Genomic DNA, 113391 nt, shown 5'->3' with positions numbered 1-113391 from the left:
CAGCGTATTAATGGGCGTGCGCAGATCGTGCGCCATATCCGCTGACACCTGGCTCAACTGCTGATAACCGCTTTCAAGGCGGCTTAGCATCTGATTAAACGCCGCGACCAGCGGCTGCAGTTCTGCTGGGGCTTGATCGGGCATGCGCTGCGACAAGTGGCGCACATCAATCGCATCCGCCTGCGCCGCCAAACGTCGGAGCGGAATGAGACCGCGCCGCACCAGCCAAACGCTGATCGCCGCCACCAGCAACGCCGCCAGCGCAGTGGTGAGGACGATTTGATTGCGATAGCTGTTGAGCGTTTGCGTGCGATCGCTCATCAGGCGGCCAGTAACGATCTCGATCTGTCCGCTGCCATCGCGCGTGGGCGTTAGCGCCGCCGCCGAGATAAACGGTGTACCGTCTTCGGCAGCCAGATGATGCACCGACGCAAGCGACAACGGTTGATCTGCAGCGACCGGCGTAATGGCAGGAAGCGGACGTTGACCGGGGTTGACCACAATCAGCGGCGGCTGGCCGGGAAAACGCAGCACCAGCAGCGACTCGGTATTACCAAGCATGTTGGCGAATAAGCGGGGTTTCTGCTGGATCAGCGTCACAGCATCTTCATCGCGCAGCAGGGTGCGGATTTGATCGATACGATTGAGCAGCGCCGCATCGTCGCGCACGCCAATTTGCAGCGCCAGGGAGTGATAGAGCGCGATACCGCTGAGGGAAAAAATGACGATCACCGTCGCGCTCAACAACAGCGACAGTCGCGCGGCGAGGGAAGGTTTCTTCATGATTCGGCTTCGCAGCGATAACCGACGCCGTGCACGGTGTGAATCAGCGGCGGCTCAAACGGGCCGTCAATTTTTTGCCGCAGACGTTTCACCGCCACATCCACCACATTGGTATCACTATCAAAATTCATGTCCCACACGCGGGAAGCAATGACGGTGCGCGTCAGTACTTCGCCCGGATGCAGCATGAACAGATGCAGTAAATTGAACTCTTTGTTGGTGAGATCGATACGCTGACCGCCGCGCTCAACGCGGCGCTTTAAAATATCAAGCTGCAAATCGGCAAGCCGCAGCGTATCCGGCAGCTTTTGCTGACTGCCGCGCCGCAGTTGCGTGCGGACGCGTGCCAGTAGTTCTGCGAACGAGAAGGGTTTTACCAGATAATCATCTGCGCCTAGTTCTAGCCCTTTTATCCGATCTTCCAGCGTGCTTTTCGCGGTGAGGAAAATGACCGGCGTGTGGATTTGTTTATCCAGCGCCGCCATCACTTGCCAACCGTCCATGCCGGGCATCATAACGTCGAGTAATATCAAGTCGTAATGATGCTCCTGCGCATAGAACACGCCATCCTGACCGTTTTCCGCCACATCCACGATGAATCCCGCTTCCGTCAATCCTTTGCGCATGTAATCGCGCGCTTTGGCTTCGTCTTCAATCACCAAAATTTTCATGCGCTTCTCCGCGGGAAAGGGGATTTAGGGTTGCGCGTGCTGCGCCGCTTGTTCAATTAATTTTGCAACATCATCAGGATGCGACTGGTAAACCGAATGGCTGGCACCGGCAATTTCCACCGTGTGGCTGTGCGCGCGTTTGGCGTACATGCGCTCCAGATCGGGACTGATGATTTTGTCAGCTTTCGCCACCATGTACCAGCTAGGCTTGGTCTTCCATGCCGGGTCAGGAATGTTGGCGGTGAAAACGGCCGAATTGGTTGGCATTTGCGCATGGGCTTCAAAATCAGCCTGGGCGGCAGGCAAATCGGCAGCGAAATCGCTGTGGTAATTTTCTGGCGCGATAGTCAGATAACCGTCACTCGATTTCGCGAACGGATGCGCGCTATTGGGGAATTTTTTGCCGTTGCTGGCTTCCGTTTCGCCGTTATCCAGCGCGTGGGCGGCGATGTAGACCAGGCCCGCCACTTTATTGTCGTTACCGGCTTCACTGATGATCGCGCCGCCGTAACTGTGTCCTACTAAAATCACTGGCCCATTTTGCTGATCGATAATGCGACGCGTCGCTGTAACATCTTCCGGGAAGCCGGTCAGCGGCTCCTGCACCAGCGTCACTTTATAGCCATCGTGCGTCAACCGATCGTACACCGGACGCCAGCCTGCACCGCCAACGAAGGCGCCATGCACCAGCACAATATTGTTAATCGGTTGCGCCTGCGCTTGTGCTGCGCCGCCTGCGATAGCCAGCAGCATGCCCGCTGCGAGAGTCAGTTTGTTCATTTTCATCTTGTTAATCCTGATTGCGAAGGTTGACCTACAGGATATGAAAAGGGCGCTGACATCAGCGTGAGCGAGTTATGACAAAAGAATGACATCGACCGAAACGTGTCTGTCGATCCCGCGCAACTGATCAAGAATTTCGTGAACATCCTCTCACTTTGAATAGTTTCTGAGCGTCACTGCTTGCCAAATAGCGTTGGCTATGTAATTTATTCCATAACTTCACAAATAATCGTGAAGAAGGAAAGTACATTACAACTTGTCACGAAGGGTCCTTCCTCATGTCCGAATTAAAGTTTGCTACACGTTTGAACTCATTCGCCTCTGGGGCGCATCTTTACTGGCCAGATCTTCAGGGAAAACCTTCTGTTTTACAGATGATTGCGCGTGCAGGAAAAGTGCAGGGGCTCACGCATTTGGACCTCAACTATCCGCAGCACATCACCACGGATATCCACACCATGCGGCAGGCGATTGACGATGCCGGTTTAGCCGTTAACGGCATGCAGATGCGTTGGGATGCGCCGCAGTTCAAAATTGGTGCCTTTACCAACCCGGATGCAAAGATTCGTCGCGAAGCTATCGAGCTGACTAAGCGCGGTATCGACGCCGGTCGCGAATTCGGTTCACGTTTAATGACACTGTGGATGGGGCAGGACGGCTTCGATTACTGCTTCCAGGCTGACTATAAAAAAATGTGGGAAGACGCAGTGAGCGCGGTGCGTGAAGTGGCGGAGTATGCGCCAGATATCGACGTTAGCATCGAATACAAACCTAACGAACCGCGCGCCTACAGCATCTTCCCGAATGCCACCACTTGCCTGCTGGCGGTGGAAGAGGCTGGTTGCGCCAACCTCGGCATTACGCTGGATTTCGCCCACGTGCTGTTTGCCAACGAAATTCCGGCCTTTGCTGCGGCCATGGTGGCGCGCCGTTCGCGTTTACTTGGATTGGATCTCAACGATGGCTGGGGCAAGCGCGATGACGGTTTGATGGCCGGTTCAGTCAATCCGCGCGCCACGCTAGAGTTCCTCTGGCAGATGCAGCGTGATGGTTATCAAGGCGCGTACTACTTCGATACCTTCCCCGACGCCAGCGGTCTGGATCCGATTCGCGAAGCCGAGATCAATATTGCGACCGTTACCCGTCTGCTGAAACTGTGCGAAAAACTCAATAACAATCCGGCGCTGGAGGAGGCGATTGGTCGCCAGGATGCCGTGTCATCGCAGCAAATTGTCAATGACATCATGCTGGCTCGTTAACGAAACAACTTCAACGTCACGCGAAAACTATAAAAAGGCTAACACCATGAAAAAGCGCTTACTCTCTGTCCTTACCACCGCGTTATTGTGCTCCAGCGTTTACGCCGCCACATTGCCGCCGCTGAAATCCGATTCTGAACCCGATCGCACCGACTGGACGCAACTGGAAAGCAAGTATGGCCCGATGCCGAAAGTCGATGCCAAACTGAAAATTGGCGGCGTATCGAAAACGTTGACCAACGAATACTGGCGTTCCCTCGGCGAAGGCTATCAAAACGTCGCGAAGAAATATGGCTTCACCGTGGCGTATCAGGCAGCGGCCAATGAGGACGATCAGCTCGGTCAGCTGTCGATTGCTGAAACGCTGATCGCGCAGGGATTTAATGGCCTGCTGGTCTCGCCGCAAACCGATATCAACCTCGAACCGGCGCTGGAGAGTGCCAGCAGTAAAGGCATTCCGGTGGTGAACGTTAACGATGCTGTGGTGCCCAGTGCGCAGTATTACGTGGGCAACGTGCAGAAAGATAACGGGGCACGCGTGGCAAAATGGTTTATCCAGCACCATCCGCAAGGCGGCAAAGTGGCGGTGATTGAAGGCCAGCCGGGCGTCTATGCTGCGGGCCAGCGCACCGCCGGTTTCAAGGAGACGCTGCAGGCTAATGGCAAATTCAACATTGTGGCCAGCGTGCCCGCCAACTGGAGCCGCGAGCAGGCGTTCAACGCGGCCTCAACCATTCTGCAGCAGCATCCCGATTTGATCGGTTTCTATGCCAACAACGACACCATGGCCTTAGGCGTCGTTGAAGCGGTGAGCGCGCAGAATAAAACCAAACAAACCGCAGTGTTCGGTACTGATGGCATTTCAGATGCGTATGCCTCCATCAAACGCGGTGAATTGACCGGTACGGTGGATAGCTTCCCGGTGCTGACCGGCGAAGTGGCGACAGAAGTGATCCTGCGCCTGATCGCTGGCCAAAAACTGTCGCGCGTGGTGACTACGCCGCAGGCGCTGATCACCAAAGATAACGCCGAGGCGTTTTCGACCAAAGACAACGACAAACTGCGTCAGCTGCTGGCTCAGCAATAAAACAGGCGGAGAGCGTATGGAACAGTATCGCTTAATGATGCGCGGTATCACAAAAACCTACGGCAGCGCTGCGGCGCTGCAAGAGGTAGATTTTATGGTGCGGCCAGGTGAAGTACACGCGCTGATTGGTGAGAACGGGGCGGGGAAATCGACGCTCCTCAACATCCTTTCCGGCGTGCGCTCTGCTGACAGTGGTGAAATTTATGTCAATGGCCAACAGGTGCAGATGAAGAATCCGCTAAGCGCACGGCATGCCGGCATCGCCATGATTCATCAGGAGTTACAGCATGTTCCTGAGCTCTCCGTAGCCCAGAATATGTTTCTTGGTCGCCCGCTCACCACGCTGAAGGGATTTTTCGTGGATAAGCGTGCGCAGCTGGCGCGTGCGGTGCACATTCTCAAGCAGCTTGATCCGAGTATTAACCCGGCTGAGCCGATTAAAAATCTCAAGGTGTCACAGCAGCAGATCGTCGAAATTGCCCGCGCGCTGCTGGATGAGGCCAAAATCATCGCCATGGATGAACCGACCTCTAGCCTGACGCCGCGCGAGTTTGAGCGTCTGGCCGAACTGATCGCAGATTTGAAATCCACCGGTGTGTCGCTGATTTACGTGTCGCACAAGATGAACGAGATTTTCCAGGTGTGCGATCGCGCCACCATCATGCGCGATGGACGCCAGGTTGGTGTGGTGAACATTTGCGATGAAACCGAAGAGAGCATCGTGGCCAAAATGGTCGGGCGTAAAATCGAAAAGCTGGAGCATCACTCCTGGGCCAGCGAGCGTCAGGTGCTGCAGGTAGAAAATGTCGCGCGCGGTAATGAGATCAAGCCTGCCAGCTTCAACGTCTGCGCAGGGGAAGTGCTGGGCATCGCCGGGCTGGTGGGCGCCGGTCGAACCGAGTTATTAAAACTTATCGCGGGGATCGACAAACGCAGCGCGGGTGAAGTGCGCGTGAATGGCAAAGCGGTGCGCAATCATAACGTCAGCGCGGCGATTCGTGCCGGTATCGGTTTGGTGCCGGAGGATCGTAAGAAAGAGGGCATTATTAAGGCGCGCGCGGTGAAGATGAATATGGCATTGCCGTCGATGCGCAACTTCACGCTGGGCGGATTGATCCGTAAAGCTAAACTGAACCAGGTGGCGCAGGAAGTGATGTCTGACCTGAAACTGCGTCCGCTGAATATCGAAAAGCCGATCGGCACGCTGAGCGGTGGTAACCAGCAGAAGGTGATTATTGGTCGCTGGGTCGCGGCGGATGCTGACGTATTTTTATTTGATGAACCGACCCGGGGAATTGATATCGGCGCCAAATCAGAAATTTATAATCTGATTGAGAAACTGGCGCAGCAAGGTAAAGCTATTGTGGTGGTCTCTTCGGAAATGACGGAAATACTGCGGGTATCCGATCGCGTTTTAGTGATGCGCGAAGGCAAAATTACCCGTGAACTGCAGGGTGCAGAAATTACTGAAGAAAATATCGCGAGCTTTGCGATTAAAGAAATTAAAGAAGCTATTTAACGCTTACCCTATCAAGGCTAAATTATGATGACGCAAAGTTCTACTCAGTCTACGACTGCGCCGTCGGCGCTGCTCAAATTTAATCTGCGCGACGCGGGCACGTTAATCGGTCTGGTCATTATCGTCGTGACATTTTCGTTTTTATCGCCGGTTTTTTTTACCGTGCCCAACTTACTGAATATTTTGCAGCAGTCATCGATTAACGCCTTAATTGCGTTAGGTATGACGCTGGTGATTATTTCGGGCGGTATTGACCTTTCCGTTGGTCCAACGGCGGCGCTGTCGGCGGTATTGGGCGCTACTATGATGGTGGCGGGCGTGCCGGTGCCGGTAGCGATTATGGCAACACTGGGGATTGGCGCGCTGTGTGGTGTATTTAGCGGCACCTTAATCGCCTATGCAGGATTGCAGCCGTTTATTGTTACGCTCGGCGGCTTATCGTTATTCCGCGCCATTGCACTGATTTATACCGGCGGTAATCCGGTGTTTGGTATTCCGATGGAATTCCGCAGCATCATTAATAGTACGGTAATAGGTGTGCCGACACCGATTGTGATTGTGGCGGTGATTGCGCTGCTGTTATGGGTGGTAATGAATAAAACCCCGCTGGGCGAATACATTCTTGCGGTAGGGGGTAATGAAGAAGCGGCGCGCGTGGCGGGGGTGCCGGTAAAAAGGACGAAAGTGACGGTGTATATTATTTCCGGTACGCTGGCGTCACTGGCATCATTAATTTTGATTGGCCGCTTAGGTGCAGCTGAACCCACCATCGGTAATTTGTGGGAGCTCGATGCCATTGCGGCGGCGGCGATTGGTGGCGCATCGCTGATGGGGGGTAAAGGGAGTATTGTCGGCACCCTTATTGGTGCAATTATTCTTGGCGCATTGCGTAATGGCTTGACGCTACTAAATATTCAGGCCTTTTATCAATTGCTTGCTACCGGGCTAATCATTATCATAGCGATGTTGATTGACCGGGCGACACGAGGCAGGTAATGAAGCAAGATCCGCGAGCCATTGGCGCTCAAATTCGCATGCGCTTACCGCAACTCACGCCGCTAGAAAGACGCGTAGCAGAAGCGATTATCGCCAGAACCGACATAAATGAACAAACATCGCTGCAGGAGATTGCTGAGGAAAATGGTGTTTCCCAGGCGATGATTGTGAAAATTACCAAGAAGCTTAACTTCACCGGCTTCCGTAATTTTCGTACCGGGCTGATTTATTATAATCAGTCGGAAGTGGCCGGTTTACATGCGGAAATTGAGCCGGATGATTCATCGGAACAATTGCTGGCGAAAGTGTTTAGAACATCGATTCAGGCAATAGAAGAAACATTGTCGATTCTGGATATTTCGCAATTTAACCGTGCGGCAGACATTTTATTTAAAGCGCGTCATATTGATCTTTATGCGGTCGGCGGTTCGGCTACCGTAGCACGCGATTTATCGCATAAGTTGCTTAAGATTGGTATTAAATCGACGGCCTATGATGATGCCCATATTATGCTGATGTCGGCAGCCGTATTGTCTGATGATGATGTGGTTATCGCCATCAGCCATTCCGGTGCCACGCGCGCGGTAAATGATCCTATTAAACTGGCAGCACGTAACGGCGCAAAAATTATTGCGATTACGAACTATGCTGAGTCGCCTATTGCGCGAAATGCGCATGTGGTTCTTACATCAACATCCCAGGGATCGCATCTGCTTGGTGAAAATGCTGCGTCACGTATCGCGCAATTAAATATTCTTGATGCGTTATTTGTCGCAATTGCCAAAAAAGATCTCAAGCTGGCAGAAACGAATCTGATGAAAACCCAGCGAGCGGTTCAGGATCTGCGGGACTTTTAAATCATGAACAAAATTATTGTTGCCGGCAGTTTGCATTACGACATTATGCTGGCGGCCCACCATCGCCCGGAAAAAGGCGAAACGGTTATCGGTAGTGGTTGCAGTTATAAATTTGGTGGCAAAGGCGGCAATCAAGCGATAGCGGCGGCGCGTGCGGGTGCTGCGGTAAGTTTTGTCGGCGCCGTTGGTGATGATGCACAGGGCGAGTTTTTACTGCATGCGCTGCAGGCGGCGGGTGTTGATACCCAGGCTGTGGCAATTCTAGCGGCTATGCCTTCTGGTATGAGCGTGGCCATCAGCGATGCAGAAGGGGATTACGGCGCGGTGGTGGTGTCGAATGCCAATCTGCATATTGATGCCAGTGCAACGCGTGATGCGCTGTGGCGCGATGCGGGCATGCTGGTGTTGCAGAATGAAGTGCCCGCCAGCGTAAATCTGCAGCTGGCAACGCAGGCGAAGCAGCGCGGTATTGCGGTATGCATTAACGCCGCACCGGCGCGTGATATTGAACCCGCGTTGGCCGATTGTGTGCAACTGCTGATCGTTAACGCGGTAGAAGCGCGTGACATGTGCCAGATTGCGGTAAACGATCTCACCTCGGCCTGTGAAGCGGCACAAGCGCTGGCACAGCGTTTTCCACAGGTGATCGTAACGGCAGGTGAACATGGTCTGGCATTATGCGAAGCGGGCGGGGCGGCATTTAGCCTGGCGGCGATCCCGGTTGAGCTGGTGAGTACGCATGGTGCCGGCGATTGTTTCGTCGGCGTGTTGAGTCAGGCGCTGCTGGCGGGACTCAGTTTGTCGGATGCGGCGGCAAAAGCCAATCAAGCCGCCGCCGAGCACGTTTCACGTCCTGCCATCGTGTGACTTTTTCTCCGGCATTAAGATTCTCTTACGGCCGGAGATAAATTCGCTTAACTCCTTCTGTTTTAATAAGAATTTCCTCTGCAATAAACCCATCTTTTTAGTGGTGGCAATGTTTCCATCATGTTATTAACTCTGCATGCCGTTGTGAATTTACCTGCCTGCTGGAGATAACAATGAAAAAGAATTTGTCCTTTGCGTTACTGCTTTCACTGAGCGCTTTCAGTCATGCGGCGTTCGCCGAGCAAACCCTGCGCTTTGGTGTTGATCCTACCTTCCCACCGTTTGAGTCTAAAGCCAGCGACGGATCGTTACAGGGTTTTGATATCGATCTGGGCAACGCAATTTGTGCCCAGGCCAAGGTTAAATGCGAATGGGTACAGATTGGTTTTGACGGCAGCATTCCGGCACTGCAGGCGAGGAAATTTGATGCCATTCTTTCGGCGATGTCGATGACCGAGAAACGCCGCGAGCAGGTGGCATTTAGCGACATGCTGTACGTCACGCCGAGTGCGCTGCTGACACCGGCGCAAAGTCCGCTGACTGGCGACATCAAAGCGTTACGCGGTAAAAAGATTGGTGTCGCGCAGGGCACCATTCAGGAAACCTACGCCAAAGGAAAGTGGGCTACGCAGGGCGTGGATGTGGTGTCGTATCCCAATCAGATGGAGATTTATCCGGATCTGGTGGCAGGGCGTCTTGATGCCAGCCTGGCGAATGCGGTTTCCGCTGAGCAAGGTTTCCTCAGCACGCCGGAAGGCAAAGGTTATGTCATCAGCGCCACGCTGGTGGATAAAGAGATTCTGGGCAACGGCGTTGGAATTGGACTGCGCAAAGGTGATGATGCCAATCTTAAGTTGATCAATAGCGCACTGGCTGAGTTGCACAGCAACGGCACCTACGATCACCTGGCGCAGAAGTATTTTACATTCAAGGTCTACCCGTAATGAGAAGGCGCGGCCATTGGAAGGGTGCGCATTAATGCGCACCCTACAATTTCCGTAGGGTCGCTATTTATGGCGACCTCGCCGCAAACCGCACCATGCTAGTCAGATCAATCCCGACCGCCATTAATTAGAGCAAGATCAATCATGCCTGACTTACCTCACTACACTACCCAACGCGCGCGTTTTCTCGCCGCCGTTAAACGCCAAAACGGCGCGTTGACCTCCTACGCGCATCCATTACCCGGCCCGCAGGGCGAAGAACTTTACACCGATGTTGCCGTCATCGGCGAGGCTAACGCTTCACGGCTGATGTTGGTGATCGCCGGCACGCATGGTGTGGAAGGTTACTACGGCTCTGATTGCCAGATTGCCTGGCTGGATCTGTTTAACCTTACCGCGCTGCCCGCCGATACCGCCATTGTGATGCTGCATCAGCTCAATCCATGGGGCGCTGCGCACCTGCGACGTGTCAATGAAGACAATATTGACCTTAATCGCAACTTTATCGATTTCAACCAGCCTGCTCCGGCGAATCCCGCTTACGCTCGCTGGCACGCGATTTACCATGGCGATCGCGCTAACGCCGATCGGATGTTAGCCGACACGCTAAGCGGCGCCGGATGGCTGGCAGTGAAACGCGTGGTGGAAGCGGGGCAATATGACGCGGCAGACGGCTTCTTTTACGGCGGCCAGCAGCCCAGTTGGTCATACCGCACCATGGAAAGCATTATCGCCAACCACTTATCGCAGGCAAAAACCATTCTCAGCTTTGATTTGCACACCGGCGCGGGCGCGTGGGGGCATCCGATGCTGCTGTCGATTGCCGAGCAGCGTTTCGCCGCGCACGACTGGGGCAAAGAAATTTACGGCGAATGGCTAACGCTGCTGTTTACCGGCGCAGGCCGCGATAGCGAGACCGGCGTGACCGCCACCGCCACCGGTTATCTGTCGCAATTCCTGCTGACTGCGTTACCTGACGTGCAGATTTTGCCGCTGGTAGTGGAGTGTGGCACCTATACCGGCGAAGAGATGCATCGCCGCGTGCGGGACGATCACTGGCTGCATTTGCAAGGCGATCCGGCGAGCGAACATGGGCGAGTGATCAAGCAGGCGTTAGTGGAGGGATTCTGGCCCGCCGATGCCGACTGGCGGGCGCTGGTGGCGTTTCGTAATCAGCAGATCTTTGTGCGCGGCTGGCGTGCGTTGCTCGCGACGTTATAACCGGCCATAAAACGTCATTCTGGCGGTTTCCGACAGGGCAATACCCGGCTCGGTGTTGTACGCCAGCACGGCCAGCATGCGGGTGATATCGCCTTCGGTTGGCGTAACGCGATGCAGCGAGTTGCGGCCACGGAATAGCACGAGATCGCCGGCATCAATTGTCAGCGCCTCAACCGGCTGGCGCTGATCGAGCACGGCGGCGACGCCGTCAAAATTCATCTCGCCGGCATCGGCGTTACGTAAATCTTTCACATACTGGAATACCGCACCGGCACGAGGTTTCTGCACCAGCAGGGTGATGGCGAAAGAAGAGTTATCAAAGTGCCAACCCAGCTCCTGACCGTCTGGCGCGTAGTGCAAATTGATCGACGACAGCGGATCGGCGTAGGGATAAAGCGCTTCTTCGCCTAACACATCGCAGAGGAAACTTTTGAACAGCGCATCATTGTAGAGCTGACGCAGCGGCGAATCGGCAGCAATCACGTCATCGGTAATACACCCTTTGGTACTCAGCACATCGCGATTACGTGGATGGTCAGCGCTGTAAGCGTCATCCTTTTTCATCAAATAGACGTTGTGTTTACTGGCGGTGTGATAAGCCAGATGGCGCTGCGCATCACCTTCCGCAATGATGGCGTGTAGCGCAGCGGGCTGTAAAAACTGACGCAGTACCAGCGCGCCGTGCTGATTGAGTTGTTCACGGCAGGTGCGACGCCAGTCGGCATCAGCCAGCGGATGCAGGTCGAAACGAATCAAAGCAGACATAGCAACAGTTCTCATTTTTACCGGTGTGTCATGACTGTAACTCGCTGATAGGGTAGTGCGTAACGATAAATTCTTAACACCTTGCTAAGGAAACCTTAATGCCTGCGCAATCACCGCGTTTGCCAAAAATTAGCGTTATTCAATCGTTTAAAGTGGCGGCGGAGCTGGGCAGCCTGGCGAAAGCGGCTGCTCAGCTGGCGTTAACACCCGCCGCCGTCAGCCAGCAAATTCGCCAGCTGGAAGAGCAGTTGGGCAGCGCGTTATTCGTACGTACGCAGAGCGGCGTGATGCTGACGGACATTGGTAAAGAATACCTGCGCTATGTCACTGAAGCATTTGACATTCTGCACCTTGGCCAGCAAAACCTGCGCCATGCTGCCGCCGTGCCAAAACTGACGCTCTATTCACTGCCTGCGCTGGCATCAAAGTGGTTATTGCCCAATATTGCTCGGTGGCGTGAACAGTGCCCGGATATCGATTTATCGCTGCACGGCACCCACACGCAGGTGGATTTCAACGCCACGCCGGCGGATTTTGTCATCTGCTTCGGCGACGATCGCTATCCCCAGCTGGATAAGCAGCTGCTCTTCCGTGATGAGGTGCTGCCGGTAGCCAGTCCAGCGCTGCTGCAACGCTATGTGGGGCAAGACGTTTTGCTGCAGGCACCGTTGATCCATCTCGACTGGGGTAACGAAGGGCGTTTTCTGCCCGACTGGCCCAGCTGGTTTCAGGCTAAAGGGATGGATGATCCGGCGCCGCAGCCCGCATTTAGCTTCAATCTTACATCGTTGGCAATCGATGCTGCTGTGGCTGGGGCGGGGTTGCTGTTGGGGCAGCGCCGGTTAATTGCTAATGAACTGGCGCGCGGCGATCTGGTGATTGTCGATGCGCTTAGCCTGCCGCTGAGCAAACCCTACTTCCTCGCCTGGCCACAGCGATCGCTTAGCCAGCCCGGCAGCAAGGCACTGATCAACTGGCTCACGGCACTTTCAAGTTAAAAAACTGTTAACGAATTCATCTTTCTGCAGGTTGGTTTACAGTAAGCTGTTGCGCTTTGCATCCGTCTGCAGGCGCGCATGAATGCGCACCCTACGAAAACCGCAGCGGGCACGTAGGGTCGCCATTAATGGCGACCAGCACCAGGAAAGGGAGTTCAGTAGTGGCCACAGATCTAAATTTTTGGCTTACCGCACTGGTGGTGGGTATCACCATTGTGCTGTGGGCCAGTGCGCGTTTACCTGAATTTATCACCGCGCTGCTGTTTTTTACTGCAGCGATGCTGTTAAAACTGGCGCCCGCCAGCAGCGTGTTCAGCGGGTTTGCCTCATCGGCATTTTGGCTGGTGCTGAGTGGATTTGTGCTCGGTGCGGCGATCCGTAAAGTCGGCCTCGCCCAGCGCTGGGCCAACTATCTGGTGGTGCCCATGAGCCAAAGCTGGCCGCGCATGGTGGCGGGAACCGTGTTGCTCACCTATCTGCTGTCGTTTGTCATGCCTTCGAATATGGGCCGCATTGCGCTGCTGATGCCGGTGGTGCTGGCGATGGGCGAACGAGCGGGGATCAAAGCGGGCAGCCGCGGCAGCATCGGTTTGGCGCTGGCGGTCGGATTTGGCACCTTCCAGCTCTCCGCCAGCATTTTGCCTGCAAACGTACCTAATCTGGTGCTGAGCGGCGCGGCTGAAAGCGCTTATCAGTTCCATTTGCAATGGTTGCCGTGGTGGGTGCTGCATATGCCGGTGGTCGGCATTGGCAAAGGCATGTTGTTAATCGGTTGCCTGCTGTGGCTGTTTCGCGCCACACCGACGCCGGTTCGCCAGCGCGATGTGCTGCCGGGCCTAAGCCGCAGCGAATGGCGGCTGATCGGCCTGTTGATGGTGACCTTGCTGTTGTGGATGACCGATAGCCTGCATGGCCTGCCCGCCGCATGGGTGGGATTGGCGGCCGCCTGCATTTGCCTGCTGCCGCGCGTCGGCTTTCTCTCGGGCGATGATTTCACCAACGGCGTGAATTTCCGCACCTGCATTTATATCGCCGGTATTCTGGGCGTCGCCACACTGGTAGTGGATTCCGGATTAGGGCGCTTCATCGCCAATGCGCTACTTAGCGTGTTGCCGCTGCAGGATCACCCGTCGTTCAGTAATTTTGCCGTGCTGAATGCGCTGGTATCGCTAATGAATTTTGTCCTCACCGCTAATGGCGTACCGGCGATGGTCACGCCAATGGCGCAAGAGCTGGCGCAGGCGTCTGGCTTTCCGCTGCTCACCGTCATCATGCTACAGGTGTTTGCCTACGCTACGCCGCTGTTGCCGTACCAGGCGTCACCGGTAGTGGTGGCAATGGGATTAGGCAATGTCCCGGCGAAGGCCGGCCTCCAGCTATGCGCGACCCTCTTCCTGTTCAGCGTCCTGATGCTGTTGCCACTGGATTATCTGTGGTTCCGACTGCTAGGCTATGCCTGATATATCTGTCAGAGATCGCCTATGCCAGCTAATAACGATTGGGTTGATTTTCGTCGTGATGACGAGACCGGAATTGAAAGCGTCAACGCGCATTTTCGCGGGCACGCTTACGATCCGCACGACCACGATGAACTGCTGGTGGGTGTGACCCAGCAGGGGTTACAACGTTTCAACTGCCATCGTTCTCTGCACACCAGCACGCCGGGCCGGGCGATTTTGATTGAGCCTGGCGCGGTGCACGATGGCCATGCGCCGGATGCCGCAGGCTTTACCTATGTGATGCTCTATCTGCCGCAACCTTGGGTGGCAGAGATGATGCAGCGTCGCGGGTTGGGTGATGTTTCGAATATTGAAGGCGCCTTCCGCCACACGCTCACCGACGACGCGCTGCTCGCGAGCGCCATTCAGCAGGCGTGGTTTGCGGTGCATCAGGGAGAAGGGCGGCTGGCGCGCGATCAAAGCCTCGATCATCTTCTCACTCTGCTTGCGCGTCACCTGGATACCAAACCCAGCGTGCAGCACAGCGAAGCGATGCGTCAGATGCAACTGCTGCGCGACTATCTGCACGATTTTATGGCGCAGGACATTGGGCTGGATGAACTCGCCCGACTTTCCGGCATCGATCGATTTCGTCTGACGCGCCAATTCAAACAGGCGTTTGGTCAATCTCCACATGCCTATCTGGTGCGTTTGCGATTGCGCAGCGCACGCGCGCTGCTGGCCCAGGGTATTGAGCCCGTGCAGGTGGCAACGCAGGTAGGATTCGCCGATCAAAGCCATCTGGGCCGCTGGTTCCAACGCGCCTATCGCATGACGCCGGCGTCTTATCAACGTCAGTGCACAAACGTTCTATACGCTTCCCTGCCTGCTCTTAGATGATAAGGTTTTGTTGTCATTGGAGAGTAGTTGCAGATGTTTGATACCAAAATCGCCCTGATCGTACGTGATGATTTAGCCACCTGGCAGCGCTTGAATGTGGTGGCGTTTCTTGCCACCGGCATTGCCTCCGCCGCGCCTGAAATGATGGGTGCCCCCTACGTTGATGCAAAGGAGCGCCAGTACGGCAATATGGCGGGACAGCCAATGCTGGTGTTTGCCGGAGATTTAGCCGGGTTACAGCGCGCGCATCGCCAGGGACTGGAGCGTGAGTTAACCCTCATTCCTTACGTTGAAGCGATGTTTTCCACCGGACACGACGCCGCGAACCGCGACGTGTTTAAGGCGGAAGACGCCGATAATTTGAACTTGGTGGGTATCGCACTACGCGGCCCGAAGAAAGCGGTGGATAAGGCGATTAAGGGATTGGCGTTGCACGGGTAAGAAGGGTGCGCATTTAGGCGCACCTGAATTTATCCGCCACGCTCAGCAACAAATCTTCCCGCCCACGCAGCGCCAGCAGCTCCAGCCCAATCGGCAAACCTTCGGCGCTGAATCCTGCCGGAATGCTGATCGCCGGCGCGCCGGTCACCGCTGAAATCAGTGCGTTGCTGCCTTCCTGCATCTCGCCGTGCTTAACCGGCGCACGGCGCACCACTGGATAAGCCAGCAGATTGATCTGCTGCGCGGCGAAAAATTCAGCCAGCAGCAGATACAATTCGCGCTGACGCTGCTGTACCTGCTGATAACCTTCACTCTCCACGCCCGGATGCTGCGCCCGCGTGGTAAACACCGTTTCCAGCTGCGGATGGTAACGCTTTGACGCCACCACTTCCGCCAGCGTGCGGCTCTGCGCCTGCGGTTTATCCGCCAGATACGCTGCAAGCGCACCGGCAAATTCGTAGCCGATGATATTGGCGTCAGCCGCCAATGTCTCCAGCTGCGGATAACTCACCTCACGCGGCGCGAAATCCACCAGCGCCGCGCGCACCGCCTGATTAATCTCGTCTTCATCGGCAGCAAACCCTTCCTGCCAGATGCCGATGCGCAGCGGCTCATCGCTCTCCGCGAACTGTTGCCCGCTCAAAATCTCAGATGCTAAACGCAGATCCGCCGCCGATCGCGCCAGCGGGCCGGGAATGTCCTGGGTTGGCGACAACGGCACGATACCGTCGGTGCTGATCGCGCCGCGCGTCATGCGCAGTCCGAACAGATGATTAAACGCCGCCGGAATGCGCACCGAACCGGCGGTATCGCTGCCGATCGCCAGCGGCACATAACCGGCCGAGACCGCTACGGCGGAACCGCTGCTCGATCCGCCCGGCGAGCGGCCTTCAACCCACGCATTGTGGGTAAAACCGCTCAACGATGACGCGCCGGTAATGCCTGCCGCCAGCTCATGCATGGCGGTTTTGCCGATCAAAATCGCGCCTGCTTTTCTCAGTCGGGTAACCAGCGGCGCATCATCGCTGGCGATAACCTCACGCAGCAGCACCGAACCAGCGCTGGTCGGCCAGCCTTGCACTTCAATATTGTCCTTGATCAGCACTGGAATCCCTTCCAGAGGTCCCGCCACTTCTCCACGCTGACGACGCACATCGCTGGCGTCCGCCGCCGCTAAAGCCTGATCGGCAAACAGCCAGGTAATGGCGTTGTAACGCGGCTGATCCACCTCGCCAATGCGCTGCAGCGCGAACGTCGTTAACTGGCGAGCGCTCACCGTGCGCTGGGTCAGCGCCTGCTGTAAATCGTTAATCGAAGCGGTGAGATAATCGGCGTATTGCATCAGGTTAAACCTCCAGCGGAATCCATTGCCCGTCGCGTGAGACGCGTCCGCACGAGCTGCCATTAAAGTGGGTGCTGAACCAGATTGCCTGATGATGTGCGCACCAGTCCACCACGCGTTGCCTTGAAGTGACGGCCAGCGCTTTATCCTCGCAAAACAGCGAGTTCCAGTGCGGATACTGAAACTGGATGGCATTGTGCATCACGTCACCGGCAAAGATGGCGGATTCACGGGCACTTTGCAGCACGATCGAGGCATGATCGCCACTGTGACCTGGCGTTGAGAGATAGCGCAGCACGCCAGCAAACAGCGGGGAATCCTGCACGTTTATAGTCTCCAGCTGTCCGCTCTCGATCAGCGGCAGAATGCTATCGCGATAGAGTTCCTGCGCCGCTGGATTCTGCTGGCAATGCGCCAGTTCCCGCGCCGAGCAAATATAGCGCGCATTTGGGAACATCGGCTGCCATTCACCGTCTTGTTGATGGGTGTTCCAGCCAACGTGATCGGTATGAATATGTGTCATCAGCACCAGCGTCACCTCCGCCGGATCAACGCCTGCGCGCGCCAGGTTTTCGGCATACGGCATATTCAGCTGATGGAACAGCGGTTTGTTATCGCGGTTGCGGCCGTTGCCGGTGGCGGTATCGATGATGATGGTGTGTTCGCCGGTGCGCACCACCCAGCTGTGAATCGACATTTCAGCAGGTTGATTGGCTAATTCATCACTCATTTCCGCGCGATGCGGCGTAAACAGCACGCCGATTGGGAAGGCAGCGGTTTGTTCGCTCACTTTGGTAATCCGGCAATCGCCGACGCGAATCGTCATAAGGTGCTCCTTATTGCTTGGTTGCAGCGAAGAAGCCTCACTATACTGGCGGCACGATCATTATTTAAATCGATTAAAATCATGAAAGGCATCAACGAAAATGATTTTGCACGCATCGACCTGAATTTGCTGGTGGTGTTGATGGTGATATACGAGGTGCGCAGCGTTACGCAGGCGGCAAATCGGCTCTATCTCGGACAACCGGCAGTGAGCGCGGCGTTAAAGCGTCTGCGCGAGATGTTTGACGACCCGCTGTTTGTCCGCGCCTCAAACGGCATGACGCCAACGCCACGCGCCGAGCAGTTGGTGCAGCAGTTCGCGCCGCTGATGCAGGATCTGCATCGCGTGATCTTCACGCAGCAGCCCTTTAACGCGGCAGAAGATAGCTACAGTTTTCGCATTGGCATGAGCGACTGGCTGGAACATTGGCTGATGCCGGATTTGCTGGCAGAACTGGCGCGCGTGGCGCCGAATGTTGATGTGAAAGTCATCGCCACCGATCCGTGGAAGGCGATTCCGCTGATGGAACAGCAGCAGGCCGATGTTGTGATCACGGTCGGCAACGAAACCAGCCGCGATCTTACGCGTGAGAAGATCCTACACGCGGGTTTCAGCACGGTTTGGCACCGCGATCAGATTCAACTCGATGCGCCGCTGACGCTGCAGCAGTTTGTCAGTTACGAGCATGCGTTGGTGTCGTATCGCGGCGTAAGTGAAAGCGCGCTGGATCGGCAGTTGCAACAGCATGGAATGGCGCGGCGCGTGCGTTATGTGACGCCGCACTTCTCCGCGCTGCCAATGCTGCTTAAGCGTCTGCCGCTGTTCGCTACGGTGCCGCAGGGTTTGGTGCCATCCTGGTGCACGTTATATGCGCTGAGCGCTGCGCCCGTGCCGGTCAGCATGCCGGATTATGAGGTGTCGCTGCTGTGGCACAACGCGCGCAGCGAAGATGCCGCCAACCGCTGGCTGCGGGATTTGCTGCGCGGGTTAATAAGGTCGCCATGAATGGCGATCTTACGACAGGACGGCGGGAATTCCGTAGGGTCGCCATTTATGGCGACCGTTATGCCGACCTGCTCGCTTACCACGGCACCACGCGTCCTAAATAATCCAGATAATGAATCCCGCGCCGTCCGGCGTAACTTTCCATGGTATTCAGCAGATTCGGGATGCTCTCCTCAATGGTCAGGCGCGCTTCCGGGCCGCCCATATCGGTGCGCACCCAGCCGGGCGCCATCAGCAATAATGTGCGTTCGCCGCCACTGCGTGCGGCAAAGCTGCGCATAAACATATTCAGCGCCGCTTTGCTGCCGCGATACACCTCGTAATTGCCGTTGGTGTTGTTGGTCAAACTGCCCTGGCCGGATGACATCACGGCGATGGTGCCGCTAGCCGTGACGCGATCTTTAAAGGTTTCAATCACCCGCAGCGGACTCAGCGCATTGGTCACCATCACGCGGGTAAACTCTTCGGTTGAGACATCGGCGATGGTTTCGCGGTCGTCATTTTTCACGCCCGCGTTAACGAACAGCATATCGAACTGGCGATCCGCCAGCCGCGTATGCAGCGCTTTGACCTGTTCGGGTTCATTGATATCCACGCTTTCTACCCTGAGCTGTGCGGGGAAGCGACCGGCCAGTTGCTGTAAATTGCCTGTCGAGTTTTCACGCCCGGTGGCGACCACCTGATAACCGCGCTGCAGAATGGTTTCCGCCAGCGCCAAACCCAGTCCACGCGATGCGCCAATCAGTAAAATGTTCATATTGTTCTCCTCGGTGTTTGCGATGGATAGAGTGTAGCGCCGGGTGAGGGCAGGCGGAATGCGCAGCATTGACAGTATTCACCTGCATCAAACGCCTTGTCTCGATACGTCGAATCGGCGAGGATAACCCGCATGAATGATGCCGATCTCAACCTGTTAATTGCTTTGGATGCGCTGCTGATTGAAGGCAGCGTGATTGGCGCTGCGCGTCGCTTGGGCTTAAGCGAATCGGCGATGAGCCGCACGCTGGGACGCTTACGCGCCACCACTGGCGATGCGCTGTTAGTGCGCGCCGGACGCAATATGGTGCTGACACCTTATGCTGAAGCGATCCGCGAGCGCACCCATCACACGGTGAGCGAAGCGCGTGCGGTGTTAAGCCCGACGGCGCAGTCGCTGGATCTACGTCAGCTGGATCGCTGTTTTACCTTGCGCACCAATGAGGGATTCGTCGAAGCCTTTGGCAGCGAGCTGATCGCAGCCGTGGCTCAACAAGCGCCGCGCGCGTGGCTCAGTTTTGTGCCCAAGCCAGAGAAAAGCGCGCGCGACTTGCGCGAAGGCAACATCGATCTGGAGATTGGCGTATTGGGCAATATGGGGCCGGAGATTCGCCTGCAGGCGCTGTTTCGCGATGTTTTTGTGGGCGTGGTGCGCGCCGGTCATCCGCTGACGCAACAGCTGGATATCGAACGGTTCGCCGCGTTTGGCCATATCGTCGCGTCACGTCGCGCGGAGTTGGGTGGCCCGATTCACGATGCGCTGCAGCAGGCGGGTTTGACGCGCAAGGTGGCGACGGTGGTGCCCGCATTTTCAACGGCGGTGGCGCTGGCGCAGGAATCGGATCTTGTCGCGTTGGTGCCGCGTTCGCTGTTTCTGCATCATCCGCTGATCAAAAACAGCACCACTTTAGCGATGTTTGAACTTCCATTCGCCACGCCGGAAATGACCGTGTCACAGCTGTGGCATCCGCGACTGGAAAATGATGCCGCGCATCGTTGGCTGCGCGGCGTGGTAAAAGACGTTTGTCAGCCGCCGCGCACCGAACCACGCCACACCACATCGGCCTGATAGAGCAAACTATCGTGTTGCTGTTCACCTTGTGGAGTGAAACCGGTGTCATCTTCCTCCGCCTTCATTAACCACTTCACTGCATCATGGGCAAACTGCTCAACCGGCTGCGCAAATGTTGTGAGATGGTAGGATGACCAACCGGCCTGAGCGATATTGTCAAACCCGATCAAACAGAGGTCTTCCGGTACGCGCAGGGCAAAGCGATGCCGTGCTTCATCCATAAATCCGCAGGCCACTAAATCGGTCACACAGAACACGCCGTCCGGGCGCTGATGACGCGTCAGCAGGCGGTGTGCCAGAATCTGGCCGCTTTCGTAAGAGGTGGTGCCAAAGCGCTCTACCGTTACGCTTAACCCGGCGCGTTCGGCCAGGGCGATAAAAGTGGCCTCGCGTTTAAGCAGGCTTGGCGTACCGGCAAGCGAGTTGGCAAACGCCAAATGGCGACAACCGGCGCGCTGAAACGCCATTAATGCCGTTTCAGCGGCGCTTTCTGCATCAAGGTTGATGCTGAGCGAGCCCGGCAGCGCTTCGTCGCGGTTAATTAAGATGATGCGCTGGCCGTGTTTGTAGCACTGGCGCGTGATGGTGCGATCCGGCATGCCGGAGAGAATGATGGAGGCATCGGCACGAAAGTTAATGGCCTGCTGCAGCGCTGCGGAAACGCTGTTATCAGAGCGATCGGTGTTAATCAGCATCGCCACTTTTCCCGCCTCCTGTAAAAACTGTGTCAGCCAGCGCACCAGACTGGCGCGATAGGGCGTGGCAATTTCGGAAACAATCAGGCAGACAATGCTGCTGCGGTTGCGCACCAGGCCGCGCGCCAGATGATTGACGTGATAGCCTAGCTCCGCTGCCGCCTTCATCACCCGTTCGCGCGTTGCCGGTGACACGCTGGCGCCTGGCGTAAACGCGCGCGATACCGCTGAACGCGATACGCCTGCGCGATCGGCCACGTCCTGCGCGCTGACCACCGCTTTCTCATGCTGCATGCTTAACACCCCATCCCAATCGACTCAATTCAGTCTGCCTTAGATTGCAAAGCTGTGCAAACTGCCTGAGATCTCATTTGTTGCATTTTTGTGACACCGACTAACAATTGCGCAATGTGGTGTTTGACAGGACAATTCTTGTTCATTACTACTTTGCACACACGTGCAAGAAAAGGTGCCAATGAAGCACCAACCCTACAAACCAGGAGAACACTATGCGAGTCACCTCAATGGCCATCGCGCTATCCCTCTGTTGCAGTGCACTGCCGTTTGCCGCCTCGGCAGCGGGCAGTTTGAATATGGTTTGCTCTGCCGACGTGGTGGTGTGTGAGCTTATGACCACTATTTTCAGCAAGGCGCATCCGGATATAAAAGTCAGCATGGTGCGACTCTCGGCAGGCGAAGCCTATGCGCGTCTGCGCAGCGAAGCACGCAACCCGCGTACCGATATTTGGTGGGCAGGCACCGGCGATCCGCATATGCAAGCCGCGGAAGAGGGGCTGACGCAGGTGTACAAATCGCCGCTGCTCGACCAGCAGCAGGATTGGGCGCAGAAGCAGGCGGAGAACTCCGGCTATCGTACGGTGGGTATCTACGCCGGTGCGCTCGGTTGGGGCTACAACACCAGGCTGCTGGAATCGAAAAAGCTGAAAGAACCAAAATGCTGGGCCGATCTGCTGGATCCCAGCTTTAAGGGTGAAATTCAGATCGCTAACCCAAATTCTTCCGGCACCGCCTACAACACCCTGGCCACGCTGGTGCAGATCATGGGCGAAGATAAAGCCTTCGATTACCTGAAGAAGCTCAATGCCAACATTTCGCAGTACACCAAATCCGGCTCCGCACCGGTGAAATCTGCCGCGCGTGGCGAAACCACCGTCGGCATCGTGTTTATGCATGATGCGGTGGCGATGCAGGTGGATGGCTTCCCGATCAAGACCGTCGCGCCGTGCGAAGGCACCGGCTATGAGATTGGCTCGATGTCGATTGTGAAAGGCGCGCGTAACCTGGCCAATGCCAAAGTCTGGTACGACTGGGCGCTAAGCGCTGAAGCGCAATCGCACATGAAGGAGGCCAAATCGTTCCAGCTGCCATCGAACCGTAACGCCGAGATTTCTGAATACGCGCCGCGTTTCGAGAACATCAAATTGATTGATTACGACTTCAAAACCTACGGTGATTCCGCTAAGCGCAAGGCGCTGTTAGGGCGTTGGGATAAAGAGATTGGCGCCAGCGCGCAGTGAGATCGGCGCATTCTGTGGCCAGGTCGTCATGAATGACGACCCTACAAAACCGCGTCAATCCCCGTACGGTCGCCATTTCGGCGACCTGGTTAAGCACCAAACCTTGTAGGGTCGCCATTTATGGCGACCTGGTTAAGCACCGCACGAGACCCGAAGTCGAGGTATTTGATGAATGCAAATAATCGCCGTCTGACAGGCGCGCTGCTCATCGGCGCAGTGGCTTTATTGCTGCTGCCCTGGTTCAGCCTGGAAGCCGGTTTCTTCAGCAGCGGCTGGTTAACCAGCTTGTGGAGCGATAGCAGCAACGCGCCTGCACTGTGGCAACTCGGCGAACATCCGTGGCTTGCCATCGCTATCGCGCTGTTTGTTCTGTGCGCAGCCTGCGGCGTGCTGCCCTCAAGGATGCGTAGCCGTTTGCTGCTGCTTTTTAGCGCGCTTGGCGTGCTGTTCCTGGTGATTGAAGGCCACGCCATTGGCTACAGCGGCTGGAGTTGGGTGTGGCTGGAAAATCGCTTCGGCGCGCTCGAATCCGGTCAACCGGCGATGGGCGCGGGGGCGCTGCTGCTGCTGACCACGTTTCTGCTGCTGTTCTCTTTTGCACTTGCTGAGCGCGGGGTGATGAAAGGCGATGCGTTTGTGGTGGCGTCGCTGGTGCTGCTCACCGCGCTGGTCAGCATCTTTGTGCTTTATCCGGTGCTAAGCATGTTTGTGGTATCAGTTCAGGACGTAGACGGCAGTTTCAAGCCGGATGGGTTGATCAGCAATATTCAGGACCCGTCAATCTGGAGCCTCTCCTGTTTGTCGGGCGGCACCTGCGGCACCGCGTGGCGTACGCTGTGGCTGGCGCTAATGACCGCAGCAGGTTCCACGCTGCTCGGCCTGGCCTTTGCTCTCGCCGCAACGCGTACACCATTACCCTTTAAGAAAGCACTACGTATGCTCACCATCCTGCCGATTATCACACCGCCGTTTGTCATCGGGCTGGCGCTGATTCTGCTGTTTGGCCGTTCCGGCGTAGTAACGGAACACCTGGCGGCGCTGTTTGGCATTGAGCCGGGCCGCTGGCTGTATGGCTTAACCGGTATCTGGATTGCGCAGGTGCTGTCGTTTACGCCGATTGCTTTTCTGGTACTGATTGGCGTAGTCGAAGGGGTCAGTCCTTCGCTGGAAGAGGCCTCGCAAACGCTGCGTGCCAATCGCTGGCGCACCTTTAGCCGCATCTCATTACCGCTGATGGCGCCGGGTTTAGCCAATGCTTTCCTGATTAGCTTTATTGAAAGCATGGCGGATTTCGGTAATCCGATGGTGCTGGGCGGCAGCCACGGCGTGCTCTCAACTGAGATCTTCTTCTCGGTGGTGGGCGCGCAAAACGATCCGAGCCGCGCGGCGGTATTGGCGATGATTCTGCTGTGCTTCACGCTCACTGCCTTTGTGCTGCAACGCTGGTGGCTGGGCGGGAAAAACTTTGCCACTGTGACCGGCAAAGGCGACGGCGGCAAACACGTGCAGCTGCCGCGCGTGCTGCGTTTTGGTGTGTACGGCATGGTGATTCCGTGGGGCCTGTTCACGCTGGTGATCTACGGCATGATTGTGGTGGGCGGCTTTGTGCAGTCGTGGGGATTGAACGATGCGCTGACCATTGCGCATTACGTTCGCGCCTTCGGCGTCAGTTTCAGCGACGGACATCTGCTATGGAGCGGCGTAGCATGGAACTCGTTCTGGACCACGCTGGAAATTGCGCTAATTGCCGCGCCGCTGACGGCGATCGTTGGCCTGCTTACCGCCTGGCTGATTGTGCGGCAGAAATTTGCTGGGCGTCAGACCTTTGAATTCCTGCTGATGCTCAGCTTCGCGATTCCCGGCACGGTCATCGGCGTGAGCTACGTAATGGCGTATAATCTGCCACCGCTGGAGATCACCGGCACCGCGCTGATCCTCGTCGCCTGCTTTGTGTTCCGCAATATGCCGGTTGGCGTACGCGGCGGCATCGCGGCAATGAGTCAGCTGGACAAAAGTCTTGATGAAGCCTCATTAACGCTGGGTGCCAATAGCTTCCGCACGCTGCGCAAAGTGGTGCTGCCGCTGCTGAAACCGGCAATCAGCGCCGCGCTGGTCTACGCCTTTGTGCGCGCCATTACTTCGATCAGTGCGGTGATTTTCCTCGTCAGTGCGCAATACAACATGGCAACGTCTTACATCGTTGGGCTGGTAGAAAACGGCGAATACGGCGTGGCGATTGCTTATTCAACGGTATTGATCGTGGTCATGCTGCTGATCATCGGCCTGTTCCAATGGCTGGTGGGCGAACGACGTCTGCGTCGTGTGGCCCGTCCGGTCGATATGCTTGCACCGCCTGCTTCAACCTCATTAACTCAGGAGAGTGCCGTATGACTCGCGTAACCGCCGGTTCTGTGGTGTTTGAACATGTCTCAAAACGCTTTGCCGGTTTTGATGCCATTCCCGATCTCTCGTTAACCGTCGAACCCGGCACGCTGGTCACGCTGCTCGGCCCGTCCGGCTGCGGTAAAACCACAACGCTGCGTTTATTGGCCGGGCTGGAGCATCCCACCGCCGGCCGCATTTTGATTGGTGGCAAAGATGTCACCAATCTGCCCGCCAACGAGCGCGACGTGGCGATGGTATTTCAATCTTATGCGCTGTTCCCGCACATGAGCGCGCTGGATAACATCATGTACGGCTTGCAGTCATCCGGGATGAATAAACGAGAAGCGCAGGACCGCGCGCGTGAAGGGCTGAAGCTGGTGGGGCTGGAACATCAAGGTCAGCGCCTGCCGTCGGAGCTCTCTGGAGGTCAACAGCAGCGCATTGCAGTGGCACGTGCGCTGGTGCTGGAGCCGCAGGTGCTGCTGCTGGATGAACCCCTCTCCAACCTCGATGAGCGTCTGCGCCGACGGGTGCGCACCGATATCCGCGACTTGCAGCAGCGGCTCGGCTTCACCGCCGTGTATGTCACACACGATCAGGAAGAGGCGCTGGCGGTCTCCGATAAGATTATTGTCATGAAAGAGGGCGATATTGCCCAGCAGGGCGCGCCGGAAAGCCTGTATCACGCGCCAAACTCGGTGTTTATCGCCGACTTTATGGGTGAAGCCAATATTCTCCCGTGTGAAGTGGAGCAGCTCGAAGGCAGTGAGGCGCTGGTGCGCTTAGGCAGCCAGCGCTATCGCGTGCGTGGCAATGGCCTGAAAACCGGCGCGGCGCAGCTGTCGGTCCGTCCGCAGTTCATCACGCTGCGCGGCGAAGGCGCAGGCGCACTGCGTGGCGAAGTAACGCATAGCACCTGGCTGGGCGACCATATTGAATATGAAGTCGCCACCGAGTTGGGATCGCTGTTCATTGTTGATGCGGAGATGGAACAGCAGCTGCCGTTGGCATCGCATGTCGCAATTGATTTTAAACCTCAGGGTTTGGCCCTGATTGCCGGTTAATTTAAGGATGGATGATGAGTGAATTAGACAATGACCCGCTGTTATCGCGCCTGATTCTGGCGGAGAAAGTGGCCCGCGCAGGGGGGGCAAAAGCGCTGGAATATTTCCATCAGCGCGACACCCTGGTGGTGGAAACCAAATACGATTTGCAGGATGTGGTATCCCGCGCTGACCGTGAAGTGGAACAGATGATTGATCAGCAAATCCGTGCGCAGTTTGCGGAGGATGGTTTCCTTGGCGAAGAGTATGGTCTGCAGGAAGGCTCATCCGGCTATACCTGGGTAGTGGATCCCATTGACGGCACCAGCCCGTTTCTCAATGGCATGCCGAACTGGTGCGTATCCGTCGCGGTGCTACACGATGGCGTGCCGGTGATCGGCGTGATTTTCGCGCCTTATTACCAGGAGTGCTACGTGGCGGCCATCGGCCATGGCGCGACGCTGAACGGCAAGCGCTTGCAGGTGGATGCGACACGCACGCTGCAAAATCATGTCACCGGTTTTGGTGCTAACAGCCACGTGAGTCCGGATGAAGTGGGGAAAATCCTCGCCTCGCTGCTGGCTGCGGGTGGTAACTTTATCCGCATCGGTTCGGGCGCATTGATGCTGGCTTGGGTGGCTGCGGGGCGTGTAGTTGGCTATTACGAACCTTACATGCACGCGTGGGATTGTCTGGCCGGTTATTGCCTGGTGAAAGAGGCGGGTGGCTGGTATCACCCGTTCAATACCGAAGGCGAACGTTTGCTGAAAGGTGCGCAGGTACTGGCTGTGGCGCCGGGTGCGGAAGCCGATTTGAAGCGGATTGCCGGGCTGTGATGTTGGTACTGGTCGCCATGAATGGCGACCCTACGGCGGTTCTGCACGCTTTTGTAGGGTCGTCATTTATGACGACCTTCCATCAAACCAGAATAAATTCCCGATAACCCGACCAAATCACATAGATCGCAAAATAAACAAAAATCAGCGCTGAAGCGAGGTAGGAGTACTTAAGTAAGCGCGCCCCCAGTAATTTTCCACCCATGCTGCCGACCAGGCACAGTACGCAGGTCCACACCACCCCGGCCATAAAGAAGCCGCTGAGGAAAGAGGACGTAGCGATTACGCTGCCGTGTCCCATGCGGGAAATCAACGCGCCGCCAACGCTGGCAAACCATAGAATCGCCGTGGGTGACGACATCGCGAGCATTACGCCCCGACTAAACTCGCGCAGTAGCGATCGATACGGCTGCTGTTCTGCTTCCGGCAGTGCCGTCTCTTTGCGCAGCGCTGCATAGAGCATTTTTCCAGCAAACCACAGCAGCAGCACACCGCCACCAATCCACAGCACCCAGCGCACCGCGGTAAACTGCAATACCACAGCCATGCCCGCCAGCGCCAATAGCGCGTAGATCAAGTCACCGATACAGGTGCCAATCCCCAGCCAGAACCCATGAAAGTAGCCGCGCTGCATCGCCAGCGTAATCATGGCGATATTGGCGAGGCCAATATCGAGGCACAACGATAAACTCAGTAGAAAACCATTTGAAAACTGCAGCATAGCAACGTCAGCATCCCCGGCATGTAAATGGAGTGTTATTAAATCACACTGTACTTTGTCGCGGAGGAATTTATTGCTCTATGGGGTCAAGCTAAAAAGGGGGCCTAATGGCAGATCGGTATGGATTTTGTCGGCTGCGCATTTATGTGCATCGGGTTCTTTTTTAAACAGCCACACATTTAATTCTTATTATGCTAATTCTACGGTAAGAAACTCCACGTTCTCATCACAATGTTTAATCTCCTTTTAGCTTGCTCATAAATCTTGATGTTTAGCGTGATAATTTATCCCGCAACTTTACAAGGGATAAACAGGGAGACATTAAAATGGAAATGTTACGCCAGATTAAATTATTTGTGAACAATGAGGTGTTATATAAATGAAAAAAGTAAAACATCTCTACATCATTATTTTCCTCGCCGCCATCTTAACCTACCTGGTCTCAGCAGAATATACCAAGTTGGGGGCCCACTCATTATGGTGGAGCCTGCGTCAGAACATGGTATTTCTCGCCGGCGTGTTGGCATGGTTTGGTATGTCTTTTACGATTATTTTAAGTATTCGCAACGGTGTTATTTCCCGCTGGTGCGGCGGGCTGGATAAAGCGTATAAATTGCACAAATGGTGTGCTATTTCAGCCGTGGTGCTGGCGTTAATTCACTGGCTGGCAGAGAAAGTGCCGCACTGGTTAGTTGATGCAGGCATGGTTGCCCACCCTGGAGAATTGGGTGACATTGTTATGGCCGGCTGGCAAGAGCAGTTATTAGATTTCGGACTGGTATTAGCAGAGTATGGTTTATATCTCTTAATTGCGCTGTCGCTGGTCTCTATCAGTAAAAAAATTCCCTATCACATCTTTTATTACCTGCATAAAGCTTTTCCGGTTGTCTATATCGCCTGTGCCTATCATGTGATGACGTCGTTATTTAAAACCGACTGGTGGCAAACTCCCGCTGCCTATCTGTTGGCGTTCGTCACGGCGGTGGCGGTGGGTTGCGCGTTGATTGCATTATTCCAGCGAACCGGCAGTCGCAACACGTCCGTGGCCGATATTCTTCATGTTGAAGCGGCACCGCAAGATATCGTCGAGGTGACAGTACGTCATCGCGCCACTATCCCGATGTTGCCCGGACAGTTTGCGTTTGTGCAGTTTGCACACTCGACAGAGCGCCATCCGTTTACCCTGTCTGATGTTAATCCCGATGAAAAATCGCTGACTTTTTCTATAAAAAAGCTCGGTGATTATACCCGCGAGCTGGCTCAGCATCTCCTGCCGGGCCAACGTGTAAAAATTGAAGGTCCCTACGGTGATTTTACCTTTGAACATGCAGGAAATAAGCAGTTATGGATTGCCGGAGGTATTGGTGTGACACCCTTTATGGCGAAATTGAAAGATGCCGTGAGAAAAGGGCAGCCACTTTCGGGTGTTGAATTCTGGTACTTTACTCGTCCGGACCGGGGATTGACCTATCCAGATTATTTAACTGAACTGTGTCACCAGGCCGGCGTGAGGCTTAAATACGTCACCGTAAATAGTACGGAAAATATGCAACAACACGTTACTGAAATGAAAAGCAGCCTGAATGACAACGGGGTGGATATTTGGTTTTGCGGACCTGATGGTTTGAAAAAAAGCATTAATGATACGCTGAAACAGCAAGCCGTTAGCATTCAACATTTTCATGCGGATTGCTTCTCGTGGCGATGATAAAAGCCAACGAAAAATAATTGCGCGGTATCGATTTTTATTTAAATCAATTATGTGAAGGTGGTCACCTTTAGTGGCCGCCTTGCAGGCTTATCGCACGCTATATTCCCTTAACAGTCAGCCAATCTTTTATTGATGCGGAGTGTTAACTTGATTAATTCTAATAATTTCAAAAGGCAGGGTTTAGCAACCAACCTAACCGTGGCATTATCTGCTGTTCTTTTCATCATAGCGGGAAGTGCAATGGCAACTGCAGCGGAACATCACAACCAAACGGCCTTAGTGGGCACATGGACCAGCATCCCGGATGCACCCTTAGTGCAAAACCCGGGACATCCCAGCGAAGGGTTATACCGTTTGAAGGTCAATAGCGACGGTACCTTAACGCAACTCGACTTCATTAAAATGAAAAGTCCCTCATGGATTGTGAAATCACATGATGGGCGTTTTGCTTACACCACCAATGAAGAGAACGCGGGTGCTGTTACGGCGCTGGCGATTGATCACGATGGCAAGGTACGTGTGATCAATGCGGTGGACAGTCACGGGCAGCAGCCTACCCATGCCACCATCAGTCCGGAGGGTAAATTCCTGTTTGTCGCTAACTATTCCGTGGCGAAGGGCGGGGCCAGCGTTGCAGTGTTCCCGATTCATCACGATGGTTCGCTGGGTGAACAGGTACAGAATTTTCCGTTTACCCATGGAAGCGGCGCGGTGAAAGATCGCCAGGATAGCGGTCATGCACATTCGACCACCTTCACCCACGATGGCAAATACCTGTATGCGGCCGATCTCGGCGGCGACAAACTGCATGCCTACGCCTATCACGCCGGCCAAAAAGAGCCATTGCAGGCAGATAGCACACGTGATGTCAGCTTCCCAGCGGGATCGGGTCCACGTCATATGGTGTTTTCCCCCGACGGCAAACATGCTTATGTCACCACCGAAATGGCCGGTGAAGTGGTAGTGTTTGCCGTGAAGGACGATCGACTGGAGCAGCAAGCCCGGGTCAAACTGAATACGGAAAATAGCAGCGCCGAGTACCGCAGCGGCGGCGGTATTATCCTTAGCCCTAACGGTAAGTTTGTGATTGCGGCCAACCGTGGATCGGATAACCGTTTAGTGGTGTTCAGAATTGAACAAGATGGCATGTTGGGTTCGCCGGTGCGTTATAAAGCGGACGGTATTGAACCGCGCGCATTCGCTTTTGATGCCAGCGGTAAATATCTTTACGTGGCGAATGTGTTCACCAACAACATCACCATGTTCCATTTTGATGCAGAGAGCGGCGCGCTTAAAGCGGCAGGTGAAGTGGCGAAGATGCCGACGCCGACGGATATTAAATTCTTTAATTAAGGTATTGCCTTTAGCCCGGCCCTCACCCAAACCCTCTCCCGCGCGCGGGAGAGGGAGCTGCCCGAGTGATGCTCAACGTTGAGTGTCATATTCACACACGATGCCGATCGGTTCCCTCGCCCGCTTGCGGGAGAGGGCTAGGGTGAGGGGAAAAGATCTAAAGCTGCTGCACATTTAGCCGATAACTTTCCTCAATAGTACCTAACGAGGATTATTTTCATGCTAAACGGGATTGGCAGCAGCGTACTGAGAAATTTAATTACGTCAAATGCGGTGATAACGCCGGCGGTAAACAACAAAAGCGCGCAAAACGCCCTGACGGCGGAAGCATCAACCAAAGTTACCTTCAGCGAGGCGAGTGACGCTATCGCCGCGATCTATAAAATTGTGCCCGCGCAGGTGCAGAGCTCGGTGGGTGTCACCAGCAGCCTGCAAGCGCAGTTGAATGGTGCCGCGCAGTCGAAAGGCGTCGGCATGAATGGTCTTGGCAGCACTTTGCTCAGCAACCTGGTGAACAACCGTGGAGACGTGACGCTGAGCGTGCCGGCAACTGATGCGGTCAACGCTGCGCAGAGCAGCAGCCAAAGCGCGCTGGCGCTTACCGTGACGACGCAATCGGGTGTGCAGGTTAGCCTACAAATGACGCGCCAGCAGGGCGGCATGGTGGTGGAGCTGAAAACCAGCGGCGGCAAGTTAAATACTGACGAAGCCGCGGCCATCGGCAAACTGTCGGCAGGTTTGCAAACGGCACTGGATGGCTTAGATAGCAGCACCACTAAGCTCGATATCAGCGATTTAATGAAGTTTGATAGTTCCCAGCTGAAAAGTGTCGATCTCAAAACCGATCTGCGCAGCGGAAATAGCGTCACGCAGTCGCTTAATTTACATGCGGATGATCAAGAGCGCTGGCTCGGTTTCCACAATGGAGATGTCAGCATTAAGCTGGACACCGATATGTCGAAACTGACCCAGGCAGGCAGCGCTGCACAGCAGCAGGCCGCCCTGGATAAGTGGGCCGCGAAGTTCGATCAGGCAGCTTCGCGCGGTCACGGCAATAGCGACATGCTATCGCTGTTCAAAGACAGTTTCCGCGCCCTCAATACCACCGAAGGTAAAGCGAATGAAAGCATCAATACGCAACGCGTGAAGTCGATTGATGCTAACGCTGCGAAGAACGGTGCGATTAGTGGACTGGCGGATTTCTCCGCCACCTATCAGCAAACGCCGGTTGCTGGTAATCCGTATAAGCCAGAAGAAGAAGATACGTTTTCGCTGAACGTGGCACAGAAAACCACCTCGCAGACGCAGGGTGATACCCAGGATCTCACCCAGCAAACGCTGTTTAAACTGAAAGCCAGCTTCCATACCGCGCTGGATTCGGATGCGCCAGCTAAGCTCAACGCGCTGAAGTCATCGCAAAATTATAAGTACCATTTGATCGATGATGAAGAGCGTAGCCAGACGGCGGTGACGCAGAATAAGAAAGGGGAGCTGACCGCGAACTATTCCCAGCAGCTGACGCAAAATGAAACGGTGAAGCGCTATCAGCTGGCGAAGTTGATAGATAGCGTACAGATTCCGCACAGCGCGAAAAGTGAATCGACACGCTCGTTTGCCGCTGCACAGTTTGATGCACAAATATAAATGCCTAATCTGTCGTATTGTAGTCGTAAGGTCGCCATTAATGGCGACCCTACAAAATAACCATATGCATTAATTAACATTCAATTGCGTTATTTGATCTTAAGAATTACTCGCCGCTTTTTTATTCTCTTCTTTTCCCCCTATCGCCGCTGGTAGCCTGTTGTTGTCGTTAAATAAATCCATAGCTTAATAATGGCAACCCATTGCCAGATATAGCATAACCGCGCTATTTACTTGCTTTCACCCCGCTGATTATCATCGCTTTCAATCTGTTATTCATTTCCTGGCCTGCTGGCATATTCCGTGCAGGCTTACTATTCGCTGTGCAGTAAAAGTGAAATCAGCTATGACGCAAACCAGTGACGAGATTATTAACCGCGCCGCGATATTAAGCAGCGATGCACAGGCGATTGCCGCCGCACGCCATTTAGCCGAGCAGGCGAAAAGTGGGGCAGTCGAGCGCGATCAACAGCGCTTATACCCGATTGCGCTGCTCAATCAATTTACTTTACTGGGGTTGGGGAGCATCAGTGTGCCGCGAGAATTTGGCGGTGCCGGATTGTCGTTTCAAACCCTGGCGGAGGTGTTCCGTCTTATCTCGGCCAGCGATCCGTCGCTCGGGCAAATCCCCCAGAACCATTTTGGCCTGATTCAGTTCATCCTTGGCGAAGGCACGTTGGCGCAACAGCAGCAATTGCTCAGCGCAGTGGTCAGTGGCAAGCGTCTCGGCAACGGCGGTCCGGAGAAAAACACCAAACACACGCGCGATGTACAGGCGCAGCTGGTGACAACGTCACACGGAGTGCAACTCACCGGTGAGAAGTTCTACTCTACCGGCGCACTGTTCGCCGACATTCTGGTGACGACCGCGATGCACGAGCAGCAGCCGACAATGGCCTTTATTCCGTTACCGGCGCAGGGCGTAGAAATAGTTGATGACTGGTCAGGTATTGGCCAGCGCACCACCGCCAGCGGTACGGTGAAACTGCAGCAGGTAACCGTAGATCCCACGCTATTAATGCCGTTGCCGCCAGCGGAAAAGCCGACGCTGCGCGGGGCGGTTTCGCAGCTGATTCAGGCGGCGATTGATGCCGGTATTGCCCAAGGGGCGCTGGATGAAGCGTTGGAGTTTGTGCGCAGCAGCTCGCGACCGTGGGTAGATGCCAATGTCAGCCGCAATGCCGACGATCCTTACATCCTCGCCGACGTTGGCCGTCTTAGCACCGAGTTGAGCGCCGCCAGTGCCTTGCTGGCGCGTGCCGCCCGCGTGCTGGACGGTATCGACCAACAATCACTTAGCGCTGAAAACTGCGCGCGCGCGTCAATTGCGGTGGCGGAAGCCAAAGTCCTGACCACCGAAGTGGCGCTGCGGGCCAGTGAGAAGCTACTGGAATGGGGGGGCAGCCGCGCCACGCTGCTGCGTCATGGACTCGATCGCCACTGGCGTAATGCGCGTACCCATACTTTGCACGATCCGGTGCGCTGGAAAACCCACGCTATCGGCAACTATTACCTCAATGATGCGCTGCCTGCGCGTCATGCGTGGATTTAAGGAGCGGTCATGACGCAGGTATTGCCAAAACAGCGCGCGACGCGCATCAACAATGCCCATCAGGCGTTGCAGGTGGCGCAGGAACTAGCTGAACGTTTTCGCACCGGTTCCGCTCAGCGCGACCGCGAACGCGAATTGCCGCATGCGGAATTGCAGCAGTTATTTCATTCAGGACTTGGTGCTGTCACCGTGCCGCGCGCTTTCGGTGGCATTGAGATTTCTACCGCGGAGTTAGCAGAAATATTCGTTATTTTGAGCGCAGCTGACGGTTCTATCGGGCAGGTGCCGCAGAACCATTTCTACGCGCTGGAAGTGCTGCGCATTAACGGCAGCGACGCGCAGAAAAAGCGGCTGTACGCCGAGGTGCTGGATGGCGTGCATCACGGCAATGCGCTGGCGGAGTTCAGCTCGCCGGCTGCACATCAGCGTTCCACCGCCGTTTCGCAACAGGCTGAGGGATTACGTCTCAGCGGCAACAAGTTTTACTGCACCGGCGCGCTGTATGCCGATCGTATTCCGACGCTGGCGATTGCGGATGATGGCAAAGAACAGCTGGTGTTTGTACCGCGTCATCAGCCTGGCGTGAATGTGATCGATGACTGGAGCGGCTTTGGTCAGCGCACCACCGGCAGCGGCAGCGTGCAGTTCAGCAATGTGGCGATTGCGCCGGAAGATGTGGTGCCCTTCCAAACGGCGTTTGAACGCCCGAGCACCGTTGGGCCCTTTGCGCAGATTATGCATGCCGCCATCGATCAGGGCATCGCGCGTGCAGCCTTTAACGACATGCTCGATTTCCTGCGCCAGCGCGCACGTCCCTGGCCGGACAGCGGCGTAGATCGCGCCAGCGACGATCCGTTGACGCTCGATCGTACCGGTCGTCTTGCCGCGCGTCTGAGCGCAGGTGATGCGCTGCTGGCAATTGCCGGTGACGCCGTTGACGTGGCGCAGCGCGATCCCAGCGCGGAAAACGTAGCGCTGGCTTCGGTTGACGTGGCGAAGGCGCGCGCCTGGACTACCGAAGTGTCGCTGGAGGCCAGTAACCTGCTGTTTGAACTGGGTGGATCGCGCTCCAGCCTGCGCGAACACAACTTCGACCGCCACTGGCGCAATGCGCGCACCCACACCCTTCACGATCCGGTGCGCTGGAAATATCCGGCGATTGGCAACTATCTGCTGAATGGCGTGCTGCCACCGCGTCGGGGGACGATATGAGTCAAAAACAGATTCTGCTTAACGCTTTCAATATGAATTGCGTGGGCCATATTCATCACGGTATGTGGACGCATCCGCAGGATCGTTCGGTGGATTTCAATTCGCTGGAGTACTGGCTCGATTTGGCGCGCCTGCTGGAACGCGGGCTGTTTGATGGATTGTTTATCGCCGATATTCTCGGCGTGTATGACGTCTACCAGCAGGGCATTGGCCTGACGGCCCAGGAGTCGATTCAGCTGCCGGTTAACGATCCGCTGATGCTGATTTCTGGCATGGCGAGCGTTACGCAACATCTGGGCTTTGGCGTCACCGCCAACCTGAGTTATGAAGCGCCGTATCCGTTTGCGCGCCGCCTTTCCACGCTTGATCACCTGACCAAAGGGCGCATCGGCTGGAACATTGTCACCGGTTATCTCGATAGCGCCGCACGCGCCATGGGGCAGCAACAGCTGCTGGCGCACGACCGTCGCTACGATCAGGCCGATGAGTTTCTGGATGTCACCTACAAATTGTGGGAAGGCAGCTGGCAGGACGATGCGGTGGTGCAGGATAAGGTCAATCGTCTGTACGCCGATGCCAGCAAAATCAAGCAAATCCATCATCAGGGCGAGTTCTATCAGGTGCAGGGCTATCACCTGAGCAGCCCATCACCACAGCGCACACCGCTGCTGTTCCAGGCCGGTTCCTCGGCGCGCGGCGTGCAGTTTGCCGGGCGTCATGCCGAGTGCAGCTTTGTTAATGCAGCGTCGCCAGCGGCGATGCGCGAGCAGTCCACGCGCCTACGCCAGGCGGCGGTGGCAGCCGGACGCCATCCTGACGATCTGCGCATCTTTATGGGCGTCAGCGTGATTGTGGCACCGACCGAACGTGAAGCGCAGGAGAAGCAGCGCAGCTATCTTGAATATGCCAGCCCGGAAGCCGGCATCGCCCACTTCTCCAGCTCGATTGGTCTGGACTTGGCGGCCTTTGAACTGGATGAGCCGATTCAGACTGGCGACACGCGCGCGATCGAATCGGTGAGCAAAGCCTTCAGCGGCTGGACGCGTCGTCGCTTGCTGGAGCAGCACGCCATGGGCAGCCGCTATCCGCTGATCGTCGGCAACCCGAGCCAGGTCGCCGATGCGTTGATCAAGTGGATCGATGAAGGCGATATCGACGGCTTTAACCTGACGCGCATCCTTAATCCGCAGAGCTACCGCGATTTTATCGATCTGGTGGTACCGGAATTGCAGCAGCGCGGCCGCTTTAAAACCACCTATCAGCCCGGCTCATTACGGCAAAAAATCTTTCAACAGCAGGACCGTTTGCCCGATCGCCATCCGGCGGCGCGCTGGCGCGACGGCGTTAACCTTCGTTAATTTAACCTCAGGGATCTGATATGAAAATTGCACGTCAATTCGCGCTGGCTGCCAGCGTCGCACTGCTGGCGTTTAGCGCCGTCGCTGCCGAGAACTACAGCGGACCGCTGAAAGTCGGTACCACCGCAGCCTTTGCGCCGCCGCTGGAAACCGCGGTGGCCGAAGCGAAAAAACAGGGTTTGAACGTTGAGCTGGTGGAGTTCACCGACTGGACGGCACCCAACGTCAGCGTGGAAAACGGCGATATCGATGTGAACCTGTTCCAGCATAAGCCGTTCCTCGAGAATGCCAATCAGCAGGGCGGATTCCATCTGGTACCTTATGCACCGGCGATCATCAATAATATCGGGCTCTATTCGAAGAAACACACCGCGATTGACCAGATCCCCGACGGTGGCACGGTGGCGATTGCCAACGATCCGATCAACGGCGCGCGCGGCCTGCTGCTGCTGCAAAAAGCCAAACTGATTACGCTGAAACCGGGCGCGGGTCTCAAATCGACCGTGGATGATATCGTCAGCAATCCAAAGCATCTCAAGATCATCGAAGTGGAAGCGGTGCAGCTATCGCGCTCGCTGGATGAAGTCGATTTAGCGCAGGGCTATCCGCACTATCTACGCCTGTCGAAGACCATTGATCCTAACAATGCCTTGCTGTTCGATGGCCTTGAGCATCCGGAATATGTGATTCAGTTTGTCATCCGCGACGGTCATCAGAACGATCCACGTCTGGCGAAGTTTGTCGATATCTACCAGCATTCGCCGGTAGTACGCGCCAAACTGGATGACTTCTACGGCAAACTGTATCAGCCGGGCTGGAGCCAGTAAGCATGGTTAGCCTGACGCTACCCGGCGAGCGCGATGCGTTGCTGTCACCGACGGCCGAGACGGCAGGGAAAGTGCACGTGCAGATTCGTGGCTTGAGTAAACGTTATCCCGGACAAACCCAGGAGGCGCTGAAAGCGGTGGATCTGCAGGTTAAGCGCGGCGAGATTTTCGGCATTATTGGTCGTAGCGGTGCCGGTAAATCGACGCTGATTCGCTGCCTTAACCGGCTGGAAAACCCGACAAGCGGTCAGGTGGTGATTGACGGCATCGATCTTGGCAGCCTGAGCGATCGTCAGCTGGTGGATTGGCGACGTCGTACCGGTATGATCTTCCAGCATTTCAATTTGCTTTCCGCCAAAACGGTGCGCGAAAACATTGAGCTGCCGATGAAAGTGGCGGGCGTGCCTGCGGCTGAGCGGCGGCGCAAGGTGGATGAACTGCTGGCGCTGGTGGGACTGGAGCAGCGTCAACACGCCTGGCCTGCACAGTTGTCCGGCGGCCAGAAGCAGCGCGTCGGCATTGCGCGCGCGCTGGTGCACGATCCCGAACTGCTGCTGTGTGATGAGGCGACTTCAGCGCTCGATCCGGAAACCACACGCTCGATTCTGGCGCTGCTGAAGAAAATCAATCAGCAGCGGCACATCACTATCGTGTTGATTACGCATGAAATGGATGTGGTGCACGATCTCTGTCATCAGGTAGCGGTGATCGATCAAGGTGAAATCATTGAGCGCGGTCCGGTATGGCAGGTATATAGCGATCCGCAGCAGGAAACCACGCGCCAATTGCTCAACCCGCAGTTCAGTGCGCTGCCAGAAGCGATTCAACCGCTGCTGACGCCAACGCGTCAGCGTGCCGATTCGCGTCTGCTGGTGCGCCTGCGCTACACCGGACAAGGCGCGCTACCGGATTTGGCGGCGCTGAGCACGCGCGTGGGCGGGGAACTGACCTTGCTGTTCAGCGCGGTGGAGTGGGTGGATAACAAGCCGACCGGGCAGATGCTACTGCTGCTGGATGCGCGTCATGAATCTGACGCCGTGCGTGCGCTATTAACCCCTGTTGCTGACCAACTGGAGATTCCGGGCTATGTCACTGGCTATTGATCGTTTATGGGTGGGGCTGCTGGATACGCTGCTGATGGTTGGCGTGTCCTCGCTGCTGGCGCTGGCCTTGGGTTTGCCGATGGCGGTGATTTTGGTGGTGACCGGACGCGGCGATCTGTTTCCCAGCCCGCTGTTGAATCGTGTGCTTGGCTGGGTGGTGAACCTGTTCCGCTCGATTCCGTTTTTGATTCTGATGGTAGCGCTGATTCCATTTACCCGCTGGATCGTCGGCACCACCTACGGCGTGTGGGCGGCGGTGGTGCCGCTGACGCTGGCAGCAACGCCATTTTTTGCGCGTATAGCCGAAGTGAGCCTGCGTGAAGTGGATAAAGGGCTGACCGAAGCGGCGCAGGCGATGGGCTTTCATCGCTGGCACATTATCTGGCATGTGCTGTTGCCCGAAGCGCGACCCGGCATCGTCAGCGGATTTACCATTACGCTGGTGACGATGATCAACGCTTCAGCCATGGCCGGCGCGATTGGTGCCGGTGGTTTGGGCGATCTGGCTTATCGTTATGGCTATCAGCGTTTTGATATGCAGGTGATGCTGACGGTGATTGTGGTGCTGGTGGCGCTGGTCACGGTGCTGCAGTTTTTTGGCGACAGGTTGTCGCGGCGGTTGAATCACCGCTGATATGAGCGGTCGCCATCAATGGCGACCCTACAAATCTGAACCGGCTCTATTACCGTTGATTGCGTGGTCGCCATTAATGACGACCCTACGAAAACACACCGTAGGGTGCGCATTAATGCGCACCAGCAATTTAACGGATCGATAATCCTTCTAGTGCGGCCAGCAGCGCATCGACTTTGGGAAGCAGCTGTTTGCGGCGCGGCCAGATCAGCGTTAAGGCTAAACCGTCCGGCTGCTGTTCGGGCAGAATAATCTGCAGATCGCCGCGCGCCAGCGGCTCACGGATCAACCACGATGGCATCTGGGCAATACCTAGCCCGCCACACACTGCCTGCACCTGCGCATCCACATCCCCCAGCGCCATGCGGTGCGGCACATTGCGCCAGTGCGGATAGCCATCTTCAGTGGTAAACAGCCATGGTTTGGTGCTGCCATCGACGCGTTCATACATGATGGCCTGATGCTGAAGCAGCTCGCTTTCATTGTTTGGGCGACCTACGCGCGTCAGGTAATCCGGTGACGCGCAAAATACCATGCGTTCGCGACCCATCTGGCGACAGCCGAGCGAGGCGGGTAGATCGGGCGATCCGCCAATGCGTACCGCAACATCAATCCCCTCATCGAACAGATCGATAAAACGATCGGAGAACGTCAGATTGAGCTCTACATCCGGATGCTGCTGGCAAAACGGAATCAGCAGCGGCATCACGCCAAGGCGGCCATAAGTATTCGGCACCGCGAGGCGCAAGCGGCCGGAAGGGATGGTGCGCTGCGCCGCCAGCACCGCTTCGGCTTCTGCCAGCTCCTCCATAATGCGCAAACAGGTTTGGTAATAGGCGTTACCGGCGTCGGTGAGTTTCAGGCTGCGCGTGGTGCGCTCCAGCAGGCGCGAGCCAAGCCGGGTTTCCAGCCGCGTTACGCTCTTACTCACGGCGGAACCGGTCAAATGCAGACGCTCAGCGGCAGCGGCAAAGCTGCCGCTCTCCACGCTGGCAACAAAAGGAACAATATCTTTCAGGCGTTGATCGTGCATCGATTAGTGAACTCAGGTTGTGAATGCCGTGAATTAATGCCAAAGATAGGAATTTAATTCTCTATTAAACTCATCATTACTGAAACTGAGGAGAATTGAAATGCAAAAGCAGGCATTGATTGTAGGTATTAGCGGTGTGATTGGACGTGCGCTGGCAGAAAAATTACAGCGTGAAGGCTGGCAGGTGAGCGGCTTATCGCGCGGACGTGGCGCGGTGCCAGATGGCTGCCGCAGCCTGACTGCCGATCTTACTGACGCAGCAGCGGTGCGCGCTGCGCTGGGGCAAGAGAAGCCGGATGCACTGTTCTTTAGCGTTTGGTCGCGTCAGGAAAATGAGAAAGAGAACATTCGCGTCAATGGCGCGATGGTGCGCAACGTAATTGAAGCGTTAGGCGATCGTCTAAACGGCGCGCATGTGGCGCTGGTGACCGGCCTCAAGCACTACCTCGGTCCATTTGAAGCGTACGGCAAAGGCGCGGTGCCGGTCACACCGTTCCGCGAAGAGCAGGGTCGTCAGCCGGTCGATAACTTCTATTACGCGCAGGAAGATGAAGTGTTTGCCGGGGCGGAGAAATATGGCTATCGCTGGAGCGTGCATCGCCCGCACTCCATCGTTGGGTTCGCGCTGGGCAACGCCATGAACATGGGCCAGACGCTGGCAGTCTACGCTACGCTGTGCCGTGAACAAGGCTTGCCGTTTATTTTCCCCGGTTCGCCAGAACAGTGGAACGGTGTTTCTGATGTCACCGATGCCGGTTTGCTGGCTGAGCAACTGCTGTGGACGGCGACGGCGGCAGAAGCGGCCAATCAGGACTTCAATGCGGTGAACGGAGATGTGTTCCGCTGGAACTGGTTGTGGCCACGTCTGGCGGCCTATTTCGGCGTGGAAGCGGCGGCGTATCCGGCACAGATGATGCCACTGGAAGGGCGCATGCAGGATGCGGCAGATGCCTGGCGTGATGTGGCAGCACGTTATCAGCTGCGCGAAGCGGACATCACTAAGCTCGCATCCTGGTGGCACACCGATGCCGACTTGGGCCGTCCGATGGAAGCCTTCACCGACATGAGCAAGAGCCGCAAAGCGGGCTTTACCGGGTATCGTTCAACGCTGGATTCCTTTACTGAACTTTTTGATCGGCTGAAAGCAGAGAAGGTTATCCCACAATAAAGCTGCGCGAAATAAAAAGGGCGGCTCGTGAGAACCGCCCTCCAAATTAACTGTTTTGCAATGCGCCTGCCGGTTTTAACCATTACTTCTTCTTATAAACGATCGCAGTGCCATATATTTTATTATTGGTATTTGCTGAGGTAACGATATAAATATCGCCGCCTTTTTCATCTGCCAGTTTAGACAGTTCTTCTTTGGCGCTTGCCGCATCCGTTTCACCCGAAGTGGAAATATTTCCCACCTCAACGTATTGATCTTTCACCTTTTCAAATTCTACTTTTGTCATCAGTTCTGCAGCAAATGCGCTAAAAGATAGTGAGGTTGCTAATAATGCCAATATTAATTTTTTCATACGAATCCTTGGATGAGGTAAATGATGGGAATAATGTTAGCATTGCTATTATTCTATAGTTTACAAATGTGCCCTTTACAATGTGATTGAGCCAATTTTTAAACTTTTGCGTAACTTGCATCCCCTCCAAAAATTAACTTAAAAAAGTTAACTCTCTTACTTCAACGTCACCCAACGTTTTCCCACCAACACCGTCATTGCCACAATGGTCACTATTGCAGCCAGATGCATGACAAAATCCATTGGATGCAGATGGACCGGATGGCAAAACGCCAGCAGCGTGACCGCCATGCAGGAGACGCCCAATCCCGCCATCGCTAAGCTGCGTACCGGATGCAGTGCGCGAGTACGGCGCAGGCTGGCGATCATTAGCAGCATCATTGGCGTGCTGACCACCAGCAAAAAGGTAAAACAGCGCGTACTGTCGTTATCGTGCACCAGCGGCATTTCACCGGGAATCTGGCTGATGCTCATGCCCAGCCACAATAAACCGATTGGCAGCAGCGCTTTCCAGCTGATGCTGCGACGTCCGGCGATGCTCATCGTAAAGGCGCTGCGGATCGCCAGGGTACCGAGTACAAACGCCAGCGCAAGTTGCAACATGGCCTGTAGCGCGCCGGGCTGCGTCCAGTCGGTGAAACTGCGCTGTACCAAAAAGCTGGCGGCAATCCCGCAGGGGAGAGCCAGCAGCAGCCAGACAAAGACGCGCCAGCCGGTTGAACGCAGCGGTTTAACGGGTTGCATCTCGCGCCCGAGTTTTTCAATTAACAGGTCATGATCGGTCATGATTGGCTCCAAAGCGGCGCAAATTGGTTAATGCGCGATGTAGTAGCGATTTCACCGCCGCCACACTCAGGTTGTTATGCGCGGCCGCTTCCGTCAGGCTCATCTCACGCAGGTGAACATGTTCAACAATTTCGCGCTGACGCGAAGGTAGCTGTTGCAGGTAACCGGCCAGCTCATCCTGCGTATCTTGCCGGTGCGCGTCCGGTACGCTGGCGGCTTCCGGTAATGCGTCGTCGTTCACTTCCCACTGCTGATGGCGGCCGCGACGTCGCAATGCATCAATAGCGCGCGCCGAGATAATCGCCATCAGCCAGGGCAAAAAAGGGTAGGCAGGATCATAGGTGTGACGCACCCGATGCACTGCCAACAGCACATCCTGAATCACATCTTCGACTAATGCCTCATCGCTGAAGTGCTTGCGTACTTGCGAACGAATCACCGGCACCAGCGCTTTGAGCAATCGGGTATAGGCGAGCTGATCGCCCGCCTGCGCCCGTTCCATTAGCGCGGGCCAACTTTCGCGCGCGCTATCGCTTGTTTGCATAATCCGCCTTGTTGTTCTTACGCCTTCTTGCTTGCCGCCTGATTGAGCGCATTCACCACAATGCTGGGTGTCAGCACCTGCGGCAGCACTTTCGGCGGTCCGCCATCGGCGGGGTACACCAGATACATCGGTAAGCCACCCTGGCCGAATTCACTCATCGTGTCATCCACGTCCGGGTTAAATTTAGTGGAATCGGCCACCATGTACAGCGTACCGGTTTTTGCTAACGCGTCTTGCACGGCCTGCGTTGAGAGCGAGGTTTTCTCGTTCACCTGGCAGGTGATGCACCAGGAGGCGGTGAAATCGACAAAGATCGCTTTACCGTGACCGCGCTGCGCTTCAACCGCTTGCGGCGACCATTTGGCTTTGCTTACTTCAGCCGTGAGCCGATCGCCCGCCAGCCCTGTGCCCGGTTTGATCAGGCTGGGTAGTGGCGCGATCACCGCGATAATTAACACCGCCGTCACGCTATACATGACTTTATGACTTTTACCGGCGAAGTGGCGATGCTGCGCCATCCCATATAACCAGCCAGCGAAGGCAACGACCACAGAGGCAGCCAGTAAGGTGGCGAGGGCTGCGCTGCCCGCTTGCTGCGCTAAAACCCATACCAGCCAGGCGTAAGCACCAAACATAGGGAACGCCAGGCCGCGCTTAAGAATATCCATCCATGCGCCGGGACGCGGCAGGAATTTAGCCAAAGCCGGGAACAGGGAAACCAGCGTAAACGGTGCGGCAAAGCCCAGCGCCAACGCGAAAAAGATCACTAAGGCAACGGCAGGCGGCTGTACCAACGCATAACCGATGGCGCTGGCCATAAACGGCGCGGCGCAGGGTGTCGCAACGATAATCGCTAGCGCGCCGGTCAAGGCTGAACGCGTAAAGGCGCCGCGTCCGACATCGACCGAACCTACACGCTGTACCGATAAACCCACTTCAAACACGCCAAGTAAATTGAGTGCGGCGGCAAGGATCACCAGCGAAAGCAGGGCGATCACCAACGGCGATTGCAGTTGGAAGCCCCAGCCAACGGCGGCACCACCGGCTCGCGCCGCCAGCAAGATCCCCGCCAGCGCCATCATGGTGACGACAACGCCGAGTAAAAAGCCCAAACCTTCGCGGCGCGCGCTGGCGGCGTTATCGGTATGGCGTAACAGGCCGAGTGCTTTCAGCGAGATCACCGGAAACACGCAGGGCATAAGATTGAGAATAATGCCGCCGATGAAGGCGGCCAGCATGGCGGTTAACATCGCTGGCCTCTTTGCTTAGTGAGTTTGCGGATGAGAGGCGTCGTACTGCTTAACGGCGGCCAGCGCTTTCTCGATATGCGTGTCAGGGTTTCTATCAGTGTAACTCAGCAGAATATTGCCATCTGGCGCAATCACGTAAGAGGTACGATCGGAGAGGGTTTTGCCTTTCATCTGCATGGTGGTTTGGTATTGTGCGGCCACTTTTGCGCCCGGATCGGCGGCAACGGTAAATTTATCGCGGCACTCCAGTTTGGAGAAATCGCTAACCTGATCGGTATTGCCCGCGGTGACCCCAATGACTGTGGCGCCCATTTTGGTAAAGCTATCTGTGGCTTCGGCAAAATCGTGCGCTTCGATGGTGCAGCCCTTACTGAACGCGGCCGGGAAGAAATAGAGTACCACTGGGCCTTTCTGCAGCGCTTTATCCAGTGAGAAGGTCAATGGCTTACCGGCTAACGCGCCCTGCAGTTCAAAGTTGGGGGCTTTAGCGCCTACCGGCAATGCGGCACCGGCGTTGAACGCGGACAGACCCAGTGCTGCTGTTATAGTCAGGGTACAAACGAGGGATTTCATGCGTTTCATTAGCTGCTCCTGCGATGTAGGGGAGTTCCGATTTGGGTGACTCAGTAGTTCAGTTCGCTGGGGCGGGAAGGAAAGTTTCGGTGGAGGTGAAAAAAAACTATTTTTTTAGACGTGCCAACATACGCATGCTGTTCTCAACAGCGTGGTCAGATCGGGATTGTTTTCAAAATGAGCAATAGTGGATTGTTTTAACCCGACTTTCTTCGCCAATTCACTCTGTGTCCATTGGTTCTTTTGACGAATCAGCCTGACGTGATTGGCAAGTTGGCGCGGACTGTAAATCATCTCTTATTCTCATCTTAAGGGTGCATAACGTTGAGCCATTATCCCTTACAGAGGATAAGAAAGCGTTTATCCCCGCCAGGGGATAAGCAAAGAAGACGCGCTGATTTACGTTTTGGATAGCCCATTGGAATGTCACGAAGCGCTATGAATCTCTACGAAGCGGCGAGTGATGTGGGTTTAATCCCCTGACAAAACAGACTCAAGGTATGCTGCACGATGATGTCGCGATTGTATGCAGGATCGTTGGCAAAGCGGGTGAAGGGCACCAATACCAGGCTAAGGATTGATGTCATCAGCAGCTGCGGCTCTAAATCTGCATTGAGTAATCCCTGCTGCTGCCAGCCTTCAATCAATTTTTTTACCTCATCACGCTCACCGTGGCCAAAACGCTTCTTAATGTGCTGACCTAAACCGCCTTCACCCTGCATCACTTCCTGCATCCACAAAGGGGCGAACCAATTGTATGTCGTGACGATATCCGCGACTTCGCGAATAAACGCGCTAAAAGTCGTGACAGGGTCACGCGGGTCGTCGATAAAGTGCGCAACCAGGCGTTGACGTAACGGTAAAAAACGCTCCTCAACCACAATATCCAGTAGTGATTCACGGGACTGAAAATAGTAATTGAGCATTGCCGGACTTACGCCCGCTTTGCGCGCAATCGCATTCAGTGACGTCTCGCCAATGCCGTTTTCTGCGTATAGCGCCAGAGTGATATCAAGCAGCAATTCACGCTGCTGCACGTTAATCGCGCCGCCGCGTGGACGGCCGGGACGACGCGGTTTGGCTGCCGTGGTTTTCGCTGCTGCTGGGATTTTTTTTGCGGTCATCTTTACTCGCTCGCTTGCTTCATGTCAGACTGTGCTCAATATTAATTGTGTATTTAATTAATTTCAATTGGTGTCTGTGATGAAACTTAACACTCTTACACCGTCGTCGGGCAGCGGGGAGGAGAATCCTCCATCAATCCGCTTGCTGATGGGTGCTTTACTTCTTGTCATGCTGTTATCGGCGCTGGATCAAACTATCGTCTCCACCGCGCTGCCCACTATTGTGGGCGAGCTGGGCGGGCTCGATCGCCTGTCGTGGATCGTCACGGCTTATATGCTGGCATCCACCATTGTCGTGCCGTTGTATGGCAAGTTTGGCGATCTGTTTGGCCGCAAAACGGTGTTGCAAATCTCGGTGGTACTGTTCCTGATAGGCTCCGCATTGTGCGGGTTAGCGCAGAATATGGAACAGCTCATTTTTACCCGTGCGCTGCAAGGTTTAGGTGGCGGCGGCCTGATGGTGGTGAGCATGGCTGCGGTGGCTGATGTCATCCCACCACAGGAACGCGGTAAATATCAGGGCTTATTTGGCGGCGTGTTCGGCCTGGCAACGGTAATTGGCCCGCTGCTCGGCGGCTTTATTGTGCAGCATGCCTCGTGGCGCTGGATTTTTTATATCAATCTACCGTTGGGTTTACTGGCGCTGTTAATCATCAACGCGGTGTTCAAAACCGACAACAAGCGTAAGCCACACGAAATCGATTTTCCCGGTGCGGTGTTCCTCAGCATGGCGCTGGTGGGCATCACGCTATTTACCAGTGAAGGCGGCACGCTGCGCGCGTGGTCCGATCCTCAGCTCTGGTGCATTCTGGCATTTGGTGTGATTGGGGTGATCGGGTTTGTTTATGAAGAGCGTCGCGCCTGGGAGCCGATTATTCCGCTGGCGCTGTTTCGTAATCGCAGCTTTTCCCTCGCCAGTTTAATGGCCTTTATCGTCGGCATGGCGCTGTTTGGAAGCGTTACCTTTCTACCGCTCTATCTGCAAGTGGTGAAGGGATCGACGCCGACCGAAGCGGGTTTACAATTACTGCCGTTGATGGGCGGGTTGCTGGTCACGTCCATCGCCAGCGGGCGCATTATTAGCCGAACCGGCAAATATCGCCTGTTCCCAATTGCCGGTACATTGCTGGCAACCATCGGCATGGCGCTGCTGACCACGCTAACCATTGATGCACCGCTGTGGCACATTTACCTGTTCGCCTGTGTGTTAGGCATGGGAATGGGGATGGTGATGCAGGTGCTGGTGCTGGCGGTGCAGAACTCGGTAACGCCGGACAGTATTGGCGTGGCAACCTCATCAGTAACGCTATTCCGTTCCGTTGGCGGCTCAATCGGCGTGGCGCTGTTTGGGGCGGTATTCAGCCAGGTGCTGAAATCGGGCCTGACCTCGCTGGTGGAACAAGGCAAAACGCTGCCGCGCGCGCTCGATCCAGAGGCGGTGCATCATCTCCCCCCTGATGTGCAGCAGGCGTATTTACAGGTCTTTGGCGACGCGGTGCACGCCGCGTTTCAAATGGCGGCGGTGGTGATGTTGCTGGCCTTTATCCTTTCTCTGATGTTGCCAGAATCACCGCTGCACAAGAAAGACGCAGCGGCGTAACACGACTTATACTCCCGCGCGCTGCTGCAAGGTTTTCACCGCTTGCGCAGCGTCGCGGCGCAATTCAGCCACATCCAGTCCCGGAATCACATCTTCCTGCATCACAACATGTCCATCGCAAATAAGCGCTTTCACGCTGGCGCGCCCGCCGCTGGCTATCGGACCGATGGCCATATCATGCAGGCCAAAATAGCGCGGATCGTCGAGGCGATAAATGGCGATGTCGGCAGCCATGCCCGGCGCAATACGCCCGGTGTGCAATCCCAGCACCTGCGCGCCGCCCGACGTGCCCCAGCGCACCACATCCTCAATGCTGGCGGCATCACCTCCACCTTCATACGTACCACCAGCATAGCGCGGCTGGGCCTGCATGCCTTTACGTACGCGTTGTAACTGCCAGGCAGCGTGGGTTTCACTTTGCATATCTGCCGCTTCGTTCGATGCCGCACCATCTACGCCAATTGAGATTTTCATGCCGGCTTGTTCCATTGCGACTACATCGGCAATGCCGCTACCGAGGCGCGCATTACTTTGCGGGCAATGCGCGATGCCGCTGCCTGCCGCACCCAGCATCGCGATCTCTTCCGGCAGCAGTTTTACCAGATGTGCAAACCAGACATCGTCACCAATCCAGTCGTGTTCAGCGCAAAATTGCAGCGGCGTCATACCGAATTTGCTGCGCGCCGCATCGAGATAGTCAACGGTCTCGGAGAGATGACTATGCAGGCGAATACCGAGCTGACGGGCGAGGCGCGCGCTTTCGCGTAATTCCTGAGGCGTGGTGGAGTGCAAAGTGGTGGTAGGTGCCATCACGATGCGACGCATCGCCCGATCGTGCGGTTGATGATAGCGCGCAACCAGGCGATCGACATCCGCCATCATGCTGTGGAAGTTTTCCGGACGCAGCGCGCCAGGTAAGTCGCTTTCCAGGCCACGACTTTGTGTGGCGCCGCCGCGACACAAAACAAAGCGCACACCCAGTTTGGCGGCCTCATCGAACAGGATTTCTGCGCCATCAAACGGCATATCCGGCCAATACAGGTAGTGATGGTCAGCAAGGGTGGTACAGCCAGAACGCACTAATTCAACCAGACCAACGCGTACCGCAATACGAAACGTCTGTTCATCGAATGCCCCGCGAAAGCGATAGGGCGTGGCGGCCAGCCAGCCGCCAAGGCTCAGATTCAAACCCTTAGGTTCACCTTTCAGTAATGATTGAAACAGATGGTGATGGGTATTGACCCAGCCGGGATAGACCACGCAATCACGGGCATCAATGACCGTTTCATCTGCTGTCGCGATGAGATCGCCCATTTCGACGATCAGGCCGTCACGAATACGTATATCGCGTGCCTGGCTGCGTGGCAGGTGTTTATCCCCGGTCATAATCGCGGTGCAGTGTTTAATTAACAGTGGGTTCATCGCGGCCTCACTGCGTAGCGGATGGAGTGAACTGGGTGGTGAAAGCACGTTGCCAATCGGTGGCGGCTTTCAGCAATCCCGCGTTGACCATAAAATCACGCGTGGCCTGCCAGCGTTGTTTGGTCATCACGCCTAGGCCCTGTTTCGCTGCATCGCCGCCGTCTATCAGGTGCAAAGCTTTCATTTGTGATACGCCGAAAGCCAGAATGGCGTCGGTCATTTGTGGATTCTCTTTTTTGATCAGCGTATTGCCTGCTGTCGGATTAGCGAGATAGGATTTCCAGCCTTCCATTGAAGCCGCAACAAAGCGTTTCATCACATCCGGCTCTTTTTGCAGTAAATCATCGCGCGTAACCAGAATACCGCCGTAGGCTGGATAGCCATAATCGGCAAACAGATAGAATTTACTGTCGGGCTGCACTTCTTTGATCTGTTGCACTTCGGAAGTGGCGTAAGCCTGTTGCGCAGTATTTTTATCGGCAAGGAAAGGTTGCATGTTGAAGGTGTAAGGACGCGCCTGACCATCCTGCAGCTGATATTTGCTTTTCAACCACGGCCACCAGCTGGCTTGCCCGCTGGCTGATACCAGCACGGTTTTGCCCTTGAGCTGATCCAATGATTTCACATCGCCGTGGGTAACAATGCCTTGAGGATCAAACTGAAAGGGCGCAGCGATGGCTTTTAACGGAAAATTGCGTTCGATGCCCTGCAACACTTGCAGGTCGTAGCTGACGATCACATCGGCGCGATTCGCTAACAGCAGCGTCATGTTATTGAGCTGTGGTCCACCTGAACGTACTTCGACATCCAGCCCATATTTTTTGTAGATGCCGCTAGCGACCGCCTGGTAATAGCCGCCTTGCTCGGCTTGTGCTACCCAGGTGGTTTGCAACACCAGTTTGTCTGCGGCGTGCGTCAGCGCAGAAGTGCCGAGCAGCACAGCGAGTAAAGAGAAACGGAAACGTGACATTGTCATAATAACCCCCAATAAACGTTGAGTTTGTCGTCATCATCAGGGGCGCAGCGGCGCATGGCGTACTCACGATGCCGGTAATAAAAGCATCGTCCCCTGACGAGGTACAGCTAATGCTGTAGAGCAATGTCCTGCGTGAATCTGGTGTCACGCTGACCGCTTATACTCAGTAGGGAATTAGCAAAGCGCATGCCATTTGTGTAACGATTTGAATATACGCACATTTTATTAACTCCTCTGTCACATTTCTCTCAGGCGCTGCTCATTCAGGATGCATCCTGGCGGTTGTTGCACCGCCTTTGTGCACGATGGGCATGCCACTTTATTTAACCTATTGATTCTGCGTGGCTTCCCGAGCTGGCACAGGCTTTGCTTGAGTGAACAAGAGTAGAAGCTGTCAGCCGAGGTTTTGCCCGGTGGGTCATTGCTCGATCGCCTGTTGTAGTAAAGCAAACAGGCGCGGGGATGACTGCCACGCTGCGGGCGTGTCATCCGTTATCGCTCAATAACGAGGTGCACCAATGGAAAAGACCACTTTTGACATGCATGAACTGGCTAAAGAATCGCGCATGGGCGCGCGCGGCGTTGAGGCAGCACGCGATGTGCGCATCATCGACCTCTCTGATTTTGAACAGCGTAAACCCGAAATAGCCGAGCAGCTGTGGCAAGCCGCCACGGAGATCGGTTTTTTCCAGGTTTCTGGCCACGGCATTCCGCTAGACGATATCAACGCTGCCTTTGCTAACGCTGAGCGCTTTTTTGCGCTGCCGCAACGTGAGAAAGCACGTTATCCGTTAAGACGTAACGCGGGCTGGGAATACCGGGCGCAAATCCGTCCTTCCACCGGTAAACCCGATCAAAAAGAGTCGTATCAGATAACGCGGCCGCGTATGGCAGATCTGTGGCCTGATGATGCCTTACCGGATTTTCAACGCGATGTGCTGAAATTTGAACGCCAGTGCTGGGAAGTGGGGATGCGTTTGCTTTCCTGTTTCGCGCTGAAGCTGGGCTTCCCGGACGATTTCTTTGCTCAGGCGCACGAACCTTCACGTGAAACCTATCAAAGTACGTTGCGCATGCTGCACTACTTTGCCATTAGCGGCGAGCCTGATGGGCCGTGGCGTGCCGGTGCGCATACCGATTTTGATTGCCTGACTTTGCTGTTCCAGCGCGATGGGCAGGGCGGTTTACAGGTGTGTCCAGGTAAAGAGATGGAAGAGCAGGTGTGGACGCCCATCGAACCGCTGGAAGGCGTTATTACCTGTAATGTCGGCGATATGCTGATGCGCTGGAGCGATGATAAATTGCCGTCCAATTTCCATCGCGTCAGTAATCCATTACCTGGCGAATCTGTCCCGGCACGCTATAGCCTGGCGTTTTTCTGTCAGGCTAATGAGGATGTGATTATCGAAGGACCGGAGAAAAAGTATCCGCCTATTTCCGCCCGGGATTATCTGGCGCAGCGTATAAGCGCCAACTTCTCCGGCAAGTATTAAACTTACAGCTGTAAGGCGAAATTGATGACATTCTGTGCAGGAGGGGTAAATATTCTCCTGCACAAAAAATTAGCGCTAAAGAAAATAGATTTTTAACTCAAATACAAGATGTTACCGAAACGTAAACTTAGGTAAAACCAAGCGGTAATTAAAAGATTTCGCCGCGCGGCTATTTATTTCTGCAACTTCTTTACGGTATAAATCTCTAACTCCTGTCTCCTCAGCGAAAACACCATAACATGATCAATTCTGCGGCCTGCAAAGTTATCGCCTGCCTGTTTCTCTTTACTCTGGCAGGTTGTTCATCTAAGTCTTCACACGCGCCTGCTGAGGAGAGCGTTGATACTTCGGCCGAGGGTGGCAAGCAGCCCGATTTGATTCCGGTAATTGCAGCGCTGCACGATCAAATGCATTCATGGGAAGGGACAAAATATCAGTGGGGCGGCACGCAATTAACCGGCGTGGATTGTTCAGGATTTGTCTGGCGCACGCTGAAAGATCGCTTCAATATTCCCATGGATCGTGTCACCACCAAAGAGTTAATTGCCATGGGCAAGCCGGTGGATCAGGCGCATTTGCAGCCGGGTGACTTAGTCTTCTTCCGCATTAAACGTGAGTTGCACGTTGGCTTTTATGACACCGATCATCAGTTCCTGCACGCCTCTGTAAGCCAGGGCGTGATGCGCTCATCGCTCAATAACCCGTATTGGAAATCGGTTTATTTGGAGGCACGACGTTTGCCGAAAGAACAAAATTCACAGATCAGTTTCAATTATAAAAACAAGGTTTGATTGGAGGTGCGCATAAATGCGCACCTTACCCTGTTGGGTGATCCGGATAGATTAGAATTGATATGACAGGCTCATTGAGAAGCTACGCGGTGCGCCATATACGTAGCTGTTCATGTAGCTGTAATATTCGCGGTCAAAGAGGTTATCTACGTTAGCCTGCACTGCCACCTGCTTAGTAACCTGATAACGCGCAAACACGGATGCCAGCGGATAGCTACCTTGATAAACGCGCACGGTATCACCAGTGGCATTGGTCGCGTCTTCAAACACGCGATTTTGCCAGTTCAGCCCACCGCCAACCGTTAGATCGGGCAGCATTGGCAGTTGATAACGCGTAAACAGCTTGAAAGACGTTTGCGGCTGGTAGCTGTTGAAGCGACCCTCTTTATCCCGAGCGACATAGCGTGTGGCACCGAAAGTCAGCTGCAGATTATCCGTTAGCGCTCCATTCAGCTCAAACTCCGCACCTTTACTGACCGCCCCTTTGGCCGGCGCGTATGCCTGCTCGCTGCCGCTAAGATAAACACCATCAATTGCCTGCCCAACGTTATCCTGTTCAATGCGGAACACTGCAACCGTCGCCATTAATCGACCATCATACCAGGCAGATTTCAGCCCGGTTTCATAGCTTTTACCGGTAACCGGTGACAGATATTTGCCGCTGGTGTCGCGATAGGTTTGCGGCAGGAAGATGGAGGTGTAACTGCCGTAAGCGGACCAGGTATCATTAATGTCATACACCAAACCCGCATACGGCGTAGTGTTGTTTTTGGTCATGTCGCCGCTGCTGCCATTGGTGCTCCACTGCGTATAACGCGCACCAATAATCAGCGAAAGCGGATCGGCCAGCGAGAAACGCGCGGCGGTGTAGGCCGATTTCTGGCGGATAGTGTCATTAGCGTTCTGATACCAGCCTTGCCACTGCGGTTCGGCAATGTTGCCGTTCCAGCTGTTATTGAAGATCCCCATATCGCTGGTGGCGATATCGTAGTTTTCCAGATCCGTGACGCCATCCTGGCTATATGTCGCGTTGTGCTGGCGGCTATAGCTGACGCCCGCCATTAACTGATGCTGACGACCTAACAGTTCAATCGGGCCGCTGGCATAACCGTCGAAAGAGTCCATCTGGCGTTTGCCACGATCCATGCTGCCGTAGCCGGTGGTGCCTTCACCCGTATCCTGATCGGCATTGCCCATCACATATAACAACTTATCGTTGAACGTGTTCTCCGCGTGTGTGCCGTTAACGTGGATATTCCAGCCGTTATCGAAGTTATGGTCGATATCGGCGAACACTTTGCGGGAGTTGGTGTTATAACGCGCCCAGTTAGCCGCGGAGTTAAGGCTACGATCGTAATGCGTGGTGGCGTTATTGCTATAGAACATGGGTAAGCCACCCCATGTCGGATTTCCGGTGTTGGCGTCTTCATAGTCGTAGCCCAGCGACAGGGTGGTGTGCTCGGTGATATCCGCATCAAGCACGCCATAGAGGAATTTTTTTGTTTTGTGGTAGCGGTCGAGCCATCCATCTTCATCGCTGTAACCGGTTACGACACGACCGCGCAAGCTGCCATCCTGATTCAGTGGCGCTGAGAGATCGGCGACGTAGCGCTGTTTGTTCCAACTGCCGTAGCTGGCGCTGATCGAACCGGTGAAGGTTTTGCTATCGGCGTGCTTGCGTACCATATTGATGGATGCTGCGGGGCTGCCCGCACCGGTCATTAAGCCAGTGGCACCGCGTACAATCTCGATGCGATCGTAAATGGCGGTATCAGATGCGGCATCACCGTAATTCCAGCTGTCGTTAACCGAAGTTGGAATGCCGTCGTAAGAGAAATTGCTGATTTTAAAACCGCGCGAATAGTATTCCGAACGCTCGCTATCGATCAAATTGGTGGAGATGCCGGTGGCATTGGTCAGTACATCGTTCACCGATTGCAGATTCTGATCTTGCATACGCTGCTGGGTTACCACGCTCAGCGATTGCGGAACATCGCGCGGGGTCAGCAACAATTTTGTGCCAGCACGCGTGGTTTTTACGGCGTAATCCTGCTTTTCATTGTCTTCATCCGCACTGGTTGTCGCATCCACTACCAAATCCTGTTGGCTATTGCTGCTGGAGGCCGCTGCTTGTGCCACGGCTGGGTTGAGCAGGGCATGTATCGCCATAGCCAGTATTGAGACGCTAAAGGTATTCCTGATGCCAGACATAAAACTTCCTATAAAAACAGCGTTGTTTGAAGCTGTTGCGCTCCAGTTCTTATCATTGGTGTTACTCCGATACCGCCGTTAAGGGCAGGGAGAGAAACACGCATAACGCTGTTAAGCCACAAATGAGAAGGGCAATGATAATCATTTGCTTTAGATATTCTCGGAAGGTTTCATTTGCAATTGTAATAATATGTGTACTTGATAAATATCAATTGGTTATGTATGAAAATAACCCGTTAATTGCCAACGTTTTCACATTTATTTGGCGCGTAGGGTGAATTCTGGAGACGTTAGCGGGTCTGGAAAAGCGTTATTCCCGGAATGAAATGCGTGTGGAGGGGATAAAAGCGTCGGGAGAGTTGCTAAGTTCATGCTAATGCGTATGATTCTCATTCTTCTTGTGTTTTCCGTACGCGCACAGGTGCTACGGGGCCGTTCATCCATTGATGGAGTTGAGCATGAAATCGTTATTTAGCCCGCGCAAAGCGGCCGTTGCTGCTGCGGTTGTTGCCGCATTCAGCCTGACCGCTTGTCAGGCACCCGCTAAAAAAGCTGAAGCGCCAGCTGCTGCCGCCAAGCCTGCTGATACTGCGTTGACCCAACGCACGCTGGGTGACGGACTGTATGAAATGGCGTACTCGCCCGCTGCGAAAGCGCTCTATGTTGCCAGCGCTCAGAGCTTCAAAGACGTCAACGGCGGCGTGATTTACCGCCTCGATCCCACCACTTTGGCGACCAAAGGGGTAACGCATACCGATCTGAAAAACTTCGGTACCGCGATTGATAAAGAAGGCAGCGTGTTCTATACCACCAACTCGCTGGATGGCGCCCTCTCCAAAGTGGACGCGCAAACGGGGAAGGTTTTGCAGCGTTTAGTCTTCCCAGGTAAGAAAGATAAAGAAGGTTATCCGGCGGGCGCGCGTGAAGTGCTGTGGCACGGTAACGAGTTATATGTCGGCCGCGTGGCGGATCCCGGTTATATCTCCGTGGTTGACGAGAAAACCTTTAAGCTGAAAGCAACCATCCAGAATGCGGGCAAATGGGTAACCGGTATCATCTATTCACCGCTGACGGAGCGTATTTATGCCACCAACGGTGCAGGTGAGATTTTGGTGATCAATCCACGTACGCATAAGATTGAAAAACGCTGGACTGCGGGCGATGGCAAAGAGTACCTGTTCCTGAACATGGCGGAAGACCCGGCCACCGGTCGACTGTTTGTTACCGATGATTCGAAAGGCAAGACCACGCTGGTATTCGATGAGCGTACTGGCAAAGTGATTAAACGCATCGAAGGTGATGCGCTGGGCATCAAGTTTAATGCTAAGCGTAATGAGATCTACATTAGCCAGCGCGAATCGAAGAAAGTGCTGCAGCTGGATGCCACCACCTATGCGGTGAAAAACAGCTGGTCGTTTGATAACCATCCAAATAGCCTGCTGATTGGTCCGGACAACAATACTTTGTATGTCACGCTGAAAGCGGAGTTCAATAAAGACTCCTCCACTAAAGGCCAGGATCAGATTGCGCGTATCTCACTGAAATAAGATTGTGGTTGCAGCGTTAATTATGCCCTCGTAAGAGGGCATTTTTGTTTCTAATGGCTTATAACCAAGCAGGAAAAGATTCTGTTCACTGTTATCTCTTAATAAGGCGCTGGTTATGTTTAAAGGTTTAAGTGCGTTTCCTCTGACTCCGCTGAATGCTTCTGGTATCGACGAAAAAGCTTTTCTTAACATCCTCAAAAGGCTAACTGATGCGCAAGTAGATTCGCTTGGCATAGTAGGTTCCACCGGCAGCTACGCCTATTTTACGCGTGAACAGCGCAAGCGCATTGCTACCCTGGCCGTTCAGCATGCGGATAACATTCCGGTGATGGTAAGTATTGGCGCAATAAGTACTGATGAGGTGCTGCGGCTGGCCGATGATGCGCAGCAGGCTGGCGCGAGTGCCTTATTACTACCGGCCGTTTCGTATCAAAAATTGAATGATGAAGAGGTGTTTGGCTTTTATCAGGATGTCTCGCGGCATGTGTCACTGCCGATCTGCGTTTACGATAATCCCGGTACGACCCACACTGTTTTCTCTGATGCGTTACATGCCCGCATCGCCACGCTGCCACATATTGCTTCCATCAAAATCCCCGGCGTACCTGCGGATATTGCAGCCGCCACGGAGCGGGTGCAGGCATTGCGTACAGACTTACCAGCAAGCGTCTCGATTGGCGTGAGCGGCGATGCGTTCGCGGGTGCAGGGCTGATCGCCGGTTGCGACCTGTGGTATTCGGTGTGTGGCGGACTGTTCCCGCGCACCGCTAAAGCCATCACTGATGCGGCAATGGCGGGGGATTTTGCTAGCGTTGCCGCACAGGCACAACGTCTGGCACCGCTTTGGGCGCTGTTTACCAGGCACGGCGGAAGTCTTCGCGTCATCGCCGCCGCAGCAAGCAGTTTGGGACTGGCAGAGATGGATTGTCTGCCGCGGCCGTTGCGACCGCTAGCTGCCGCCGAGGCTGCCGAAGTCCATAAAGTGATTGTCGAGCTGGAATTGGGTGAGTGATAGTTAGGTGATTAACTGTGATCGCACTAATAGTTAATACGATAATAGTTTCATTGGTTATCATTATTTCCATCGAAGACACACAGCCTTCACAACAAACACCTAAAGGATTATGACCATGAAAACTATCAAAACACTGACTATCGCTGCTGCCGCCGCTCTTTCATTGATGTCTGCTGCGAGCTTCGCACAAACCGTTTCCGCCACTTCGCTGACTCTGGATGGTGCTGAGGCCAAAATTGCTGCGCAGGCCAAACAGAATGGCGAGCAATATCGCATCCTGGAAGCCAGCAACGGTAATGTCGTACACATGACGGCTGAACTGTATAAATAAAGGATGGTTGCATACGGATGTGCCAGAACAGGTCGCCTACGGGCGGCCTTTTTTGTATATAAAACTCGCCGAAGCGTATAGTTACGTAAGTTATCGTGATCGCACTAATGGTTAATATTGAAACGATAACCTGGGTTATTATTATTTTCATCGAAGGCACACAGCCTTCTTAATAAACCACTAAGGATTATGACCATGAAAACCATCAAAACACTGTCTATCGCCGCCGTTGCCGCTCTTTCACTGATGTCTGCTGCCAGCTTTGCACAAAGCATTTCAGTTGAGTCATCAACGCTTGATGGCGCAGAAGCGAAAATTGCCGCTCAGGCACAGCAGCAGGGCGCACAGTATAAAATTACTGAAGCTAACACCAATAACCGCGTTCACATGACTGCTGAGCTGTACAAATAAGTCTCTGAATAGACGTTGTGTTAAGGCCGCCTCCGGGCGGCTTTGCTGTATCTGGATGTCCGTAAATGGTCTGCACCTGTCCCACGCTTGCGAGGCGTGGTGTGTAATATCGTTGCAGTCCTCAGTTAATCGGATATGTCATGAAAACGTATGTCAGTAAAAATTACACACCCGCTAATGCATGGGATGCGCTAGACATCGCAAATTTCTCAGGCACCAGCGTGCGTTTGCACTGGACCAATCAACCTTACAAATGGCACATCAATGACGGAGAAGAAGTGTTTGCGGTGCTGGATGGCACGGTAGAGATGCATTATCGCGAAGCGGGAGAGGTGCAAAGCGTGTTGCTCAATACCGGCGATATCTTTTATGCCAGCATCGGCACTGAACATGTCGCGCATCCGCAAGGCGAAGCGCGCGTACTGGTGATTGAGAAAGCGGGCTCGATTTAGTCGGCTGCCACAGCCGTGCTTTTGAATCGTGCAAAAAGTAACCGCACGCGTGTATCAGGCGCTGTATGCAGTAAGAAGAGTTTTATCCACAGGATAACGCCGACTCTACGCACGGGGATTGTGGATAACCTTATTAGCGGTGCCCTTTAAGGGCACCGCACCGTTAACGCATCGCATCCACAAAGCGACGAGTGATCTGTTGCGGACGCGTAATCGCACCGCCGACCACCACCGCATGCGCCCCAAGTGCGAGGCAGCGTGCCGCCATAGCTGGCGTTTCAACATTCCCTTCAGCAATCACCGGCACGTTGACCGCTGCAAGCACGTCGCGCAGAAAGCGGTACTCATTGGCCGCCAAATAACAGCCTTGCGTTTCCGCGGTGTAACCGTGCAGCGTGGTGCCCACGCAGTCAAAGCCTAACTGAGATGCCTGACGGGCCTCTTCAACCGTAGCAATGTCGGCCATCAGCAGCAGCTGTGGATAGCGCTGGCGAATTGCTGCCACCAGCGCGGGCAGCTGCAGGTCGCCAGCGCGGTGATGGAACGTAGCATCCAGAGCAATCATCGCGGGGTTCGCCACCATCAGCTCATCCACTTCTTGCAAGGTGGCGGTGATATAGACATCGCTGCCGGGATAGTCGCGCTTGATAATGGCAATAATCGGCAGATTTACGGTTTGCATAATCTGCTGCACGTCAATCAGGCTATTAGCGCGAATCGCTGCCGCGCCGCCTTCTTTGGCCGCCAACGCCATGCGCGACATAATAAATGGACTGTGCAACGGCTCATTTTCCAGCGCCTGGCACGAGACCACCAGTTTTCCTTTAATCTGTGCCAGCATGGGTGCTTTCATAGCGCGAGTAACTCCTCTACTTCATTTTTGATAATGGTGACGTGCGGACCATAAATTACCTGCACGCCTTTGCCACGTTGGATCACCGCGCGGGCGCCGGTGGCTTTCAGTGCGTCTTCATTGAGTTTGCTGCCATCCAGCAGGGTGATACGCAAGCGTGTGGCGCAGCAATCCAGCTCGACAATATTCGCTTTGCCGCCTAATGCGGCGATCACCTGCTGTGGACGCTCGCCAACCACCAAGGGAGCGCTTTCGATGTTGCTGTCTTCGCGGCCGGGAGTTTTGAAATTGAAACGGCTAATCAGCAGGCGGAAGGTAAAGTAATAGAGCAGGAACCACGGCACGCCAACCAGCGGTACATACCACCAATGGGTTTTCGCTTCGCCCTGTAATACGCCGAAAAGAATGAAATCAATCAGGCCGCCGGAGAATGTCTGGCCGATGGTGATATGCAGGAGGTGGGCGATCATAAACGCCAGGCCATCGAACAGGGCGTGAATCACGTAGAGCACCGGCGCAACGAAGAGAAATGAGAACTCAATCGGTTCGGTAATGCCCGTGAGGAAGGAGGTTAACGCCGCTGATAACAACAAGCCGGCCACGCGCTTACGATTTTCCGGTCTGGCGGTGTGATACATCGCCAGACATGCGCCAATCAGGCCAAACATCATGGTGATGAAGCGACCGGACATAAAGCGTGATGTACCGACATAGAATTGCTGCGTAGTGGGATCGGCGAGCTGGGCGAAGAAGATACGCTGCGTCCCTTCCACCAAATGCCCATTGATCACTTCGCTCCCTCCAAGCGCTGTGGTCCAGAATGGCAGATAGAAGATGTGATGCAGGCCAAACGGGCCGAGCATGCGCAGCACGAAGCCGTAAATAAAGGTGCCGAAATAGCCGGTTGCATCCACTAACCCGCCCAGACCAAAAATCAACTTTTGAAAGTGCGGCCAGACGATAGTCATCGCCGCACCGACTAAAATGGCGGCCAACGAACTGATGATCGGCACGAAACGCGAGCCGCCAAAGAAGCCAAGAAACTGCGGCAGCGCAATTTTGTTGTAACGGTTGTGCAGTATTGCCGTCACCAAGCCAATAATTACGCCACCAAACACGCCCGTTTCCAGCGTCTGAATGCCGAGTGCCATGCCTTGGCCCACCGCGCTGAGATGGCTTGCTGCCATCACGCCGGTTAGCGTGAGGAGCGCGTTGATGGTGGCATTCATCACCAGATAGGCCAGCAGCGAGGCAAGACCCGCAGTCCCTTTATCACCTTTGGCTAATCCTACCGCGACACCCACCGCAAACAGCACCGCGAGGTTGGCAAACACCACCGAACCGGCACTCGCCATGATAGTGAATACGCCCTGTAGCCAGGCAACATCGAGAAATGGATAGGCTTGAATCGTGTTGGGATTGGAGAGGGCGCCGCCAATACCCAGCAGCAATCCCGCGGCCGGGAGAACGGCAATTGGCAACATAAACGACTTACCAAAGCGCTGGGCTTTTTCAAACCAGCTGCCTGAGGAAGCACCGCTAAAGTGTGATGACATAAATTTTTATCCTTGATGAGCTATTGTGGTAAAAATTATTACCACAATTTAATTCATCAGATGAAAATTTCCATCATTATTGTGATAGCTTTCACTTATGCCCTAATCTGCTGCACACTGTGCGCCATCAATGACGCGAAAAGGGAAGGCTGCCATGACGGACAATGAAAACATCTTGCTGCACCTGCGACAGGGATTGCCGGGCTACAGCCCAACGCTGCAAAAGTTGGGCGATTTCATACTCACCGAACCGCAGAGAGTGTTGTATCTCACCATCACCGAACTGGCGCGCGAGACCGAAACCAGCGAAGCCAGCGTGACGCGTCTCTGCCGTCATTTGGGCTGCAAAGGTTATACCGAATTCAAAATGGCGCTGGCGCTGGATGTACAGCACAACCAGCCCGCGGCGATCGCCAGCGGTGATAGCATTGACATGCTGGTAGAAGAAACCGTGCAAGCATTGCGCGATACCGGAAAATTCATTCATCGCGAAGTGCTTCAGCAGGCGGTAGATGCGCTGCATCAGGCCAAATCGATCCAGATTTACGGCGTAGCCGCCAGTGCGATCACCGGTGAATATTTGCACTATCGTTTGTTGCGCTTAGGTAAATCGGCACAGCTATTTGGTGATATGCATCGCGCGGCGATGAACGCCTCGACTTTATCCACGGGCGATTTGGTGATCGCTATCTCTGCTTCCGGATCGACTAAAGATGTGATGCACGTGGTGAAGGTGGCAAAAAAGCAGGGCGCTCAGGTGCTGATGTTGAGTAATACGCTGCGCAGTCCGATGGGCAGCTTAGCGGATATGTTGCTGGTGGCCGCGCGCCCCGAGGGGCCGTTCAATGCGGGAGCGCTGAGCGGTAAAGTGGGAGCGATGCTGCTGGTAGAAGTGCTGATTAATGAACTGATGACGCACGATGCGCGTTATCTGGCGGCAAGTCAGCAAACGGCCACTGCGACCTTGCCGATGTTGATCTGAGTTGTGTGCTTAACGGTCGCCATAAATGGCGTAATGCTCGTCAGTTAAGCGTGAATCGGTCACCATGAATGGTGACCCTACGTGGATATCGCCGGGTTTTCGTAGGGTGCGCATTCATGCGCACCTGCATAAACAGGCATTTTTTTGCTTAAGTGAGCGGCATTACGCCATAAATGGCGACCCTACGAAGTTGTAGGCGCACCGTTTCAAATCACTCGCTGGCTAATGCCGCGACCGGATCCATGCGCGCCGCTTTGCGGGCCGGCAAGTAGCCAAAAATCATGCCGATAATGGTGGAGCAGGCAAAGGCTGCGCCTGCCGATTGCCACGAGAATATTGCGGTGATCATGCCGCCCGCCAGCAGGCTAATAATGGGGCCAATCACCAGCGCTAAGGCGACGCCGAGCGATCCGCCGACCAGGCATACCAGCACCGCTTCAATCATAAATTGCTGCATAATGTCACCACGCCGCGCGCCAACCGCCATGCGCACGCCGATTTCGTGGGTACGTTCCGTGACCGACACCAGCATGATGTTCATCACGCCAATGCTGCCAATCATCAGCGCAATTGATGCCACTAACAGAATCAACAAGGTTAACGTTGCCGCCGCATCTTCAATGGCCTTACGGTATTTATCGCGGTTAAACATCAGGAAATCTTTGGTGCCGTGTCGCGTAGTCAGTAGTTGCGTCAACGACTCCACCGCCGGGCCGCTGACCACGTCATCTTTTAACTTAATGCTGATGCTGGTAAGCGCAGTCTGCCCGCTGATGCGATACATCACCGTGCTCCACGGCAGCCAGACGCTGAGCCGGTTAGGTGATATGCCATCATTATTATCCGCGACGCCAATGACGCGCACCGGCACTGAACCCAATACGATCATCTTGCCAATTGGGCTGTCGCCGTGCTCACCAAACAGCTTGTTGCGCGTGTTGGTATCAATGATGATCTCCTGGCGTGCATGGCGTTCATCACTGAAGTTGCTGCCCTCCAGCAGTTTGATACCCTGAATCTGGAAATATTCTTTACCCACGCCATACACCGAGGTCTTCGAGGCGTTAGAGAGATAGCGGATGGGTTGGCTGGCGATCATCTCCGGACTGACAGCAGCGACAAACTGTTGACGCGCAATCACTTCCGCATCTGCCATCACCAGGGTCAAAACCGGGTGCGCTTCATCTTCGACAAAATCGCCACCGGCGTACACCGACACCACGTTGGTGCCGAGACCGGAGATACTCTCCAGCGTTTTTTGCCGTGCGCCCTGGCCGAGTGCTACCACCGTAACCACCGCCGCGATGCCAAAAATAATGCCGGTCATGGTCAATGCGGTACGGAGCCGATGTGCGTTCATGGCATTCAACGCCATGCGCAGCGATTCACGCAAGCGATCAACCCATCCGCGCAATTTGCTCTGACTTTTACGGGCCGCAGGGATATAACGCACGCGCGTCGTGTCCTGTTTGCGACCGCTATCGGCAAAAATCTCACCATCCTGGATCTCAATAATACGATCGGCGTGCTGTGCCACTTTCATATCATGCGTCACGATGATCACGGTGTGACCTTCACGATTGAGATCGTGCAGGATACGCAGCACCTCTTCACCGGAATGTGAGTCCAGCGCGCCGGTCGGTTCATCGGCGAGAATGATTTCAGCACCGTTAATCAGCGCGCGCGCAATGCTCACGCGCTGCTGCTGGCCGCCGGAAAGTTCACCCGGTTTGTGATGTTCGCGTCCTTCCAGACCCAAACGCGCCAGCAGCGCCGCCGCCCGTTGCAGCCGCGCTTTGCCTTGCAGATTGGCGTAAATGGAGGGAATTTCAACGTTGCTTAAAGCGCTAAGGTCCGGCATTAAATGATAGCGCTGGAAGATAAAGCCAATATGCTCACGCCGCACTTTCGCCAGCGCGTCCGGCGATAACGTGGCGGTATGCTGGCCGCCAATCAAATAATCGCCGCTGTCCGGCGCATCAAGACAGCCAAGAATATTCAGCAGCGTGGATTTTCCCGAGCCGGAAGGTCCAATGATCGCTACCAACTCGCCGCTGGCGATGCTTAGGTTAATGTTTTTCAGCACGTGCAGAGATTGCGAACCGTTAACATAGCTGCGCTGAATGTTTTTCAGTTCGATGATATTCACATCACCACCTTGTCAGCGCCCGCCGTCTGGGTAGCAAGAATCACTTTTTCACCGGTTGTTAATCCGCTCAGCACCTGAATATCAACGCTGTCAGAAATGCCGGTGGTGATAAGACGTTTAACCGGCTTATTTTCTGCATCAGGGATTTCGACGTAAGTTTTACCGTCGGCATCTTTCTTTGTCGCCTGCACCGGCACCAGCAGGGTATTTTTAGCGGCATCGCGCATCAGATTGACCTGCGCCGTCATGGAGATGCGTAGCGCATTGTCCGGGTTCGGCACATCGAGCAGGGCGTTGTAATAGACTGCGGCGTTCGTCGTGCTGCTCGGCGTGCTTTCACTGTTGCCCATCAGCGCATCATCTTTCATCACCGATTCGGGGGCCAGTTCGAGGCTGCGCAAAGTGGCGTTATAGCGCTTATCCGGGTTGGAGAAAGTTGTGAACCACGCCTTTTGGCCTGGCTGAACGTTATTGATGTCTGCTTCAGAAATCTGCACTTTAATGGTCATGGTGCCCAGCTGCGCCAGCTTGGCGATAGTCGGCGCGGTTTGCACGGCATTCACCGTCTGGCCTTGTTTGGTGACAATGGCGACCACGGTGCCGTCCATCGGCGCCATGATGCGGGTGTAACCGAGATCGAGCTGTTTCTTATCTACCTCAATTTGTGCCTGAATCACGCGCGCTTTCTGTGCCGTCAGCTCCGCCTGCGCAATGCTCCACGCTTCTGCGGCTTCGTCAAAATCCTGGCGCGATACCGCATTGGTTTTAATCATCTGCTGCAAACGTTTGAACTGCGCCGACTGTCGCACCAGCGTGGCTTCACGCGTTGCTAAATCGGCCTGCGCTACGCTAAGCGCTGCCTGCGCATTGCGCAAATCGCTACGCTGGGGCTGATCGTCAATCTCGGCAATCAGCTGTCCTTTACGCACGTTGTCGCCGGTTTTGATATAGAGTTTTTTTACCTGACCTGAGACCTGAGCCCCCACATTGACGCGTTCCACCGCATCCATTTTGCCGGTTGCGGCAATCACATTTTCGATGTCGCCCTGGCGCACCACGGCGGTCACAACGGTATTCGGTTTAGTGCCTGAACCGGCGTAGTGCCAGATGAGCAGCAGGATAATGAGCAGCGCGAGCACGATCGACAACCACTTCTTTGAGATATTGAGCATAAGCGTCCCTTTTATGAAGTGAGAATCATAATCATTAAATGGGACAAACTGGAGAAAATTCGCCGGTTTTTTACCAGCAGTACGTGGCAGTGGAATAAAAGTAAATTTTTCCGAATAGAAATGTGAGTTGAGTTGTTTACAGCCTATCTGAGTCACTTTTTAACTCAGTACAACTTAGCGTTACATGTCACTCCGTGAGGAAAAATGATGAAGACGATAATGAAGTTGCGTTGGTTAGCGATGCCGGCTTTGCTGTTGGCGCTGCATGTACCGGCGGCACTGGCGATGGGCGACGATGATAGCGACAAAAAAACGCCGGATTGCCCGAAAGGTCAGGTTTATGACAGTAAATCCAAATCCTGCGTGCCAGAAAAAACCAGCATGCTGAGCGACAGTGATAAGACCCAATACGCCTATCATCTGGCGAAAAAAGGCGAATACCAGGCTGCATTAACTCTGTTGGATACGTTACATAATCAGAACACGAAAGAAGCGTGGAATTATCGTGGTTATGCCACGCGCAAGCTGGGACGCACCGATGAAGGTATGCGTTATTATCAGAAATCGATCGCGCTGGATCCCAAATATGCCAAAGTGCGCGAATACCTCGGGGAAGCCTGGATGATCAAAGGTCGTCCGGATCTGGCGCAGGAGCAGCTCACCATTATTAAATCGTTATGTGGCGTTGATTGCGAAGAGTACCGCGATTTACACGCGGCCATTCAGGGACATCCTGAAGCCTGACGATGTCGGCTATTGGAGGAGAATAAAATCACCAGCACTGAAGTTCGTCAGCATTTAGCCGCGCATCTGGCACGCATGTGGCGTTACGCGATGGTGTTATCACGTAATCGCGACGTGGCCGAAGAACTGGTGCAGTCTACCTGCGTGCGGGCGCTCGAGCGCGCTCACCACTACACGCCGGGTACGCGCATCGACCGCTGGTTATTTACCGTGCTGCACTCAGTGTGGATTAACGAACTTCGGGCGCAACGGGTTCGCGTGGGACAAGGTTTCGTCGATAGCGATGAGTTGGTGGCACCCGATCTGCAGACGCTCAGCGATGAGCGCTTGCAGTACGCCAAAGTGATGCAGCGCGTTGGTCAGCTGCCGGAAGCACAGCGTAACGCGGTCTTTCTGGTTTACGTCGAAGGCTTCACCTACCAGGAGGCCGCCGCTACGCTGGCGGTGCCCATTGGTACCATCATGAGCCGCCTCGCAGCGGCGCGTAGCACCTTAGCCAGCGCCATCACCGCGCGGCCAGAGATAAGGGAGAAACGTTTGTGAAGGCAGCTCGTTTTAATTCGCCCTACGCGGATGAGGCCATCGTTGCCTGGCTGGATGGTGAGATGCATGTGGAAGACGCGCAGGCGTTTGAAACCGAACTTAAGCGCAGCGAGACGCTCTCGGCGCGCACGGCGGAGTTGATGCAAAGCAATCAACCTTTTGCCGAGGCGTTTGCCTCTTTGCTGGAAGCTGCACCGCAGGCGCGCATGGCGCAACGGTTAGAATATCTGCTGGCTCATACGCCAGCCACGCCGCAGAAAATGCCCGCCCAGGTGAGCCGTCGCGCGATGATTGCCGCTTCCGTCAGCTTTTTGCTGATTGGTGGAGGTCTGGGATTTCTGACGCGTCCCACAGCGCAGGCAGAAAAGGGGGAAAGCGCCAACATTCGTGAGCTGGAAGCGCAGTATATGTCGCTTTACAGCACCGAAACGCTGGCAGACGTCGACAGTTCACCGCAGATTTTACAACGTTCGCTGGCGCGAACCGCGCGCGATCTTGATCTGCACCTCACTCCCGCGCAGTTAACTCTGCCGGAAGCGAATCTGAAAAGCGTGCGCATGCTGCGTTATGACGATGTGTTAATCACGCAGATCGCCTGGAATCACAGCAATTACGGTCCGATGGCGCTGTGCATTTCCCGCGAAGATCATCAGCAGTCCACCGAGCTGGTGCTGGAAAAAAGGCAGGGCATGAATGTCGTGTGGTGGCATCGTGCGGGTTATCAGTATGTATTGATTGGACGCAATCCGGCGGAGCAGTTAAGAAAGACGGCGCAGGCGTTAAGCCGAATGTTAATGGCGTAATGCCGATCAGTTAAGCACCGTATCAAATCACCGCACCTTTCGTAGCGGCGCAATGAATTGCGCCGCTAAAGGTGTGCGCTCGGTAATGAGGGTTTTCATGTCTTAACTAACCAGCATTAGGCTCCTCATGGCCACCCGGTTCACGCGTGCCTACCTTATAGATCGAGCTGGGTTTTCAGCAACGCAATCTCCTCGCGCCACTGCGCCTGCAACGCCGGCTTTTGATGTTTAGGCTTGCGCGCCAGATCCTCATCCAGTTTGCTTTCGACGTGCAAAAGTGCCAACAGCAGGGCATCTTCATCCAGCGCTTGAGCCGTCGCGGGACGGGCAATCGCGTCAGATTTCGCTACTGATTGCTCAGTACGCATGCGCTCGGTGACTACATCAAAATCATGCCATTCACTCAGCCGCCGATCCTCAATCAGCCAGAAGCGATTACAGCTGTTGGCGATTAACTGACGATCGTGTGATACCAGCAGCACCGCGCCTTCGAAATGATTTAGCGCCTCCGCCAGCTCCTCTTTTCCTACCATATCCAGGTGGTTGGTTGGTTCGTCGAGCAGAAGCAGCGAATAGCGTGCCAGCGTTAATCCCACAAACAGTAAGCGCGAACGCTCTCCGCCGCTCAGTGAAGCAATTAACTGCTGATGGCGTAAATAGGGGAAACCGGCAGCGATCAGCGCCATTTTACGCTGCTCATCGTTGAGTGGCGCAAACTGGCAAAGCGCGTCGGAAAGGGTCGCATTATCTTGCAGCTGATGCAGGCTCTGATCGTAATAGCCAAGGCGCACACGCGGATGAAACAGCGCGCTGTCGGTGTGCTGATATTCACGCCACAGCTGCCGCAGCAGTGACGACTTTCCCGAACCATTGCGGCCAACAATCGCCACGCGATCGCCACTTTTTACCTGCATTTCTGATAGAGAGAAGAGCGCGGACGCTCCTTCAGCAGGATGAATCATCATCTCTGGCAGCGCCAGCACGCGATTTGCGTCCAGCGCCTCGCCGTGCAGCTGAAGACGCCACAGCGAACCTTCACTCAGCGTGGTTTGCGCCTCTTTTAACCAGCCGGCACGTTTCTCCATTTGCTGTGCCTTGCGCGCCAAGCCTTCGTTATCATAGGTGCGCCCCCACATCGCCAGGCGTTTAGCGCTTTTCTCTACGCGTTCAATCTCCTTTTGCTCAGCCTGAAAGCGTTGCGCATCGGCTGCGTCTTGCTCAAGCAGCGCCTGTCGAGCCGCGCTGCAGGGCAGACGGAAGAATTGCAGGCCGCGATCGCGCAGAATCCAGCTGCAATTGGTCACCCGATCAAGCAAGGTGCTGTCGTGAGAGACCAGCACAAAGCTGCCGCTCCAGCTATGCAGGAAATTTTCCAGCCACAGCAAAGTGGGAAGATCAAGATGGTTACTGGGCTCATCCAGCAGCAGCACATCCGGCTGCAGAATCAATGCGCGCGCCAGGAGTAAGCGCATATGCTGACCGCCACTCAAGGTTTCGATACTTTGTGTTTGTTGTTGCGCGGTAAAACCCAAACTGCCAAGGAGTGCTTCCGCACGCCAGCGATCGCTCTGGTGCGCTAATCGCGCCATTACGGCCTCAAGTAGCGTAGAAGAGTGCAGCGCATCTGGCAGATGTTGTTCAATGCGCGCCAGTAAACAGTGATTGGCCTGTGTTATGCAGCCGTGGCTGGCTTCCAGCTCACCACTGAGGATCTTCAACAGGGTACTTTTGCCAGTGCCGTTATCGCCCAGCAAACCAATGCGATCGCCTTTTTTCAGGCTGAAATGAATATCGTGGAACAGGGTGCCGAAGGCGTTATCGAAGCCGATAGCCTGTGCAGATAGTAAAGTGCTCATGTGCTTACTCATAAGTTGCAGGCGTAAAAAAGCCTGACGTCATAAAAAGCTGACGACAACCCAGCAAGCCGGAGGAATTAGATTGAGAAAACTTCGCTCAGGACGGATTATCGCAGCACGAGTGCGGAAATGCCTGAACGCGGCCAATTACTATAGAAGTGTGAGTAAATAAACAATTCACACGCGGGCATAGTAATCCTCCTTAGTTATCAATAAGTGAAAAGTTGAATCGATGATAACGGGACTATAACCGCTTTTCCAGCGCCAAATGACTCCCACATGAGTTTCCTGATGATAATCAAGCTGGATAGAGTCAGGAGGCTTCATCATTAAAATGTGCTAGCTATCACATTTAATGAAATTTCTTTTTGTTCCGCATGACGCTTTTAGCGTTAAAGTCCGCATAGATGTCACGCTTTGTGACAAGATAGGTGGAAAAATTGTCGCATCAGGATGTTTAAATATATGTTCGACGCCAGAAGGTTATCTAAACTTAACGCACTTGAAAGCAGCGTGCATAACTATATTATAAAGAATATTAACGCGGTTATTTATATGACAATAAGGGAGCTGGCCGATAATTCTGGTGTCTCTACGGCGACGGTTCTTCGATTCTGTAAAAAAATGGATTTCAAAGGTTACTCTGAACTTAAAGCCAGTATGAAATTGCACCTGCATAGAAACAGTACCTTACTCATACCCCATGGCGCAGAGGAGATACTGACTTTCTTTAAAAGCATCAGGAATGATGAGTTCGATGCGCTTATTGAGCATGCTGCAGAATACATTCGCAATGCAGAGCGGGTTTTCTTTGTTGGGGCAGGCAGCTCTGGCACGCTCGGAAGGTATGGTGCGCGCTTTTTCTCTAATATTGGTAAGTTCAGTAATCACATTGACGATCCCTATTATCCGGTCAGTACCGACATGGTCCAGAGTTCAGTTGCCGTCATACTCTCTGTTTCTGGCGAGACGCCTGAAATTTTGAAACTCGCCAGACAGTTTGTTATCCATAAATGCAAAGTTGTTTCCATTACCAGTAACCCGAATTCAACCCTGGCGAAGCTTTCTGATTTTATTATTCCTTATTATGTTTCGCGCATTTTGATCGACAATGAATATGATATTACAACGCAGGTTCCGGTTATTTTTATTCTTGAATCTATCGGTAGAAAACTGGTGGTGAATAATGTCAGTGAGTTGTCACGTGGTGTGACATTTTTGTAATTATCGACCCGGTTTGTCATATTGTGACCACGTGACATTGCCAGGCGTATTTTCTAACATCGCCAGAGTAAGTTCGCTCCTGATGGGCTGAATTCCCTCTGGTAATGGAAAAACAAGATGGCAATAAATTATGCAGATTCTGCGAAAGAGATCGTAAGACTGATTGGTGGCGACAATAATGTGATAAGCGTCACGCATTGTGCCACACGACTGCGGTTTGTGCTTAAGGATCATTCTGAGGTCGATGTTGAATCGCTGAAACGTGTAAAAGGTGTAATTACCGCCGTTAAGGCGAGCGGCCAGATGCAGGTGATAATCGGAAACCACGTGGGTGACGCTTATCGTGAAGTTCAGAATCTGCTGAACATTGACGAAAGCGCAGCAGTAACGGCACCTAACGTCGGCATTGTCAGCCGCATTATGGATATCATCTCCAGCATATTTGCGCCTTTCCTTTATCCGCTGGCAGCCTGCGGTGTTCTGCAGGGCATCATTTCTCTGCTGACCGCATTAGGTGTGATGGACCCAGCAGGAGGAACCTATCGCATACTTAACTATGTATCCTGGACGGGCTTTACTTTCCTTCCCGTCATGGTGGCTTTTACCGCCGCAAAAAAATTCAATGTAAATCCGTTCACAGCGGTTATCTCGGCTTGTGCTCTGGTGTCGCCGGACTACCTGAATATGTTGACGGCCAATAAAATCCTCACCGCCAACTCAGCCGATCCGGCTGTGCATGCCTTAATGAAAAGCGCGGTTGAAAATCCCGCAATCTCAAAAGTGCTGGTTGAGATTGCCGGTATTCCGCTTGATGCCGCTCCGCTGACGTTCATGGGGCTACCGGTGCAGTATTTGAGTTACACCTCATCCGTTATTCCCATTATTTTGATGGTGTGGGGCATGTCTTATGTTCAGCGCTTCTTCGAACGCCTGCTTCCGATGGTGATAAGAAATCTTTTCACCCCGATGTTCTGCATCGCCATCATGGTGCCACTCACGCTTCTGGCATTCGGACCTGTCGGCAACATGATCGGTGGCGCCATCGGTGGGGTCTATAACACCCTTTATCATCTGAGTCCCGCGATCGCCGGGTTTGTGGTAGGTGCCCTGTGGATGCCGCTTGTTACCCTGGGTGTGCACTGGGGGATCACGCCAGTTACCGTCGGAAACTATGCGACATTGGGCTACGACACCTTTACCGGGCTGCAGGCCTCGGCGGTATTTGGTATGGCAGGCGCTGTGCTGGGAGTTTACCTGAAGGCCAAAGATGCTGAGCTTAAGCGTATGGCATTGTCGGCGGGTGTTACCGCGCTGTTCGGCATTACCGAACCCGCCATTTACGGTGTGGCACTGCGCCTTAAGCGCCCGATGATTTGTGGCTGCCTGGCCGGAGCGGCGGGGGGTGTGATCGCTGGCGCTTTCAATGCGGTTTCCTGGAGCTACTGCATTCCCGGCATCGCCGTTCTGCCGGTGTTCTTCAAAGAAGGGCACATGACGCAGTTCCTCGGATTCCTGCTGTCCATCATCGTTGCATTCGTGCTGGGGATTATTTTCGCCTGGGTAGCGGGTTTCAAAGAACAGAGCCAGCCCGAAGTGACCGCAATGCCTCAACCTGGCACCCTTTGAATATATTGAGAGAATGAAATGAATAACGAATTTCCGAAAAATTTTATGTGGGGTGGCGCTGTTGCCGCACATCAGGTGGAAGGTGGTTGGGATAAAGGTGGTAAAGGGCCCAGCATTGTCGATGTACTGACGAGTGGGGCGCACGGCATTGACCGAGTCATCACTGATGGGGTTCAGGAAGGCTACCTGTATGCGAACCATGAGGCGGCGGACTTTTATCATCGTTACCGTGAGGACGTAGCGCTGCTGGCTGAAATGGGCTTTCGCTGCTTTCGCACCTCGATTGCGTGGTCACGTATCTTTCCTCGCGGCGATGAAGCCGAGCCGAACGAAGAGGGACTACGTTTTTACGATGCGCTATTCGATGAGCTGTTGAAATACGGCATCGAACCGGTTATCACGCTGTCCCATTTTGAAATGCCAAATTTGCTGGCAACCGAATATGGCGGCTGGAAAAATAGAAAGGTAATGGCGTTTTTTGTCCGCTTCAGCACGGTGGTTATTCAACGCTTCCAGCACAAAGTTAAATACTGGATGACGTTTAACGAAATTAACAATCAGCGCAACTGGAAAACCCCTCTTTTCGGTTACTGTTGCTCCGGGGTTATTTTCACCGATGAGCCTAATCCCGAAGAGTGCATGTATCAGGTCCTGCATCATCAGTTTGTTGCCAGTGCGCAGGTCGTGAAGCTGGGGCACGACATTAATCCTCAACTGAAAATTGGCTGCATGATCGCGATGGTGCCGTTATACCCGTTTTCCTGTCATCCTGATGACGTGATGTATGCCCAGGAAGCTATGCGGGAGCGATTTCTCTTCAGTGACGTGCATATGCGCGGCCATTATCCGGCTTATATTCTCAAGGAGTGGCAACGTAAGGGATACCATATTGCAATGGAGCCTGGCGATGAGCAGGTGCTGCGTGAAGGATGTGCCGATTATATCGGGTTAAGCTATTACATGAGTAATGCCGTCAGCAAAGAAAATGCTGGCAGCGGCACGGCACTTTCTGGGTTTGAGGGCAGCGTGCCAAACCCTCACGTTAAAGCCTCTGACTGGGGCTGGCAGATAGATCCGGTTGGCCTGCGCTATGTCCTGAATATTCTTTATGAACGTTACGAAAAACCACTTTTCATTGTTGAGAACGGCTTTGGTGCCATTGATAAATTGAATGAAAAGGGTGAAGTCAATGACGACTACCGGATTGACTATTTGCGCGCTCATATTGAACAAATGAAGAAAGCCGTAACGGAAGACGGCGTCGACCTAATGGGATATACCCCTTGGGGATGTATTGACTGCGTCTCTTTCACCACCGGGCAATACAGCAAACGCTATGGTTTTATTTACGTGAATAAAAATGACGATGGCAGCGGTGATTTTTCCCGTTCGAAGAAGAAAAGCTTTGAGTGGTATCGTCGGGTTATTGCCAGCAACGGCAGCGATCTCAGTTAGCGTTTGAATAGCGATATCCCTTAATGCACGTATCGTAGCGGTGCAATTTATAACGCGATAAATCGCGCCGTTACGACATGTGCAAAAATTGAGTCACCGTGTCTTCTTTTTCGGCTACCTGCAGAGCATTATGGTCTTTCTTGTTCGTTTTCCTCTGGAATTAGCGGCTCATCAATCGCGATGGACGAATTTGATTTCAGCAGCTGAATATCCAGAATCACGTAAACCATGGTGGTGATAAACAGTGAAATCACGCTGCCGATTACGCCGCTGGTGGTGAAGGTGAAATAGTTATACATCACCACCCATGTCACGCAGATAAACAGCGCTAGCGCTACATTAATCGCCGACTGAGAATAGTTAGTGGTTCGCGCGCCCATTTCATTAATTTGCCGCGTGAGATTCGCACCGCTGTATTTTTCTAATACTTCAATACCCTGTTCCCAATTACTCAGTCGCCGCGCACCGCTACGGGTAAGAAAAAGATACAGCAGCGATACAAATAAGCCGGAAAACGCGATCAGCACTGGCACCGCCTCGAGCGCATAGGCGAGGCTTTTATGGCTGGATACCTGCGGGGTAAGGTCCAGCGTTAACGATGCGCCCAATGCGGTATAGAGAAAGACGAATAACAGCAGAAACAGCGCATTGCGCTTCCAGTCGAGGTTGGCTTCGTGGTTTTTTTGCTGGTGCGCACTGTTCAGTGCCTGCTGCATTTGCGCGGCCTGTGGCGATGCGGTCTCAATACTCTCAACAACGTCGCCTAGCAAGCGGTGAATAAATGGCTGATCGGCCGGTTCAATAGTAATACGCATAAATTTCTCGGTGTCGTAACGATCAAAGGCGTCAGTGTAACGTAATTCCCCCGTGACGCGCAGAATCTGCGAGTAAGCGCGCAAATTTTCATCTGTATTCCGGCTTGTATTGCACATCATTCATACAATTACTGTGCGGTTATTATTGACCGTGCAAATGACGACGGAGTAAATCGCTATGTCGTACGTTGATGGTTTTGTTGTAGCGGTACAGGAGGCGAATAAGGAAGATTATCGAGCCATGGCGGCCAAGGCCGCGCCGCTGTTTAAAGAGTTTGGCGCCACGCGTATCGTTGAGTGCTGGGCTGATGATGTTCCCGTGGGTACGCAGACGGATTTTTATCGCGCGGTAAAAGCCGAAGAGGGAGAAACGGTGGTATTTAGCTGGATTGAGTATACGTCGAAAGAGGTTCGCGACGCAGCGAATGCCAAAATGATGTCCGATCCGCGCATGAAAGAGCTGGGTGATAATATGCCTTTCGATGGCAAACGCATGATTTACGGCGGATTCGCGATATTGTTGGAGGAGTAGCTGTCAGGTGCGCATGAATGCGCACCCTACGAAAACCCAGCTTAATCAACGCAGGAGCGCCATTAATAACATAATGCCGATCGGTGAAGTGCCGCATCAAATCACCGCACCTTGTAGCGGCGCGATTTATCGTGCAATGCGTGCGCAACCTGTTGCGTTGATTGGCGATAGCGGATTATTCGGGTAACGTGGAATGCTTATCTACGTACCTATAATAAATTACCGCGCGTTAAGCTGCAGGAGAGTCAGGCCATGACCATTAATTCCAACCTCGTCGGTATTATTAGCGATGAACTCATCAATCCGAATAGTATAAAACTACTGAATGAGGTGACGCGTCAGCTCAATGAGCGCGGCTTCATCACTCTCCTGCTGAATGTGACTTCACGCGAAACCTATCAAACAACCTTGCGTAATCTGGTGCAGCTCAACATTAGCGGATTGGTATTTCTGACATCGCTGTTTGACGATGAACTCAGCGTGGCGACGGATATTCTGCCGCAGGTCGCGACGGTGCACCTCAGCCCAAGCGTCAGTGCAAATGCCAATGTGGTGGTTGCCGATGGTTATAACGCAGGCGCAGAGATGGGATTACTGCTGCTAGCGCAAGGTCATCAACGGTTTGGTTTTATGCATAGCCAGCAAAACACGGCGCCCGTTCGCCAGATGGCGGGATTCGTCGCGAGTTTGCAGCTCGAGCAGAAAGCGCTGAACCTTCAGCTTTACGCAGGCGGTAATGCGCGCGAACGGGCTTATGAGGCTATGATGGCATATCTAAAGAAAACGCGCGCCGCCGAGCGCATTAACGCCCTCTTTTGTGAGAGCGATGTGCTGGCCTTTGGTGCCTTACAGGCAGTGCGCGATTTTGGCCAGGGGGCACATGTCGCAGTGGTTGGTTTTGATGATGTTGATGAAGCGCGGGCCTCCACCTGGCATCTCACCAGCTGGGCGCAACGGCGTGATTTGCTGGTGGCCGAAGCGCTCAATCGCTTACTTGAAAACCGCGTTGATACCAGTGGCTCGTGGCAGCAAGGCGAACTTCAGGTACGTCACTCGCATCAGGGCAAACCTGTGCCGGGCGAGATGTCGCAGTGTGGGTGTGCGATTCGCCACTGATCATTAAGATTTGAGTGCTGGAGGTAAGATTTGATGCTGTGGCTTATCGCCAAATATGCCATCACGGCGGGCATGGTGGTGCTGATATCTGAAGTGGCAAAACGTAGCGATCGCCTCGGCGGATTAATTGCCGCGCTGCCGTTGGTGACGGTATTGGTGCTGATTTGGATGAAGCTGGAAGGGCAGAGCCAGGCCAAAATAGCCAGTCACGCGTGGTATACCTTTTGGTATGTGGTACCTACATTGCCAATGTTTGTGGCCTTTCCCTTTCTCTATCAACGCTGGGGATTTTGGCCGACATTACTGGCGAGCTGCGCACTCACCATTCTGTTATTTCTGCTCTGGGCAACGCTACTAAAACGCTTTGGTATTGCGCTAATGTGAATGCGGTTAAGTGCGCGTGAACGCGCCGACTAATGCTTGGTATCGTCACTGGCGTCACGGTTACGAAAAATATGCGTAACATTATCCGTGCTTTTAAGGGCCACGCCAGCGGCTTGAGGTGTTTCGATATGGTTCATGACTTCAGTCATTGCTCGGCTAAACGCTTGTTGGCGCGCTGAATCATATTCGAGCGCAGCCATTTTACGCAATTTATCAAGCAGGGCGCGTGATGAAATCGGCCCAGATTTTTTCAGCAGCTGTAAAATTGCATCGCCCATGATGATATCAGTGAGTCGTTCTTCATCACTTCTGTACATAAATACTCTCTAATTACTGCCGTAAAGCATCGTGGATTCAGGGTTATGCAAACGCGAAAGACATAAAACCACGTGGATAATTTTCAAGCCGATAAAGGAGATTTTCACGCTTCGCGTTCTACTGAGAACATCAGTCCAATCAATTGCTGATAGTGAATTTCCTCTTCCGTTCCGCGCGCCTGCTCCATGCGGCAGAGCAATTTGGTGCAAAGCGATTTGCGACTGAGCGTACGTCCGGAACGCAAAATTTCAACCACGAGTTGGCCGAGCGTTTCCTGCTGTGAAGGTAAAGACGCTTCATTAAAGTAACGTGTGATGGCGTCTGAAGCCGCTGAGTAATTACGATCCTGGCGCATGGTTCATCCCTCGAGGTTAACGTAGCTAAAAGCCCATTAAACTTATACAAATAAAATTAATCTGTACAGGAATATGACGAATCCCCGAGGCGCCATTTTAGCCAAAAGTGCTAATTTATTGTTAACAATAACTTAAGAGAAAACATGATTTGAGCGTTGCCCTGTCTCAAATCATGCGGCCTTAAGCTCCTCAACCGTCTGTCGAACGCGTGATCGCTTCCCAGCGATCGATCTCCTCGCTATATGAGTGCAGCTTTTCCCGCACCAATCTGAGTGCGTCACTGCCTAGCAGCAAATGCGCTGGCGGGTCGCGGCTTTCAATCACGTCCAGCATGGCGCGTGCGGCTTTAATAGGATCGCCCAACTGCTTGCCGCTTTTCTCTTCACGCGCCTGGCGAATAGGATCAAACAGCGCATCATAATCCGGAATGCTGCGCGCGCTACGTACCATAGAACGACCGGCCCAATCGGTACGGAATGAACCGGGCGCCACGGCGGTGACATGGATATTGAACGTTGCCAGTTCTTTACTCAAGGTTTCCGATATTCCTTCCAGCGCGAATTTACTACCGCAGTAATAGCTGATGCCCGGCATAGTGATAAAGCCGCCCATCGAGGTGATATTAATGATATGACCACGGCGACGCTGACGCATAAAAGGCAGTACCGCTTTTATCATCGCCACTGCACCAAATACGTTAACGTCAAATTGTTGGCGCATCTCATCCAGCGATGACTCTTCCATAACGCCCTCATGGCCGTATCCCGCATTATTCACTAGCACGTCTATCGGACCAATTTGCGCCTCAATATCTGCAATCACGTCATCTATCGCCGCGAAATGGGTAACATCCAGCAGATAGGCGAAAGCATTTTTGCTCTCTGATGCTTCAAATGCCGCTTTCGCCGTGGCATTGCGAACCGTACCAACCACGCGATAGCCCCTTTCTAACGCGACCTGAGCCAGTGCGCGACCAAATCCGCTGCTCACGCCGGTAATTAATAACGTTTTTACGTTGGACATTTGTTGACTTCCTGAATGAATGGAAGGTGCATATTATTCTCATTGCATGCTAAGTTTAAGGCCGGATATTGTTGTTATATTGCCTAAAGTTATGAGTTCAATTTTTCGATGATGAATGAAACGTTACAAAATCAGACGGTGGAATTGCTGAAAGCTTTAGCGCCACAGGAGGGCTATAACCTCACCGCACTGGCCGATGTGCGCATCCTGCGTTCCGATCGCCCGCTAGCACGCACGCCTGTTCTCTACGATCCGGGTATCGTGATTGTTTGTCAGGGTTCGAAACGTGGCTTCTTTGGCGATCGCGTCTATTTGTACGACGAGCAGCACTATTTGGCGGTCTCGGTTCCCGTGCCTTTTACAATGGAAACCGCCGCGTCGGCAGAACATCCGCTGCTGGCCATTTATATGCATCTGGACTTCAACGTCGTGACCGAACTGATGTTGCAGCTGGAGCAGCAGGAGGTGGGGTTTGAGGTTAAAGCGGCGCAGGGCATGATGTCGAGTCCAATGGATGAAACGCTGCGGGAAACGTTGCTACGTTTTCTTACTGCGCTAAACCACCCGCTGGATGCAAAGATACTCGGCCCCTCGCTGGTGCGCGAACTCTATTATCGCGTACTGACCGGCGCTCAGGGCAGTGCGCTGCGATCGGCTCTGACATTGCAGGGGCGATTTGGCAAGGTGGGGAAAGCGCTAAGCCACATTCATGCCTACTATGCGCAGCCGTTAACGCTGGGTCAGCTGGCGGCGGTAGCGGGAATGAGCGTGCCCACCTTTCACACGCATTTTAAAAACATTACCAATCAGCCACCTATGCAATATGTTAAATCTGTCCGTCTGCATCAGGCTCGCATGCTGATGGTTCGCAGAGAGATGACCGCAGCGGCAGCGAGTCATGCTGTCGGTTATGAAAGCGCTTCACAGTTTAATCGCGAGTTTAAACGTTTGTTTGGTTTACCCCCTGCAGAAGAGATTAAACGCATGCAGCGTAACTTTGCAGTGCCGCCTGCGCATCAGGCATCGGTGTTTGTATCATCGCATTAAAGCCGCGTATGCTATAAATGATAACCATTATCATTTTTACGTGAGGCAAATGTGCAAACACCATTGGGAAAGGAATTAACCGCTGATTGTTGCATCGTCGGCGGAGGGCCAGCGGGTCTAATGCTTAGCTATTTGCTGGCGCGTGCGGGATTAAAGGTGGTTGTTATTGAGAAACATCCTGATTTCCTGCGCGATTTTCGTGGTGATACGATTCACCCTTCCACGTTAGAAATTATGCACCAGCTTGGGCTGTTGGATGAGCTGTTGGCATTGCCGCATCAACGCGCCGAGAAACTCCAGGCGGAAGTGGCGGGACAAGAGGTCACGATGGCTGATTTCTCTCGTTTACCGGTCCAGTGCCGCTTTATCGCCTTCATGCCACAATGGGACTTCCTTAATTTCCTTGCGGATAAAGCCGCTCAGTTCCCCGGCTTTACGCTACTGCAATCCACCGCTTTTGATGACTTTCTGTATGAGAAAGGGGAAATAAGTGGCGTGCAGGCGTTACAGGGTAACGAAAAGTGGATCGTTCGGACTTCTCTGGTGATCGGTGCAGACGGCCGCAATTCACAAGTAAAAGCGCAAGCGGGGTTAACCGGCAAAAGCTTCGGTGCGCCGCGTGATGTGTTGTGGTTCCGCCTGGATAAACAGCCTGATGATCCTGAGTGGGGTATGGGGCACAAAGGGCCGAAGCAAAACTTCATCGTCATCGATCGGGGGGATTATTGGCAGTGCGGTTACACTATTCAAAAGGGGCAATTTGAAGCGCTGAAAGCGGCAGGATTAGAGGTGTTGATCAACGCTATTGCGCAGGTTGCCCCTTTCAGCGCTGCACGCATGGCAGAAGTAGATGAGTGGGAAAAGCTCAAGCTATTATCTATTCGTATTGACCGTCTCGATCGCTGGATGAAACCGGGCGTGTTGTGCATCGGCGATGCCGCGCATGCGATGTCACCGATTGGCGGTGTTGGGGTGAATCTGGCGATTCAGGATGCTGTCGCGACCGCCAACATGCTGACCAGCCCCTTGCTAAAGGGCAATGTCACGTTGCGCGATCTGCAGAAAGTGCAGCAGCGTCGTCAATTTCCCACCGTCGCCACTCAGTTTCTACAAATTAAGATGAGCGGCGGCAAGCGTAAACGCACTACGCCGAGTAAAGTGCCGCAACTTATCAGCCGCTTCCCCTTCCTGCGCCATCTTTTTGGGCGACTGATTGGATTAGGATTCCGCACAGAAAAACCGCAGCACCTCTGACTTTAGGTTCGTTAGTTAAGCGTGAATCGGTCACCATGAATGGTGACCCAACGTAGGTATAGCCGGGTTTACGTAGGATGCGCATTCATGCGCACCTGCATAAACAGGCATTTATTTTCTTAACCGATCGGCATTCCAGCATCTCTGACTCGGTTTAAGCCAAAAAAAAAGCCCGCTAAGCGGGCCGGGTAAACGTTACCAATTTGGAAATTCTCGTTGCAACGCATTGCTGTGTGCTGCGTCACTATATTAGCAACGTGTCGCTTCTAGTACAGGAAATGATCAACGAGTTAATTTTGTTGAATGGATAAGCATTATGGTTTCACTGCACGTGTTGACCACCAACACAGTAGAGAACCGAAGCTCACCATGGCTGTGCCTTGCCAAAAGGAAGTCGTCAAATGTGAGCGAAGAATAAAGGCGGCAAGGAGCGAAGAGATTATTGGGATGAAATAGGATGCGGCAGCCAGCACGGTGACGTTACCGTGCAAAATCCCCACGTTCCACGCGGCGTAGCCAAAGCCCATCGCAACAGCGGCCAAAGCCAAACTGCTCCATGCCGCAACGGATAAGTGAAACGGAGGTTGGGGGGAAAGCAGGAATTTCAGCCAAAGCGTCAATGCGGTTAAAATAAAAAACAGCGTTATGCCATTGCTGCCATCAGCAATTTTCCTGGTTACAACACAATAAACTGCCCAAATAACCGCGCCGCTAAAGGCAAGGCCGTAGCTCAAAGGATTATCCATTACGTTGCGGGTTATTTCGCTGAATGAAAAACCCTGGTCACCGCCGAGCACGCGGCAAATCCCCGCCACGGCCAGCAACACACCGGGAATAATCAGCGGGCTGGTTTTTTGGCGATTGACGATGACCGCTAATACGATTGTCATACTCGGCCATAAATAATTGACCATGCCGACCTCAATCGCCTGCCGACCGCTGTGAGTAAAGCCTAACGAGAGTGACAAGCAGAGTTCATAACAAACAAAGAGCACGCTGCCGAAGAGTAAATAACGGCGTGGAAAGCGGCGTAAGGAAGGCAATCCGACGCTAAACAGCAGCACAACTGCGCTCGCGCTGTAGATGAGCGCGGCACCGCCAACCGGTCCAAAACCTTCACTGACGGTTTTAATCAGTCCTACGATGGTGCTCCAGAGTAAAATGGCAATCAAACCAATTAGTGTGGCTCTTTTTTGCGGCATGGCCCGCTACCTTAATGAGCTATATCGGGCCAAAATCCTATCAAATCATGTTCTGTTTGTATTGCTTACCACTTCATTTCGCCGGTATTCACTTTGGCACTGAGCTCCAGCGAACTCTCATCGGGTAAATGAGGATAGGACGCTTTCATGGCCGCGATCACAGGCGCTGCTTGCTTATGCTGCTGCAACGCGTGCTCAAACGTTTGTAAATAGTGGGACGTAAAGGTGATCGCCGCATCTCCAGCAGGGCGAGTACCGAGGTAATGCCCAGGAATGACCACCTTCGGCTGCAGTTTTTGCATTTCGCTCAGGACACTGCGCCATTGCTGACGAATGGCTGGTGTTTGCGTATCGGCAGTCCACACATGAATGCCTGCCGCCACGCCGGTGCCGCCCAAAATCGCTTTATTGGCCGGGATCCATACATAAGCGGCGTAATCATGGGGGTGACGCAGTTCCAGCGTTTCGCCATCGACGTTAAAGCGGGTGGCGTCGGTCACCTGTGGCACATACAACTGCTTGGGTGCACCGTCTTTCATTAGTGGCCCCCAATACGCCAGCTTGGCTGCTTTGGTGGCTTCAATATGCGTTACCACATCGGCTGACGCCACAATCTTCACCTGCGGGAACGCTTTTACGATCGGTTCAAGTCCAAAGTAAAAGTCAGGATCGCCGGAAGTGATGACAATTTGCGTAAGCTTTTTGCCGCTGGCTTTAATCATCTGCACCAGTTTTTCACCGTCTTTAACGCTGAATTGGGCATCAAACAGCATGGCTTCATGCGGGCCAGAAACCAGTGTGGAAGAGACCGGGAAAATACCCTTTTCTTGCGGGTTATAAACTTCTAACTGCAACGGCGCGGCAACAGCAGGCAGGGCGCTTAACGCCAGGGCCAGCGACAGTATTTTCATTTTCATCACGTTATCCTTTATCTGGCAATGTGCCGTATTCAGGACGCTATTGTAGAGAAATCAGCGGCTGCCAGAATTCCCGAAAATGGATATGATCAGTTTCGTAAAACGATCAAATGGAGCCAATATGGATAGAGTGACGGCAGCTACGGTATTTAACCGAATTTGCGAACTGGGCAGCCTAAGCGCAGCTGCACGCGCGCTGGATATCTCGCGGCCGATGGTGAGTCGCTATCTTGAGGAGATGGAGAAATGGGCTGGTGCACGCTTGCTGCACCGTTCATCGCGTAAGCTGACTATTACGCCCAGCGGTGAAAAGATCCTCGAAAAAACCCGGGCGCTGGCCAGGTTAGCTGAAGATATCGCTGGTCAGGAGGCAGATGGCCAGCCGCAAGGCACGCTGCGAGTCGCCTGCGCACACTCTACCGCCACGCATATTCTGGGTCCGATGATTCCAGGATTTCTGGCGCGTTATCCGGCGGTGCGCATTGAGCTGGAAATTAACAACCAGCCGGTGAGCCTGATTGGCGAACGCATTGATGTTGCGGTGCGTATTACTGACGATCCCGAACCGGGCGCGATTGCCCGGCGCTTAGGCGAATGTATTTCGGTGGTGTGTGCAGCTCCGGATTATCTGCAAGCCCGCGGTACACCGCAAACGCCGGATGATTTGGCACAGCATAATTGCCTGCATTACAGCCGTTTTGCCGGACAGCGTTGGCAGTTCTACGATACACAGGGCGAAATCATTTCTATAGAGGTAAACGGTAATTTCAGCGCTGGGATCTCTTCGGTACTGTGTGACGCAGCAATCGCTGGCTGCGGTTTGGCGATGGTGCCGGAAATGGAAGCGCGGCAGGGGATCGACAGCGGACAACTTCAAACCGTGATGCCCCATTATCAGCCAAAGACGTTGGCGATCTACGGACTGTATATGTCGCGCGATAGGCAACCCGCAGCGCTGCGTGCCTTTCTTGATGCGGTGAAATTGGCGATAAATGTTGAGTAAGCATTCGACACACAATGACACGACGGTAAATAGTCTACTAATCATTAACTTATAAATTATTGGTCGCTATTTAAAGTGGCATTTTCAGCCTGAAATCGCCAGGGTGTGATGGAATTTTGCTCAGCGTCGGCCGCAATAAAATGATGGCACCTGGCCCGTTACGCGGCGAAACATGGTGGAAAATGATGAGCTGCTGTCATAGCCGAGGGACAGCGCAACCTCGTTAACTGATTTCCCCGCCACCAGCAACGCAAGTGCCGTGACCACACAGGCGCGCTGTCGCCAGGCGGAAAATGACAATCCGGTTTGCTGCAGAAATTGGCGGCGAAAGGTACTCGAACTCATAAACAGCGCTTTGGCCCAGCGATCGGCTGCATCATGAATGGTCGGCGCCTGCAGGAAAATCTGACACTGTGCCAGCAATGCCGGATGCTGGGGCAAAGGGATATCAAATTCGCGTGCCGGCATCGACGCCAGCTCCAGTAGCAGTAACTTTATTAAGGCTCGATCGCGTTCGCTTGCATATAACGCTGGTAAATCAACGGATTCAATCAACAGCTGGCGCAGCAAGGGTGACACGCTGATCACGCTGCAGCGATCGATATGACGTAGCGATGCTGCACAGTGCGGTTCAATGTAAATGCTACGCGTTGCAACTCCCTCAAACCTTACGCTGTGCGCGGTATGAGGGGGAATCCACACGGCATGCTGAGGCGGCACCACCCATTCTCCTGATTGGGTGGTAACGTGCATCAATCCCGTCGCGCCATATAACAGCTGTGCACGACGATGGCGATGTTCTGGCAGCACAAATCCTTGCGCATAGTGGTTACCGAGCGCAACCACCTCGCGATCCAAATGATCGTATTGATCGATATGACTGTTGCGCATTTCACACACCCGCCAGGATTGACCGGTTTGCAAGAGTAATCGAGCGCTGCACAAATGGGAAGCGGGCAGTTTACTGCGTAAGCTGCGAAGCTCTTTTGCGATGCAGGGAAACAAGATGAGCGATTTGTTGATTATTGCGCTGGCGGGGTTTACCACCGGCATCACCACGGTGTTGTTTGGTTTCGGCGGTGGTTTTGTGGTGGTGCCTTTTGTCTATCAGCTGTTGATGCAGCAGCCCCCGCTGGCTGCCAATGCGATGCACATCGCGGTGGCGACCTCCACGGCAGTAATGATTTTTAATGCCGGCTGGGCCAGCTACCAAAACTGGCAGGCAGGCAAACTGAATAAAACCACGCTATTACCGCTGTTATGGTTTATTGCTTTGGGGGCGGTAATCGGTTCATGGCTAGCCGGGCAGATAAGCGATAGCGGAATACGTCGACTCTTTATGGTTTACATGGTGGTGACCATCGGCGACTGCCTGCTGCGTAAAGGTTTTTTTCGACGTACGGAACCGCGCGCGTTATCACATCTCACCACCATTGCGGGAGGGAGCATCATTGGCATTATAGCGGCAATGTTGGGCGTCGGTGGCAGCGTAATGACCGTGCCGCTATTGCGCCGACACGGCAACGCGATGCGCGACTGCGTTAACGCAGCCAATCCGCTGTCATTACCGGTCGCCATTTGTGGCACCCTTACTTACGCCATCAGCGGCTGGCAGCATATTCCCGCCAGCGGCTATTTGGGTTTTATCAATCTGAAAATTTTGCTGCTACTGGTGATCGCTGGTTTCATGGGGATTCTGTTTGCACGGCGATGCATCCCGGCGGTGGCGGATATATGGCATGCGCGCGTTTATGTACTGCTTTTGTGCGCGGTGCTGGTAGCCATTGCCATTTAAACGCTTTAGATAGGACAGCGATGATAGTCTGCAACTTTCACGATCGTTAAGCCAATTTTAAGCTTCGCCGCGTACAGTGCCTTCACAGTTACAACCATCAGTAAACGAAGTCAGGATAGAAGGGTAGCAACAGAACTCCTGTTAAACACCCGCGTCTACAGAGCGTACTGAGCTATGAATTAAGCGCTGGAGTGTTTCTTTGTTGCGATTACTGTTTCTTCTGATGGGTGGATCAGCATTGCGGTCCGGCTGGGCTTATCTCGCTGGCCTGGGCGTGCTCTGTATTGTCGCGAGTGGTGGCATCGTCATTGATTTAATGCAGCATGGACGTGTCTCTTTTCCGCTGCACGCATTAGGTCTGTTCCTGACCGTGGAAGGCATAGCCGAAGCGTTACGCGCTATTTATGCGCCCGCTGGCATTGCCTGGCCGTCACTGGTGAAATCCGCAGTGCTGATGCTGCTCGGTGTAGCGGTGTTCTTGGTGCCGCAAGAGAGCGGTGTCTGTATTTCGCTAGCCTTTGCCGCCGCCTTTTTACTGGATGGTGGTTTTCGCATCATCTCATGTTGCCTGATGCGCTGTCGTCGCTGGACGCGCAAGTTGACGCTGGGCTGTGCCGAGATGCTGTTTAGCGTATTGATTGCTATGGATTGGCCGCTCTCGCCACACGTCATTGTGCCCGTGTGTTTTGCGCTTTTGCTGACGGGATGGGGAATCAATTTGCTGTTTATGGCGACGCAAATTCATGCATTACCCGCCAACACCAGCGTGACCGCATTGCCGATCTTCATGCGTAAAGGGTTGCGTGCGCCTCACGGCTTGGGATACGTGCATCCCCCTTTGAACCACCAACCGGTGAGTGTTCCGTTGAACATCTATATCTGGACGCCAATGGGGTCGGGTGAAGTAGCAGGACGTCGACCCTGGTTTGACCGATGGGTTGCTGCAATTGACCATCGTGGTGAGGTCTCCACCGGGCATACCTCGCTGGAAATGGGCGATGAGATATATATTAGCCTCTATCCTGCTGATGATGTTTCACGTACTTTTACTGGATTTATCAAAACGTTGCGTGCGAAGGAGGAGTTTGATGTGGACGGTTTTCTGCTGCCGTCGCTGGAGAAAGAGATCAAAGCATGGTGCCGCCCTGACAAACGTTTAACGCTCGCGCACTACAATCAGGCAGCGCTGCGCAATTTCTGGCTCAGCAACGCGGCTGACACGCGTTATAACCTCACTTCACGCAACTGCTCAACCAGTGTAATCCAGGCGCTGGATGTGGCTACCGAAGGTTTGCTCGGGGAACGAGGATTGAAAGGCCTTTGGGTACTATTTAATCCCGATTTTTGGCTATTAAGCCTGGTACGCAGCCGTGCCGAAGGTATGACCTGGACGCCAGGCTTAGTGATGGATTACAGCATCCTGCTGCGCCGCGTGTTGCAGCCGGGAAATCGTTATAGCGCCTGCAGAAGGGCAGCAAACGGGTTGCGCAACGAATTACACAGCGTGCTGAGCAATAAAAACTCGGCCACCGATCCTTAACGCGTTAGTTGAAAGCCGTGCTGCTGCAAGATGCGTTGCGCCATCCCGGACATAATAAACTGAGCAAAAGGCTGCGCTGCGGATGAGCAACATGCCCAGCCATATTCAGCTTGTACGTTATAAGGCTCAGGAATATCAAACACCTGTAGCCCTGTGCAGCGGCGCAGGCGTGGTGCATAACTGACGTAGCCAATAAAAGTGTCAGCATAATGATGTTCAATCAGCCATTGGGCGGCCAGTTCACCGGCTGGCAAGGCTAAACTCTCCGCTCCACCAACCAGAGGGCGCGCTTTCCGCCTTATTCTTTCACCTAATCCATGATGAAGCCGTTCGATATTATCAAAAAGCTGCCAGGTGTAATCGCCAGACGGATCGCAATGCGGCGTTGAGGTCGCCAATCGTAAATCATTCCGACGCAGCAGTGCTAACCAGTCATCACCCTGCGTGACAACGTCACGATTGACCGTCAGGCAAAGCGCATTCGCTGCAAATATGCCCACGGCGCAAGCCCGTCCCTGAGCCAATAACCGTTGTGGGTGCAACATATTGGCGGAGGCAAAAAAGTCACAGTGTTCACCCGCTTCAATGCGCTGACGCAGCAGTCCCGCCGGGGCAAAATCAGTGGTCACCGCGAGGCCGGTAAGGGAGGTGAAATGTTTCTCTAGATCCGGCCAAACCGCACGCAGGCTACCGGCTGCCAGAATTTGCAGCGTTGTCATGATAATGTGTCCGGTAGAAGCGCTGATACCAGCGGTCAGCCTGCTGCTGCATGTCGATATCGTGGAATTTTTGCGGATAGAGTTTTTTCGCCATCCACAACTCGCCTAAACCCATCGCTTCTGGCATCGGATAGCCCCATGCCTTGGCGTATTCCGGCATAAGCCACACTTGATGATTTTTCACTGCGTCAATGGTTTGCCAGCGTGGGTCATGCTCGATCGCCTGCACCACCTGTGGATAGCGGTCCTGCACGAAAATTACCTGCGGATCCCACGCCACAACCTGCTCCATGCTGACCTGTTTGAAACCTTGCACAATGGCAGCAGCGACATTGAATGCCCCCGCATGCGCCATCATCAGGCCGGTATATTTACCCGAGCCGTAAGTGGTGAGATCAGGGTTCGCCATATAGGCACGTACGCGCTGCTGTTCAGGAATATTTTTTAGACGATCGCTCACCATCTTACGCCCGGCGAAAGCGGCATCAATCAACGCCTGCGCCTGCTCAGGCCTGTTTACCACATCGCCAATCAGCGTAATACCTTCTTTAATGCCGCGCTCGTAAGCCTGATCTTCATTTTGCATAGTGGGATTGATTTTGCCTTGCTGGCCCGCGTCGTCGTGCCGAAGCGAAATCGCCAACACTGGAATCCCGAGGGCGGAGATCTGGTCGATCATCTCCTTCGGCGCATAGTTAGTGACAAACACCACCTGCGGATGCAGCGCCACCAGCTGTTCGAGATCAACGTGAGTCAAGTCACCCAACATCGCTTTATGGGTTAACTCCGGTACCAGTTGGGCATAGCTATCGCCTAACTGCTGTTTCCAGTTCGCCAGAATACCAACAATTTTATCCGTCGCATTCAGCTGCACGAGTAGATTTAAGGTTTGATGTTGCAATACCACTACGCGATCGACCTCATCCGGGATAGTCACCTGGCGACCTATCTGATCGGTTACCACGCGGCTGGCATAGCTGTGAAGAGAGGTAAAAGTAAGTAAGCCGGCGAGAATCAGCCGGCCGTAGGTCATCTTCATAAAAGCTCCTTGCTTCGTTATGCAATGGATTATATAGCGATTGGCGGGGCCGGGATATGAAAGTTTACGGAATGATGCGTGCCGCACGTAGCTGAGCAAACAGGCTAAAGAACATCTCATCTGTCGCCTGAAAAGCAGTGAAACCCGCGCGGCGCAGCTTACTGCCATCGCCAAACATGTCGTAATCCCAGCTAAAGACAAAATCGGCAAAGTGGCCATCATTTAATCGTAAGATATCTGGTTCGCTGAGCTGATGTTGTTCAGCGATGCGGCGCCAGAGATCGCGGTAATCATGAAACAGTTGATGAAACGATAACTTCACTGCGGGCGCGGTTTCCAGTTCAAACCAGCGAGCAATAGCAGGCCAGAGTTCGCTCCAGCGCCATAAATCACCGTTATTCACATTGAAGGCCTGATTATGGGCAGCGGGCGCGTCGGCAGCCCACAGCGTGGCCTGAGCGAGCAGTTCGGCATCAGTATGATCCACCATGCTATGCCAGGTTTGTAACGATCCGGGAAAGCGCAACGGCAAATGCTGAGATTTACACAGCGAAGCGTAGATCGCGATGCTCAATGCCAGATTCATGGCATTACCCGGTACCGGGCTGCCTACCACGCCCGGGCGCAGAGCATGCCAGTGCCAGGATTTGCCACGTTGAAAATCGCTCAGCCAGCGGAGCTGTTCCGCATTAAATTCTGCGCCCGCCACGCCAGCATCGCTTTCACGCGCGGGGGTTTTGAAGGGGCCCAAATGTGCACCGTAAACTTTATAACCCTGCATCAAACTGACGCTGCGTAGCAGCGCGATGTTCTCCATATTACTGACCAGATTACGCAGCATAGTGACATTAGGCTCAACCATTTCCCGCCAGCTTGCTGCATTCAGCCAGGCGCTATAGAAAATATGCGTAACCTGGTCAAGCGGTGCCAATGCCTGCGCGCTCTGTTGCGCATCCAGCAAATTTGCATTGATCAGCGGAATATCATCACTGTGTGCTGTTGGCTGGCGTGTAAGACCAATGACTTGCCACTGCTGTTCGCGTAGCGTTTTTATCAATTGGCTGCCGACGATACCGGTTGCTCCGGCCACCAGCGCGACTTTTTTACCCTGTGTTTGTGCCATTTTGCTTCTCCTGAATACAAGACAACCACAGTGTTATCTATTATTTTAAAAGCTGATATTCCACAAATCCGATGAAACTTATTAAAAAAATCACTAAATGAATAATAAGCTCAATGCTATCAATACTTTTGTGCGTGTTGCTGAGGCGGGTTCCTTTTCTGCCGCGGCGCGACAGACCGGAATGAAACAATCGGCCGTTAGCCAGCAAATCGCCGCGTTAGAAGAAGAACTCGGTGTGGTATTGCTGCATCGCACTACGCGTGCCATGGCATTAACCGAGCAGGGCGAGCGCTATTTACAGCAGATGCGGCCACTGCTTGCTGCAATGCAGGAGGCGGAAAGCCAGCTGCGTTCGCAGCAGTTGGCACTGCAGGGCAACGTGCATATCCAGCTGCCCAGCGGATTAGGCCAGTTGTTTTTGCCGCACTTGCTGGCCTTACAGCAGCGGCATCCACAACTACACCTCACGATTGCGCTAGACGATCGCATTGCAGAACTGGTGAGTGAAGGTGTTGACGTTGCCCTGCGTTTGAGTGAAACACCACCCGACAGGTTTGCCGCGCGAGTGCTAGCACGCATTGAAACGCCGCTTTTCGCTGCGCCAGAGCGGGTGCGGGAAACCCCGATTACTACCCTGGCGCAGCTTGCCTCTCATCCCCACGTTCGCTTTAGCGCAATTCCTAAAGACGCGCCGCTGCGTCTGATTTCCGATTCCAAAGCGGTGACGCTGGCGGTGGATACCGTGTTCCGTGCCAATAGCAGTGAGGGATTATTGCAGGCGCTTCAAGCGAACATTGGTGTTGGTGGCATGCAGTTACCGCTGGTAGCCAAAGCGTTAAAAGCCGGTTCGCTGAGACGAATTGTGCCGGAATATCGGTTACCTGACAGATTTCTGTATGCGGTATTTCCCGACGCGCGCTTTATCCCCCTGAGAGTCCGACACATTGTTGAGCTGATCGAACAGGTGCTATCTGAGTTAATACAGGTAGCAGATCAGTCATAACACGGCGAACGCCATAATGGCGCATCTCTGCGCCATTATCGTGCTTTTATCCTTTCGCTTTGCTGCGTAAAGATGCATAAGTATTCGATCTTGTATCCAAGTCCGTATCCCATCTGGCTTTGCTTCACGCCTCGCGCTTTCTGGAAAGTATTGGCACGTAATCTGCACTATCCCCGATAAGTTCTACATCGGGAGTATTCACATGTTTGATGCACTGTTGGATGAGGATGCCACCACGCTCGCGGCATTAGTTCATCGCGGCGAGCTTTCGGCGCGTGAGCTGACGCAAGCAGCTATTGATCGCATGGAACAGCGCGAGCCACTCATTAAGGCGTTTTGCACCGCAACGCCAGAGTTGGCGCTGCAGCAGGCGACGGCGATTGACGCCAGGCGCAGGCGCGGCGAAACGTTGGGTGCGCTGGCTGGCGTGCCGCTGGCGGTGAAAGATCTGATCTGTACCGCTGGGGTAAAAACCACTTCCGGATCTGCGGCCTATGCCGACTTTGTTCCGCAAGAGGATGACATCACCGTGGAACGCCTGCTGGCCGCTGATGCGGTGCTGCTGGGTAAAACCACGGCGCCAGAATTCGGCTACAGCGGGGTTGGGCACAATCCGCTGTTTCCTTCACCACGCAATCCGTGGGATCTCAGTAAAACGCCGGGCGGTTCAAGTGCCGGTTCCGGAGCGGCACTGGCAGCGCGCTTATGTCCCATGGCGTTAGGCAGCGACGGCGGCGGTTCGGTGCGCATTCCCGCTGCGCACTGTGGCGTGTACGGGCTGAAAGCGTCGATGGGGCGCGTACCGCTGTGGCCAGGCTGTCGTGACGAGCGTTATCCCGGCGTCTCCAGCTGGGAATCGCTGGAGCATATTGGGCCAATGACGCGTACCGTGCGTGACAGCGCGCTCATGATGTCGGTGATGGCGGGACCGGATATGCGCGATCGCCATTCCATTCCCTGTAATGACGTCGACTGGCTAACGGCGCTGAATAAACCGCTTGACGGCCTGCGCATCGCCTTTAGCGCTGATTTTGGCTATATCGCCGTCGATCCCGAAGTGCGTGACGTTGTCACTCAGGCGGCGCGACGTTTTGCCCGTGAACTGGGCGCTGAACTGGAAGAGGTCGATCCGGGTATCGCCGACGAAAGTGCCACCTTTGCTGCGCTGGTGGCATTTGAAAGCGATTTGGCGGGCATGCGTCAGATGCAAACAGCGCTCGGATCGCGGATGTCGCCGCACCTTGCAGCCATGCTTCAGCGCGACTGGCGCGCGGAAAACTTCACCGATGCCAACACCACGCGTAAAAAACTGTGCAATCAGATGTGGCGCTTTATGCAGCGCTACGATCTGCTGCTTTCGCCGACGCTGGCGGTACCACCATTCCCGCTCAACATGCAGGGGCCGGAGGTGATTGATGGCCGCATGGTGCGTAGCGATCACTGGCTGTCGTTCTGTTTCCCCTTCAACTTTACCGGCCAACCGGCGGCGTCTGTGCCGGCGGGCTTCACCGCCAGCGGATTGCCGATTGGCATGCAAATTGTGGGTCGTCATCTGGACGATGGCCTGGTGCTGGCGGCAAGTGCCGCATTCGAGCGCATTCAACCCTGGAATCACATCGCCTGTTCATTCGGAGTTGCCCATGACTAACAAAAATTCACCTGCTCTTGAGCAGGAGTTCGAACACGAGCCGGTGCCGCTGAGCCATCGCCATTCAACCGGCTCGGTCTCTGCGGTGTGGTTCGGTTTTCCGATGATCCTCACCAATGCGCTATTCGGCGGCATCATCACCTGGCATCTCGGTTTTTGGCCGGCATTGATAGCGATTTTGCTGGGTAATCTGGTGCTGTTTGCTTACGTCGGCGCGCTAAGCTGGTTTGCGGGTAACACCGGTATGAACTTTGCGCTGCAGGCGAAGCGCACCTTCGGCACCAAAGGCTACATTCTGGTGTCAGGTTTTCTTTCTACCGTGGTTATTGGCTGGTATGCCTTCCAGACCGGCCTAACCGGTACGGTGATCAATCAAACTTTTGGCTGGAACGCGCTGGCAGTAACGGCGTTTGCGATGGTGTTGTACACCGCCATTACTTTCCTGGGCGTGCGGGCGTTGTCGGTGCTGGGTCTGATTGCCGCTCCGCTGTTTGTGATTCTGGGAGTGGTGGCACTATGGCTGATTGGTCAGGATCACGATTTCAGCACCGTTACCCAGTTTAAGGGGAGTGCCAGTGCGGTCGGCGCGATGAGCATGGGTACGGCAGTTACTATGGTGGTGGCCGGTTTTGCCGATTCAGGCACCATGACCGCTGATTTCACTCGCTGGTCGAAAGATGGGAAATCGGCGGTGATTGCTGCGTTCTCTGCTTTTCCGCTAGCGAATGTTATCTCTTATCTGTTTGGTGTGGTGATTGTAGCCGTTGGTGCGGCGGTGGACCCGGCGAGCAACGGCGGTAACTTCCTGCCGATGCTGATGGGGCATGGCATGTTGCTCTCGGTCATTGCCTTCCTTTTCGTATTCATCAACCTTGGTTCCGTGTGCACGCATTGCCTTTATAACGGTGCGGTCGGCTTTAGCCACCTTTTCAGCAGCAAAATGCGCTTGTGGACGGTGATCCTTGGCGTCATCGGCGGGGCGCTTGCGCTTGCTGGGGTGTGGTCTTATTTCCTCGAGTGGCTCAGCTTGTTAGGTATTGTGGTGCCGCCATTTGGCGCGGTGATGATTGTCGACCTGATCTTCATGGCAAAAGTCAGCGAGCAGCGTAAATCACGTCGTTTACGAGGCAGCGCCTTCGCGGCCTGGGCAATAGGCAGCTTGTGTGCGGTGATTGCACATGTTGCATTTCCACAATTTGGTGAAGCGGTGATTGGTCTGGTTACTGCCGCCGCTAGCTATACGCTGATTGTTAAATTTAAGCGTGAGAACGCAATCAATGTGATGGAGGAAAAAAATGCCTGATTTCGCTATTGATTCAACCCCTTACTCATGGCCGTATGACGGCCGCTGCAGCCCGCGCGATACCGCGCTGATCGTCATTGATATGCAGACTGATTTCTGCGGCAAGGGCGGTTATGTGGATAGCATGGGTTACGATATCGCCTTAACGCGTGCGCCCATTGCGCCACTGCAACGCGTGCTGGCAACGATGCGTGAATGGGGATTCCCGATCATTCATACCCGCGAAGGTCATCGCCCTGATCTCAGCGATTTGCCCGCGAATAAGCGTTGGCGTTCTAAGCGGATGCAGGCAGAAATTGGCGCGCCTGGTCCGTGCGGCCGCATTCTGGTGCGCGGTGAACCGGGCTGGGAAATCATTCCGGAACTGGCGCCGCTGCCGGGTGAAATCATCATCGATAAACCGGGCAAAGGCTCATTTTACGCCACCGATTTGGAGTTGATCTTACGCAGTCGCGGTATTCGTAATCTGATTATCAGCGGTATCACCACCGATGTTTGCGTGCATACCACACTGCGCGAAGCTAACGATCGCGGTTTTGAGTGCCTGGTGCTGGCCGATTGCTGCGCCGCTACTGAGTTAAAACATCATGAAGCGGCGCTCAGTATGATCCATATGCAGGGCGGGATTTTTGGTGCGGTGGCCACTTCGCAGACTTTGCTGGCGGGATTTGCCAGCGAGCAGCTGGCCACGATGCGTTAACGTTGCAACCAATTTTCATAGTGCTCCGGCCACGCCACGGTGGGTGTGCCGGGCCTGCCCATGCCAAAGCCATGTCCGCCACTGCTGTAACGATGCATCTCAACCGGAACATGCTGCTGCTGACAAGCATCGGCCATGATCAGCGTGTTGTGTGGATCAGAGATCGGATCATCCTTAGCCTGCACCAGAAAGAAGGGCGGCGAGTGCGGATTCACAAATTGCTGCACGGACCAACGTGCATCTTCGCTTGCGGTCGCATTGTTGCCGACCAGAATCTTGTGCGTTGAAGTGTGTGTATAGGGCCGCTCCAGCGTGATGATCGGATAGATGAGCGCCGCGCGGTCGGCGGTCGCGGGCTGATTATCCAGCGCATCCGTGACCTTATAAGAACGGAAGTCCGGTCGTGTCGCTGCCATGCCGAGCAGGTGCCCACCGGCCGAGAATCCCAGCACGCTGACATGCTTTTCACGCTGCCGTACTATGCGCAACGCGCGCTGTGCATCCTGCAATGAAACTGTCGCGCCATCTTTCCAGCCTTCATGAGGCAAACGATAGCTCAGCACATAGGCGGTATAACCGCGCGCGGTCAGCCATCGGGCGGCGGGCCAGGCCTCTTTACCCATTTCTATGCGCGTGTAGCCACCGCCGGCGGCAACTAATACCGCGCTGCCATTGGGCTTAGCAGGGGTTAATACCGTAAGCGTGGGCTGTGCAATATTGCGCTGCGCGCCTTTGTCTGAGATCACCACCTTGCCAGCAGGGCCGCCGCCGCCGGGCGGCAAATCAGGCCAAAGTGGTAAAATTGTCGTTGTGACATGCGTGGCTGCAGCAAACGTCATCCCGCTGCGTATGGCCAGCGCCGAAAGCGAAAGGCAGGATAAAAAATGGCGGCGATTCATGGTAGATCCTCATGAAATGGGTGATTTATTGAAGCAGAAAAATCAGCAGGAGGGCGCGGCTTTGTATTACCAAATGCGACGAGGGAATTTAACGTTTATAGTTACAACATACTTTGATGTGGTTTTTTGATCCGAGCTTTAGCGATATTGCTGTGGTCTTTATTCAGGGACTTTATGTTGATGCGGGAGTGTGAAAATCAATCAACAGAATATAGGCATAGGTCAAGCATATGCGTATGCTTCACATATGTGCATTGTGGAGGAAACTCATGCGTACTGTATCTGTATTCAAAAATGGCAACAATCGCGCTATCCGTTTGCCGCGCGACATGGACTTTGAAGGTGTCAACGAACTCGAAATTATTCGTGAAGGGGACATGCTAATCCTGCGTCCGGTCAAACCGAGTTGGGATTCTTACTTGTTGGAAGAAAAGGCAGAGCCTGACTTCTTGAGTGAGAGGGAGGACGTGATTCAGGAAGGGCGGTTTGAACTTTGATGAAAACCTATATGCTAGATACCAATATATGCTCATTTATTATGCGTGAGCAGCCGGAAGCGGTGATTGAGAAGTTAACGCAATGTGTTATGCGACGCGATCGTATTGTGGTATCGGCTATCACTTATGCCGAAATGCGCTTTGGCGCGATTGGCAAAAAAACCTCTTCGAAACACCTCTCGTTAGTTGAAGCGTTTGTGACTCGACTTGATGCTGTTTTGCCATGGGACCGTGCGGCAGTTGATGCCACCACTCAAGTGAAAATGGCGCTTGCTGCTACCGGTACGCCGATAGGAGCTAATGATGCGGCAATTGCTGGGCATGCGATTGCGACAAATACTATTTTAGTCACCAATAATACGCGAGAATTCATTCGTGTTGCAGGCCTCGAACTACAAGATTGGTCTCAGTAATAACGAATATTAATGACTGCACTGAAATAAATGCAGCCAGATGAATGTTTGTGTTATGGCGTGTTTAATCTCCACGCAACACCGACAACAATGTTTCGGTATTCATTTTCCCCACACTATCACTGCCTGCCAGTAAGTCCGCTGCCAGCTGACGTTTACGGTTATGGTTGCGGGAATTCGCAGCTTTTCACCGAGTACCGCGGCAATTTTTCTGTGTGCTTCGTTCACCGCATAGGCGACTAATCGGGTCGGCGTTTCATTGACCATGACGACCTGATCGCGGCTATCGAAACTCGGGCTGAGCCTAAGACAAGCTGGTCGTGCTTTTCGGTGATCGAGAGCTGAATTTGTCCTGACTCAATATCGATGCGGACATCCGGCGCATCTTGCCAGAAAACAGCGGGATGTCCGGCCAACAGCGGCAGCGCTTCATTAGCGTCAACTTCATATCTATCCGAACCGTAATAGTGGTATTGCGAAGTGATAGGTTTGGCGACCTGGCGATCCTGCGCCACCAGCCATGGCAGCTTATTATCGATATATGGAGTAAAAGGGCAGGGTAACAGAACGTTACCCTGCGAATGGCGTAGTTATCCGCGCATCGGTTCAGCGCGTACCGGCTTATCACCGGCGACAAAGTAATCCGCTTCGCTGCGCGGCAGCGGCTGGCGACCACGAATGTTATCCGCGATTTTTTCACCAATCATGATGGTGGTGGCATTGAGATTGCCGGTGATGATTAACGGCATAATCGAGGCATCGACAACGCGCAGTGCTTCAATGCCGTGCACGCGACCTTCGCCATCAACCACCGACATCTCGTCGTTACCCATCTTACAGGTGCCGCACGGGTGATAAGCGGTTTCGCCGTGGTTACGCACAAACTCATCCAGCTGTTCATCGGTCTGGCAATCCAGGCCTGGGCTGATCTCTTTGCCACGATACTTATCCAGCGCCGGTTGATTGATGATTTGACGCGTGATGCGAATGGCATCGCGGAACTCATGCCAATCCTGCTCATGTGACATGTAGTTGAACAGAATCGCCGGATCGCGACGTGGATCGCGTGATTTCAGGCGTACATGGCCGCGACTTGGTGAGCGCATGGAGCCAACGTGGCACTGGAATCCGTGCGCTTCCACCGCATTCGAGCCGTTGTAGTTAATCGCTACTGGCAGGAAGTGATACTGAATATTCGGCCAGGTAAACTCTTCACGGCTGCGGATAAAGCCGCCGCCTTCGAAGTGATTACTGGCGCCAACGCCGGTGCCGTTAAACAGCCACTCCGCGCCAATTTTCGGCTGGTTCCACCACTTCAGTGCCGGATAAAGCGAAACCGGCTCTTTGCACTCATATTGCAGGTACATTTCGAGGTGATCCTGCAGGTTCTCGCCCACGCCTGGCAAATCATGCACCAACGGAATATCAAACTGTTTTAGCAACGCTGCCGAACCGACGCCAGAACGCTGCAGAATCTGCGGCGAAGCAATGGCACCGGCGCAAAGTAGCACTTCACGACGCGCCTCGACTTTATGCGAGGTGTTGCTGGAACCCAGCAGATACTGCACGCCAATGGCGCGTTTACCGTCAAACAGAATGCGATCGGTGGTGGCATGCGTGATGATCTTCAGGTTCGGACGCGTTTTCGCGGTATCGAGATAGCCGCGCGCGGTGCTGGAACGGCGGCCTTTCGGCGTGACAAAGCGGTCCATTGGACCAAAGCCTTCCTGCTGATAGCCGTTGAGATCGTCAGTGCGCGGATAACCTGCCTGAACGCCCGCTTCAATCATCGCTGCAAACAGAGGATTGTTACCGGGTTTACAGGTGGTAATGCTCACCGGGCCTTCGCCGCCATGATAATCGTTGGCACCGATATCGCGCGTTTCGGATTTGCGATAGTAGGGCAGACAGTTGAGATAGCTCCAGCTCTCGAGGCCAGGTTCCTTCGCCCAGTTGTCCAGGTCCATGGCGTTACCACGGATGTAACACATGCCGTTGATCAACGATGAACCGCCTAAACCCTTGCCGCGCCCGCACTCCATTCGGCGGTTGTTCATGTATGGCTCAGGTTCCGTTTCATATGCCCAGTTGTAGCGTTTTCCCTGCAAAGGGAAAGCCAGCGCCGCAGGCATCTGCGTGCGAAAATCGAAGCGGTAGTCTGGGCCACCCGCCTCTAAAAGCAGCACATTGACGCTGCTATCTTCGGTCAGTCTTGTTGCCAAAACGTTCCCTGCGGATCCGGCTCCGATAATGATGTAATCAAATTCCATTAGTCGTTCCTCAGGTTAAAAGCCAAAATTAAAATACGGACTGAAAACGGGTCATTTCGAGCTGAACAGATTTCACCTGGGTGTAATTCTGCAGCGTCATCAGGCCGTTTTCGCGGCCCACGCCGGAGTGCTTATAGCCACCCACCGGCATTTCAGCGGCGGATTCTCCCCAGGTGTTAATCCAGCAAATGCCCGCTTCAATCTGGTGAATTACGCGGTGCGCGCGGTTAAGATCTTGCGTCACCACACCGGCCGCCAGACCAAAATCGGTCGCGTTGGCGCGACGTACCACTTCGTCTTCGCTTTCGTAAGTCAGAATTGACATCACCGGGCCAAAAATCTCTTCGCGCACGATGGTCATCTCATCGCGGCAATCGGTGAACACGGTCGGCTCCACCCATGCGCCGTTATCGAAGCCCGCGCCGCTTAAGCGTTTACCGCCGCACAGCAAACGCGCGCCTTCGCTAATACCTGATTCGATATAGCGCATGACGTTGTCGCGATGGGGGAAGCTCACCAGTGGACCAAAATTAGTGTCCGGATCGTTCAGGTCTCCCGCTTTAATGCGCGCCACGCGCTCGGTAATTTTTATTTCAAACGCAGACTGCAATTTGGCAGGGATGAACACGCGCGTGCCGTTGGTGCAAACCTGGCCGGAGCTGTAGAAGTTCGCCATCATGGCGATATCGGCAGCGAGATCGAGATCCGCATCATCGAAGATGATCAGCGGTGATTTACCGCCCAGCTCCATGGTGACGTCTTTCAGCGTCGAACCAGCCGCGTTAGCCATCACTTTCTTACCGCTTGCCACGCCGCCGGTGAAGGAGACTTTATCGATGCCCGGATGATCGGTCAGCAGCTGCCCGGTGACGGAGCCGCGACCGTTCACCACGTTAAATACACCATCTGGCACGCCGGCTTCGGTGTAGATTTCTGCCAGTTTCAGCGCGGTCAGCGGTGTGACTTCACTCGGTTTGAAGATCATCGCGTTACCGGCAGCCAGCGCTGGCGCCGATTTCCACAAGGCAATCTGAATCGGGTAGTTCCACGCGCCAATACCGGCAACCACGCCCAGCGGTTCACGGCGGGTATAGACGAAAGAAGTATCGCGCAGCGGAATTTGCTGGCCTTCAAGCGCGGGAATCAAGCCGGCGTAGTATTCCAGAACGTCGGCGCCGGTGACGATATCAACATACTGGGTTTCGCTGAGCGGCTTGCCGGTGTCGAGGGTTTCCAGCGCGGCCAGTTCATCATTGCGTTCACGCAGAATATCCACCGCACGACGCAAAATGCGCGAGCGTTCCATCGCGGTCATCGCCGCCCAGACTTTTTGGCCTTTTTTTGCCGCGGCGACAGCGCGATCAACATCCGCGCGCTCGGCCTCGTGCACTTCAGCGAGTACTTCGCCGTTGGCCGGGTTGATGGTCTGAAAGGTGTTGCCTGCCGCAGCGGGAACTCGTGCGCCATCAATATAAAGGTGTTGCTCGGTGAATCGGGACATGATTTCTCCTTCCTCAGTGATTCTGGTCAGCCAGCTGCTGACGAATGAATTGGGTGGTGAGCGTTCTGGCGATATCCAAATCGAACGGTTTACCGCTTAGCGCGGCGCGCAGCCATAGGCCATCGATCAGCGAGGCGAGACCATGTGCCGCCAGGCGAGCCTTTTCGCGCGGAATCACGCGGCGAAATTCAGCCGCGAGTGTGGAAAACAGTCGACGGCTGCTAACGCGCTCCAGTCGCCCTAGCTGTGGCTGATGCATGCTGCTGGCCCAAAAATCCAGCCAGGCTTTCATCGCGGCGCTGTGCACCTGCGAATCATCAAAATTGCCTTCCACAATCGCTAGCAGGCGCGCTTCGGTACTGGCGTCGGCCAGCGGCTTCAATCGTGCCGCCACGGCATCGCGCAACTGACGGGTAACGTCGCGCATGGTGGCTTCTAACAGACCGTTCTTGTCTTTGAAGTAGTGGCTGATGATGCCTGTCGATACGCCGGCACGTCGTGCTATTTGCACGATGGTGGCGTCGTTGATCCCGACTTCATTAATGGTACTCAGGGTCGCATCAATCAGTTGCCGACGACGTATCGGCTGCATTCCCACCTTTGGCATAACGCTCCAGCTCCACCGCAATGTAAGGACACTATTAAAACTTTTTTTGATTGCACGTTCAATATAAAAAAGAAATTTGTTAGGATGCTGTGCTTGATTTGTTACAGAAACGGAGCGGTTAGTTGAAAGGAACTTAGCAGGTGCGCATTAATGCACACCCTACGAAAACCGCATTTTCCCGCTTAGGATCGCCATTCATTGCGACCAAATCGGGCTTTATTGGCATGAATTACAGGAAATTAACCAGAGGTAATCGATGATTAATCCACCTGCCAGTGAAAAAGACAGAATCAATCCTGTGGTGTTTTACACCTCCGCCGGACTGATTCTGACGTTTTCACTTGTCACGATTTTTTACAGCGAATTAGCGGCCAGCTGGATTCAGACCGCCGTCAATTGGGTCACCTCCACGTTTGGCTGGTACTACATGCTCGCTGCCACGCTGTACATCGTGTTCGTCATTTACATGGCGTGTTCCCGCTACGGCGCGATCAAGCTCGGGCCTGAGCAATCCAAACCCGAATTCAGCTTACTAAGCTGGTCGGCAATGCTGTTCGCGGCCGGTATTGGTATAGACCTGATGTTCTTCTCGGTAGCCGAACCGGTTACCCAATATATGCAGCCGCCGGAAGGTGCAGGGCAGACCATGGAAGCGGCGCGTCAGGCAATGGTGTGGACACTGTTTCACTATGGCGTGACCGGCTGGTCTATGTACGCGTTAATGGGGATCGCACTCGGCTACTTTAGCTATCGCTACAATCTGCCGCTCACCATTCGTTCCGCGCTCTATCCGATATTCGGTAAGCGCATTAATGGTCCGATTGGTCACACGGTAGATATCGCCGCGGTAATCGGCACCATCTTTGGTATCGCCACCACCTTGGGTATTGGTGTGGTGCAGCTTAACTACGGTCTTAATGTACTGTTTGATGTGCCGGAAGGTTTCACCGCGCAGGCGGCGTTGATTGTGCTGTCGGTGATTATCGCGACCATTTCAGTCACCTCCGGCGTAGATAAAGGGATCCGTATTCTTTCGGAACTCAACGTCGCGCTGGCGCTGGGCTTGATCCTGTTCGTATTGTTTATGGGCAAAACGGACTTCCTGCTTAATGCGCTGGTGCTGAACGTGGGGGATTACGTCAATCGCTTTATGGGCATGACGCTCAACACCTTTGCCTTTGATCAGCCAAGAGAGTGGATGAATAGCTGGACGCTGTTCTTCTGGGCATGGTGGGTTGCATGGTCACCGTTTGTTGGCCTGTTCCTTGCGCGTATTTCACGCGGCCGTACCATTCGTGAGTTCGTATTAGGTACGCTGATCATCCCCTTCACCTTTACGCTGCTGTGGCTGTCAGTGTTCGGTAACGCGGCGCTGTACGAAATCATTCACGGCGATGCAGGTTTTGCGCAGGAAGTGATGGCGCATGCCGAACGCGGTTTCTACAGTCTGCTGGCGCAGTATCCCGCCTTTAAGTTCAGTGCTTCCGTTGCCACCATCACCGGTATGCTGTTCTATGTCACGTCTGCTGATTCAGGCTCGCTGGTGCTGGGTAACTTCACCTCGAAGCTGAAAGACATCAACAGCGATGCACCAAACTGGCTGCGTATTTTCTGGTCGATAGCGATTGGTGTGCTGACCATGGGCATGCTGATGACCAACGGCATTTCTGCCTTGCAGAACGCCACGGTGATCATGGGCTTACCGTTCAGTTTCGTGATCTTCTTTGTGATGGCCGGCTTGTATAAATCGCTGAAGGTGGAAGATCATCGCCGCGCCAGCGCCAGCCGCGACACTGCGCCGTATATTCCGGCCAGCAACGATCGTCTGAGCTGGAAGAAGCGTTTATCGCGCCTGATGAACTACCCGGGCACGCGCTATACGCAGAAAATGATGGAAGAGGTGTTGTATCCAGCGATGCAGGACGTGGCGAAAGAGCTGGAACTGCGCGGTGGACGCGTGTCGCTGGAGCGGGCGGAACCGGAGGAAGGGCAGCCGCTGGGCCATCTGGACCTGCGCGTGCTGCTGGGCGAAGAGCAGGATTTCGTCTATCAGATTTGGCCACAACAGTACTCGGTACCGGGCTTTACCTATCGTGCGCGCAGCGGTAAATCAACCTATTACCGCCTGGAAACCTTCCTGCTGGAAGGCAGCCAGGGCAACGATTTGATGGACTACAACAAAGAGCAGGTGATTATCGATATTCTCGATCAGTATGAGCGTCACCTGAACTTTATCCATCTTCATCGTGAAGCGCCGGGCAGCAGCATGACCTTCCCGAGCGTGTAACGGGTGGTCACCTGCCGATGAGCTAAGCACTGAACGACTTTCGTTCGCCATTTGCTACTGAGTCATCATCGCTGTAACGCCTGTAGGGTCGCCATTCATGGCGACCCACTCGCGCAGATTCCCGAATAACAGCTAAGCTTTCAAGCTGATTAAATGGGGGATGAAATGAAATTAGGCTTTGCTTGTAAGTATCTGGATCAACAGGCTACCCAGCCGTTTCCCTTCAAAAGCACCACGCGCACGCGCTTTCTCAGCCTTGACGATGATGCTCGCATCACGCTGCTGAACCAACTTGCGCAGAATAATCTGCAAAACCTCTACCTCACGCTGAACCAGCTGGCAGCGCAACCAGACGCGCTTCGCATGATGCGAATTGGCAGCGATCTGTTACCGCTCTACACGGTCCCGCAAGCTACTCAGCTTTATGGTGAATTGCTGAAGGATCTCGAGCCGTTATTACAGCGCTGCGGTGAGTTGGCGCGCGCCCATAATATTCGCCTGTCATTTCACCCCGGCCAATATACCGTGCTGGCATCAGATAATGAGGGCGTAGTGGATCGCGCGATTGAAGATGTGGAATATCACGCCACCTGCGCCGTGCTGATGGGTTATGGCCGCCAGTTTCAGGATTTCAAAATCAATATCCATATGAACGGGAAAAAGGGGATTGAGGGATTTCGCGCCGCGTTTAGGCGCCTGAGTCCGGCAGCCCGTAATATGCTCACGGTGGAAAATGATGAGATATCCTGCTCGCTGGATGATGTATTACAGGCGCGCCATCTTTGTCCTGTGGTGCTGGATATCCACCATCATTGGGTGAAAGAGAATCAATATATTCAGGCTGACGATGCGCGTATTGAACTGATTAAGGCGTCATGGCGTGATGTGCGGCCGGTACTTCATTATTCAATTGCTCAGGAAGGCATCATTCCCGGGCGCGGTTTTCCCGATCAGCAGGATTTGGCGGTATCAAAGTCGAAACTTCGCGCCCACTCTGATTACTACTTCAATCAAACGTTAAATGATTGGGCGCTGTCGTTTAATGCCTTTGATATTATGTGCGAAGTCAAAATGAAGAATTTAGCACGCGACCGTTTATACCATTATGCAGTCGAGTGCCAGCGCATTACGGTGAGGTAATCACAATCGCTACGCGGCGATTTTGTGCCCGGCCCTGAGCGCTGTTATTACTGGTGACCGGCGCGCTCATGCCGAGGCCGCGCGTGACAATATTGTCGCGTGGGATTGCCGCGCCCTCCGCCCACTGAGCCGCTACGGCGTTGGCGCGTTTCAGTGAGAGCTGTTGGTTATAATCCGCTTTGCCGTAGTTATCTGTATGACCATCAACGCGCACGTGCTTAATGCCGCTAGCCGCCAAATTTCTCGCCATCGTGGTGATGGTACTTTTACTGGCTGGCGTGAGTTCCGACTCGTTCACACCGAACAAAATTTTGTCCGATAAGCCTAACCCCCAGCCTTCGTTATTTTCACTAAAGCCAGCGTGACGCATCGCCGCTATTTGCGCATCGCTGAAGCGCCCCGTTGACTGGCAGCCAACCAGCGCCCATACCACCATCATCAGGAAAAGTTTTCTTTTCATACCTGCACCTTACTTATTCCCTTATTTTTATACATATTCATATCTGCGCGTTCCAGAATCGATTCCACCGTATCGCCGTGCTGTGACCAGGCATAGCCGATGGTTACCGAGGTGGTTATCTGAGTGCCTTCCGCAACCACAATTTTTTGGCTAATCGCTTCGTGAATATCCTGCAATAGCAATTGAAGCTGTGCTTCACTTACCCGGCTGGTGATTAACATGGCGAACTCATCGCCCCCAAGTCGTGCCACTAAATCATTTTTATAAGCCAAAGCGGAAAGGCGTGATCCGACGGTTTTCAGAACCTCATCACCGGCTGCATGTCCCCAATTGTCATTAATACTCTTAAAGCGATCGCCATCGAGGAACAGCAGGGCAAAACGCTCTTTCGCGAACTGCCGATCGAGCAATTGCGATAGGCGGGCCACAAAAGCGGCGCGGTTAGCCAGGCCGGTTAACGGATCTTCCAGGGCTTTAGCCGCCAGCGACTGATTGTCACGTAGCAGCGAAGCCTGCAACGTTTGCATCTCCGTCAGCAGCGAATTGAGGTCGTCGGAGAAAAGCTGAAACTCCCGGGTTGGGCTTTCCGGAATACGTAATGAAAAGTCACCGGAGCGAATCACGTAATGAATTGAGCTGGTGATATTGCGCAATGAGGCGAGCATGCCGCGATGCAAAAACTCACTCAACAGGAAAGAGATAATCAATACGCACAGCATGCCGCTGGTTAAAATCATCAGCGAGTAGCGGATAAATTCGGCCGCACCGGTAACGGTGCCCTCAAGCGTCAGCGTGCCGACAGTGGCTTCCGCGTGGTTAATGTTGACGCTAAGCGGTTTGACGTAAATCCATTCACGCAATAAACGCGGATACCAGCCGTTCTCTTGCTGATGATCGTGCCACTCCACCAATACAGTGTGATCATCAGTGACCAGTTTTGCCGAGTCAAACATTCCTTCTTCACCCAGGCGCGCAATTTTATTATGCGCATCGTAACTGTCTTCAAATACCGTAGCGGCGGTGAGCGTGGTGCTCAGCGTCGCAGCAATCAGTTCCAGATTGCGCTTTTCGTAGTTTTTTATAAACAGTAACGACGTTGAAGAGAGCAGCAGCCAGCACAGCAATAAAATAACGGCAGAATTGATGGTGCTAATTTTGCGCAACTTATTGCGTATCGATGATTTGTCATTTCTTATTTTATCGAGTTTCATCTTATTTGCTTCCATTGCGGGACAGCAACAGCACATCTGGGCTTACCCTGACGCCACTCCGCGCCAGTGAATCAAGATTGACTGAAAATAGCGTGTGGTCAGCATTGAAGATCAGACAAAATGCGGCACCAATCGTACAATCTGTATTGTTTTCAGCCAGGGTAAGCACCGGTTTCCCGCTGAATTGCTTAGCAATTTCCAGCTGTTGTTGTGGCGTCTGTTCGCCGAAATAGACCGCATCGCAATCTTGCGTCGCCAGCTCGCTCTGGCTGGTCAAATAGACCACCTTAAACAGCGCTGCATTGGAGGCGGTATTTTGCGGCAGCGAGAGATGCTGCGCGGATGAAAATACGCAAAGTTGCGGTGCGCGCGTTAAACCCGGCCAGTGCGTAAAGCTAATAATGCCGCTGACGATCCGGTTAGCTTTATCGTCTTTAATTTCGGCAAAAGCAGAGTGTGAAATAAACAGCAGCAGAAAGATGGCATGGATAAAAATTTTACAGGCGTGGATCAGGGATAATTGCCAGTTGGCTTCCCAATAAGCGTGTTGTTTACATAACATCCTGCGTTCCTGGTCATTCTTGGCATCGTTCTGCGCCTGATTAAGCGGGTAAATAGTACCATCGCCGGTTTTAAAAGAGTACTGGGGTTGGCCGCTCGCGCTGATCGGGTCGCCACAATCAATGGCAGCGAGCGGAGTGGCTACTCGTCCAGGCGGGAGGCGCTTTGGTAGATGAAGAGATAATCTGGCACAGGAAACCTCTTTTCTCTGCGCGAAATAATTTTATGGAAATCCCACCGGAATGAGCATGTTTCAACAAAGTGTGATCCAGCACACATTTATTTGTCTGATAACAGATCCTCGTAAAAATCGTCTCAGGCGCGATAATTGTGCAAAACAGCAGCAATAATGCGCTCCAGCAATCAGATTGCATTAGCAGTCCTTACACGTTATCCGCGCAAAGCATGCGGTTTAAGAACATCTTTTTTTATTGCGAAACATTTTGTCGTATTTATCGAGGTGAGGCTTTTTTACATTCTGGCAGGATACGCAGCACTCGTACTTCCTGGTCTTTGTGTGATGCAGTGGTTTTCAAAAAACGCCGTTTTTTTTGCTGTAAAAACCTCTCTGGCCGCCTTCCTGGCATTGTATCTCGCACTGGAATTGAATCTGGATAAGCCGGCCTGGGCAGTGACCACGGTCCTGCTTGCGTCGCAGCTCTATTCCGCCTCAACCATTTCCAAATCGGTGTTTCGATTACTCGGCACCTTGCTGGGTGGCGTATTTATCTTCTTTATTTTTCCGCCAACCGTGCAACATCCATTGTTGTTCTGTTTCTGCGTCTCGCTGTGGGTGAGCGTTTGCTTGTATCTGTCGCTGCATGACCGTACACCAAAAAGTTATATTTTCATGCTGGCCGGTTACAGTGCAGCAATCATGGGGTTCCCGGAAGTCACCACGCCGCTCTCTATCACCAGCACGGTTATCTCGCGTATAGAAGAGATCACGTTGGGTATTGTCTGCAGCAGCCTGGTGCATGCGCTGTTATTTCCGGTCTCGATGCGCAGCCTGCTGGAGCAAAGCGTTAGCCTGTGGTATCTCAACGCGCGCAAATTATGCAGCGATCTGCTCTCCGGTATTCCCAGCGACACATCGCCTGAGCGCGACGATATCCTCATCCGCATGGCAACCAACCCGCAGCAGGTGGAAGTGCTGATTACCCACTGCGTCTATGAAGGCGATGCCGCGCGCCGGTTAATTCGTCTGGTCAGCGTACAATACCAACATCTTTCCTATTTAATCCCGACGCTCACGGCGATTGAGCTGCGTTTACAGCGGTTATCTGCGCTGCAAATTACTTTCCCGGAAAATGTGGCGCTAACTTTTCAGCTGTTTTTGCAATGGCTACATGATGGCGAAGCGGTGGGTGAAACCAGTGGCATTCAGCAGACGCTGAGTGGCTGTCAGCAGGAACTCAATGCCACATGGCAAAACGGGGAGATGCCCACGGAAACCTGGCTGCTGTTGACCGGATTACTTGAACGACTGACGGATTTTGTGCGTATTGCCGGTGCGTATCAAAGCGTAAGTGGTTTGGTCAGCGATTTGTCAGGCGACACCACGCTGGCACGGGGCAAACGCACGCATCGCTTTTTTGATAAGGGGCTGATCCGGCTCTCCGCGTTAACCGCATTTTGCGCAACCTTCGGTTCCTGCCTGTTATGGATGGCCTCGGGTTGGCGCGATGGCGCGTCGGCGCCGGTAATGGCGGCCATCCTGTGCTCATTGCTGGCCAGTGTGGATACGCCGCTAACCTCGATGAAGCTGTTTGTGCGTGGCGTCATCGTAGCCATTGTTATCAGCGTGATATACGTGGCGCTGCTGTTACCGCAAGCCACCTCATTTGAAGCGTTAATCATTTGCCTGGCACCTGGCCTGATGATGCTTGCGCTGATGATTGCGCGGCCTTCGACCAACATGATTGGCCTCAGCGTCGCGATTCAAATTCCCGGTTTCATTGGTTTGGGTCACCATCTAAAACCGGATTTGGTATTGCTGATCAATAATGCGATTGCCTCGATGGCCGGCGTGATGTTTGCGGTTATCGTAACAGCCATCATGCGCAACAAACGACCTTCCTGGACCGCACGCCGCGCAGTGCGGCAAGGCCTGCGCGAGCTGTTACGCTTTATTAAAGAGACCGAACGTAATGGCTCGTCGCTGCTGGGACGCCAACGCTTTATCAGTCTGATGTTGGATAAAGTGAATGTGGTACTGCCGCGTTTGCGTCTGGATCCGCATCCCGATATGCGTTCAGCCGGAATGTTGCTCAAAGAAGTGTGGTTGGGCGTAAACAGTTTTGACTACTACGCGCGGCACAAAGCGCTTCTGCAGCAATATCAGCTGGATAGCGGACAGATGTTTCATGAACTGGCGCTGTTTCTTAAACGCAGGCTGAAATCCTTGCAGACGCCGCCGCACGCTGACTTGCAAGAGGAACTGGATTTGCTGCTGTTGATACTGGAGCAGTTGGCAAAAAGCGATGAAAGGGTGCTAACACCCTTGTTCCATCTGTTCAGCGTTCGGTTGTATCTGTTCCCGCAGCAAGCGTGGCCGGTGGCGACGCCGCGTCAGGTGGAGATTATTGCGCGACGTCGTTTTATTCACACAAAGTCAGGTGCACGCTAATGCGCACGCGTTAGATCGATTCCAGATTACGCCCGTTGCTGGCAATCACCTGTTTGTACCACCAGAACGATTTTTTGCGGATACGCTCAAGGCTGCCGTTGCCTTGATCGTCACGATCAACATAGACGAAGCCATAACGTTTACTCATTTCACCGGTCGATGCCGCCACTAAATCAATGCAGCCCCAGGTGGTATAGCCAATCAGCGGAACACCATCAGCGATGGCGTCGCCCATCGCCTGAATATGCTGCTTAAGGTAACTAATGCGGTAATCATCGTTAATTTCGCCGTCAGCATTCATTTCATCGTGCGCGCCTAATCCGTTTTCTACCAGGAAAAGCGGCTTTTGGTAGCGGTCATACATCATGTTCATGGTGATGCGCAGACCAAGCGGATCGATGCCCCAGCCCCACTCGCTACGCGGCAAGTGGGGATTGGTAAGTGATTTCACCACATTGGCGGCGCTGCTGTTTTGCTCATTCATCTCAGCCGACGCACAGCGCGAGGCATAATAGCTGAAAGAGACAAAATCAACCGTGTGACGCAGCGTGGCGGCGTCTTCGGGCTCCATCGCAATTTCCACGCCTTTTTCCCGAAACACGCGAGCGGTATAAGAAGGGTAGGCCCCGCGCGCCTGCACATCGATAAAGAAAAGATTTTCGCGATCTTTTTCCAGTGCTGCCCAAACATCTTCCGGCTTGCACGACCACGGATAAAAATTGCCGCCTGCCAGCATGCATCCCACCTGATTAGCGGGATTGACCTCATGCGCAATTTTCGTGACCAGCGCACTGGCTACCAGCTCATGATGCGCCGCCTGATACTTCACCTGTTCCGGATTTTCATCAGGCTCAAACACCAAACCCGCGCCCGAAAAAGGACTGTGCAGGAGAATGTTGATCTCGTTAAAAGTCAGCCAATATTTCACCAGACCGTCAAACGCTTCAAAGCAGGTACGCGCGTAGCGGCTGAAAAAAGCGATCATTTTGCGGTTGCGCCATGAACCGTATTCCGTCACCAGATGCATTGGCACATCAAAGTGGCTTAGCGTTACCAGCGGCGTGATGCCGTATTTCTGACACTCTTCAAACAGGCTACGGTAAAAAGCGATCCCTTCTTCATTCGGCGTCAGTTCATCGCCTTTTGGGTAAATACGGCTCCAGGCTATCGAGGTACGGAATACGGTAAAACCCATTTCGGCCATCAGCGCAATATCGTCCTGGTAGCGACGGTAAAAATCGATGGCGTCATGACTGGGATAGTATTCATCGCTGCGCAGCGCAAAGCGCTTCTCCAGGCCCAGCTTTACCGGCATGCGGTGTGCACCATGGGGAATCATATCCACCGTGGTTAAGCCTTTGCCGCCGGCCAGATAGCTCCCCTCAGACTGATTAGCGGCTAATGCGCCGCCCCATAAAAATCCCTCTGGAAATGTCACTGCAGACATAAAAACCTCATTTACACCTTGGATAAATTAACGTTGGCTGGCTTAGCGTTCTCTGCCACAGCTTTTGCCGGTGCATTCTCGGTTACCGGAATATCTTCAAAGCCCAGAATCAACGTAAGCACGAAGGAGAGCACCACGGAAAGCACCATCACGCCACCAACCCACACCATGCTCATCGGATTGCCAGGGTCAAAAAATTGTACGCTGGTAAACAAACCTGGTGAGGCCATCGAATGGCTGGCAAGCCCGCCAATGCCGGCTACCGCGCCGCAAATAAAGCCGCTTATCAGGCTGGCGATCAGGGGACGTTTGAGGCGAACCGCCACGCCGTACAGCGCCGGTTCGGAGATGCCCGCTATAATCGCCGACGCTGCTGCGGCAAACGCCGTCTGGCGCAGTTCCGGATTTTTGGTTTTAAACGCTACCGCCAGCGAAGAGCCGCCAAGCGACAAATTGGCACCGATTTCTGAAGGCATTACCATGCCTTCTTTACCCGTTTCGGCAATGGTTTGGATAATGGTGGGGGTGAACACACGATGCATGCCGGTCATCACCAGCAGCGGCCACAGCGCGCCCATAATGGCCACTGAAAGCCAGCCAAGATAGCCGTGAATGGTATAAACCAGCGCCGAGATACCGCTACCAATCCAGATGCCGAGTGGACCAATTAGCACAATGGCGATCGGTGCCGCTACCAGCACAATCAGCATTGGCTTGAGGAAATTTTTTGTCACTGCCGGTGTGATGCGATCAATCCAGTACTCGATATGTGACAAGATCCAGGTCATTACCAACGCCGGGATTACCGTGTAAGTATATTTCACCGCCGTAACGGGGATATAGGCGAACTCAACCGCCTGACCCTGCGCGGCTTTGGCCATCAAATCAATAAAGTTGGGATGAACCAGCACGCCGGCAATCGCAATCGCTAATGACATATTGGTTTTGAATTTGAGCGCCGCCGAGGCCGCCACCATAATCGGCAGGAAGAAGAAGGCACCATCACCAATGACGTTAAGGATTGCCAGCGTAGACGAACCTTTTGCCAGTACGCCGCTCATCTCTAACACCATCGCCAGCAGTTTGACCATCGAACCGCCAATGATCGCCGGAATCAGTGGCGACATGGTGCCCACCAGCGCGTCGAGAATCCCGGCACCGATGCTGCGCAGGGTGATTTTGCGTTTTAACGGCGCGGCACCATCGCGGTTGGGCGTACCGAGCTTCAACACTTCCTGATAGGCGAGGTTAACGTTATTTCCAATGATCACCTGACATTGGGCATCGGTATGGACGACGCCCATCACGCCGGGAATGGCCTTCAGCGTGGCGTTATCAATCTGCGCGCTATCTTTCACCACAAAGCGCAGACGCGTCATGCAGTGCGTTACCGCTTCGATATTGTCTAACCCGCCGAGCGAAGCCACGATGGCGCGTGAGACTTCCGCATAATTTTTAGCCATGGATTTTTGGTCTCTGTTTTTTTAGGTAGAAGTACAGCCGCCTTCTGTATGATTTATCATCATGAGAAACCGGTTTCACAAAATCATGAAGATGTGGGTTTTCACAGGCAAGAAATTTAAATTTTAATGATCGGAAATGTGAAGTTGATCGGATCGAGCAGAACCGTAAATTCGTCGCGGCAGCAGAAAAATTGCCGCACAATTCGCAGCTTAGGTACACTGCGGCAATGAGCATGGAAAAAGAGTGAATCATGGCGACCATACTTGAGGTGGCAAAAGTAGCAGGCGTCTCCAAAGCGACGGTGTCGCGCGTGTTATCGGGCAATGGCTATGTCAGTCAGGAAAAACGGGAAAAAGTGTTTGAGGCGATAGCCGCAACGGGTTTTCGCCCTAATTTACTGGCGCGTAACCTTGCGACCAAATCGAGCCAAACGATTGGATTGGTGATCACCAACACCTTGTATACCGGTAGCTATTTCACCGAATTGATGCAGCACTCCGCACGCCTGATGGAACAGCAGGGGCGTCAACTGCTACTGGTGGATGGCAAACACAGTGCTGAAGAGGAGCGTGCAGCCATTCAATTCCTGCTCGATCTGCGCTGTGATGGGGTAATCATCTATCCGCGTTTTCTCACCACGGATGAGATGGACAACATCATTGCCCAGCATAACCAGCCGATATTGGTGATCAACCGCCGCCTGCGTCAGCACGACAGCTATTGCATCTATTCCGATCAGCAGCGCAGCAGCGCCGAAGCGGTGGAGCAATTAATTGCTCTGGGCCATCGCGATATTGCGTTTATCACCGGGTCGCTGGATTCTCCTACCGGACGCGAGCGTCTGGCGGGCTACAAAGCGGCATTGCAGAAACAGGGCATTGCGGTTGATGAAGGGTTGATCGTGGCGGGCAAATGGCAAGCGCAAAACGGCATGGCGGCGGTAAACACGCTTGTTGCGCAGGGGCGCAATTTCACCGCGCTGGTTGCCAGTAACGACGATATGGCCGTGGGTGCGCTTAAAGCGCTGGCACAACATCAGATTGCCGTGCCCGCACAGGTTGCCGTGATTGGATTCGATGATATTCCGCTGGCGCCTTTTACTATTCCTGCACTGTCGAGCGTAAAAATGCCGGTCACCGAGATGATTCAGGAGACCATCGAACGTTTGATTGCGATGCTGGACGGCGGTGAAATGCGTAATGATAAAATGTTTAGCGGCGAGCTGATTGTGCGGGAATCAATGGGGCCCGGGCCTCATAACAATTTGTGATGGATTAAGTAAAATTTGGCAATGTATCAGTTTCCATCCTGTTATTTCACCGATGGCCAGTTATTACTCTGCTAATAAATGGCTTTATTATTTTTACGCATTAAAAAACAAAATTGATAAAATGCAATGGGAAAAGGGTTTCCTCCACAATGTCCGTTAATTTATTGAGGCCAGTAAACAGCAAACAACGCCGCAATTATTTGTTAGGTTATGTTCTCATTCCATTCCTGCTTAATCAGAATTAGTCTTATTGCTAATAAAAGTTACGTGGTGTTAATTTGAGTTAACTCACCAGTCATCTTTCCTGAGGGAATTATGCACGCACGTATAACGCATCTTGATGGAATGCGCGGTTTAGCGATTCTCATGGTTATTGGTTATCATGCCTACGCACGATGGGCGGAATTATTACCCTATGCCACTGCTACAGAGCATATTCCCGTTTTTGCTTATGGTTGGCTTGGTGTGGAATTATTCTTTATGATCTCTGGCTTCGTCATTTTTATGACGCTGGATAAATCGGTTAGCTACATCAGTTTCCTAAAAAAACGCTGGCTGCGTCTTTTCCCTGCCATGTTTATTGCCAGTATGTTGTTGTACTTTGTCGGCGGACTCTTTCCCGAATGGTCAGCGATGACGCCGCAGGTCAAAAACCTGCTGCCCGGCCTGATATTTACCAATCCAGAAACGCTGTCGCAGTTAACCGGCATTGA

Annotated in this window: 106 protein-coding genes and 1 pseudogene (2 of these 107 cut by a window edge); 63 read left to right on the top strand and 44 right to left on the bottom strand. The window is 53.8% G+C overall.

Translation table 11 applies throughout. The features are described from left to right. The 3 genes in view from AC07WB_RS21910 to AC07WB_RS21900 are tightly spaced (at most 24 nt apart) and all read right to left on the bottom strand, a layout consistent with a single transcriptional unit that may run on beyond the window. Positions 1–783, bottom strand: the 5' portion of a protein-coding gene (locus AC07WB_RS21910; protein WP_494941332.1) for a heavy metal sensor histidine kinase. It extends 579 nt beyond the left edge of the window; only the first 783 of its 1362 coding nucleotides appear in the window; the start codon lies at positions 781–783; its stop codon lies off the left edge, out of view. Further along, entirely contained in the window at positions 780–1454 is a 675-nt protein-coding gene (locus AC07WB_RS21905) for a heavy metal response regulator transcription factor (protein ID WP_345830551.1), read from the bottom strand. The genes AC07WB_RS21910 and AC07WB_RS21905 overlap by 4 nt, the downstream gene beginning before the upstream one ends. Positions 1455–1478: 24 nt before the next feature. Further along, on the bottom strand, positions 1479–2240 hold the full coding sequence (locus AC07WB_RS21900) for an alpha/beta hydrolase (protein WP_345830552.1): 762 nt from the start codon (positions 2238–2240) through the stop codon (positions 1479–1481). 275 nt (positions 2241–2515) lie between these two features. Here AC07WB_RS21900 and AC07WB_RS21895 point away from each other — a divergent pair, with 275 nt between their 5' ends. The 8 genes from AC07WB_RS21895 to AC07WB_RS21860 all read left to right on the top strand — a co-directional run bounded on the left by AC07WB_RS21895 (position 2516) and on the right by AC07WB_RS21860 (position 10987). Beyond that, positions 2516–3496 (top strand): TIM barrel protein, encoded by a 981-nt coding sequence (locus AC07WB_RS21895; protein ID WP_097098032.1) that lies wholly within the window; start codon positions 2516–2518, stop codon positions 3494–3496. 46 nt (positions 3497–3542) lie between these two features. Next, positions 3543–4583, top strand: coding sequence for a sugar ABC transporter substrate-binding protein (locus AC07WB_RS21890; protein WP_345830554.1), 1041 nt, complete (start codon positions 3543–3545; stop codon positions 4581–4583). Positions 4584–4599: 16 nt separating this feature from the next. Further along, positions 4600–6102 carry a sugar ABC transporter ATP-binding protein gene (locus AC07WB_RS21885; protein ID WP_345830556.1) on the top strand — a complete coding sequence of 501 codons (1503 nt, stop codon included), beginning with the start codon at positions 4600–4602 and terminating at the stop codon, positions 6100–6102. Positions 6103–6126: 24 nt separating this feature from the next. Then, on the top strand, positions 6127–7098 hold the full coding sequence (locus AC07WB_RS21880) for an ABC transporter permease (protein WP_097098029.1): 972 nt from the start codon (positions 6127–6129) through the stop codon (positions 7096–7098). After that, entirely contained in the window at positions 7098–7955 is an 858-nt protein-coding gene (locus AC07WB_RS21875) for a MurR/RpiR family transcriptional regulator (protein WP_097098028.1), read from the top strand. The genes AC07WB_RS21880 and AC07WB_RS21875 overlap by 1 nt, the downstream gene beginning before the upstream one ends. A gap of 3 nt (positions 7956–7958) precedes the next feature. After that, positions 7959–8822, top strand: a complete 864-nt coding sequence (locus tag AC07WB_RS21870; RefSeq protein ID WP_097098027.1) for a PfkB family carbohydrate kinase — start codon at positions 7959–7961, stop codon at positions 8820–8822. Between the two features lie 173 nt (positions 8823–8995). Continuing rightward, positions 8996–9766, top strand: coding sequence for a transporter substrate-binding domain-containing protein (locus AC07WB_RS21865; protein ID WP_400457557.1), 771 nt, complete (start codon positions 8996–8998; stop codon positions 9764–9766). A 144-nt stretch (positions 9767–9910) separates the two neighbouring features. Then, positions 9911–10987 (top strand): DUF2817 domain-containing protein, encoded by a 1077-nt coding sequence (locus AC07WB_RS21860; protein WP_494941331.1) that lies wholly within the window; start codon positions 9911–9913, stop codon positions 10985–10987. Here the strand turns inward: AC07WB_RS21860 and AC07WB_RS21855 are convergent. Beyond that, a complete protein-coding gene (locus AC07WB_RS21855) occupies positions 10982–11752 on the bottom strand; it encodes a 2OG-Fe(II) oxygenase (RefSeq protein WP_494941330.1) in 771 nt (256 codons plus the stop codon). The genes AC07WB_RS21860 and AC07WB_RS21855 overlap by 6 nt on opposite strands. A gap of 98 nt (positions 11753–11850) precedes the next feature. Here AC07WB_RS21855 and AC07WB_RS21850 point away from each other — a divergent pair, with 98 nt between their 5' ends. The 4 genes from AC07WB_RS21850 (at position 11851) to AC07WB_RS21835 (ending at position 15530) form a co-directional block, all read left to right on the top strand. Further along, positions 11851–12750, top strand: coding sequence for a LysR substrate-binding domain-containing protein (locus tag AC07WB_RS21850; RefSeq protein WP_494941329.1), 900 nt, complete (start codon positions 11851–11853; stop codon positions 12748–12750). 161 nt (positions 12751–12911) lie between these two features. Beyond that, a complete protein-coding gene (locus AC07WB_RS21845) occupies positions 12912–14210 on the top strand; it encodes an SLC13 family permease (RefSeq protein WP_494941328.1) in 1299 nt (432 codons plus the stop codon). Positions 14211–14231: 21 nt separating this feature from the next. Beyond that, entirely contained in the window at positions 14232–15089 is an 858-nt protein-coding gene (locus AC07WB_RS21840; RefSeq protein ID WP_097098021.1) for an AraC family transcriptional regulator, read from the top strand. Between the two features lie 33 nt (positions 15090–15122). After that, entirely contained in the window at positions 15123–15530 is a 408-nt protein-coding gene (locus AC07WB_RS21835) for a DUF2000 family protein (protein WP_097098020.1), read from the top strand. 13 nt (positions 15531–15543) lie between these two features. On the opposite strand, the gene AC07WB_RS21830 is transcribed toward AC07WB_RS21835, so the two are convergent. Continuing rightward, a complete protein-coding gene (locus AC07WB_RS21830) occupies positions 15544–16872 on the bottom strand; it encodes an amidase (protein ID WP_097098019.1) in 1329 nt (442 codons plus the stop codon). Positions 16873–16876: 4 nt separating this feature from the next. Beyond that, entirely contained in the window at positions 16877–17698 is an 822-nt protein-coding gene (locus AC07WB_RS21825) for an MBL fold metallo-hydrolase (RefSeq protein WP_494941327.1), read from the bottom strand. Positions 17699–17779: 81 nt separating this feature from the next. Between AC07WB_RS21825 and AC07WB_RS21820 the strand changes: the two genes are divergently transcribed. Continuing rightward, positions 17780–18703: a LysR family transcriptional regulator gene (locus tag AC07WB_RS21820; protein WP_494941326.1), complete on the top strand. Its 924-nt coding sequence runs from the start codon at positions 17780–17782 to the stop codon at positions 18701–18703. 76 nt (positions 18704–18779) lie between these two features. On the opposite strand, the gene AC07WB_RS21815 is transcribed toward AC07WB_RS21820, so the two are convergent. Then, positions 18780–19460, bottom strand: coding sequence for an SDR family NAD(P)-dependent oxidoreductase (locus AC07WB_RS21815; RefSeq protein WP_494941325.1), 681 nt, complete (start codon positions 19458–19460; stop codon positions 18780–18782). Between the two features lie 132 nt (positions 19461–19592). Between AC07WB_RS21815 and AC07WB_RS21810 the strand changes: the two genes are divergently transcribed. Further along, positions 19593–20528: a LysR family transcriptional regulator gene (locus AC07WB_RS21810; protein ID WP_494941324.1), complete on the top strand. Its 936-nt coding sequence runs from the start codon at positions 19593–19595 to the stop codon at positions 20526–20528. Here the strand turns inward: AC07WB_RS21810 and AC07WB_RS21805 are convergent. Next, complete coding sequence (locus AC07WB_RS21805) at positions 20486–21520, bottom strand: LacI family DNA-binding transcriptional regulator (RefSeq protein ID WP_494941323.1); 1035 nt, start codon at positions 21518–21520, stop codon at positions 20486–20488. The two genes, AC07WB_RS21810 and AC07WB_RS21805, sit on opposite strands and share 43 nt — an antisense overlap. 215 nt (positions 21521–21735) lie before the next feature. Here AC07WB_RS21805 and AC07WB_RS21800 point away from each other — a divergent pair, with 215 nt between their 5' ends. From AC07WB_RS21800 to AC07WB_RS21785, 4 genes are all read left to right on the top strand, one after another. Continuing rightward, positions 21736–22764 (top strand): ABC transporter substrate-binding protein, encoded by a 1029-nt coding sequence (locus AC07WB_RS21800; protein WP_494941322.1) that lies wholly within the window; start codon positions 21736–21738, stop codon positions 22762–22764. Positions 22765–22932: 168 nt separating this feature from the next. Continuing rightward, positions 22933–25155, top strand: coding sequence for an ABC transporter permease (locus AC07WB_RS21795; RefSeq protein WP_494941321.1), 2223 nt, complete (start codon positions 22933–22935; stop codon positions 25153–25155). Then, positions 25152–26213 (top strand): ABC transporter ATP-binding protein, encoded by a 1062-nt coding sequence (locus AC07WB_RS21790; protein WP_494941320.1) that lies wholly within the window; start codon positions 25152–25154, stop codon positions 26211–26213. Before AC07WB_RS21795 ends, AC07WB_RS21790 begins: the two co-directional genes overlap by 4 nt. Before the next feature lie 14 nt (positions 26214–26227). Continuing rightward, positions 26228–27028 carry an inositol monophosphatase family protein gene (locus tag AC07WB_RS21785; protein ID WP_097098010.1) on the top strand — a complete coding sequence of 267 codons (801 nt, stop codon included), beginning with the start codon at positions 26228–26230 and terminating at the stop codon, positions 27026–27028. Positions 27029–27110: 82 nt separating this feature from the next. Here the strand turns inward: AC07WB_RS21785 and AC07WB_RS21780 are convergent, their stop codons facing one another. After that, the gene (locus AC07WB_RS21780; protein WP_494941319.1) at positions 27111–27749 is read right to left on the bottom strand and encodes a LysE family translocator; all 639 of its coding nucleotides are present in this window, start codon (positions 27747–27749) and stop codon (positions 27111–27113) included. 379 nt (positions 27750–28128) lie between these two features. On the opposite strand from AC07WB_RS21780, the gene AC07WB_RS21775 reads away from it, so the two are divergent. The 9 genes from AC07WB_RS21775 to AC07WB_RS21735 all read left to right on the top strand — a co-directional run bounded on the left by AC07WB_RS21775 (position 28129) and on the right by AC07WB_RS21735 (position 39143). Continuing rightward, complete coding sequence (locus tag AC07WB_RS21775) at positions 28129–29457, top strand: ferredoxin reductase family protein (protein WP_400457583.1); 1329 nt, start codon at positions 28129–28131, stop codon at positions 29455–29457. A 243-nt stretch (positions 29458–29700) separates the two neighbouring features. After that, positions 29701–30813, top strand: coding sequence for a beta-propeller fold lactonase family protein (locus AC07WB_RS21770; protein WP_097098006.1), 1113 nt, complete (start codon positions 29701–29703; stop codon positions 30811–30813). Between the two features lie 219 nt (positions 30814–31032). Next, positions 31033–32457, top strand: a complete 1425-nt coding sequence (locus AC07WB_RS21765; RefSeq protein WP_494941318.1) for a hypothetical protein — start codon at positions 31033–31035, stop codon at positions 32455–32457. Between the two features lie 346 nt (positions 32458–32803). Continuing rightward, positions 32804–34009: an SfnB family sulfur acquisition oxidoreductase gene (locus AC07WB_RS21760; RefSeq protein WP_400457587.1), complete on the top strand. Its 1206-nt coding sequence runs from the start codon at positions 32804–32806 to the stop codon at positions 34007–34009. A gap of 9 nt (positions 34010–34018) precedes the next feature. Further along, complete coding sequence (locus tag AC07WB_RS21755) at positions 34019–35221, top strand: SfnB family sulfur acquisition oxidoreductase (RefSeq protein ID WP_345830590.1); 1203 nt, start codon at positions 34019–34021, stop codon at positions 35219–35221. Next, positions 35218–36579, top strand: a complete 1362-nt coding sequence (locus tag AC07WB_RS21750; protein WP_494941317.1) for an LLM class flavin-dependent oxidoreductase — start codon at positions 35218–35220, stop codon at positions 36577–36579. The genes AC07WB_RS21755 and AC07WB_RS21750 overlap by 4 nt, the downstream gene beginning before the upstream one ends. 20 nt (positions 36580–36599) lie before the next feature. Beyond that, positions 36600–37406 (top strand): MetQ/NlpA family ABC transporter substrate-binding protein, encoded by an 807-nt coding sequence (locus AC07WB_RS21745; protein WP_345830594.1) that lies wholly within the window; start codon positions 36600–36602, stop codon positions 37404–37406. Positions 37407–37408: 2 nt separating this feature from the next. After that, complete coding sequence (locus AC07WB_RS21740) at positions 37409–38509, top strand: methionine ABC transporter ATP-binding protein (RefSeq protein WP_097098000.1); 1101 nt, start codon at positions 37409–37411, stop codon at positions 38507–38509. Continuing rightward, positions 38493–39143: a methionine ABC transporter permease gene (locus tag AC07WB_RS21735; RefSeq protein ID WP_049851713.1), complete on the top strand. Its 651-nt coding sequence runs from the start codon at positions 38493–38495 to the stop codon at positions 39141–39143. Before AC07WB_RS21740 ends, AC07WB_RS21735 begins: the two co-directional genes overlap by 17 nt. A gap of 130 nt (positions 39144–39273) precedes the next feature. On the opposite strand, the gene AC07WB_RS21730 is transcribed toward AC07WB_RS21735, so the two are convergent. Continuing rightward, a complete protein-coding gene (locus AC07WB_RS21730) occupies positions 39274–40176 on the bottom strand; it encodes a LysR family transcriptional regulator (protein WP_097097998.1) in 903 nt (300 codons plus the stop codon). A 100-nt stretch (positions 40177–40276) separates the two neighbouring features. On the opposite strand from AC07WB_RS21730, the gene AC07WB_RS21725 reads away from it, so the two are divergent. Further along, positions 40277–41344 (top strand): SDR family oxidoreductase, encoded by a 1068-nt coding sequence (locus tag AC07WB_RS21725; protein ID WP_494941316.1) that lies wholly within the window; start codon positions 40277–40279, stop codon positions 41342–41344. Positions 41345–41426: 82 nt separating this feature from the next. On the opposite strand, the gene yahO is transcribed toward AC07WB_RS21725, so the two are convergent. The 7 genes and pseudogenes from yahO to AC07WB_RS21690 all read right to left on the bottom strand — a co-directional run bounded on the left by yahO (position 41427) and on the right by AC07WB_RS21690 (position 45973). After that, positions 41427–41696 carry a DUF1471 family periplasmic protein YahO gene (gene yahO, locus AC07WB_RS21720; protein ID WP_097097996.1) on the bottom strand — a complete coding sequence of 90 codons (270 nt, stop codon included), beginning with the start codon at positions 41694–41696 and terminating at the stop codon, positions 41427–41429. Between the two features lie 156 nt (positions 41697–41852). Next, on the bottom strand, positions 41853–42482 hold the full coding sequence (locus tag AC07WB_RS21715) for an NrsF family protein (RefSeq protein WP_494941315.1): 630 nt from the start codon (positions 42480–42482) through the stop codon (positions 41853–41855). Beyond that, complete coding sequence (locus tag AC07WB_RS21710) at positions 42469–43026, bottom strand: sigma-70 family RNA polymerase sigma factor (protein ID WP_097097994.1); 558 nt, start codon at positions 43024–43026, stop codon at positions 42469–42471. Before AC07WB_RS21710 ends, AC07WB_RS21715 begins: the two co-directional genes overlap by 14 nt. Positions 43027–43043: 17 nt before the next feature. Continuing rightward, positions 43044–44276, bottom strand: coding sequence for a protein-disulfide reductase DsbD family protein (locus AC07WB_RS21705; RefSeq protein WP_345830607.1), 1233 nt, complete (start codon positions 44274–44276; stop codon positions 43044–43046). A 15-nt stretch (positions 44277–44291) separates the two neighbouring features. Then, a complete protein-coding gene (locus AC07WB_RS21700; RefSeq protein WP_097097992.1) occupies positions 44292–44858 on the bottom strand; it encodes a peroxiredoxin in 567 nt (188 codons plus the stop codon). Positions 44859–44996: 138 nt separating this feature from the next. Beyond that, positions 44997–45143, bottom strand: a pseudogene (hipB, locus tag AC07WB_RS21695) (type II toxin-antitoxin system antitoxin HipB); the annotation flags it as partial. Between the two features lie 152 nt (positions 45144–45295). Then, entirely contained in the window at positions 45296–45973 is a 678-nt protein-coding gene (locus AC07WB_RS21690) for a TetR/AcrR family transcriptional regulator (RefSeq protein ID WP_345830609.1), read from the bottom strand. A gap of 79 nt (positions 45974–46052) precedes the next feature. Here AC07WB_RS21690 and AC07WB_RS21685 point away from each other — a divergent pair, with 79 nt between their 5' ends. Continuing rightward, on the top strand, positions 46053–47573 hold the full coding sequence (locus tag AC07WB_RS21685) for an MDR family MFS transporter (protein ID WP_494941314.1): 1521 nt from the start codon (positions 46053–46055) through the stop codon (positions 47571–47573). A gap of 6 nt (positions 47574–47579) precedes the next feature. On the opposite strand, the gene AC07WB_RS21680 is transcribed toward AC07WB_RS21685, so the two are convergent. Together AC07WB_RS21680 and AC07WB_RS21675 are read right to left on the bottom strand one after the other, a co-directional pair. Continuing rightward, the gene (locus AC07WB_RS21680) at positions 47580–48995 is read right to left on the bottom strand and encodes an amidohydrolase family protein (protein WP_494941313.1); all 1416 of its coding nucleotides are present in this window, start codon (positions 48993–48995) and stop codon (positions 47580–47582) included. A gap of 7 nt (positions 48996–49002) precedes the next feature. Next, complete coding sequence (locus tag AC07WB_RS21675) at positions 49003–49971, bottom strand: ABC transporter substrate-binding protein (protein ID WP_494941312.1); 969 nt, start codon at positions 49969–49971, stop codon at positions 49003–49005. A 518-nt stretch (positions 49972–50489) separates the two neighbouring features. On the opposite strand from AC07WB_RS21675, the gene AC07WB_RS21670 reads away from it, so the two are divergent. Both AC07WB_RS21670 and AC07WB_RS21665 read left to right on the top strand, forming a co-directional pair. Continuing rightward, positions 50490–51464, top strand: coding sequence for an isopenicillin N synthase family dioxygenase (locus tag AC07WB_RS21670; protein WP_494941311.1), 975 nt, complete (start codon positions 50490–50492; stop codon positions 51462–51464). A 239-nt stretch (positions 51465–51703) separates the two neighbouring features. Further along, positions 51704–52255 carry a C40 family peptidase gene (locus AC07WB_RS21665; RefSeq protein WP_097097985.1) on the top strand — a complete coding sequence of 184 codons (552 nt, stop codon included), beginning with the start codon at positions 51704–51706 and terminating at the stop codon, positions 52253–52255. A gap of 51 nt (positions 52256–52306) precedes the next feature. Here AC07WB_RS21665 and fhuE read toward each other — a convergent pair whose 3' ends face one another. After that, positions 52307–54466, bottom strand: coding sequence for a ferric-rhodotorulic acid/ferric-coprogen receptor FhuE (fhuE, locus tag AC07WB_RS21660; RefSeq protein ID WP_494941310.1), 2160 nt, complete (start codon positions 54464–54466; stop codon positions 52307–52309). 458 nt (positions 54467–54924) lie between these two features. Between fhuE and AC07WB_RS21655 the strand changes: the two genes are divergently transcribed. The 5 genes from AC07WB_RS21655 (at position 54925) to AC07WB_RS21635 (ending at position 58222) form a co-directional block, all read left to right on the top strand. Then, positions 54925–56013, top strand: a complete 1089-nt coding sequence (locus AC07WB_RS21655; RefSeq protein WP_494941309.1) for a YncE family protein — start codon at positions 54925–54927, stop codon at positions 56011–56013. 115 nt (positions 56014–56128) lie between these two features. Further along, a complete protein-coding gene (locus tag AC07WB_RS21650) occupies positions 56129–57025 on the top strand; it encodes a dihydrodipicolinate synthase family protein (RefSeq protein ID WP_494941308.1) in 897 nt (298 codons plus the stop codon). Between the two features lie 118 nt (positions 57026–57143). Then, positions 57144–57359 (top strand): YdgH/BhsA/McbA-like domain containing protein, encoded by a 216-nt coding sequence (locus AC07WB_RS21645; protein WP_097097981.1) that lies wholly within the window; start codon positions 57144–57146, stop codon positions 57357–57359. Between the two features lie 195 nt (positions 57360–57554). Next, the gene (locus AC07WB_RS21640; protein WP_097097980.1) at positions 57555–57770 is read left to right on the top strand and encodes a YdgH/BhsA/McbA-like domain containing protein; all 216 of its coding nucleotides are present in this window, start codon (positions 57555–57557) and stop codon (positions 57768–57770) included. A 140-nt stretch (positions 57771–57910) separates the two neighbouring features. Further along, on the top strand, positions 57911–58222 hold the full coding sequence (locus AC07WB_RS21635) for a cupin domain-containing protein (protein ID WP_097097979.1): 312 nt from the start codon (positions 57911–57913) through the stop codon (positions 58220–58222). 163 nt (positions 58223–58385) lie between these two features. On the opposite strand, the gene AC07WB_RS21630 is transcribed toward AC07WB_RS21635, so the two are convergent. After that, positions 58386–59075, bottom strand: a complete 690-nt coding sequence (locus tag AC07WB_RS21630; protein WP_400457615.1) for an N-acetylmannosamine-6-phosphate 2-epimerase — start codon at positions 59073–59075, stop codon at positions 58386–58388. Continuing rightward, positions 59072–60631, bottom strand: coding sequence for a PTS transporter subunit EIIC (locus tag AC07WB_RS21625; protein WP_494941307.1), 1560 nt, complete (start codon positions 60629–60631; stop codon positions 59072–59074). The genes AC07WB_RS21630 and AC07WB_RS21625 overlap by 4 nt, the downstream gene beginning before the upstream one ends. Before the next feature lie 154 nt (positions 60632–60785). Between AC07WB_RS21625 and AC07WB_RS21620 the strand changes: the two genes are divergently transcribed. Continuing rightward, entirely contained in the window at positions 60786–61613 is an 828-nt protein-coding gene (locus tag AC07WB_RS21620) for a MurR/RpiR family transcriptional regulator (RefSeq protein WP_494941306.1), read from the top strand. A 211-nt stretch (positions 61614–61824) separates the two neighbouring features. On the opposite strand, the gene AC07WB_RS21615 is transcribed toward AC07WB_RS21620, so the two are convergent. Beyond that, entirely contained in the window at positions 61825–63762 is a 1938-nt protein-coding gene (locus AC07WB_RS21615) for a MacB family efflux pump subunit (RefSeq protein WP_494941305.1), read from the bottom strand. Next, positions 63759–64934: an efflux RND transporter periplasmic adaptor subunit gene (locus tag AC07WB_RS21610; RefSeq protein WP_494941304.1), complete on the bottom strand. Its 1176-nt coding sequence runs from the start codon at positions 64932–64934 to the stop codon at positions 63759–63761. The genes AC07WB_RS21615 and AC07WB_RS21610 overlap by 4 nt, the downstream gene beginning before the upstream one ends. Positions 64935–65141: 207 nt before the next feature. On the opposite strand from AC07WB_RS21610, the gene AC07WB_RS21605 reads away from it, so the two are divergent. From AC07WB_RS21605 to AC07WB_RS21595, 3 genes are read left to right on the top strand one after another with little or no spacing between them, the layout of a single operon-like run. Continuing rightward, positions 65142–65678, top strand: a complete 537-nt coding sequence (locus AC07WB_RS21605; protein ID WP_097097973.1) for a tetratricopeptide repeat protein — start codon at positions 65142–65144, stop codon at positions 65676–65678. A 12-nt stretch (positions 65679–65690) separates the two neighbouring features. Continuing rightward, positions 65691–66221 (top strand): sigma-70 family RNA polymerase sigma factor, encoded by a 531-nt coding sequence (locus AC07WB_RS21600; RefSeq protein ID WP_494941303.1) that lies wholly within the window; start codon positions 65691–65693, stop codon positions 66219–66221. Next, the gene (locus AC07WB_RS21595) at positions 66218–67024 is read left to right on the top strand and encodes an anti-sigma factor family protein (RefSeq protein WP_494941302.1); all 807 of its coding nucleotides are present in this window, start codon (positions 66218–66220) and stop codon (positions 67022–67024) included. Before AC07WB_RS21600 ends, AC07WB_RS21595 begins: the two co-directional genes overlap by 4 nt. 155 nt (positions 67025–67179) lie before the next feature. Here the strand turns inward: AC07WB_RS21595 and AC07WB_RS21590 are convergent, their stop codons facing one another. Further along, positions 67180–68880, bottom strand: a complete 1701-nt coding sequence (locus AC07WB_RS21590) for an ABC-F family ATP-binding cassette domain-containing protein (protein ID WP_494941301.1) — start codon at positions 68878–68880, stop codon at positions 67180–67182. Positions 68881–69345: 465 nt separating this feature from the next. Here AC07WB_RS21590 and AC07WB_RS21585 point away from each other — a divergent pair, with 465 nt between their 5' ends. From AC07WB_RS21585 to AC07WB_RS21575, 3 genes are all read left to right on the top strand, one after another. Further along, positions 69346–70104, top strand: coding sequence for a MurR/RpiR family transcriptional regulator (locus AC07WB_RS21585; RefSeq protein ID WP_494941300.1), 759 nt, complete (start codon positions 69346–69348; stop codon positions 70102–70104). A 117-nt stretch (positions 70105–70221) separates the two neighbouring features. After that, the gene (locus tag AC07WB_RS21580) at positions 70222–71730 is read left to right on the top strand and encodes a PTS transporter subunit EIIC (protein WP_097097968.1); all 1509 of its coding nucleotides are present in this window, start codon (positions 70222–70224) and stop codon (positions 71728–71730) included. Between the two features lie 18 nt (positions 71731–71748). Next, on the top strand, positions 71749–73185 hold the full coding sequence (locus AC07WB_RS21575) for a 6-phospho-beta-glucosidase (protein ID WP_494941299.1): 1437 nt from the start codon (positions 71749–71751) through the stop codon (positions 73183–73185). 128 nt (positions 73186–73313) lie between these two features. On the opposite strand, the gene AC07WB_RS21570 is transcribed toward AC07WB_RS21575, so the two are convergent. Then, positions 73314–74000: a RipA family octameric membrane protein gene (locus tag AC07WB_RS21570; protein ID WP_494941298.1), complete on the bottom strand. Its 687-nt coding sequence runs from the start codon at positions 73998–74000 to the stop codon at positions 73314–73316. 178 nt (positions 74001–74178) lie between these two features. Here AC07WB_RS21570 and AC07WB_RS21565 point away from each other — a divergent pair, with 178 nt between their 5' ends. The 3 genes from AC07WB_RS21565 to AC07WB_RS21555 all read left to right on the top strand — a co-directional run bounded on the left by AC07WB_RS21565 (position 74179) and on the right by AC07WB_RS21555 (position 76032). Then, positions 74179–74532 (top strand): DUF1428 domain-containing protein, encoded by a 354-nt coding sequence (locus tag AC07WB_RS21565; RefSeq protein WP_097097966.1) that lies wholly within the window; start codon positions 74179–74181, stop codon positions 74530–74532. Between the two features lie 252 nt (positions 74533–74784). Continuing rightward, positions 74785–75648 (top strand): substrate-binding domain-containing protein, encoded by an 864-nt coding sequence (locus AC07WB_RS21560; protein ID WP_494941297.1) that lies wholly within the window; start codon positions 74785–74787, stop codon positions 75646–75648. A gap of 33 nt (positions 75649–75681) precedes the next feature. After that, positions 75682–76032 (top strand): DUF3147 family protein, encoded by a 351-nt coding sequence (locus AC07WB_RS21555; protein WP_097097964.1) that lies wholly within the window; start codon positions 75682–75684, stop codon positions 76030–76032. A gap of 29 nt (positions 76033–76061) precedes the next feature. On the opposite strand, the gene AC07WB_RS21550 is transcribed toward AC07WB_RS21555, so the two are convergent. The 3 genes from AC07WB_RS21550 to AC07WB_RS21540 form a co-directional block, all read right to left on the bottom strand. Further along, positions 76062–76349 (bottom strand): hypothetical protein, encoded by a 288-nt coding sequence (locus AC07WB_RS21550; RefSeq protein ID WP_345830634.1) that lies wholly within the window; start codon positions 76347–76349, stop codon positions 76062–76064. Between the two features lie 104 nt (positions 76350–76453). After that, positions 76454–76705, bottom strand: coding sequence for a regulatory protein YcgZ (gene ycgZ, locus AC07WB_RS21545; RefSeq protein ID WP_494941296.1), 252 nt, complete (start codon positions 76703–76705; stop codon positions 76454–76456). Between the two features lie 190 nt (positions 76706–76895). Continuing rightward, positions 76896–77729 carry an oxidoreductase gene (locus AC07WB_RS21540; RefSeq protein WP_494941295.1) on the bottom strand — a complete coding sequence of 278 codons (834 nt, stop codon included), beginning with the start codon at positions 77727–77729 and terminating at the stop codon, positions 76896–76898. A 111-nt stretch (positions 77730–77840) separates the two neighbouring features. Between AC07WB_RS21540 and AC07WB_RS21535 the strand changes: the two genes are divergently transcribed. Together AC07WB_RS21535 and AC07WB_RS21530 are read left to right on the top strand one after the other, a co-directional pair. After that, entirely contained in the window at positions 77841–78776 is a 936-nt protein-coding gene (locus AC07WB_RS21535) for an AraC family transcriptional regulator (RefSeq protein WP_494941450.1), read from the top strand. 120 nt (positions 78777–78896) lie between these two features. Beyond that, a complete protein-coding gene (locus tag AC07WB_RS21530; RefSeq protein WP_494941294.1) occupies positions 78897–80030 on the top strand; it encodes an FAD-dependent oxidoreductase in 1134 nt (377 codons plus the stop codon). Between the two features lie 314 nt (positions 80031–80344). On the opposite strand, the gene yddG is transcribed toward AC07WB_RS21530, so the two are convergent. Both yddG and AC07WB_RS21520 read right to left on the bottom strand, forming a co-directional pair. Beyond that, positions 80345–81232: an aromatic amino acid DMT transporter YddG gene (yddG, locus tag AC07WB_RS21525; RefSeq protein ID WP_494941293.1), complete on the bottom strand. Its 888-nt coding sequence runs from the start codon at positions 81230–81232 to the stop codon at positions 80345–80347. Positions 81233–81297: 65 nt separating this feature from the next. Beyond that, a complete protein-coding gene (locus AC07WB_RS21520) occupies positions 81298–82149 on the bottom strand; it encodes a Vmh family MBL fold metallo-hydrolase (RefSeq protein ID WP_400457646.1) in 852 nt (283 codons plus the stop codon). Positions 82150–82270: 121 nt separating this feature from the next. Between AC07WB_RS21520 and AC07WB_RS21515 the strand changes: the two genes are divergently transcribed. Further along, positions 82271–83152, top strand: coding sequence for a LysR family transcriptional regulator (locus tag AC07WB_RS21515; protein ID WP_494941292.1), 882 nt, complete (start codon positions 82271–82273; stop codon positions 83150–83152). A gap of 120 nt (positions 83153–83272) precedes the next feature. On the opposite strand, the gene AC07WB_RS21510 is transcribed toward AC07WB_RS21515, so the two are convergent. After that, complete coding sequence (locus AC07WB_RS21510; protein ID WP_494941291.1) at positions 83273–84043, bottom strand: AraC family transcriptional regulator; 771 nt, start codon at positions 84041–84043, stop codon at positions 83273–83275. Positions 84044–84158: 115 nt separating this feature from the next. On the opposite strand from AC07WB_RS21510, the gene AC07WB_RS21505 reads away from it, so the two are divergent. Continuing rightward, positions 84159–84947 (top strand): sulfite exporter TauE/SafE family protein, encoded by a 789-nt coding sequence (locus AC07WB_RS21505; protein ID WP_345830646.1) that lies wholly within the window; start codon positions 84159–84161, stop codon positions 84945–84947. A gap of 199 nt (positions 84948–85146) precedes the next feature. Next, the gene (locus AC07WB_RS21500; RefSeq protein WP_494941290.1) at positions 85147–86487 is read left to right on the top strand and encodes an HdeD family acid-resistance protein; all 1341 of its coding nucleotides are present in this window, start codon (positions 85147–85149) and stop codon (positions 86485–86487) included. Here the strand turns inward: AC07WB_RS21500 and AC07WB_RS21495 are convergent. The 3 genes from AC07WB_RS21495 to AC07WB_RS21485 form a co-directional block, all read right to left on the bottom strand. After that, on the bottom strand, positions 86484–87206 hold the full coding sequence (locus tag AC07WB_RS21495; RefSeq protein ID WP_494941289.1) for a substrate-binding domain-containing protein: 723 nt from the start codon (positions 87204–87206) through the stop codon (positions 86484–86486). The two genes, AC07WB_RS21500 and AC07WB_RS21495, sit on opposite strands and share 4 nt — an antisense overlap. Further along, entirely contained in the window at positions 87175–88245 is a 1071-nt protein-coding gene (locus tag AC07WB_RS21490; RefSeq protein ID WP_494941288.1) for an ABC transporter substrate-binding protein, read from the bottom strand. The genes AC07WB_RS21495 and AC07WB_RS21490 overlap by 32 nt, the downstream gene beginning before the upstream one ends. Before the next feature lie 64 nt (positions 88246–88309). Then, on the bottom strand, positions 88310–89368 hold the full coding sequence (locus AC07WB_RS21485; RefSeq protein WP_494941287.1) for an SDR family oxidoreductase: 1059 nt from the start codon (positions 89366–89368) through the stop codon (positions 88310–88312). Positions 89369–89465: 97 nt separating this feature from the next. On the opposite strand from AC07WB_RS21485, the gene AC07WB_RS21480 reads away from it, so the two are divergent. From AC07WB_RS21480 to biuH, 4 genes are all read left to right on the top strand, one after another. Beyond that, positions 89466–90371 (top strand): LysR family transcriptional regulator, encoded by a 906-nt coding sequence (locus tag AC07WB_RS21480; RefSeq protein ID WP_097097950.1) that lies wholly within the window; start codon positions 89466–89468, stop codon positions 90369–90371. Positions 90372–90573: 202 nt separating this feature from the next. Then, the gene (locus AC07WB_RS21475; protein ID WP_494941286.1) at positions 90574–92019 is read left to right on the top strand and encodes an amidase; all 1446 of its coding nucleotides are present in this window, start codon (positions 90574–90576) and stop codon (positions 92017–92019) included. Next, on the top strand, positions 92012–93322 hold the full coding sequence (locus AC07WB_RS21470; RefSeq protein ID WP_494941285.1) for a purine-cytosine permease family protein: 1311 nt from the start codon (positions 92012–92014) through the stop codon (positions 93320–93322). Before AC07WB_RS21475 ends, AC07WB_RS21470 begins: the two co-directional genes overlap by 8 nt. Then, positions 93315–94022, top strand: a complete 708-nt coding sequence (gene biuH, locus AC07WB_RS21465) for a biuret amidohydrolase (RefSeq protein ID WP_097097947.1) — start codon at positions 93315–93317, stop codon at positions 94020–94022. The genes AC07WB_RS21470 and biuH overlap by 8 nt, the downstream gene beginning before the upstream one ends. Here biuH and AC07WB_RS21460 read toward each other — a convergent pair. Further along, a complete protein-coding gene (locus AC07WB_RS21460; RefSeq protein ID WP_494941449.1) occupies positions 94019–94861 on the bottom strand; it encodes an alpha/beta hydrolase in 843 nt (280 codons plus the stop codon). The genes biuH and AC07WB_RS21460 overlap by 4 nt on opposite strands. Between AC07WB_RS21460 and AC07WB_RS21455 the strand changes: the two genes are divergently transcribed. From AC07WB_RS21455 to AC07WB_RS21445, 3 genes are all read left to right on the top strand, one after another. Continuing rightward, positions 94755–95051, top strand: a complete 297-nt coding sequence (locus AC07WB_RS21455; protein WP_494941456.1) for a hypothetical protein — start codon at positions 94755–94757, stop codon at positions 95049–95051. The genes AC07WB_RS21460 and AC07WB_RS21455 overlap by 107 nt on opposite strands. A 139-nt stretch (positions 95052–95190) precedes the next feature. Further along, on the top strand, positions 95191–95418 hold the full coding sequence (gene vapB, locus AC07WB_RS21450) for a type II toxin-antitoxin system VapB family antitoxin (protein WP_345830660.1): 228 nt from the start codon (positions 95191–95193) through the stop codon (positions 95416–95418). Next, positions 95415–95831, top strand: a complete 417-nt coding sequence (locus tag AC07WB_RS21445; RefSeq protein WP_494941284.1) for a type II toxin-antitoxin system VapC family toxin — start codon at positions 95415–95417, stop codon at positions 95829–95831. Before vapB ends, AC07WB_RS21445 begins: the two co-directional genes overlap by 4 nt. Positions 95832–96421: 590 nt before the next feature. Here AC07WB_RS21445 and betA read toward each other — a convergent pair. From betA to betI, 3 genes are read right to left on the bottom strand one after another with little or no spacing between them, the layout of a single operon-like run. Next, positions 96422–98101, bottom strand: a complete 1680-nt coding sequence (betA, locus tag AC07WB_RS21440; RefSeq protein ID WP_097097942.1) for a choline dehydrogenase — start codon at positions 98099–98101, stop codon at positions 96422–96424. A gap of 28 nt (positions 98102–98129) precedes the next feature. Continuing rightward, complete coding sequence (betB, locus tag AC07WB_RS21435) at positions 98130–99602, bottom strand: betaine-aldehyde dehydrogenase (RefSeq protein ID WP_494941283.1); 1473 nt, start codon at positions 99600–99602, stop codon at positions 98130–98132. Between the two features lie 13 nt (positions 99603–99615). Next, a complete protein-coding gene (gene betI, locus AC07WB_RS21430) occupies positions 99616–100209 on the bottom strand; it encodes a transcriptional regulator BetI (protein ID WP_097097940.1) in 594 nt (197 codons plus the stop codon). A gap of 256 nt (positions 100210–100465) precedes the next feature. On the opposite strand from betI, the gene AC07WB_RS21425 reads away from it, so the two are divergent. Next, positions 100466–102496, top strand: a complete 2031-nt coding sequence (locus tag AC07WB_RS21425) for a choline transporter (RefSeq protein ID WP_097097939.1) — start codon at positions 100466–100468, stop codon at positions 102494–102496. A gap of 165 nt (positions 102497–102661) precedes the next feature. Continuing rightward, positions 102662–103636, top strand: a complete 975-nt coding sequence (gene uvsE / locus AC07WB_RS21420) for a UV DNA damage repair endonuclease UvsE (protein WP_494941282.1) — start codon at positions 102662–102664, stop codon at positions 103634–103636. Here the strand turns inward: uvsE and yfiB are convergent. Genes yfiB through yfiR form a run of 3 tightly spaced genes read right to left on the bottom strand, consistent with a single transcriptional unit; the run spans position 103623 to position 105869 of the window. After that, positions 103623–104096 carry an outer membrane lipoprotein YfiB gene (gene yfiB / locus AC07WB_RS21415; RefSeq protein ID WP_494941281.1) on the bottom strand — a complete coding sequence of 158 codons (474 nt, stop codon included), beginning with the start codon at positions 104094–104096 and terminating at the stop codon, positions 103623–103625. The genes uvsE and yfiB overlap by 14 nt on opposite strands. Continuing rightward, the gene (dgcN, locus tag AC07WB_RS21410; protein WP_494941280.1) at positions 104093–105307 is read right to left on the bottom strand and encodes a diguanylate cyclase DgcN/YfiN; all 1215 of its coding nucleotides are present in this window, start codon (positions 105305–105307) and stop codon (positions 104093–104095) included. The genes yfiB and dgcN overlap by 4 nt, the downstream gene beginning before the upstream one ends. Position 105308: 1 nt before the next feature. Then, positions 105309–105869 (bottom strand): regulatory sequestration protein YfiR, encoded by a 561-nt coding sequence (gene yfiR, locus AC07WB_RS21405; RefSeq protein ID WP_400457685.1) that lies wholly within the window; start codon positions 105867–105869, stop codon positions 105309–105311. 519 nt (positions 105870–106388) lie between these two features. Between yfiR and AC07WB_RS21400 the strand changes: the two genes are divergently transcribed. After that, positions 106389–108497: an FUSC family protein gene (locus AC07WB_RS21400; protein ID WP_494941279.1), complete on the top strand. Its 2109-nt coding sequence runs from the start codon at positions 106389–106391 to the stop codon at positions 108495–108497. Between the two features lie 10 nt (positions 108498–108507). Here AC07WB_RS21400 and AC07WB_RS21395 read toward each other — a convergent pair whose 3' ends face one another. Continuing rightward, positions 108508–109944, bottom strand: coding sequence for a 6-phospho-beta-glucosidase (locus AC07WB_RS21395; protein ID WP_494941278.1), 1437 nt, complete (start codon positions 109942–109944; stop codon positions 108508–108510). A gap of 11 nt (positions 109945–109955) precedes the next feature. Then, positions 109956–111407, bottom strand: coding sequence for a PTS cellobiose/arbutin/salicin transporter subunit IIBC (gene ascF / locus AC07WB_RS21390; protein ID WP_494941277.1), 1452 nt, complete (start codon positions 111405–111407; stop codon positions 109956–109958). Positions 111408–111658: 251 nt separating this feature from the next. Here ascF and AC07WB_RS21385 point away from each other — a divergent pair, with 251 nt between their 5' ends. Together AC07WB_RS21385 and AC07WB_RS21380 are read left to right on the top strand one after the other, a co-directional pair. After that, positions 111659–112678 (top strand): LacI family DNA-binding transcriptional regulator, encoded by a 1020-nt coding sequence (locus AC07WB_RS21385; RefSeq protein ID WP_494941276.1) that lies wholly within the window; start codon positions 111659–111661, stop codon positions 112676–112678. 315 nt (positions 112679–112993) lie between these two features. Next, positions 112994–113391: the 5' end (the start) of an acyltransferase family protein gene (locus tag AC07WB_RS21380; RefSeq protein WP_494941275.1), read on the top strand. It continues 673 nt past the right edge of the window; the window shows 398 of its 1071 coding nt (coding positions 1–398); its start codon is at positions 112994–112996; its stop codon lies off the right edge, out of view.

Source organism: Pantoea sp. GW821-FHT03E06 (assembly GCF_059420725.1).
The sequence above is the reverse complement of the archived record's forward strand: the minus strand, read 5'-3'. Positions and strand labels throughout refer to the sequence as shown.

Excerpts from the sequence above, each read along its gene's own strand:
- AC07WB_RS21905 (WP_345830551.1), bottom strand. The coding sequence starts at position 1,454 with ATGAAAATTTTGGTGATTGAAGACGAAGCCAAAGCGCGCGATTACATG.
- AC07WB_RS21900 (WP_345830552.1), bottom strand. The coding sequence starts at position 2,240 with ATGAAAATGAACAAACTGACTCTCGCAGCGGGCATGCTGCTGGCTATC.
- AC07WB_RS21895 (WP_097098032.1), top strand. The coding sequence starts at position 2,516 with ATGTCCGAATTAAAGTTTGCTACACGTTTGAACTCATTCGCCTCTGGG.
- AC07WB_RS21890 (WP_345830554.1), top strand. The coding sequence starts at position 3,543 with ATGAAAAAGCGCTTACTCTCTGTCCTTACCACCGCGTTATTGTGCTCC.
- AC07WB_RS21885 (WP_345830556.1), top strand. The coding sequence starts at position 4,600 with ATGGAACAGTATCGCTTAATGATGCGCGGTATCACAAAAACCTACGGC.
- AC07WB_RS21880 (WP_097098029.1), top strand. The coding sequence starts at position 6,127 with ATGATGACGCAAAGTTCTACTCAGTCTACGACTGCGCCGTCGGCGCTG.
- AC07WB_RS21875 (WP_097098028.1), top strand. The coding sequence starts at position 7,098 with ATGAAGCAAGATCCGCGAGCCATTGGCGCTCAAATTCGCATGCGCTTA.
- AC07WB_RS21870 (WP_097098027.1), top strand. The coding sequence starts at position 7,959 with ATGAACAAAATTATTGTTGCCGGCAGTTTGCATTACGACATTATGCTG.
- AC07WB_RS21865 (WP_400457557.1), top strand. The coding sequence starts at position 8,996 with ATGAAAAAGAATTTGTCCTTTGCGTTACTGCTTTCACTGAGCGCTTTC.
- AC07WB_RS21860 (WP_494941331.1), top strand. The coding sequence starts at position 9,911 with ATGCCTGACTTACCTCACTACACTACCCAACGCGCGCGTTTTCTCGCC.
- AC07WB_RS21855 (WP_494941330.1), bottom strand. The coding sequence starts at position 11,752 with ATGTCTGCTTTGATTCGTTTCGACCTGCATCCGCTGGCTGATGCCGAC.
- AC07WB_RS21850 (WP_494941329.1), top strand. The coding sequence starts at position 11,851 with ATGCCTGCGCAATCACCGCGTTTGCCAAAAATTAGCGTTATTCAATCG.
- AC07WB_RS21840 (WP_097098021.1), top strand. The coding sequence starts at position 14,232 with ATGCCAGCTAATAACGATTGGGTTGATTTTCGTCGTGATGACGAGACC.
- AC07WB_RS21835 (WP_097098020.1), top strand. The coding sequence starts at position 15,123 with ATGTTTGATACCAAAATCGCCCTGATCGTACGTGATGATTTAGCCACC.
- AC07WB_RS21830 (WP_097098019.1), bottom strand. The coding sequence starts at position 16,872 with ATGCAATACGCCGATTATCTCACCGCTTCGATTAACGATTTACAGCAG.
- AC07WB_RS21825 (WP_494941327.1), bottom strand. The coding sequence starts at position 17,698 with ATGACGATTCGCGTCGGCGATTGCCGGATTACCAAAGTGAGCGAACAA.
- AC07WB_RS21820 (WP_494941326.1), top strand. The coding sequence starts at position 17,780 with ATGAAAGGCATCAACGAAAATGATTTTGCACGCATCGACCTGAATTTG.
- AC07WB_RS21815 (WP_494941325.1), bottom strand. The coding sequence starts at position 19,460 with ATGAACATTTTACTGATTGGCGCATCGCGTGGACTGGGTTTGGCGCTG.
- AC07WB_RS21810 (WP_494941324.1), top strand. The coding sequence starts at position 19,593 with ATGAATGATGCCGATCTCAACCTGTTAATTGCTTTGGATGCGCTGCTG.
- AC07WB_RS21805 (WP_494941323.1), bottom strand. The coding sequence starts at position 21,520 with ATGCAGCATGAGAAAGCGGTGGTCAGCGCGCAGGACGTGGCCGATCGC.
- AC07WB_RS21800 (WP_494941322.1), top strand. The coding sequence starts at position 21,736 with ATGCGAGTCACCTCAATGGCCATCGCGCTATCCCTCTGTTGCAGTGCA.
- AC07WB_RS21795 (WP_494941321.1), top strand. The coding sequence starts at position 22,933 with ATGAATGCAAATAATCGCCGTCTGACAGGCGCGCTGCTCATCGGCGCA.
- AC07WB_RS21790 (WP_494941320.1), top strand. The coding sequence starts at position 25,152 with ATGACTCGCGTAACCGCCGGTTCTGTGGTGTTTGAACATGTCTCAAAA.
- AC07WB_RS21785 (WP_097098010.1), top strand. The coding sequence starts at position 26,228 with ATGAGTGAATTAGACAATGACCCGCTGTTATCGCGCCTGATTCTGGCG.
- AC07WB_RS21780 (WP_494941319.1), bottom strand. The coding sequence starts at position 27,749 with ATGCTGCAGTTTTCAAATGGTTTTCTACTGAGTTTATCGTTGTGCCTC.
- AC07WB_RS21775 (WP_400457583.1), top strand. The coding sequence starts at position 28,129 with ATGAAAAAAGTAAAACATCTCTACATCATTATTTTCCTCGCCGCCATC.
- AC07WB_RS21770 (WP_097098006.1), top strand. The coding sequence starts at position 29,701 with ATGGCAACTGCAGCGGAACATCACAACCAAACGGCCTTAGTGGGCACA.
- AC07WB_RS21765 (WP_494941318.1), top strand. The coding sequence starts at position 31,033 with ATGCTAAACGGGATTGGCAGCAGCGTACTGAGAAATTTAATTACGTCA.
- AC07WB_RS21760 (WP_400457587.1), top strand. The coding sequence starts at position 32,804 with ATGACGCAAACCAGTGACGAGATTATTAACCGCGCCGCGATATTAAGC.
- AC07WB_RS21755 (WP_345830590.1), top strand. The coding sequence starts at position 34,019 with ATGACGCAGGTATTGCCAAAACAGCGCGCGACGCGCATCAACAATGCC.
- AC07WB_RS21750 (WP_494941317.1), top strand. The coding sequence starts at position 35,218 with ATGAGTCAAAAACAGATTCTGCTTAACGCTTTCAATATGAATTGCGTG.
- AC07WB_RS21745 (WP_345830594.1), top strand. The coding sequence starts at position 36,600 with ATGAAAATTGCACGTCAATTCGCGCTGGCTGCCAGCGTCGCACTGCTG.
- AC07WB_RS21740 (WP_097098000.1), top strand. The coding sequence starts at position 37,409 with ATGGTTAGCCTGACGCTACCCGGCGAGCGCGATGCGTTGCTGTCACCG.
- AC07WB_RS21735 (WP_049851713.1), top strand. The coding sequence starts at position 38,493 with ATGTCACTGGCTATTGATCGTTTATGGGTGGGGCTGCTGGATACGCTG.
- AC07WB_RS21730 (WP_097097998.1), bottom strand. The coding sequence starts at position 40,176 with ATGCACGATCAACGCCTGAAAGATATTGTTCCTTTTGTTGCCAGCGTG.
- AC07WB_RS21725 (WP_494941316.1), top strand. The coding sequence starts at position 40,277 with ATGCAAAAGCAGGCATTGATTGTAGGTATTAGCGGTGTGATTGGACGT.
- yahO (WP_097097996.1), bottom strand. The coding sequence starts at position 41,696 with ATGAAAAAATTAATATTGGCATTATTAGCAACCTCACTATCTTTTAGC.
- AC07WB_RS21715 (WP_494941315.1), bottom strand. The coding sequence starts at position 42,482 with ATGACCGATCATGACCTGTTAATTGAAAAACTCGGGCGCGAGATGCAA.
- AC07WB_RS21710 (WP_097097994.1), bottom strand. The coding sequence starts at position 43,026 with ATGCAAACAAGCGATAGCGCGCGCGAAAGTTGGCCCGCGCTAATGGAA.
- AC07WB_RS21705 (WP_345830607.1), bottom strand. The coding sequence starts at position 44,276 with ATGTTAACCGCCATGCTGGCCGCCTTCATCGGCGGCATTATTCTCAAT.
- AC07WB_RS21700 (WP_097097992.1), bottom strand. The coding sequence starts at position 44,858 with ATGAAACGCATGAAATCCCTCGTTTGTACCCTGACTATAACAGCAGCA.
- AC07WB_RS21690 (WP_345830609.1), bottom strand. The coding sequence starts at position 45,973 with ATGACCGCAAAAAAAATCCCAGCAGCAGCGAAAACCACGGCAGCCAAA.
- AC07WB_RS21685 (WP_494941314.1), top strand. The coding sequence starts at position 46,053 with ATGAAACTTAACACTCTTACACCGTCGTCGGGCAGCGGGGAGGAGAAT.
- AC07WB_RS21680 (WP_494941313.1), bottom strand. The coding sequence starts at position 48,995 with ATGAACCCACTGTTAATTAAACACTGCACCGCGATTATGACCGGGGAT.
- AC07WB_RS21675 (WP_494941312.1), bottom strand. The coding sequence starts at position 49,971 with ATGACAATGTCACGTTTCCGTTTCTCTTTACTCGCTGTGCTGCTCGGC.
- AC07WB_RS21670 (WP_494941311.1), top strand. The coding sequence starts at position 50,490 with ATGGAAAAGACCACTTTTGACATGCATGAACTGGCTAAAGAATCGCGC.
- AC07WB_RS21665 (WP_097097985.1), top strand. The coding sequence starts at position 51,704 with ATGATCAATTCTGCGGCCTGCAAAGTTATCGCCTGCCTGTTTCTCTTT.
- fhuE (WP_494941310.1), bottom strand. The coding sequence starts at position 54,466 with ATGTCTGGCATCAGGAATACCTTTAGCGTCTCAATACTGGCTATGGCG.
- AC07WB_RS21655 (WP_494941309.1), top strand. The coding sequence starts at position 54,925 with ATGAAATCGTTATTTAGCCCGCGCAAAGCGGCCGTTGCTGCTGCGGTT.
- AC07WB_RS21650 (WP_494941308.1), top strand. The coding sequence starts at position 56,129 with ATGTTTAAAGGTTTAAGTGCGTTTCCTCTGACTCCGCTGAATGCTTCT.
- AC07WB_RS21645 (WP_097097981.1), top strand. The coding sequence starts at position 57,144 with ATGAAAACTATCAAAACACTGACTATCGCTGCTGCCGCCGCTCTTTCA.
- AC07WB_RS21640 (WP_097097980.1), top strand. The coding sequence starts at position 57,555 with ATGAAAACCATCAAAACACTGTCTATCGCCGCCGTTGCCGCTCTTTCA.
- AC07WB_RS21635 (WP_097097979.1), top strand. The coding sequence starts at position 57,911 with ATGAAAACGTATGTCAGTAAAAATTACACACCCGCTAATGCATGGGAT.
- AC07WB_RS21630 (WP_400457615.1), bottom strand. The coding sequence starts at position 59,075 with ATGAAAGCACCCATGCTGGCACAGATTAAAGGAAAACTGGTGGTCTCG.
- AC07WB_RS21625 (WP_494941307.1), bottom strand. The coding sequence starts at position 60,631 with ATGTCATCACACTTTAGCGGTGCTTCCTCAGGCAGCTGGTTTGAAAAA.
- AC07WB_RS21620 (WP_494941306.1), top strand. The coding sequence starts at position 60,786 with ATGACGGACAATGAAAACATCTTGCTGCACCTGCGACAGGGATTGCCG.
- AC07WB_RS21610 (WP_494941304.1), bottom strand. The coding sequence starts at position 64,934 with ATGCTCAATATCTCAAAGAAGTGGTTGTCGATCGTGCTCGCGCTGCTC.
- AC07WB_RS21605 (WP_097097973.1), top strand. The coding sequence starts at position 65,142 with ATGAAGACGATAATGAAGTTGCGTTGGTTAGCGATGCCGGCTTTGCTG.
- AC07WB_RS21590 (WP_494941301.1), bottom strand. The coding sequence starts at position 68,880 with ATGAGCACTTTACTATCTGCACAGGCTATCGGCTTCGATAACGCCTTC.
- AC07WB_RS21585 (WP_494941300.1), top strand. The coding sequence starts at position 69,346 with ATGTTCGACGCCAGAAGGTTATCTAAACTTAACGCACTTGAAAGCAGC.
- AC07WB_RS21580 (WP_097097968.1), top strand. The coding sequence starts at position 70,222 with ATGGCAATAAATTATGCAGATTCTGCGAAAGAGATCGTAAGACTGATT.
- AC07WB_RS21575 (WP_494941299.1), top strand. The coding sequence starts at position 71,749 with ATGAATAACGAATTTCCGAAAAATTTTATGTGGGGTGGCGCTGTTGCC.
- AC07WB_RS21570 (WP_494941298.1), bottom strand. The coding sequence starts at position 74,000 with ATGCGTATTACTATTGAACCGGCCGATCAGCCATTTATTCACCGCTTG.
- AC07WB_RS21565 (WP_097097966.1), top strand. The coding sequence starts at position 74,179 with ATGTCGTACGTTGATGGTTTTGTTGTAGCGGTACAGGAGGCGAATAAG.
- AC07WB_RS21560 (WP_494941297.1), top strand. The coding sequence starts at position 74,785 with ATGACCATTAATTCCAACCTCGTCGGTATTATTAGCGATGAACTCATC.
- AC07WB_RS21555 (WP_097097964.1), top strand. The coding sequence starts at position 75,682 with ATGCTGTGGCTTATCGCCAAATATGCCATCACGGCGGGCATGGTGGTG.
- AC07WB_RS21550 (WP_345830634.1), bottom strand. The coding sequence starts at position 76,349 with ATGTACAGAAGTGATGAAGAACGACTCACTGATATCATCATGGGCGAT.
- ycgZ (WP_494941296.1), bottom strand. The coding sequence starts at position 76,705 with ATGCGCCAGGATCGTAATTACTCAGCGGCTTCAGACGCCATCACACGT.
- AC07WB_RS21540 (WP_494941295.1), bottom strand. The coding sequence starts at position 77,729 with ATGTCCAACGTAAAAACGTTATTAATTACCGGCGTGAGCAGCGGATTT.
- AC07WB_RS21535 (WP_494941450.1), top strand. The coding sequence starts at position 77,841 with ATGAATGAAACGTTACAAAATCAGACGGTGGAATTGCTGAAAGCTTTA.
- AC07WB_RS21530 (WP_494941294.1), top strand. The coding sequence starts at position 78,897 with ATGCTTAGCTATTTGCTGGCGCGTGCGGGATTAAAGGTGGTTGTTATT.
- yddG (WP_494941293.1), bottom strand. The coding sequence starts at position 81,232 with ATGCCGCAAAAAAGAGCCACACTAATTGGTTTGATTGCCATTTTACTC.
- AC07WB_RS21520 (WP_400457646.1), bottom strand. The coding sequence starts at position 82,149 with ATGAAAATGAAAATACTGTCGCTGGCCCTGGCGTTAAGCGCCCTGCCT.
- AC07WB_RS21515 (WP_494941292.1), top strand. The coding sequence starts at position 82,271 with ATGGATAGAGTGACGGCAGCTACGGTATTTAACCGAATTTGCGAACTG.
- AC07WB_RS21510 (WP_494941291.1), bottom strand. The coding sequence starts at position 84,043 with ATGCGCAACAGTCATATCGATCAATACGATCATTTGGATCGCGAGGTG.
- AC07WB_RS21505 (WP_345830646.1), top strand. The coding sequence starts at position 84,159 with ATGAGCGATTTGTTGATTATTGCGCTGGCGGGGTTTACCACCGGCATC.
- AC07WB_RS21495 (WP_494941289.1), bottom strand. The coding sequence starts at position 87,206 with ATGACAACGCTGCAAATTCTGGCAGCCGGTAGCCTGCGTGCGGTTTGG.
- AC07WB_RS21490 (WP_494941288.1), bottom strand. The coding sequence starts at position 88,245 with ATGAAGATGACCTACGGCCGGCTGATTCTCGCCGGCTTACTTACTTTT.
- AC07WB_RS21485 (WP_494941287.1), bottom strand. The coding sequence starts at position 89,368 with ATGGCACAAACACAGGGTAAAAAAGTCGCGCTGGTGGCCGGAGCAACC.
- AC07WB_RS21480 (WP_097097950.1), top strand. The coding sequence starts at position 89,466 with ATGAATAATAAGCTCAATGCTATCAATACTTTTGTGCGTGTTGCTGAG.
- AC07WB_RS21475 (WP_494941286.1), top strand. The coding sequence starts at position 90,574 with ATGTTTGATGCACTGTTGGATGAGGATGCCACCACGCTCGCGGCATTA.
- AC07WB_RS21470 (WP_494941285.1), top strand. The coding sequence starts at position 92,012 with ATGACTAACAAAAATTCACCTGCTCTTGAGCAGGAGTTCGAACACGAG.
- biuH (WP_097097947.1), top strand. The coding sequence starts at position 93,315 with ATGCCTGATTTCGCTATTGATTCAACCCCTTACTCATGGCCGTATGAC.
- AC07WB_RS21460 (WP_494941449.1), bottom strand. The coding sequence starts at position 94,861 with ATGACGTTTGCTGCAGCCACGCATGTCACAACGACAATTTTACCACTT.
- vapB (WP_345830660.1), top strand. The coding sequence starts at position 95,191 with ATGCGTACTGTATCTGTATTCAAAAATGGCAACAATCGCGCTATCCGT.
- betA (WP_097097942.1), bottom strand. The coding sequence starts at position 98,101 with ATGGAATTTGATTACATCATTATCGGAGCCGGATCCGCAGGGAACGTT.
- betB (WP_494941283.1), bottom strand. The coding sequence starts at position 99,602 with ATGTCCCGATTCACCGAGCAACACCTTTATATTGATGGCGCACGAGTT.
- betI (WP_097097940.1), bottom strand. The coding sequence starts at position 100,209 with ATGCCAAAGGTGGGAATGCAGCCGATACGTCGTCGGCAACTGATTGAT.
- AC07WB_RS21425 (WP_097097939.1), top strand. The coding sequence starts at position 100,466 with ATGATTAATCCACCTGCCAGTGAAAAAGACAGAATCAATCCTGTGGTG.
- uvsE (WP_494941282.1), top strand. The coding sequence starts at position 102,662 with ATGAAATTAGGCTTTGCTTGTAAGTATCTGGATCAACAGGCTACCCAG.
- yfiB (WP_494941281.1), bottom strand. The coding sequence starts at position 104,096 with ATGAAAAGAAAACTTTTCCTGATGATGGTGGTATGGGCGCTGGTTGGC.
- dgcN (WP_494941280.1), bottom strand. The coding sequence starts at position 105,307 with ATGAAACTCGATAAAATAAGAAATGACAAATCATCGATACGCAATAAG.
- yfiR (WP_400457685.1), bottom strand. The coding sequence starts at position 105,869 with ATGTTATGTAAACAACACGCTTATTGGGAAGCCAACTGGCAATTATCC.
- AC07WB_RS21400 (WP_494941279.1), top strand. The coding sequence starts at position 106,389 with ATGCAGTGGTTTTCAAAAAACGCCGTTTTTTTTGCTGTAAAAACCTCT.
- AC07WB_RS21395 (WP_494941278.1), bottom strand. The coding sequence starts at position 109,944 with ATGTCTGCAGTGACATTTCCAGAGGGATTTTTATGGGGCGGCGCATTA.
- ascF (WP_494941277.1), bottom strand. The coding sequence starts at position 111,407 with ATGGCTAAAAATTATGCGGAAGTCTCACGCGCCATCGTGGCTTCGCTC.
- AC07WB_RS21385 (WP_494941276.1), top strand. The coding sequence starts at position 111,659 with ATGGCGACCATACTTGAGGTGGCAAAAGTAGCAGGCGTCTCCAAAGCG.